This is a genomic window from Pseudomonas sp. 382 (genome assembly GCF_002759075.1).
GTDB classification, from domain to species: Bacteria; Pseudomonadota; Gammaproteobacteria; order Pseudomonadales; family Pseudomonadaceae; genus Aquipseudomonas; species Aquipseudomonas vlassakiae.
The window spans coordinates 55,486-168,566 of the sequence record NZ_PEMX01000007.1 but is presented as its reverse complement, the minus strand read 5'-3'; the positions used below and the strand labels follow the sequence as shown (position 1 = coordinate 168,566).

Annotated in this window: 105 protein-coding genes and 1 pseudogene (2 of these 106 only partly in view); 43 read left to right on the top strand and 63 right to left on the bottom strand. The window is 63.1% G+C overall.

The window, feature by feature from the left end:
• A protein-coding gene (gene pilM, locus CQW31_RS11020; RefSeq protein WP_099814475.1) for a type IV pilus biogenesis protein PilM crosses the window boundary here: on the bottom strand, positions 1–751 show its 5' portion. It extends 101 nt beyond the left edge of the window; the window shows 751 of its 852 coding nt (coding positions 1–751); it begins with the start codon at positions 749–751; its stop codon lies beyond the left edge, outside the window.
• Positions 752–2,082: 1,331 nt separating this feature from the next.
• On the opposite strand from pilM, the gene ltrA reads away from it, so the two are divergent.
• Together ltrA and CQW31_RS11010 are read left to right on the top strand one after the other, a co-directional pair.
• Positions 2,083–3,789 (top strand): group II intron reverse transcriptase/maturase, encoded by a 1,707-nt coding sequence (gene ltrA, locus CQW31_RS11015; protein WP_033863259.1) that lies wholly within the window; start codon positions 2,083–2,085, stop codon positions 3,787–3,789.
• A gap of 129 nt (positions 3,790–3,918) precedes the next feature.
• Positions 3,919–6,372: a penicillin-binding protein 1A gene (locus CQW31_RS11010; RefSeq protein ID WP_099814474.1), complete on the top strand. Its 2,454-nt coding sequence runs from the start codon at positions 3,919–3,921 to the stop codon at positions 6,370–6,372.
• A gap of 221 nt (positions 6,373–6,593) precedes the next feature.
• Here CQW31_RS11010 and CQW31_RS11005 read toward each other — a convergent pair whose 3' ends face one another.
• The 3 genes from CQW31_RS11005 to rpmE form a co-directional block, all read right to left on the bottom strand.
• Positions 6,594–7,862, bottom strand: coding sequence for a malic enzyme-like NAD(P)-binding protein (locus CQW31_RS11005; protein ID WP_054884223.1), 1,269 nt, complete (start codon positions 7,860–7,862; stop codon positions 6,594–6,596).
• 179 nt (positions 7,863–8,041) lie between these two features.
• Positions 8,042–8,863: a thermonuclease family protein gene (locus CQW31_RS11000; RefSeq protein WP_054884222.1), complete on the bottom strand. Its 822-nt coding sequence runs from the start codon at positions 8,861–8,863 to the stop codon at positions 8,042–8,044.
• 2 nt (positions 8,864–8,865) lie between these two features.
• A complete protein-coding gene (rpmE, locus tag CQW31_RS10995; RefSeq protein ID WP_054884221.1) occupies positions 8,866–9,081 on the bottom strand; it encodes a 50S ribosomal protein L31 in 216 nt (71 codons plus the stop codon).
• Positions 9,082–9,248: 167 nt separating this feature from the next.
• Here rpmE and CQW31_RS10990 point away from each other — a divergent pair, with 167 nt between their 5' ends.
• The 3 genes from CQW31_RS10990 to CQW31_RS10980 all read left to right on the top strand — a co-directional run bounded on the left by CQW31_RS10990 (position 9,249) and on the right by CQW31_RS10980 (position 14,016).
• A complete protein-coding gene (locus tag CQW31_RS10990; protein WP_054884220.1) occupies positions 9,249–11,468 on the top strand; it encodes a primosomal protein N' in 2,220 nt (739 codons plus the stop codon).
• A 108-nt stretch (positions 11,469–11,576) separates the two neighbouring features.
• On the top strand, positions 11,577–13,313 hold the full coding sequence (argS, locus tag CQW31_RS10985) for an arginine--tRNA ligase (protein ID WP_099814473.1): 1,737 nt from the start codon (positions 11,577–11,579) through the stop codon (positions 13,311–13,313).
• A 1-nt stretch (position 13,314) separates the two neighbouring features.
• Positions 13,315–14,016, top strand: a complete 702-nt coding sequence (locus CQW31_RS10980) for an SPOR domain-containing protein (protein ID WP_054884218.1) — start codon at positions 13,315–13,317, stop codon at positions 14,014–14,016.
• A 58-nt stretch (positions 14,017–14,074) separates the two neighbouring features.
• Here CQW31_RS10980 and CQW31_RS10975 read toward each other — a convergent pair whose 3' ends face one another.
• Positions 14,075–14,494, bottom strand: a complete 420-nt coding sequence (locus CQW31_RS10975; RefSeq protein ID WP_054884217.1) for a TM2 domain-containing protein — start codon at positions 14,492–14,494, stop codon at positions 14,075–14,077.
• 165 nt (positions 14,495–14,659) lie between these two features.
• On the opposite strand from CQW31_RS10975, the gene CQW31_RS10970 reads away from it, so the two are divergent.
• Positions 14,660–15,289, top strand: coding sequence for a C40 family peptidase (locus CQW31_RS10970; RefSeq protein ID WP_054884216.1), 630 nt, complete (start codon positions 14,660–14,662; stop codon positions 15,287–15,289).
• Between the two features lie 127 nt (positions 15,290–15,416).
• On the opposite strand, the gene CQW31_RS10960 is transcribed toward CQW31_RS10970, so the two are convergent.
• A complete protein-coding gene (locus CQW31_RS10960) occupies positions 15,417–16,415 on the bottom strand; it encodes a type IV pilus twitching motility protein PilT (protein WP_099814472.1) in 999 nt (332 codons plus the stop codon).
• Positions 16,416–16,481: 66 nt separating this feature from the next.
• Here CQW31_RS10960 and CQW31_RS10955 point away from each other — a divergent pair, with 66 nt between their 5' ends.
• From CQW31_RS10955 to CQW31_RS10910, 10 genes are all read left to right on the top strand, one after another.
• Entirely contained in the window at positions 16,482–17,168 is a 687-nt protein-coding gene (locus CQW31_RS10955) for a YggS family pyridoxal phosphate-dependent enzyme (protein ID WP_099814471.1), read from the top strand.
• 38 nt (positions 17,169–17,206) lie between these two features.
• Positions 17,207–18,025 (top strand): pyrroline-5-carboxylate reductase, encoded by an 819-nt coding sequence (proC, locus tag CQW31_RS10950; protein WP_099814470.1) that lies wholly within the window; start codon positions 17,207–17,209, stop codon positions 18,023–18,025.
• Between the two features lie 10 nt (positions 18,026–18,035).
• Complete coding sequence (locus CQW31_RS10945; RefSeq protein WP_027920981.1) at positions 18,036–18,626, top strand: YggT family protein; 591 nt, start codon at positions 18,036–18,038, stop codon at positions 18,624–18,626.
• Positions 18,627–18,724: 98 nt separating this feature from the next.
• The gene (locus CQW31_RS10940) at positions 18,725–19,864 is read left to right on the top strand and encodes a homoserine O-acetyltransferase (RefSeq protein WP_054884212.1); all 1,140 of its coding nucleotides are present in this window, start codon (positions 18,725–18,727) and stop codon (positions 19,862–19,864) included.
• A 7-nt stretch (positions 19,865–19,871) separates the two neighbouring features.
• Positions 19,872–20,492, top strand: coding sequence for a methionine biosynthesis protein MetW (gene metW / locus CQW31_RS10935; protein ID WP_054884211.1), 621 nt, complete (start codon positions 19,872–19,874; stop codon positions 20,490–20,492).
• Between the two features lie 22 nt (positions 20,493–20,514).
• The gene (locus tag CQW31_RS10930; protein ID WP_054884210.1) at positions 20,515–20,949 is read left to right on the top strand and encodes a DUF4426 domain-containing protein; all 435 of its coding nucleotides are present in this window, start codon (positions 20,515–20,517) and stop codon (positions 20,947–20,949) included.
• Entirely contained in the window at positions 20,946–21,542 is a 597-nt protein-coding gene (gene rdgB / locus CQW31_RS10925; protein ID WP_054884209.1) for an RdgB/HAM1 family non-canonical purine NTP pyrophosphatase, read from the top strand. The genes CQW31_RS10930 and rdgB overlap by 4 nt, the downstream gene beginning before the upstream one ends.
• Entirely contained in the window at positions 21,539–22,714 is a 1,176-nt protein-coding gene (hemW, locus tag CQW31_RS10920) for a radical SAM family heme chaperone HemW (protein WP_099814469.1), read from the top strand. Before rdgB ends, hemW begins: the two co-directional genes overlap by 4 nt.
• Before the next feature lie 9 nt (positions 22,715–22,723).
• Positions 22,724–23,050 (top strand): DUF3392 family protein, encoded by a 327-nt coding sequence (locus CQW31_RS10915; RefSeq protein ID WP_027920975.1) that lies wholly within the window; start codon positions 22,724–22,726, stop codon positions 23,048–23,050.
• Positions 23,051–23,197: 147 nt separating this feature from the next.
• Positions 23,198–25,036, top strand: coding sequence for a carbohydrate binding domain-containing protein (locus CQW31_RS10910; RefSeq protein WP_099814468.1), 1,839 nt, complete (start codon positions 23,198–23,200; stop codon positions 25,034–25,036).
• Between the two features lie 65 nt (positions 25,037–25,101).
• Here CQW31_RS10910 and trmB read toward each other — a convergent pair whose 3' ends face one another.
• From trmB to CQW31_RS10890, 4 genes are all read right to left on the bottom strand, one after another.
• Positions 25,102–25,824 (bottom strand): tRNA (guanosine(46)-N7)-methyltransferase TrmB, encoded by a 723-nt coding sequence (trmB, locus tag CQW31_RS10905; RefSeq protein WP_099814467.1) that lies wholly within the window; start codon positions 25,822–25,824, stop codon positions 25,102–25,104.
• Positions 25,825–25,833: 9 nt separating this feature from the next.
• A complete protein-coding gene (locus CQW31_RS10900) occupies positions 25,834–26,646 on the bottom strand; it encodes a thiazole synthase (RefSeq protein ID WP_027920973.1) in 813 nt (270 codons plus the stop codon).
• A 53-nt stretch (positions 26,647–26,699) separates the two neighbouring features.
• Entirely contained in the window at positions 26,700–26,900 is a 201-nt protein-coding gene (thiS, locus tag CQW31_RS10895; RefSeq protein ID WP_099814494.1) for a sulfur carrier protein ThiS, read from the bottom strand.
• Between the two features lie 103 nt (positions 26,901–27,003).
• Complete coding sequence (locus CQW31_RS10890; RefSeq protein WP_054884205.1) at positions 27,004–27,375, bottom strand: DUF423 domain-containing protein; 372 nt, start codon at positions 27,373–27,375, stop codon at positions 27,004–27,006.
• Between the two features lie 64 nt (positions 27,376–27,439).
• Here CQW31_RS10890 and mtgA point away from each other — a divergent pair, with 64 nt between their 5' ends.
• Positions 27,440–28,150 carry a monofunctional biosynthetic peptidoglycan transglycosylase gene (mtgA, locus tag CQW31_RS10885; RefSeq protein ID WP_054884204.1) on the top strand — a complete coding sequence of 237 codons (711 nt, stop codon included), beginning with the start codon at positions 27,440–27,442 and terminating at the stop codon, positions 28,148–28,150.
• A gap of 61 nt (positions 28,151–28,211) precedes the next feature.
• Here the strand turns inward: mtgA and rpoH are convergent, their stop codons facing one another.
• From rpoH to ftsY, 4 genes are all read right to left on the bottom strand, one after another.
• Complete coding sequence (gene rpoH, locus CQW31_RS10880) at positions 28,212–29,066, bottom strand: RNA polymerase sigma factor RpoH (protein ID WP_054884203.1); 855 nt, start codon at positions 29,064–29,066, stop codon at positions 28,212–28,214.
• Positions 29,067–29,177: 111 nt separating this feature from the next.
• A complete protein-coding gene (ftsX, locus tag CQW31_RS10875; RefSeq protein WP_054884202.1) occupies positions 29,178–30,206 on the bottom strand; it encodes a permease-like cell division protein FtsX in 1,029 nt (342 codons plus the stop codon).
• The gene (ftsE, locus tag CQW31_RS10870) at positions 30,203–30,874 is read right to left on the bottom strand and encodes a cell division ATP-binding protein FtsE (RefSeq protein ID WP_009684915.1); all 672 of its coding nucleotides are present in this window, start codon (positions 30,872–30,874) and stop codon (positions 30,203–30,205) included. Before ftsE ends, ftsX begins: the two co-directional genes overlap by 4 nt.
• Positions 30,875–30,876: 2 nt before the next feature.
• Positions 30,877–32,394, bottom strand: a complete 1,518-nt coding sequence (gene ftsY / locus CQW31_RS10865; protein ID WP_099814466.1) for a signal recognition particle-docking protein FtsY — start codon at positions 32,392–32,394, stop codon at positions 30,877–30,879.
• Positions 32,395–32,626: 232 nt separating this feature from the next.
• Between ftsY and CQW31_RS10855 the strand changes: the two genes are divergently transcribed.
• The 6 genes from CQW31_RS10855 to CQW31_RS10830 all read left to right on the top strand — a co-directional run bounded on the left by CQW31_RS10855 (position 32,627) and on the right by CQW31_RS10830 (position 39,863).
• Positions 32,627–33,982, top strand: a complete 1,356-nt coding sequence (locus CQW31_RS10855; protein ID WP_054884200.1) for a pitrilysin family protein — start codon at positions 32,627–32,629, stop codon at positions 33,980–33,982.
• The gene (locus CQW31_RS10850; protein ID WP_054884199.1) at positions 33,975–35,459 is read left to right on the top strand and encodes a pitrilysin family protein; all 1,485 of its coding nucleotides are present in this window, start codon (positions 33,975–33,977) and stop codon (positions 35,457–35,459) included. The genes CQW31_RS10855 and CQW31_RS10850 overlap by 8 nt, the downstream gene beginning before the upstream one ends.
• The gene (gene rsmD / locus CQW31_RS10845; RefSeq protein WP_099814465.1) at positions 35,459–36,061 is read left to right on the top strand and encodes a 16S rRNA (guanine(966)-N(2))-methyltransferase RsmD; all 603 of its coding nucleotides are present in this window, start codon (positions 35,459–35,461) and stop codon (positions 36,059–36,061) included. The genes CQW31_RS10850 and rsmD overlap by 1 nt, the downstream gene beginning before the upstream one ends.
• A gap of 84 nt (positions 36,062–36,145) precedes the next feature.
• Positions 36,146–37,447, top strand: coding sequence for a pitrilysin family protein (locus CQW31_RS10840; RefSeq protein ID WP_054885529.1), 1,302 nt, complete (start codon positions 36,146–36,148; stop codon positions 37,445–37,447).
• Positions 37,440–38,810, top strand: a complete 1,371-nt coding sequence (locus tag CQW31_RS10835; protein WP_054885528.1) for a pitrilysin family protein — start codon at positions 37,440–37,442, stop codon at positions 38,808–38,810. Before CQW31_RS10840 ends, CQW31_RS10835 begins: the two co-directional genes overlap by 8 nt.
• A gap of 60 nt (positions 38,811–38,870) precedes the next feature.
• The gene (locus tag CQW31_RS10830; RefSeq protein WP_054885527.1) at positions 38,871–39,863 is read left to right on the top strand and encodes a hydrolase; all 993 of its coding nucleotides are present in this window, start codon (positions 38,871–38,873) and stop codon (positions 39,861–39,863) included.
• Here CQW31_RS10830 and CQW31_RS10825 read toward each other — a convergent pair whose 3' ends face one another.
• Positions 39,864–40,718, bottom strand: coding sequence for a sulfurtransferase (locus tag CQW31_RS10825; RefSeq protein ID WP_054885526.1), 855 nt, complete (start codon positions 40,716–40,718; stop codon positions 39,864–39,866).
• 34 nt (positions 40,719–40,752) lie between these two features.
• Entirely contained in the window at positions 40,753–41,418 is a 666-nt protein-coding gene (locus CQW31_RS10820; protein WP_054885525.1) for a TetR/AcrR family transcriptional regulator, read from the bottom strand.
• Positions 41,419–41,567: 149 nt separating this feature from the next.
• On the opposite strand from CQW31_RS10820, the gene CQW31_RS10815 reads away from it, so the two are divergent.
• The 5 genes from CQW31_RS10815 (at position 41,568) to CQW31_RS10795 (ending at position 46,050) form a co-directional block, all read left to right on the top strand.
• Positions 41,568–42,998, top strand: coding sequence for a coniferyl aldehyde dehydrogenase (locus CQW31_RS10815; protein WP_099814464.1), 1,431 nt, complete (start codon positions 41,568–41,570; stop codon positions 42,996–42,998).
• A complete protein-coding gene (locus CQW31_RS10810; protein WP_099814463.1) occupies positions 42,998–43,483 on the top strand; it encodes a twin-arginine translocation pathway signal protein in 486 nt (161 codons plus the stop codon). The genes CQW31_RS10815 and CQW31_RS10810 overlap by 1 nt, the downstream gene beginning before the upstream one ends.
• Before the next feature lie 17 nt (positions 43,484–43,500).
• Entirely contained in the window at positions 43,501–45,099 is a 1,599-nt protein-coding gene (locus tag CQW31_RS10805; RefSeq protein ID WP_054885522.1) for a GMC family oxidoreductase, read from the top strand.
• Positions 45,100–45,210: 111 nt separating this feature from the next.
• Complete coding sequence (gene coaD / locus CQW31_RS10800; RefSeq protein ID WP_014861498.1) at positions 45,211–45,690, top strand: pantetheine-phosphate adenylyltransferase; 480 nt, start codon at positions 45,211–45,213, stop codon at positions 45,688–45,690.
• A gap of 108 nt (positions 45,691–45,798) precedes the next feature.
• Positions 45,799–46,050, top strand: coding sequence for a YfhL family 4Fe-4S dicluster ferredoxin (locus tag CQW31_RS10795; RefSeq protein WP_054885521.1), 252 nt, complete (start codon positions 45,799–45,801; stop codon positions 46,048–46,050).
• 10 nt (positions 46,051–46,060) lie between these two features.
• On the opposite strand, the gene mutM is transcribed toward CQW31_RS10795, so the two are convergent.
• Both mutM and CQW31_RS10785 read right to left on the bottom strand, forming a co-directional pair.
• The gene (gene mutM, locus CQW31_RS10790; protein ID WP_054885520.1) at positions 46,061–46,873 is read right to left on the bottom strand and encodes a bifunctional DNA-formamidopyrimidine glycosylase/DNA-(apurinic or apyrimidinic site) lyase; all 813 of its coding nucleotides are present in this window, start codon (positions 46,871–46,873) and stop codon (positions 46,061–46,063) included.
• 3 nt (positions 46,874–46,876) lie between these two features.
• Entirely contained in the window at positions 46,877–47,695 is an 819-nt protein-coding gene (locus CQW31_RS10785; protein WP_178075562.1) for an HDOD domain-containing protein, read from the bottom strand.
• Positions 47,696–47,994: 299 nt separating this feature from the next.
• Here CQW31_RS10785 and CQW31_RS10780 point away from each other — a divergent pair, with 299 nt between their 5' ends.
• Positions 47,995–49,191 (top strand): class I SAM-dependent rRNA methyltransferase, encoded by a 1,197-nt coding sequence (locus tag CQW31_RS10780; RefSeq protein WP_054885518.1) that lies wholly within the window; start codon positions 47,995–47,997, stop codon positions 49,189–49,191.
• Between the two features lie 40 nt (positions 49,192–49,231).
• Here CQW31_RS10780 and CQW31_RS10775 read toward each other — a convergent pair whose 3' ends face one another.
• Complete coding sequence (locus CQW31_RS10775; RefSeq protein ID WP_249342229.1) at positions 49,232–49,906, bottom strand: magnesium transporter; 675 nt, start codon at positions 49,904–49,906, stop codon at positions 49,232–49,234.
• 479 nt (positions 49,907–50,385) lie between these two features.
• Between CQW31_RS10775 and ilvD the strand changes: the two genes are divergently transcribed.
• Positions 50,386–52,227: a dihydroxy-acid dehydratase gene (ilvD, locus tag CQW31_RS10770; RefSeq protein ID WP_054885517.1), complete on the top strand. Its 1,842-nt coding sequence runs from the start codon at positions 50,386–50,388 to the stop codon at positions 52,225–52,227.
• 173 nt (positions 52,228–52,400) lie between these two features.
• Here the strand turns inward: ilvD and CQW31_RS10760 are convergent, their stop codons facing one another.
• Positions 52,401–53,456: a phosphorylcholine phosphatase gene (locus CQW31_RS10760; RefSeq protein ID WP_054885516.1), complete on the bottom strand. Its 1,056-nt coding sequence runs from the start codon at positions 53,454–53,456 to the stop codon at positions 52,401–52,403.
• Positions 53,457–53,698: 242 nt separating this feature from the next.
• Between CQW31_RS10760 and CQW31_RS10750 the strand changes: the two genes are divergently transcribed.
• On the top strand, positions 53,699–55,090 hold the full coding sequence (locus tag CQW31_RS10750; protein WP_099814460.1) for an L-cystine transporter: 1,392 nt from the start codon (positions 53,699–53,701) through the stop codon (positions 55,088–55,090).
• 106 nt (positions 55,091–55,196) lie between these two features.
• Here the strand turns inward: CQW31_RS10750 and CQW31_RS10745 are convergent, their stop codons facing one another.
• Positions 55,197–55,712 carry a dihydrofolate reductase gene (locus CQW31_RS10745; RefSeq protein WP_099814459.1) on the bottom strand — a complete coding sequence of 172 codons (516 nt, stop codon included), beginning with the start codon at positions 55,710–55,712 and terminating at the stop codon, positions 55,197–55,199.
• A 54-nt stretch (positions 55,713–55,766) separates the two neighbouring features.
• On the opposite strand from CQW31_RS10745, the gene CQW31_RS10740 reads away from it, so the two are divergent.
• Both CQW31_RS10740 and CQW31_RS10735 read left to right on the top strand, forming a co-directional pair.
• Positions 55,767–57,158, top strand: a complete 1,392-nt coding sequence (locus tag CQW31_RS10740; RefSeq protein WP_099814458.1) for a DUF2868 domain-containing protein — start codon at positions 55,767–55,769, stop codon at positions 57,156–57,158.
• Complete coding sequence (locus CQW31_RS10735; protein ID WP_099814457.1) at positions 57,151–58,515, top strand: GTPase/DUF3482 domain-containing protein; 1,365 nt, start codon at positions 57,151–57,153, stop codon at positions 58,513–58,515. Before CQW31_RS10740 ends, CQW31_RS10735 begins: the two co-directional genes overlap by 8 nt.
• A gap of 103 nt (positions 58,516–58,618) precedes the next feature.
• Here CQW31_RS10735 and CQW31_RS10730 read toward each other — a convergent pair.
• From CQW31_RS10730 to CQW31_RS10705, 6 genes and pseudogenes are all read right to left on the bottom strand, one after another.
• Positions 58,619–59,164: pseudogene (locus CQW31_RS10730) on the bottom strand (phosphonate degradation HD-domain oxygenase); the annotation flags it as partial.
• Between the two features lie 23 nt (positions 59,165–59,187).
• A complete protein-coding gene (locus CQW31_RS10725) occupies positions 59,188–60,213 on the bottom strand; it encodes a putative 2-aminoethylphosphonate ABC transporter substrate-binding protein (RefSeq protein WP_099814456.1) in 1,026 nt (341 codons plus the stop codon).
• 30 nt (positions 60,214–60,243) lie between these two features.
• A complete protein-coding gene (locus tag CQW31_RS10720; protein ID WP_099814455.1) occupies positions 60,244–61,968 on the bottom strand; it encodes a putative 2-aminoethylphosphonate ABC transporter permease subunit in 1,725 nt (574 codons plus the stop codon).
• Between the two features lies 1 nt (position 61,969).
• Complete coding sequence (locus CQW31_RS10715; RefSeq protein ID WP_099814454.1) at positions 61,970–63,028, bottom strand: putative 2-aminoethylphosphonate ABC transporter ATP-binding protein; 1,059 nt, start codon at positions 63,026–63,028, stop codon at positions 61,970–61,972.
• Positions 63,029–63,244: 216 nt separating this feature from the next.
• Entirely contained in the window at positions 63,245–64,114 is an 870-nt protein-coding gene (locus CQW31_RS10710; protein ID WP_099814453.1) for a LysR family transcriptional regulator, read from the bottom strand.
• A 9-nt stretch (positions 64,115–64,123) separates the two neighbouring features.
• A complete protein-coding gene (locus CQW31_RS10705) occupies positions 64,124–66,376 on the bottom strand; it encodes a heavy metal translocating P-type ATPase (RefSeq protein WP_099814452.1) in 2,253 nt (750 codons plus the stop codon).
• Positions 66,377–66,459: 83 nt separating this feature from the next.
• Here CQW31_RS10705 and cadR point away from each other — a divergent pair, with 83 nt between their 5' ends.
• Positions 66,460–66,903 (top strand): cadmium resistance transcriptional regulator CadR, encoded by a 444-nt coding sequence (gene cadR / locus CQW31_RS10700; RefSeq protein WP_027920939.1) that lies wholly within the window; start codon positions 66,460–66,462, stop codon positions 66,901–66,903.
• Positions 66,904–67,035: 132 nt separating this feature from the next.
• Here cadR and CQW31_RS10695 read toward each other — a convergent pair whose 3' ends face one another.
• The 3 genes from CQW31_RS10695 to CQW31_RS10685 are packed head-to-tail and all read right to left on the bottom strand — an operon-like array spanning position 67,036 to position 69,664.
• Positions 67,036–68,007 carry a thymidylate synthase gene (locus CQW31_RS10695; protein ID WP_099814451.1) on the bottom strand — a complete coding sequence of 324 codons (972 nt, stop codon included), beginning with the start codon at positions 68,005–68,007 and terminating at the stop codon, positions 67,036–67,038.
• A gap of 51 nt (positions 68,008–68,058) precedes the next feature.
• Complete coding sequence (lgt, locus tag CQW31_RS10690) at positions 68,059–68,865, bottom strand: prolipoprotein diacylglyceryl transferase (protein WP_054885505.1); 807 nt, start codon at positions 68,863–68,865, stop codon at positions 68,059–68,061.
• Between the two features lie 16 nt (positions 68,866–68,881).
• On the bottom strand, positions 68,882–69,664 hold the full coding sequence (locus tag CQW31_RS10685) for a sulfite exporter TauE/SafE family protein (protein WP_099814450.1): 783 nt from the start codon (positions 69,662–69,664) through the stop codon (positions 68,882–68,884).
• A gap of 129 nt (positions 69,665–69,793) precedes the next feature.
• Between CQW31_RS10685 and CQW31_RS10680 the strand changes: the two genes are divergently transcribed.
• The gene (locus tag CQW31_RS10680; protein WP_054885503.1) at positions 69,794–70,540 is read left to right on the top strand and encodes an NRDE family protein; all 747 of its coding nucleotides are present in this window, start codon (positions 69,794–69,796) and stop codon (positions 70,538–70,540) included.
• A 105-nt stretch (positions 70,541–70,645) separates the two neighbouring features.
• On the opposite strand, the gene ptsP is transcribed toward CQW31_RS10680, so the two are convergent.
• From ptsP to ilvA, 4 genes are all read right to left on the bottom strand, one after another.
• Positions 70,646–72,925, bottom strand: coding sequence for a phosphoenolpyruvate--protein phosphotransferase (gene ptsP, locus CQW31_RS10670; protein ID WP_099814449.1), 2,280 nt, complete (start codon positions 72,923–72,925; stop codon positions 70,646–70,648).
• Between the two features lie 22 nt (positions 72,926–72,947).
• Positions 72,948–73,427: an RNA pyrophosphohydrolase gene (locus CQW31_RS10665; RefSeq protein ID WP_003249017.1), complete on the bottom strand. Its 480-nt coding sequence runs from the start codon at positions 73,425–73,427 to the stop codon at positions 72,948–72,950.
• A 135-nt stretch (positions 73,428–73,562) separates the two neighbouring features.
• Entirely contained in the window at positions 73,563–73,988 is a 426-nt protein-coding gene (locus CQW31_RS10660) for a DUF2269 domain-containing protein (protein ID WP_054885501.1), read from the bottom strand.
• A 38-nt stretch (positions 73,989–74,026) separates the two neighbouring features.
• A complete protein-coding gene (ilvA, locus tag CQW31_RS10655; protein ID WP_054885500.1) occupies positions 74,027–75,541 on the bottom strand; it encodes a threonine ammonia-lyase, biosynthetic in 1,515 nt (504 codons plus the stop codon).
• Between the two features lie 134 nt (positions 75,542–75,675).
• Between ilvA and rpiA the strand changes: the two genes are divergently transcribed.
• On the top strand, positions 75,676–76,350 hold the full coding sequence (rpiA, locus tag CQW31_RS10650; RefSeq protein ID WP_054885499.1) for a ribose-5-phosphate isomerase RpiA: 675 nt from the start codon (positions 75,676–75,678) through the stop codon (positions 76,348–76,350).
• Between the two features lie 30 nt (positions 76,351–76,380).
• On the opposite strand, the gene CQW31_RS10645 is transcribed toward rpiA, so the two are convergent.
• The 3 genes from CQW31_RS10645 to CQW31_RS10635 form a co-directional block, all read right to left on the bottom strand.
• Positions 76,381–77,304 (bottom strand): SdiA-regulated domain-containing protein, encoded by a 924-nt coding sequence (locus tag CQW31_RS10645; RefSeq protein ID WP_054885498.1) that lies wholly within the window; start codon positions 77,302–77,304, stop codon positions 76,381–76,383.
• A 182-nt stretch (positions 77,305–77,486) separates the two neighbouring features.
• A complete protein-coding gene (locus CQW31_RS10640) occupies positions 77,487–78,152 on the bottom strand; it encodes a fumarylacetoacetate hydrolase family protein (RefSeq protein ID WP_054885497.1) in 666 nt (221 codons plus the stop codon).
• Between the two features lie 15 nt (positions 78,153–78,167).
• Positions 78,168–79,574 (bottom strand): FAD-binding oxidoreductase, encoded by a 1,407-nt coding sequence (locus CQW31_RS10635; protein WP_054885496.1) that lies wholly within the window; start codon positions 79,572–79,574, stop codon positions 78,168–78,170.
• Positions 79,575–79,745: 171 nt separating this feature from the next.
• On the opposite strand from CQW31_RS10635, the gene serA reads away from it, so the two are divergent.
• Positions 79,746–80,975 (top strand): phosphoglycerate dehydrogenase, encoded by a 1,230-nt coding sequence (gene serA / locus CQW31_RS10630; RefSeq protein ID WP_054885495.1) that lies wholly within the window; start codon positions 79,746–79,748, stop codon positions 80,973–80,975.
• Positions 80,976–81,021: 46 nt separating this feature from the next.
• Here serA and CQW31_RS10625 read toward each other — a convergent pair whose 3' ends face one another.
• Positions 81,022–81,498 (bottom strand): DUF4399 domain-containing protein, encoded by a 477-nt coding sequence (locus CQW31_RS10625; protein WP_054885494.1) that lies wholly within the window; start codon positions 81,496–81,498, stop codon positions 81,022–81,024.
• Between the two features lie 198 nt (positions 81,499–81,696).
• On the opposite strand from CQW31_RS10625, the gene CQW31_RS10620 reads away from it, so the two are divergent.
• Positions 81,697–82,218, top strand: a complete 522-nt coding sequence (locus CQW31_RS10620; protein WP_054885493.1) for an ABC transporter substrate-binding protein — start codon at positions 81,697–81,699, stop codon at positions 82,216–82,218.
• Here CQW31_RS10620 and CQW31_RS10615 read toward each other — a convergent pair.
• The gene (locus CQW31_RS10615; RefSeq protein WP_099814448.1) at positions 82,157–82,666 is read right to left on the bottom strand and encodes a DUF523 domain-containing protein; all 510 of its coding nucleotides are present in this window, start codon (positions 82,664–82,666) and stop codon (positions 82,157–82,159) included. The genes CQW31_RS10620 and CQW31_RS10615 overlap by 62 nt on opposite strands.
• Positions 82,653–83,285, bottom strand: a complete 633-nt coding sequence (locus CQW31_RS10610; RefSeq protein ID WP_054885531.1) for a 2OG-Fe(II) oxygenase — start codon at positions 83,283–83,285, stop codon at positions 82,653–82,655. Before CQW31_RS10610 ends, CQW31_RS10615 begins: the two co-directional genes overlap by 14 nt.
• 113 nt (positions 83,286–83,398) lie before the next feature.
• Here CQW31_RS10610 and CQW31_RS10605 point away from each other — a divergent pair, with 113 nt between their 5' ends.
• Positions 83,399–84,151: a DUF2059 domain-containing protein gene (locus CQW31_RS10605; RefSeq protein WP_099814447.1), complete on the top strand. Its 753-nt coding sequence runs from the start codon at positions 83,399–83,401 to the stop codon at positions 84,149–84,151.
• On the opposite strand, the gene CQW31_RS10600 is transcribed toward CQW31_RS10605, so the two are convergent.
• Positions 84,152–85,078, bottom strand: coding sequence for an alpha/beta hydrolase (locus CQW31_RS10600; protein ID WP_099814446.1), 927 nt, complete (start codon positions 85,076–85,078; stop codon positions 84,152–84,154).
• A gap of 115 nt (positions 85,079–85,193) precedes the next feature.
• Between CQW31_RS10600 and CQW31_RS10595 the strand changes: the two genes are divergently transcribed.
• Entirely contained in the window at positions 85,194–85,763 is a 570-nt protein-coding gene (locus tag CQW31_RS10595) for a DUF6436 domain-containing protein (RefSeq protein ID WP_099814445.1), read from the top strand.
• Here CQW31_RS10595 and CQW31_RS10590 read toward each other — a convergent pair.
• Positions 85,742–86,308 (bottom strand): sugar O-acetyltransferase, encoded by a 567-nt coding sequence (locus CQW31_RS10590; protein WP_099814444.1) that lies wholly within the window; start codon positions 86,306–86,308, stop codon positions 85,742–85,744. The two genes, CQW31_RS10595 and CQW31_RS10590, sit on opposite strands and share 22 nt — an antisense overlap.
• Positions 86,309–86,395: 87 nt before the next feature.
• On the opposite strand from CQW31_RS10590, the gene CQW31_RS10585 reads away from it, so the two are divergent.
• Both CQW31_RS10585 and CQW31_RS10580 read left to right on the top strand, forming a co-directional pair.
• Entirely contained in the window at positions 86,396–88,765 is a 2,370-nt protein-coding gene (locus CQW31_RS10585; protein ID WP_099814443.1) for a penicillin acylase family protein, read from the top strand.
• A gap of 38 nt (positions 88,766–88,803) precedes the next feature.
• Positions 88,804–89,622, top strand: a complete 819-nt coding sequence (locus tag CQW31_RS10580; protein WP_099814442.1) for an alpha/beta fold hydrolase — start codon at positions 88,804–88,806, stop codon at positions 89,620–89,622.
• Between the two features lie 337 nt (positions 89,623–89,959).
• On the opposite strand, the gene CQW31_RS10570 is transcribed toward CQW31_RS10580, so the two are convergent.
• The 14 genes from CQW31_RS10570 to CQW31_RS10505 all read right to left on the bottom strand — a co-directional run bounded on the left by CQW31_RS10570 (position 89,960) and on the right by CQW31_RS10505 (position 104,478).
• Entirely contained in the window at positions 89,960–90,745 is a 786-nt protein-coding gene (locus CQW31_RS10570) for a MetQ/NlpA family ABC transporter substrate-binding protein (RefSeq protein WP_054885481.1), read from the bottom strand.
• Between the two features lie 174 nt (positions 90,746–90,919).
• A complete protein-coding gene (locus CQW31_RS10565; RefSeq protein ID WP_099814441.1) occupies positions 90,920–91,750 on the bottom strand; it encodes a sigma 54-interacting transcriptional regulator in 831 nt (276 codons plus the stop codon).
• A 65-nt stretch (positions 91,751–91,815) separates the two neighbouring features.
• A complete protein-coding gene (locus CQW31_RS10560; RefSeq protein ID WP_054885479.1) occupies positions 91,816–92,397 on the bottom strand; it encodes an alpha/beta hydrolase in 582 nt (193 codons plus the stop codon).
• Between the two features lie 179 nt (positions 92,398–92,576).
• Positions 92,577–92,978 (bottom strand): biopolymer transporter ExbD, encoded by a 402-nt coding sequence (locus CQW31_RS10555; RefSeq protein ID WP_054885478.1) that lies wholly within the window; start codon positions 92,976–92,978, stop codon positions 92,577–92,579.
• Position 92,979: 1 nt separating this feature from the next.
• On the bottom strand, positions 92,980–93,699 hold the full coding sequence (locus CQW31_RS10550; protein ID WP_054885477.1) for a MotA/TolQ/ExbB proton channel family protein: 720 nt from the start codon (positions 93,697–93,699) through the stop codon (positions 92,980–92,982).
• A 30-nt stretch (positions 93,700–93,729) separates the two neighbouring features.
• Entirely contained in the window at positions 93,730–94,518 is a 789-nt protein-coding gene (locus tag CQW31_RS10545; RefSeq protein ID WP_099814440.1) for an energy transducer TonB, read from the bottom strand.
• Positions 94,519–94,902: 384 nt separating this feature from the next.
• Positions 94,903–95,892: a sulfate/molybdate ABC transporter ATP-binding protein gene (locus CQW31_RS10540; RefSeq protein ID WP_054885475.1), complete on the bottom strand. Its 990-nt coding sequence runs from the start codon at positions 95,890–95,892 to the stop codon at positions 94,903–94,905.
• Positions 95,893–95,895: 3 nt separating this feature from the next.
• Complete coding sequence (cysW, locus tag CQW31_RS10535; protein ID WP_054885474.1) at positions 95,896–96,768, bottom strand: sulfate ABC transporter permease subunit CysW; 873 nt, start codon at positions 96,766–96,768, stop codon at positions 95,896–95,898.
• Positions 96,769–96,778: 10 nt separating this feature from the next.
• Positions 96,779–97,597 carry a sulfate ABC transporter permease subunit CysT gene (gene cysT, locus CQW31_RS10530; protein WP_054885473.1) on the bottom strand — a complete coding sequence of 273 codons (819 nt, stop codon included), beginning with the start codon at positions 97,595–97,597 and terminating at the stop codon, positions 96,779–96,781.
• Positions 97,598–97,785: 188 nt separating this feature from the next.
• Positions 97,786–98,793 carry a sulfate ABC transporter substrate-binding protein gene (locus tag CQW31_RS10525; RefSeq protein WP_099814439.1) on the bottom strand — a complete coding sequence of 336 codons (1,008 nt, stop codon included), beginning with the start codon at positions 98,791–98,793 and terminating at the stop codon, positions 97,786–97,788.
• A 50-nt stretch (positions 98,794–98,843) separates the two neighbouring features.
• Complete coding sequence (oscA, locus tag CQW31_RS10520) at positions 98,844–99,026, bottom strand: sulfur starvation response protein OscA (protein WP_099814438.1); 183 nt, start codon at positions 99,024–99,026, stop codon at positions 98,844–98,846.
• 237 nt (positions 99,027–99,263) lie between these two features.
• The gene (locus CQW31_RS10515; RefSeq protein WP_099814437.1) at positions 99,264–102,329 is read right to left on the bottom strand and encodes an efflux RND transporter permease subunit; all 3,066 of its coding nucleotides are present in this window, start codon (positions 102,327–102,329) and stop codon (positions 99,264–99,266) included.
• The gene (locus CQW31_RS10510) at positions 102,326–103,393 is read right to left on the bottom strand and encodes an efflux RND transporter periplasmic adaptor subunit (RefSeq protein WP_099814436.1); all 1,068 of its coding nucleotides are present in this window, start codon (positions 103,391–103,393) and stop codon (positions 102,326–102,328) included. The genes CQW31_RS10515 and CQW31_RS10510 overlap by 4 nt, the downstream gene beginning before the upstream one ends.
• Positions 103,390–104,478, bottom strand: a complete 1,089-nt coding sequence (locus tag CQW31_RS10505) for an efflux RND transporter periplasmic adaptor subunit (protein WP_099814435.1) — start codon at positions 104,476–104,478, stop codon at positions 103,390–103,392. Before CQW31_RS10505 ends, CQW31_RS10510 begins: the two co-directional genes overlap by 4 nt.
• A gap of 317 nt (positions 104,479–104,795) precedes the next feature.
• Between CQW31_RS10505 and CQW31_RS10495 the strand changes: the two genes are divergently transcribed.
• Positions 104,796–105,251 (top strand): transposase, encoded by a 456-nt coding sequence (locus tag CQW31_RS10495; RefSeq protein ID WP_099814434.1) that lies wholly within the window; start codon positions 104,796–104,798, stop codon positions 105,249–105,251.
• 106 nt (positions 105,252–105,357) lie between these two features.
• Here the strand turns inward: CQW31_RS10495 and CQW31_RS10490 are convergent, their stop codons facing one another.
• From CQW31_RS10490 to CQW31_RS10460, 7 genes are all read right to left on the bottom strand, one after another.
• Positions 105,358–106,251: an ABC transporter permease subunit gene (locus CQW31_RS10490; protein WP_054885467.1), complete on the bottom strand. Its 894-nt coding sequence runs from the start codon at positions 106,249–106,251 to the stop codon at positions 105,358–105,360.
• Complete coding sequence (locus tag CQW31_RS10485; RefSeq protein WP_176507617.1) at positions 106,248–107,129, bottom strand: ABC transporter permease subunit; 882 nt, start codon at positions 107,127–107,129, stop codon at positions 106,248–106,250. The genes CQW31_RS10490 and CQW31_RS10485 overlap by 4 nt, the downstream gene beginning before the upstream one ends.
• 35 nt (positions 107,130–107,164) lie before the next feature.
• Positions 107,165–108,307 (bottom strand): ABC transporter ATP-binding protein, encoded by a 1,143-nt coding sequence (locus CQW31_RS10480; RefSeq protein ID WP_054885465.1) that lies wholly within the window; start codon positions 108,305–108,307, stop codon positions 107,165–107,167.
• A gap of 71 nt (positions 108,308–108,378) precedes the next feature.
• Entirely contained in the window at positions 108,379–109,473 is a 1,095-nt protein-coding gene (locus tag CQW31_RS10475; protein WP_054885464.1) for a polyamine ABC transporter substrate-binding protein, read from the bottom strand.
• A gap of 174 nt (positions 109,474–109,647) precedes the next feature.
• Entirely contained in the window at positions 109,648–110,745 is a 1,098-nt protein-coding gene (locus tag CQW31_RS10470) for a polyamine ABC transporter substrate-binding protein (protein WP_099814433.1), read from the bottom strand.
• A 169-nt stretch (positions 110,746–110,914) separates the two neighbouring features.
• Positions 110,915–112,276, bottom strand: coding sequence for an aspartate aminotransferase family protein (locus CQW31_RS10465; RefSeq protein ID WP_099814432.1), 1,362 nt, complete (start codon positions 112,274–112,276; stop codon positions 110,915–110,917).
• A gap of 46 nt (positions 112,277–112,322) precedes the next feature.
• Positions 112,323–113,081, bottom strand: partial view of a glutamine synthetase family protein gene (locus CQW31_RS10460; protein ID WP_099814431.1) — the 3' portion only. 600 nt of this gene lie beyond the right edge of the window; the window shows 759 of its 1,359 coding nt (coding positions 601–1,359); its start codon lies beyond the right edge, outside the window; its stop codon occupies positions 112,323–112,325.

The following is a 113,081-nucleotide window of genomic DNA, read 5'->3' as shown; positions in this document are numbered from 1 at the left end:
GACGCTCGCTCAGTCGGCCAAGCGGGTATTGCCCAGCCTCCGGCGCGCCGACCACAAGCACTTCTTCCGGCCCTGCCTCTGCAGCGAAAACCTCCCCAGGCAAGTCAGGTAACGCCTCCGGGAGCAACTCCCGCCTCAAAGGCAGCGCGTCGCCAAGCCAGCCATGCAGCGTCGAACCGCCCGGCTCGATGCGCAGCAGCGCAGCCTGGCCTTTGCTTTGGCAGGGCATCAGGCGACGCAAGGCAATGCTGTCTACCTCGGCGACTTCAAGCTCAAGCCCGGCTGCTTCGAATGCAGCTTGCACGGGCTGCAGTGCACTCTGCCGACTGGCTGCGACCAAGACATCCAGGCTACCGGGATGCTGCGACGAGGCACCCAGCACCTGAAAATCCAGTACCAGGTCCTCAAGGGGGAAGGGGAACAGCCGGTCTGCTTCTGCCAGCAGTCGCGCCTCCATTTGACTTGGAGCCTGGCCGCCTGGAAGTTGGCATAGCTTGCAAATCACTTGTGAGGCAGGCAGCGCTACGGCTGCACGGCGTTCGCGGCTGCCGGATTGTCGATGAGCGCTGCGCAGGGCAGCGACAATACGCTCAGGGTCCTGCCAGCCGTTGCCAGGCGCAAACGGCTCGACCGCCCAGACCAACTGCTGGTAACGCCCCCTGTGGCGCCGCAGCTGTGCAATACGTATGGAGTCGGAAGCGATTTCCACCCCCAACAGTGAACTGGCATCCTTGCCAAAACGTCCAAGCATGGCGACTTCCTTGCTACAACCATGAACCGCCGCGTTGCCGAGCCTGACCGGCCAGACGGTGCAGCGGGCCGCCTGGCCGGTCACCCGGCGAGACGAAAAATGCTTATAATGCCCAGCGTTGTGCGACACGTGTAACGTGTCTCCCGTCCCAAGCTGTAGGGTCAGCTTGAGAGATTCCCAAAGGAATCAAATACTTGGGTATCCATCCCCTTGAACCAAAACCCGCCCAGAGGTCCCTCGCCTTAAAGGACTTGCCGCAGCGGCGGTGGCAAAACCCCTAGGTCGCTGAGCACTCGGAAGCGCGACTGCGGACCGATTTCATCGGTCTTGGAGTGCCATTCGTCGGAAAGTGATATGTACGAAATGAGTCATGACACATTTGGCATCATTTGCCTCACTAGCCTCCTAATCTTTTGCTTAGGGCTGGCAACGTGGGCCAACTGGTCAGAGGTCAAGAAACTTTTCAAACGGTCACCTCCACGACACTAACTCAAGCCCTTGCGGCTTCAACCCTCGCGGGAGAAATCCCCGCTGGGGTTTCTCCTGCCTCAAAACAGGAGTAACCCAACCTAAGTGAGCCGCCACAGCGGTCCCCACTTCTTCCAAACGGAGACATGAGCGAAAGCTCTGTCTGTCATTGTCCAACCATCGCTAATACAGGATGGCAGCGGACTCGTTGTGCGACCAACGGTAGCCTACGACGGCGTGCATCACTAGTAATGGTGGTGTTCGAAGCCCGTCCGACAATGTAGCCCCCCTTCAAGGGGTGCCGCTCTCCTGCGAGGGAGGCGGTAGATACTCGGAGCAGTACCGGGTTGAGGCGCTAGGCTGACTGGTATGGACAACATACGTGAACTGCTAATAAACACCGTAAGCATTACCAAGCCAAAACTGCTGTTAGGCTTGAACCAAAAGGTACGCGGTCGGTTATCTCCGTGGCGCTTGGGGATACGTCGCCTCATATGATCGCCGGTGAAAAGGCAGGTCCTAACCCAGTCGTGTGACAGATAGGGAACGTGGTAAGCCCGTATCGCTGCCCTTGGGCAGGTGAACCGTAAGGGACACTGTTAGCGGTGCGGGTATGGGATCGCAGAGAAAGCGAATGCCAGGCTGTAATGGCCTGGATAGGGGTTGGAACATCACCCCACGGGAAAACCGGGCAGACTTCTGCGTGGTCTTCCATCGCAATAACTCTGACTGAGACCGTCTCATTAACTTCAGGGCCTAGCTCCAATTGGCCCTTGATAACCCTACCCTGACGGGGTGCATGCACCCCTCAGGGGGTACGTGCGCCTTCCGCTCGGGTGGTTTCACTTTGAGAGGAAAGCAGCATGATAGAGCTCAGCCAGCAAGGTGAGTCTGCGCTTTCCGGCACTCCGCAACAGTGGCACGACGTCGATTGGCGCCGAGCCCAGCGGAATGTCCGGGGAATGCAGATGCGAATTGCGAAGGCTTGTCGGGAAGGCAAATGGCGCAGAGTCAAATCTCTGCAACGGATGCTCACCCGCTCGAAGTCGGCCAGATACTTGGCTGTACGGAGAGTCACGGAAAATCAGGGGAGCCGCACGGCGGGAGTCGATAAGCAACTCTGGGATACACCCAACGCAAAATGGAATGCGGTTGGTCAGTTGAAGACGCGGGGATACAAGGCTCGGCCACTACGGCGAGTCTACATCCCGAAGTCGGATGGACGGGAACGCCCACTGGGTATACCGACCATGACGGACAGAGCCATGCAAGCGCTGTATATGCTGGCTCTGTCCCCCATCGCTGAAACCCGAGGCGACCCGAATAGCTACGGCTTCAGGATCGAACGTTCCACGGCGGATGCGATGGCGCAGTTGTTCTTGTGTCTATCCAAACGGGCTTCGGCCTGCTGGGTATTGGACGCAGACATCGAAGGGTTCTTCGACAACATCAACCACGACTGGCTGTTAAGAAATGCCCCAACGGAAACACGGGTGCTGCGGCAATGGTTAAAGGCCGGGGTCATCCACAAGGGGCAGCTACACGCAACGGATGCAGGTACGCCGCAAGGGGGGATTATCTCCCCGACGCTGGCAAATCTGGCACTGGATGGTCTGGAAACGCTCCTCAAGGAATACCTGGGAGTGACAAGGGCGAAAAAGCTGAAGGTGAACGTGGTGCGATACGCCGACGACTTCGTGATCACAGGGGCCTCTCCGGAGGTGCTGGAGAATGAAGTAAAACCTTGGGTAGAGCAGTTCCTCGCAACGCGCGGGCTACGGTTGTCACTCAAGAAAACGCGCATCGTCCACATCGACGAAGGCTTTGACTTCCTTGGCTGGAATTTCCGGAAGTACGACGGAACGTTACTGATCAAGCCGAACAAGAAGAACGTCAAGGCGTTCTACAGCAAGATCAGAGAGGCAATCGACTCTCACAAGACGGTCAAGCAGGAGGATCTGATCCGACTGCTCAACCCGAAACTGAGGGGCTGGGCGCTGTACCATCAACCAGTCGTCGCGAAACAGGCTTACAGCCGAATGGACCACAGAGTGTTTATCAAACTCTGGCGTTGGGCGAAGAGGCGACACCCTAACAAGTCCCTCGACTGGGTAAGGAAGAAGTATTTCCGGACCTCAGGAGACAGGAGCTGGGTGTTTGCCACCACAGTGGTAGATGCAGACGGAGGTAAAAGGGAGGTCGAGCTGTACTCGCTCGCGAGTACTCCGATCGAGCGACACAAAAAGGTGAGTGGGGATTACAACCCCTACGATCCCGCCATGGAGGCTCAAGGCGAGAAACTGCGGATGGACCGGATGCTGAGCAAGCTCAAATACCGGAAACAAATCGGCAGCCTCTTTGCCAGTCAAAATGGACTGTGTCTGCTGTGTAAGCAACCGATTACCAGAGAGACAGGGTGGCATGACCACCACGTCGTACACCGCTCCCTCGGCGGTGGAGACGAACTGGCCAATCGGGTACTCTTACACCCTAACTGCCACAACCAACTGCATACTCGTGGCCTGCACGTGAACAAACCGGCTTCCATCGGAAGCTTAGCGAAGGCTTGAGCCGTATGCGCTGAAAGGCGCACGTACGGTTCTTAGGGGGGAGTCAGCCAGGAATGGCTGGCTCCCACCCGACTTTTCGTCCGCCGGCCCCGTGCGCAATTCACCCCTCAATCTGGACACCGAAAAGCCTTGATACGCCTGCTGAAGTTCTTCTGGTGGTCTTTTGTCGCAGTCATCTGCGCGCTCGTACTCGGTGTGAGCGGTGCGTTTCTGTATCTTAGCCCCAACCTGCCGTCGGTCGATTCGCTCAGAAGCGTTCAGTTGCAGATTCCCCTCAGGGTGTACAGCAGCGACGGCAAGCTGATCGCCGAATTCGGCGAAATGCGCCGCTCGCCGATCCGTTTCGCGGAAATTCCGCCACAGTTCATTCAGGCGCTTCTGTCAGCCGAGGACGACAATTTCCTCAATCACTACGGGGTCGACCCGAGCAGCCTGATGCGCGCCGCGACCCAGCTGGTGAAAACCGGTCATATCCAGACGGGTGGCAGCACCATCACCATGCAGGTGGCGAAGAACTTCTTCCTCAGCAGCGAGCGCAGTTTCTCGCGCAAGACCAACGAGATTCTCCTGGCCTTGCAGATCGAACGTGAGCTGACCAAGGACGAGATCCTCGAGCTGTACGTCAACAAGATCTACCTGGGCAACCGCGCCTACGGTATCGATGCGGCTGCGCAGGTGTATTACGGCAAGTCGATCCGTGACGTAAGCCTGGCGCAAATGGCGATGATCGCCGGCCTGCCCAAGGCACCGTCGCGCTTCAACCCGTTGGCCAACCCGGTGCGCGCCAAAGAGCGCCGCGACTGGATCCTCGGTCGCATGTACAAACTCGGCAAGATCGACGAGGCGAGCTATCAGGCCGCCCTGGCCGAGCCGCTGAATGCCAGCTACCACGTGCCGGCCCCCGAAGTTAACGCGCCGTACGTCGCCGAAATGGCCCGTGCCGAAATGGTTGGCCGCTATGGCAGCGACGCCTATACCGAAGGCTTCCGTGTCACCACCACGGTGCCGAGCGACATGCAGGAGATGGCCAACAAGGCCATCCTCAACGGCCTGTCCGAGTATGACGAGCGCCACGGCTACCGCGGCCCTGAAGCTCGCTTCCCGGGCAAGACCCTGGCCGCCTGGCAACAGGAGCTGAGCAAGCAACGCACGTTGGGCGGCCTGGAACCTGCCATCGTCACGCGCGTGGAAAAGAGCGGTGTAAAAGTGCTGACCCGCGCAGGCAGCGAAGAAGAGGTTAGCTGGGACACCATGAAGTGGGCCCGCCCCTTCATCAACAGCAATTCGCAGGGCCGCGCACCGCAATCGCCTGCCGACGTTGCCCAGGTGGGTGATCTGGTACGCCTGCAGCGCCTGCATGACGGCAAGCTAAAGTTCAGCCAGGTACCAGGAGCACAGAGTGCGCTGGTCTCCCTCGACCCGCAGAACGGTGCCATCCGCGCCCTGGTCGGCGGCTTCTCGTTCGAGCAGAGCAACTACAACCGTGCCATGCAGGCCAAGCGCCAGCCAGGCTCGAGCTTCAAGCCGTTCATCTATAGTGCTGCACTGGACAGCGGCTACACTGCCTCCAGCCTGGTCAACGATGCGCCAATCGTGTTCTTCGACCAGTACCAGAACAATGAATGGCGACCCAAGAACGACACCAACACCTTCCTCGGCCCGATCCGCCTGCGTGAAGCGCTGTACAAGTCGCGCAACCTGGTGTCGATCCGCCTGCTGCAGGCCATGGGCGTGGACCGTACCATCGACTACATCGCCAAGTTCGGCTTCAACAAGCAGGACCTGCCGCGCAACCTTTCGCTGGCGCTGGGCACTGCAACCCTGACGCCGATGGAAATCGCCACGGGCTGGAGCACCTTTGCCAACGGCGGCTACAAGATCAATCCATACCTGATCGATCGCATCGAGAGCCGCAGCGGCGAGACCCTGTTCATCGCCAACCCCGCGCGCGTGCCGCAAGGCGCCGAAGACCATGCCGGCCTCGCAGCACCAGAGCAGCCGATCAGCACCGCTGCCCTGCCTGGCGAGGCGCCGTCCGCCCTGGGCCAGATCGCCCCGCCACCGCAGACGCCAGCTGTTGCCGAACAGATCGTCGATGGCCGCACCACTTACATCCTCACCAGCATGCTGCAGGATGTGATCAAGCGCGGCACAGGCCGCCGGGCATTGGCCCTGGGCCGTACCGACCTGGCCGGCAAGACAGGTACCACCAACGAATCCAAGGACGCCTGGTTCTCCGGCTACAACGCCGATTACGTCACCACCGTGTGGGTCGGTTTCGACCAGCCTGAAACCCTCGGTCGCCGTGAGTACGGCGGTACGGCAGCCCTGCCGATCTGGATGAGCTTCATGGGTGCGGCACTGAAGGACAAGCCAAGCCATGCACCGGCGGAACCGGAAGGCATCCTCAGCCTGCGGGTGGACCCGGTCAGCGGCCGTGCCGCTTCGCCAAGCACGCCAGATGCCTACTTCGAGCTGTTCAAGGCCGAGGACTCTCCACCGTCGGTGGATGAACTGGGCAACGGCACTGCGCCGGGCAGCCCACTGCCAGCGGACGAAGCAGCGCCGATGGATCTGTTCTGATTGGCAGACTAACCCCGCCCCTGTAGGAGCGGCCTTGTGTCGCGAAAGGGGTGCGTAGCGCCCCCAGGATTCATGCTCCGAGCAAAGAGTGCCGGGGCCGCTCTTCGACCCTCTCGCGACGCGAGGCCGCTCCTACAGCGGGCCACGTCAGCCGGGACACCGGCAAACAAAAAGCCCCGGCTCTTGCGAGCCGGGGCTTTTTTGTGTCGCTACAGCTGCAATCAGCCGTTGAACACTTCATCCACGCTGGTCAGCGGGTAGTGCTTCGGATACGGCAGGGTAGCTACGCCGGACTCGATGGCAGCCTTGGCCACAGCGTCGGAAACGACGGTAATCAGACGAGCGTCCAGTGGCTTCGGAATGATGTACTCACGGCCGAACTCCAGGCCTTCGACACCGTAGGCTTCGCAGACTTCTTTCGGCACTGGCAGCTTGGCCAGGTCTTTCAGCGCGATGGCGGCAGCGATCTTCATTTCTTCGTTGATGCGCTTGGCGCGAACGTCCAGGGCACCACGGAAGATGAACGGGAAGCCCAGTACGTTGTTGACCTGGTTCGGGTAGTCGGAACGACCGGTAGCCATGATCACGTCGCTGCGAGTGGCGTGAGCCAGCTCTGGGGAGATTTCCGGGTCCGGGTTCGAGCAGGCGAACACGATCGGGTTGGCAGCCATCGACTTCAGGCCTTCCGGGCTCAGCAGGTTCGGGCCGGACAGGCCTACGAACACGTCAGCACCGTCCAGGGCATCGGCCAGGGTGCGCTTGTCGGTCGCGTGGGCGAACTGGGCCTTGTACTGGTTCAGGTCGTCGCGGCCAGCGTGGATCACGCCGCTGCGGTCGATCATGAAGATGTTCTCGACCTTGGCACCCATGCTGACCAGCAGCTTCATGCAGGAGATGGCGGCAGCGCCGGCACCGAGGCAGACGATCTTGGCGTCTTCCAGCTTCTTGCCGGCGATTTCCAGGGCGTTGATCATGCCGGCCGCGGTGACGATTGCGGTGCCGTGCTGGTCATCGTGGAACACCGGAATGTCGCACTGCTCGATCAGCGTGCGTTCGATTTCGAAACACTCTGGGGCCTTGATGTCTTCGAGGTTGATGCCACCGAAGGTGATGGAGATGCGGCGAACGGTGTCGATGAAAGCCTGCGGGCTTTCCGATTCGACTTCGATGTCGAACACGTCGATACCGGCGAAACGCTTGAACAGAACGCCCTTGCCTTCCATCACTGGCTTGGAGGCCAGTGGGCCGAGGTCACCCAGACCGAGGATGGCGGTGCCATCGGAAATTACAGCGACCAGGTTGCCCTTGCCAGTGTATTTGTAGGCCAGCTCAGGATCACGGCCGATTTCGCGCACGGGTTCTGCAACGCCTGGGCTGTAGGCCAGGGCGAGATCGCGGGCGGTGGCGGTGGGCTTGGAGAGCTCGACGCTCAGTTTCCCCGGACGAGGTTGAGCGTGGTATTCGAGAGCGGCGGTTTTCAGGTCTGACATGGTGGGCATTCCGCTATTTACTGTTCTGACGGACCGCCGAGGATACGCAAAGAGCCGGGGAGCCACAAGACTGGTCAGTCACTTGTGTCAAGGCCTTTGGCCTACGACTTTAAGCTATCACGCACGGGGGCATTCGGCTCACAGTGTGTACAATCTGATAGCGAAATGTCTACATCTTTTCAGCCTGAAATGCGCTCCAGCATCCCGGGATCGGTCAACGGCAATACCCAGCGTCGCTGCCCCGGCTTGAGCCCTCCCTTGCGGGAACGATCCAGCACCCAGCCGCGCGCCTCGACCTGGCGTCCTTTGAGATTAGTGAAGAAGCTGGCGGGGAAGGTGCGTTGCAGACGAGCGGGGATCTGCAGCACAACAGCATCGTCCAGTTCGAGCCAGATCCCGCCACGATTGCGCTCAATGCTACGGATGGTGCCGCTGACAACGGCAAACCCGGATTGCCGCACATCGGCAGCGCTGCGCACTGGCGAGCTGCGCCACAGCCCGACCCGCGCCTGGCGTGCCACCCGCTCGGCTGCTTGCTGGCAACCTGCCAGGCGCACATTTGGCGCAACCGCTACGTGGTAGCCAAGGCCCTCGCTGAGCAGCCGTGCCTCCATATTGTCGCCATTACGGCCATAGATGTGCGCCAGGGTGCGTCCGTACTTGTCCTTGCCCTCGACACCGGGCACCAACCCGACGCGACCGTCACTGGCTTTGACCAACGCTTGCAGTCGCTGCCTGGCAGCCTCGGCATAAGGTTCACTGGTGCGCCCCCTGCGCCCGATTTCCGGGGCATTGATGCCGATCATGCGAACACTGCGACCGTCGGTCAGGCGCAACGTGTCGCCATCCACTACCCGGCGCACCGCCACCTGCTGTGGTTTGTCTGGCACGGGGCAGAACGCCAGGGCCGGTAGCTGCCAGATTGCGCCCACAAAAAAGGCGCCCACGAGGGGCGCCTTTTTCAGCAACAACGCGAAGCCCGAAGGATTCGCCATGCGCATGATTACTTCTTGGTACCGAACATACCGAAGCGATCGGCGAACTTCTGTACGCGACCACCGGTGTCCAGGACTTTCTGCTTACCGGTGTAGAACGGGTGGCACAGGTTGCAAACGTCGATCGCCAGGGTGTCGCCCAGGGTCGAACGAGTTTCGAACTTGTTACCGCAGCTGCAGGTGACTGCAACTACTTCGTAGTTCGGGTGGATACCTTCTTTCATGGTCACTTCCTCGAGCTGCGTGCCGCCACCCAACACCTATTGTTGAATACCGCACGTAATTAGGCGGCGAATAATACCAGAGCATCACGCCAACGCAAGTTGTCGCTTGCACCGACCGTCGTCTGCTAGGCTCGCCAGTCTTTGAAACACCCTCTGAGACCTTCCGCGTGTCCGACGTCATCCTGCGCCTTGCCCTGCCCTCCCCGTTGCGCCGCCTGTTCGATTACCGGGCGCCAGCGAGCATGGCGCGCCAGGTGCTGACCCCGGGCATGCGCATCCGCGTGCCCTTCGGGCGCCGCGAAATGATTGGCGTACTGGTGGAAGTGTGCGAGCACAGCGAGGTGCCCGCCGAGAAGCTCAAGCCTGCCAGTGCCTTGCTCGACCCGGTCTCGCCGATCCCGGCATCGCTGTTCAGGTTGTGCCTGTGGACTGCCCAGTACTACCAGCACAGCCTGGGCGACACCTTGAGCTGGGCCCTGCCCACGCTGCTGCGCCAGGGCGAACCTGCCGAGATGCGCCAGGAGCGCTTCTGGCACGTGGCACCCGGCGCACGCCTGGAGGACCCTCGCATCGCCCGTGCCCCGCGCCAGCGCGACGCCCTCAAGACCCTGGCCCAGCACCCCCACGGCGTAGCGCACAGCCTGCTGGGCAAGCTCAACCTGAACAAGGACAGCCTTGACCTGCTGCTGGCCAAGGAGCTGGTTCAGGTCGAGGTACGCCGCCACCTGCCGGCGCACCGCCACGAGCACTGGCTGGCGCAGCCGGAACTGCCCCTCAATGAAGAACAGCGCCAAGCCTTCGACGCGGTGCGCGAGGGTTTCGGCGGCTTCGGCGCCTTCCTGCTGGCCGGCGTCACCGGCAGCGGCAAGACCGAGGTGTACCTGCAACTGATTCGTGAAACCCTCGAAGCCGGCAAGCAGGCGCTGGTGCTGATCCCCGAAATCAATCTCGGCCCGCAGACCCTGGCGCGCTTCGAGCAGCGTTTCAACGCCCGCATCGCCCTGCTGCATTCGGCCGTGAGCGACCGCGAGCGCCTCGATGCCTGGCTGGCTGCCCGCGACGGCGAGGCCGACATCATCATCGGCACACGTTCGGCGCTGTTCACGCCAATGAAGACCCCCGGCCTGATCATCATCGACGAAGAGCACGATGGGTCCTACAAGCAACAGGAAGGCCTGCGCTACCACGCCCGCGACCTCGCGCTGGTGCGCGCCCATCAGGAAAACATTCCGATCCTGCTCGGCTCCGCCACGCCGTCGCTGGAGACACTGCACAACGCGCTCACCGGCCGCTATCGCCTGCTGCGCATGAACCAGCGCGCGGGCGGCGCACGTCCACCGCGCATGCTGCGCCTGGATGTGAAAAGCCTGCCGCTGGACAGCGGTATCAGTGGCCCATTGCAGCAGGCCATCCGCCAGACCCTGGAAGCCGGCCAGCAAGTCCTGGTGTTCCTCAACCGTCGTGGCTTCGCTCCGACCTTGCTGTGTCATGACTGCGGCTGGCTGTCAGAATGCCCACGCTGCGATGCCCGCATGACCGTGCACCAGCGCTCTGGCGTGCTGCGCTGCCACCACTGCGGCTACGACGAGCGTCTGCCGCAGCAGTGCCCGCAGTGCAACCACGTCGACCTGCGGCCGGTGGGCGCCGGTACCGAACGCGCCGAAGAGCGACTGAAGGTGTTGTTCCCGGATTACCCGATCCTGCGCGTTGATCGCGACAGCACGGCGCGCAAGGACGCCATGCACCATTTGTTCAGCACCATTCAGCGAGGCCAGCCAAGCATCCTGGTCGGCACCCAGATGCTGGCCAAGGGTCACCACTTCCCGCGGGTGACACTGGTTGCCATTCTCGACGCCGATGGCGGGCTGTTCTCGGGGGACTTCCGCGCCAGCGAGCGCATGGCCCAGCTGATCGTCCAGGTTGCTGGGCGAGCAGGGCGCGCTGAAGAGCCTGGCAAGGTGATCATCCAGACCCACCTGGCCGACCACCCGCTGCTGGTGCAACTGACCGAGCAAGGCTACTTCGCCTTCGCCGAGCAAGCCCTGGACGAACGCCGCAACGCCGGGCTGCCGCCATTCTCCCACCTTGCCCTGCTGCGGGCCGAAGCGCACAAGCCCGGCCAGGCCGAAGGCTTCCTCGACGAAGCCTGCGCCGCTGCCGAGCGCCTGGTCGCCGAACAGTGCCTGCCCGGTATCGAACTGCTGGGGCCGGTGCCTGCCCCCATGGAGCGGCGCGCCGGGCGCTTCAGGGCGCAATTGTTGATTCAGGCCAACACCCGAGCCCCCTTGCATCGACTGATCAGTGCCTGGTTGCTAGTGTTGGAGCAACTGCCAAGCGGGCGCCAGGTACGCTGGTCTCTGGATGTCGACCCGGTTGACCTTTATTAAGCTTCGGCCCCAAAGGTTGGCAACCCGCCCCTGGCAACGGATAATGCCCAGTTTTTCCACCTGCGCATCCAGGCGCTCCACCGCGCTTGCGGTCGAAAAGAGATCCCCATGAAAGACACCATTCGCCAGCTGATCCAGCAAGCCCTCACCCAACTCGTCACCGACGGTGTGCTGCCTGAAGGGCTGTCGCCGGCGATTCAGGTGGAAAACGCCCGGGACAAGACCCACGGCGATTTCGCCAGCAACATCGCCATGATGCTGGCCAAGCCGGCCGGCATGAAACCGCGCGACCTGGCCGAGAAGCTGATCAATGCCCTGCCGGCCAGCGCCGACATCAGCAAGGTCGAAATCGCCGGCCCAGGCTTCCTGAACTTCTTCCAGAACACCGATGCCCTGGCCAACCGCCTGGATGCCGCCCTCGCCGACGCCCACCTGGGCGCGCGCAAGGCCGGGCCCAAGCAGAAGGTGGTGATCGACATGTCGGCACCGAACCTGGCCAAGGAGATGCACGTCGGCCACCTGCGTTCGACCATCATCGGTGACAGCGTCGCGCGCGTGCTGGAGTTCCTTGGCGACGAAGTGATCCGCCAGAACCACGTGGGCGACTGGGGCACCCAGTTCGGCATGCTGCTGGCGTATCTGGAAGAAAACCCGATCACCAGCGACGAGCTGTCGGACCTGGAAAACTTCTACCGCGCCGCCAAGAAGCGTTTTGACGAATCCGAAGCGTTCGCCACCCGCGCCCGTGGCCTGGTGGTCAAGCTGCAGGCAGGCGACCCTGAGTGCATGGCCTTGTGGACGCGCTTCAAGGACATCTCGCTGTCGCACTGCCAGAAGACCTACGAGCTGCTCAACGTCAAGCTGACCATGGCCGACGTGATGGGCGAAAGCGCCTACAACGCCGACCTGGCCAACGTGGTTTCCGACCTCAAGGCCAAGGGCCTGCTGGTCGAGGACCAGGGCGCCCAGTGCGTATTCCTCGAGGAATTCAAGAACAGCGAAGGCGAGCCTCTGCCGGTGATCGTGCAGAAGGCTGATGGCGGCTACCTCTACGCCACCACCGACCTGGCTGCCGTGCGCTACCGGAGCAACGTGCTCAAGGCCGACCGCGCCCTGTATTTCGTCGATCAGCGCCAGGCCCTGCACTTCAACCAGGTGTTCGAAGTTGCCCGCCGCGCCGGCTTCGTCGGCCACCCGATGCAGATGGAGCACATGGGCTTCGGCACCATGAACGGCGCCGACGGCCGCCCGTTCAAGACCCGCGACGGCGGCACCGTGAAGCTGATTGATCTGCTCACCGAGGCCAAGGAGCGCGCCTACGCGCTGGTCAAGGAAAAGAACCCGAGCCTGGCCGAAGACGAACTGCGGCACATCGGTGAAGTGGTAGGTATCGGCGCGGTGAAATACGCCGACCTGTCCAAGCACCGCACCAGCGACTACAGCTTCAACTTCGAACTGATGCTCAATTTCGAAGGCAACACTGCGCCATACCTGCTGTATGCCTACACCCGTGTGGCCGGCGTATTCCGCAAGCTGGGCAAGGGCTTCGACGAGGTCGACGGCAACATCGTGCTGCAGGCCGCTCATGAGCAAGACCTGGCTGCGCGCCTGGCCCAGTTCGGCGAGATCCTCAACAGCGTCGCCGACAAGGGCACCCCGCACGTGCTGTGCAGCTACCTGTACGACCTCGCCGGCCTGTTCTCGAGCTTCTATGAGAACTGCCCGATCCTCGCCGCCGAGACGCCGGAACAGCAGCAAAGCCGCCTGCGCCTGGCTGCGCTGACCGGTCGCACCCTCAAGCAAGGTCTGGAACTGCTCGGCCTGGAAACCCTGGAGCGCATGTAAGTTGGCTGCCAAGAAAAAACCTGCCCCCAAACGCGGCGCCAGCCGTCAGACGGCCCCTGCCAAGCAGCCGATCCCCGGCTGGGTATGGCTGGCGGTCGGCCTGACGGTCGGTGCATTCATCGTTTTCTTGATGAAACTCGAGCCCGGTGGCGGTGACATCAAGCGCACCAAGCCCGAGCAGCAGAAGCCGGAGAAGGTGGCCGAAGCCAGCAAGTCGGCCACCCCTGCAACGCCACAACCGCCGGTGAAGCCGAAATACGACTTCTACACCCTGCTGCCGGAGTCCGAGGTAATCGTGCCGCCTGAGGCCGTGCCGGAAAAGACCCCGCCGGTGCCCGCGCAGCCGGTGACCCCGGTCACGCCGGCTGAAGCGGCAAAAATCGACACCGCCCGTGCCCAGGCCGCGCTGTTGGGCCAGACTCCGCCCCCAGCCCCACCGGTGATCAAGCCTGCGGCGACCACGCAGTACTTCCTGCAGGCCGGTTCGTTCCGCAAGCAGGCCGATGCCGACAAGGTCCGCGCGCAGATCATCCTGCTCGGCCAGGTGGTCAAGGTCGAATCGGGTACCGTCAAGGAAGAAACCTGGTACCGCGTGCTGGTCGGCCCATTCAGCAACCGCGAACAGCTGACCGTGGCGCAGAAGCAGTTGGCGGGGGCGGGGTTCAGCAACCTGCTCCTGCAGCAGCGACAGACCCGCCAGTAACGAAAAAGGCCTTGCCGCACACCGCGACAAGGCCTTTTTTTTGTGGATGTCCGTGGCCTTAGCGACTGCGAGCGTTGGCTTCGGAAATCTGGCTGTTCAAGGTCCAGAAGTCATACAGCACACCCACCAGGAACAGGCCGCCGGTGAAGAAGTAGATGATCGCCGAGATCCACTTGCCCTGGTACAGACGGTGCGCACCAAAGATGCCCAGGAAGGTCAGCAGGATCCAGGCGATGTTGTAGTCGACGCGCCCGGACTGGAAGCGCATGTCCGCCTCACGGTCCATCGACGGGATCAGGAACAGGTCGATCAGCCAGCCAATGCCGAGCAGCCCCAGCGTGAGGAACCAGATCGTCCCGGTGATCGGCTTGCCGTAGTAGAAGCGGTGCGAGCCGGTGAAGCCGAAGATCCACAGCAGGTAGCCGATGACCTTGCTGTGGGTGTCGTGATACGGCGCCCCCTGTTGATAACTGTTCATTCATAGCCCTCGTGGGTTATCCGAAAATTTTCTAAATGAAAATGTGACTTTTCCGTCGCAGGCCGACGTACGGCAGCATGACAATCGACCAACGGCCCTGAAAGGGAGCAAAAAGCTGTTATAAAGTTGCGCGCCAAACACATAACATTCACAAGAGCTTCATCTATGCCGCCTTTATTCAAGACATGGCTGACCCTCTGCCTATTATTGCCCCTGGCCGCCCACGCCACCAATCGTGAGCAACGTCTTCCCAACGGTTTCACCGGCTATACCAGCAATGCCTCGGTGAGACACACCCCCGCCAAGCAGAGCACGCTGCATGCACGCTCGAACTATTCGGGCAAGGGCCACAACCTGCCTGCCGTTGCGGCGATGTCGCCGAAGCAGAGCAGCGATGTGCTCAGCCGTGCGGTCAACGTGCTCGGCACCCCTTATGTTTGGGGCGGCAGCAACCCGAAAAAAGGGTTCGACTGCAGCGGGCTGGTCAAGTACGCCTTCAACGACGTGGCAGACGTCGACCTGCCGCGTACATCCAATGCCATGGCCCAGGGCCACGGAGTGAAAGTCGCCAAGAGCGAGCTCAAGCCAGGCGACCTGATCTTCTTCAACATCAAGAGCCGTCGGGTCAATCACGTTGCCATCTACCTCGGCAACGACCGCTTCATCCATGCGCCGCGCACGGGCAAGCGGGTGAGCATCGACAGCCTGAGCAAGCCGTACTGGCAACAGCATTATGTGGTTGCCAAGCGGGTACTGCCCAAAGAGCAGCAACAGCTGAGCCTGGCCAAGCGCTGATCCTATCGGCGCCTGCCTGGGCTGGCCGTTTCGCGGGTAAACCCGCTCCCAAGGGGACTGCACAGCTCTCGAAACCTGCGCTGCCCCTGTTAGAGCGGGTTTACCCACGCAGAAGCCTGAACAGGCGCTAAAGATCGCTGATCAGGCCCCTATCCCTCAGCCCTCGCATCGCCCCCTCCATCGTCCGCATTCCTTCTGCCGCTCCGGTCTGCATCACCGAACACAACTGCGCCATTCTCCCCTCTCGCACCAGATTGCGCACCGCAGGTGTCGCCACCAGCACTTCGCGCGCGGCCACTCGGCCGCCGCCCCTACGTTTGACCAGCACCTGCGCCACCACCAATCTCAGCGACTCCGCCAGCATCGCCCGCACCAAGGGCTTCTCTTCTGCCGCGAACACCTCCACCAGCCGGTCGATGCTGCTTGCCGCCGTCCGCGTATGCACCGTTGCCAGCACCAGATGCCCCGTCTGCGCTGCGCGCAACGCCAGGCGGACGGTTTCCAGATCGCGCAGTTCGCCGATCATGATCACATCCGGGTCCTGACGCAGGGCGCTGCGCAGCCCCTGAGCGAAGTCACGACAATGCCGGCCGATCTCGCGCTGATTGACCAGGCTGCGTTGGCTGCTGTGGACAACCTCGACAGGGTCTTCGAGAGTGATGATGTGCAGTGCCTGCTCACGATTAAGCCGGTCGATCAGAGCCGCCAGGGTACTCGATTTGCCACTACCGGTCGGGCCGCCCACCAGCACCAGGCCATCCGTGTGCTGCGCAACGGCTTGAAACACTTCTTCAAGTTCAAGCTCATCGATACTGGCAATACGTTGCGGAATCAGACGAAACGCTGCAGCCAGGCCGTTTATCTGTCGAAACAGGCTGAGACGAAAACGCCCCAGAGATGCCAACTCCAGGGCCAGATCCAGTTCATCGCCCTGCAACCATTGCCGGCACTGGCCCTCGTCGAGCAGCGCTGACAGCGCGTCGTTCATTGCTGCTGAGGTCAGGCTCGGCAGCGCCATGCGCCGCAGCTCGCCATCCACGCGCAGCATCGGTATCTCGCCCGCCGCCAGATGCAGGTCGCTCGCCCCTGCCTCCACGGCCCGGGCCAACAGGTCGGTCGCGTCCATGAGACTCCCCAATAGCCATCAAGCAGGTAGAATGCCGAAGATCTCCAGAGCCGACGGCATCGATCCATGTCCACCATAGCAGACAACCTTACCGCCCTTGCCGCCCGCATCCACAGCGCCGCCAAGGCTGCCGGACGTGACCCGGCGAGCGTCCGGCTGCTGGCCGTAAGCAAGACCAAACCGGCCAGCGCCATACGCGAAATCTACGCTGCCGGTGTGCGTGATGTGGGTGAAAACTATCTGCAGGAAGCCCTGGCCAAGCAGCAAGAACTGCGTGACCTGCCCTTGATCTGGCACTTCATCGGCCCCATTCAGTCGAACAAGACCAAAGCCATTGCCGAACATTTCGACTGGGTACACTCCGTGGACCGCCTGAAGATCGCCCAACGCCTGTCCGAACAGCGCCCTGCGGGCCTGCCACCACTGAACATCTGCCTGCAGGTGAACGTCAGCGGCGAAGACAGCAAATCCGGTTGCGCCCCGGTCGACCTGCCCGCACTGGCCAGGGACGTGGCGGCACTGCCAAACCTGCGCCTGCGGGGGCTGATGGCGATCCCTGAGCCGACCGAAGACCGTACCGCCCAGGAGGCCGCCTTCGCCAGCCTGAACCAGCTACAGGCAAACCTGGGCCTTGGCCTCGACACCCTGTCGATGGGCATGAGCCACGACCTGGAAGCGGCCATTGCCCAAGGAGCGACCTGGGTACGTATCGGCACCGCCCTGTTCGGCGCACGCCATTACGGCCCCGTCTGATTCCATGCTTTACTCACTCTTTCCTTCAAGGACCTGACATGAGCAAGACACGTATTGCCTTTATCGGCGCCGGCAACATGGCCGCCAGCCTGATCGGCGGCCTGCGTGCCCAGGGCATGGACGCGGCGCAGATCCGTGCCAGCGACCCCGGCGCCGAAACCCGCACCCGCATCCAGGCCGAGCACGGCATCGAAGCTTTCGCAGACAACGCCCAGGCGATTGCCGGTGCCGACGTGGTCGTGCTGGCGGTTAAACCGCAAGTCATGAAGGCCGTGTGCGAGTCACTGAAGCCTAACCTGGCTGCTGGCCAGCTGATCGTCTCGATCGCCGCCGGCATCACCTGCGCCAGCTTGCAGACCTGGCTCGGCGCCCGTCAGGTGGTGCGCTGCATGCCCAACACACCAGCGCTGCTGCGCCAGGGTGTCAGCGGCCTGTACGCCACCGCTGAAGTGTCCGCCGAACAACGCCAGCAGGCCGAACAGCTGCTGTCGGCAGTCGGTACCGCCCTGTGGCTTGAGCAAGAGCAACAACTGGACGCCGTCACTGCGGTCTCCGGCAGCGGCCCGGCCTATTTCTTCCTGTTGATCGAAGCGATGACCGCTGCTGGCGAAAAACTCGGCCTGCCACGCGAAACCGCCTCGCAACTGACCCTGCAAACTGCCCTGGGCGCCGCGCGCATGGCGGTGGCCAGCGATGTCGACGCCGCAGAGCTGCGCCGCCGCGTCACCTCGCCAGCCGGCACCACCGAGGCGGCGATCAAGTCGTTCCAGGGCAATGGTTTCGAAGCCATCGTCGAGCAGGCGCTGGAGGCGGCGTCGAAGCGTTCTGCCGAGCTGGCCGAACAACTGGGCAAATAAGGAGCCGTTGATGAATGCATTGTCCGGCGCCGCGATCTTCGTGGTGCAAACCCTGGTCAGCCTGTACCTGGTGATCGTCCTGCTGCGCTTCGTGCTGCAACTGGTCAAAGCCAATTTCTACAACCCGCTGAGCCAGTTCGCCGTGCGCGCAACCCAGCCACTGCTCAAGCCGATCCGCCGGGTGATTCCGAGCATCGGCGGCCTCGACACCTCGTCGCTGCTGCTGGCGATCGTCATCCAGGCGCTGCTGATGGGCTTCGTGCTGATGGTCACCTACGGCACCTTCGGCGACGTGCTGCACCTGCTGATGTGGGCCATCATCGGTATCACCTCGCTGTTCCTGAAAATCTTCTGGGTGGCGATGATCGTCATGGTGATCGTGTCCTGGGTCGCACCGAACAGCCACAACCCGGCTGCCGAGCTGGCCTGGCAGATCAGCGAACCGGTGCTGGCACCGTTCCGCCGTATCGTGCCCAACCTGGGCGGCATGGACATCTCGCCGATCTTCGCCTTCCTGGCGATCCAGGTGATCCAGTCATTCGTCATGCCGCCGCTGGCCGCCTATGCCGGCATGCCACAGGAACTGTGGCGGATGATCTGAGCCCAAGGACTGCTGCTTACCTCCAGTGGCAAGCCTTCGCTTGCCGCTGGGGGGAGTGCTCTTTAGACTTACGCCTCCGTCAAGCGTGAGCAGGGTCGATGTCCACTGTCCTTCCCGAAGATTCCGTCGGTCTGGTTACACCGCAAATTGCCAGCTTCGATGAACCGCTGGCCTTGGCCTGCGGCCGTTCGCTGAACAGCTACGAGCTGGTCTACGAGACCTATGGCACCCTGAATGCCAGCGCGAGCAATGCCGTGCTGATCTGCCATGCCCTGTCCGGCCATCACCATGCCGCGGGCTACCATGCCGCCACCGACCGCAAGCCGGGCTGGTGGGACAGCTGCATCGGTCCCGGTAAACCGATCGACACCAACCGCTTCTTCGTGGTCAGCCTGAACAACCTCGGCGGCTGCAATGGCAGCACCGGCCCGAGCAGCGTCAATCCGGCCACCGGCAAGCCTTATGGCGCCGAGTTCCCGGTACTGACCGTTGAAGACTGGGTGCATAGCCAGGCGCGCCTGGCCGATCGCCTGGGCATCCAGCAGTGGGCTGCCATCGTGGGTGGCAGCCTTGGGGGCATGCAGGCCCTGCAATGGACCATCACCTACCCTGATCGCGTGCGCCACTGTGTGGATATCGCCTCGGCCCCCAAACTGTCGGCGCAGAACATCGCCTTCAACGAAGTGGCACGCCAGGCCATCCTTACCGACCCTGAGTTCCACGGCGGTTCGTTCCAGGACCAGGGCGTGATCCCCAAGCGCGGCCTGATGCTGGCACGCATGGTCGGCCACATCACGTACCTGTCCGACGACTCGATGGGTGAGAAATTCGGCCGCGAGCTGAAGAGCGACAAGCTCAACTACGACTTCCACAGTGTCGAGTTCCAGGTCGAAAGCTACCTGCGCTATCAGGGCGAGGAGTTTTCCGGCCGCTTCGACGCCAACACCTACCTGCTGATGACCAAGGCCCTGGACTACTTCGACCCGGCCGCTGCCAATGGCGGCGACCTGGCTGCAACCCTGGCCCACGTCAAGGCGGATTACTGCATCATGTCGTTCACCACCGACTGGCGCTTCTCGCCGGCCCGCTCGCGGGAGATCGTCGACGCCCTGATGGCGGCCCGCAAGAACGTCTGTTATCTGGAGATCGATTCGCCTTACGGCCACGATGCCTTCCTGATACCCACGCCTCGCTACATGCAGGGTTTCGCGAACTACATGAACCGCATCGTCATCTGAGGACAGCATGAGAGCCGATCTGGAAATCATCCACGACTGGATTCCCGCCGGCAGCCGGGTACTCGACCTGGGCTGCGGCAGCGGCGAGCTGCTGGCCTCGCTGCGCGACCGCAAACAGGTCACCGGCTATGGCCTGGAGATCGACCCCGACAACATCGCTGCCTGCGTGGCGAGGGGCGTCAACGTCATCGAGCAGGACCTCGACAAGGGCCTGGGCAACTTTGCCAGCAACAGCTTCGACGTGGTAATCATGACCCAGGCCCTGCAGGCCGTGGAATACCCAGACCGCATCCTCGATGAGATGCTGCGGGTGGGCCGCCAGTGCATCATCACGTTCCCCAACTTCGGCCACTGGCGCTGCCGCTGGTACCTGGCCACCAAGGGGCGCATGCCGGTCTCGGACTTCATGCCGTACACCTGGTACAACACGCCGAACATCCACTTCTGCACCTTCGCCGACTTCGAAGAGCTGTGCCATGAGCGCCGCGCCAAGGTTCTTGACCGCCTGGCCGTCGACCACTTGCACCGTAACGGGTGGGGCGGGCGGCTTTGGCCTAATCTTCTAGGTGAAATCGGCATCTATCGCGTCAGCAGCCCGGGCCTGCAGGAGCATCAACTGGCGGTCTGACGCCCACCGGAGGACTCGCACCATGCGTCGCCTAGCCCTGTTCCTGATCAGCCTGTGCCTGGCCCTGCCAGCGATGGCAGCCGATGCGGCCCGACCTGAGCGCAAGGAAGTGTTTGGCGACGTGACGGTGCACTACAGCGCCTTCACCTCAAGCCTGTTGCAACCGGACATCGCCGCTGCCACCGGGCTCAACCGGAGCAAGAACCAAGGCGTGCTCAACATCGCTGTGCTCAAGGCCGACAAGCCGGCCATGGCGGTGGTCAGCGGCACGGTGAAGGACCTGACCGGGCGCACAAGCCCGCTGTCGTTCAAGCAGATAACCGACCAGGGCGCGGTGTATTACATCGCCCAGTTCAAGATCGAGCAGGCCGAAACCTTGACCTTCGACCTGAATGTCGAAACCGGCGGGGTCAGCCATCAACTCAGTTTCAACCAGGAAGTGTTCCCAGGCGAATGATGAATTTCCAGCAACTCGTATTGGCCAGCCATAACGCCGGCAAACTCAAGGAACTCCAGGCCATGCTCGGCCAGTCGGTCCAGCTGCGCTCGATCGGTGAGTTCAGCCAGGTTGAACCCGAAGAGACCGGCCTTTCGTTCGTCGAGAATGCCATCCTCAAGGCCCGCAACGCTGCGCGCATTTCCGGCCTCCCGGCCTTGGCCGACGATTCCGGCCTGGCCGTGGACTTCCTCGGCGGTGCGCCGGGCATCTACTCGGCGCGCTATGCCGATGGCAAGGGTGACGCGGCGAACAACGCCAAGCTGCTCGAGGCGCTGAAGGACGTGCCGCCAGAACAGCGTGGCGCCCAGTTCGTCTGCGTGCTGGCCCTGGTGCGCCACGCCGATGACCCGCTGCCAATCCTTTGCGAAGGCCTGTGGCACGGCAGCATCCTGTTCGAGGCCAGCGGCGAGCATGGCTTCGGTTATGACCCGCTGTTCTGGGTGCCGGAGCGCAAGTGCTCCAGCGCCGACCTCGCGCCTGAGGATAAGAACCAGCTCAGCCACCGCGCCCGCGCCATGGCCCTGCTGCGTCAACGTCTGGGCCTGGCATGATCGCAACGCTGTCCGCAGTCGACGCGGTGGCGCTCACCCGCCTGCCGCCGTTGGCCCTGTACATCCACATCCCGTGGTGCGTGCGCAAATGCCCGTACTGTGACTTCAACTCCCACGCCGCCGGGCCCGAGCTGCCGGAAGAGGCTTACGTCGACGCGCTGTTGACTGACCTAGACCTGGAGCAAGCCGCCGTGCAGGGCCGGCCCCTGTCGTCGATTTTCTTCGGCGGCGGGACCCCGAGCCTGTTCAGTGCCAAGGCCCTGGGGCGTCTGCTGCGCGGCGTGGAGCAACGCATCCCGTTCGCGGCAGACATCGAGATCACGCTTGAGGCCAACCCCGGTACCTTCGAGCAAGAGAAGTTCAAGGCCTACCGGCAGACCGGTATCAATCGCCTGTCCATCGGTGTACAGAGCTTCCAGCCGGCCAAACTCCAAGCGCTGGGCCGCATTCATAATGGCGACGAAGCGATCCGCGCCGCTGGCATGGCGCGCGCGGCCGGCTTCGACAACTTCAACATGGACCTGATGCACGGCCTGCCTGACCAGTCGCTGGATGACGCGTTGGGCGATCTGCGTCAGGCCATCGACCTCGGGCCGACGCACTTGTCGTGGTACCAGCTGACGGTCGAGCCGAACACGGTGTTCTGGAACCAGCCGCCAGAGCTGCCTGAAGATGACATCCTCTGGGACATCCAGGAAGCCGGCCAGGCGCTGATGGCGGCCAACGGCTTCAGGCAGTACGAAGTTTCGGCCTATGCCCAGGCCGACCGTGCCGCCCGGCACAACCTCAACTACTGGCGCTTCGGCGACTTCATCGGCATCGGTGCCGGCGCCCACGGCAAGCTGACGTTCGCCGATGGCCGCATCCTGCGCACCTGGAAGACCCGTCTGCCCAAGGACTACCTGAACCTGGCCAAGCCGTTCAAGGCCGGCGAGAAGCTGTTGCCGGTGGATGAGCTGCCGTTCGAGTTCCTGATGAACGCCCTGCGCCTCACCGATGGTGTGGAAGCCGAGCTGTTCACCCAGCGCACCGGGCTGCCCCTGGCACAGCTGGCCGAAGCCCGCCGCGCCGCCGAACAAAAGGGCCTTTTGCAGGTCGAACCGGATCGACTGGTGGCCACGCCACGCGGCCAGCTGTTCCTCAATGACCTGCTGCAGTATTTCTTGACCTAAGGATGACCCATGGATCTGGTACTTGATCTGCTCGCCACGGTTTCGCGCTGGAGCCGCAGCAATCTGTCTGAGATTTCCCTGGCCCTGGTAGGCTGCCTGCTGGTGCTGTTCGGCACCGACATCAAAGGCTGGGTGGACCAGCGCCTGGGTGCCCTGGCGGGCGCGCTGCGGGTACCGGTGATGGCTGCCCTGGTGATGATCGGCAGTGGTGCAGCGTTGATCTATGCCACGCCCTGGGTGGTGAAGGGATTGGGGCAGTTCAACAACTATGCGCTGGCGCCGGTGTTGCTGGTGGTGCTGGTACTTATCGGCGTGGTGGCCGATCGGCGCGGCTGAACCTCGCTGCGAAACACTGCCCAGAGAGGTACACCTAGCATTTTTGCCAGTTTCGAAGATCCCGCGATCAACTTCTAATGCAGGCTCGCGCTGCCGCGATTATCAGCGCCAGACCACATTAATCAGTCTTTCGCGAGGTTTTCGAACATGGCTACTGCACCCTATGTCGATTTTTCGCCGTTCGGCGAAGGCGACTTCAACGGTTGGAACAAACAAAGCAACGGATGGGAGTTGATAACCGACCGAGAGGATGATGGTAATTACTTTGTGCGCTTCCCGGAAGGTTGGGAAGGCAACGTGCTGGGGCCCCTGCTCGACAAGACCGTCACCGGGTTCAAGCCGGGTAGCAGCTACCGGTTTAGTGTAGATTTCCGTACGATCCCCGGCGATGATTTGTTTCGCACCGACGTTACGCTTGATGTCATCGGCGTCGCGCAACTGGCCGATCGGACCTTGACGCGTTTCGATTGGGATACCCTTTCGCTGGACTTCACTGCCACCGCCACCGAGCACCGCTTGATGATCATCGCGCGCGATCGGCTTGCCGAAAACAGCGAAGATGTGAATGAGCCTGGAACATTGGGACGAGCCCGAGACATGTCCCTGGACTTCATCCGCGTCTACGAGCTGAGCGAACACACAGAGCGCTTCGACCAGTACCAGGACATCCACCTCTTGCCGCGCGAGGTGTTCAACGCCGACCACATGTCGATTGGCCTTCCCGACAGCGCCCCCGGCAGCATCGCTATCCACCCGGTGCTACCCGAAGAGGGTAAGGCCAATCTGAAAAAAGTGCTTTGCCTGGCCCATAACGGCGGCAACATTTTCCCCGCTCAAACCACCCACCTGGAACTGGTCGGCACTTATCATGCGGTGGCATTCAATTGGGCAGGTATCGGTCAGCAGGCTTCAGCCAAAGCGTTCAATGAAGCCGGTGAAGAAGTTGCCACGCAGTCTATCAGCCCACAGCCGGGCGAAACGACCAACGCCCATGTCGAACTGGTCGCCCGTCGAGAAACGTTGATCAAGCGGGTTGAACTCACCTGCGGCAACCGCACCTTCATCGACAGTATTCGCTTGCTCACCGAAACGCCTGCTGCCACTGCATCGCACCTGCGTCAGGCAGCTGACCAGTTCGGCTGCGATGACTGGAATGGCTGGAGCAAGACCGCTGCGGCCATCGACCTGCAACTGGAGAGCGCCGATGGCCTGTACCGCATTGCGCCAAGACACGGTGTCGAGCAGACCGACACCGGCATCCTGCTGGAAAAAACAGTATCAGGGCTGACCGCAGGCAACAATTATCGCTTCAGCGTCAAGGCCCGCAGCCAGGCCGGCAGCCAGGCTTCGGTGCAGCTGGGCATCAGCGATGTCTTTTCCGAGGCGCCTACCTTGCTCGGTGAAGAATGGCAGGATGTCGAACGCATTTTCACTGCCAGGCAAGCTAGCCACACCTTCAGCATTGAGGCCCCGGGCGGGGCGAATGCCAAGGCCCAGGCATTCTTGGTCGAAAACGCCTGGCTTTCGACCACCAACAGCATTGTCGAAGACTTCAACGATATCACTCCGACACCGATCATCCGGCCAGGCAACAGCCAACAGACCGCACACGTGACCATCAGCCTGGGCAATGATCAGCAAGGCCAGGTCCACATACATGCGGTAGGGCCTATCGATGGCATGACCGAAGGCAAGAACGTCTGCATCAATGACGGCTCGATTGCCGAGCAGCAAACCGTTCGCTTCGATCTTGCTTATGAATGCGTCGGGGTGAAGTTCTCACTAACCAGTATGCTTGCCAACCAGCCGGGCCAGTTGGTGACATTCTTCGCGGCTGACGGCGAAACGATCGGGTCCCACCCGGTAACGGAGCGCAACAGCTGGGTGAATTTCAGCGCTGCGGGCAAGCGAATCAAGGCGTTTGAAGTGACTGTCGTGGCGAAGAGACGGGCCAGCCTGGATTTCCTTACCCTGATACTCAATTAAGGAACCTGAAAAAAACCGCCTCTCTAGAGGCGGTTTTCGGTTTGCATACGGGGTACGTTGCAGGTTCAGTCCACTTTCTCGAACTTCAAATCCCAAACCCCATGCCCCAGCCGCTCGCCGCGGCGCTCGAACTTGGTGATCGGGCGCTCTTCGGGGCGCGGCACATAGGTGCCATCTTCAGCACGGTTGCGATAGCCCGGGGCGGCGCTCATCACTTCCAGCATGTACTCGGCATACGGCTCCCAGTCGGTGGCCATGTGGAACACTCCACCAGGCTTGAGCTTGCGCCGCACCAGTTCGGCGAACTCCAGCTGAACGATGCGGCGCTTGTGGTGACGTGCCTTGTGCCATGGGTCAGGGAAGAACAGCATCAGGCGGTCGAGGCTATTGTCGGCCACGCAGCGGTTGAGCACTTCAATCGCATCGCAGTCATACACCCGCAGGTTCTTCAGGCCTTGGGTCAGCACGCCGTTGAGCAGCGCGCCGACACCCGGACGGTGTACCTCGACCCCGATGAAGTCCTGTTCAGGCGCGGCAGCGGCCATTTCCAGCAGGGAATGGCCCATGCCGAAGCCAATCTCCAGGGTACGCGGCGCCGAACGGCCGAATACCTGGTCGTAGTCCACCGGGCTGTCGGCCAGCGGCAGGATGAACTGCGGGCCGCCCTGGTCGAGGCCACGTTGCTGGCCTTCGGTCATGCGCCCGGCGCGCATCACGAAGCTCTTGATGCGGCGGTGTGGGCGCTGGTCGCCGTCGGTGGAGATCGGCGTATCTTGCGAGTCAGTCATCGGGGGCTCTTACTTGATCAGACCATCCAGCGGCGAAGAGGCGCTGGCGTACAGTTTTTTCGGCATGCGGCCGGCCAGGTAGGCCATGCGGCCAGCGAGGATGGCGTGCTTCATGGCCTCGGCCATCAGCACCGGCTGCTGAGCGTGGGCGATGGCGGAGTTCATCAGCACGGCTTCACAGCCCATTTCCATGGCGATGGTGGCGTCGGAAGCCGTACCAACACCCGCGTCAACCAGCACCGGCACCTTCGATTCTTCAAGGATGATCTGCAGGTTGTAGGGGTTGCAGATACCCAGGCCAGTGCCGATCAGACCGGCCAGCGGCATTACCGCGATGCAGCCGGCCTCGGCCAGCTGGCGGGCGATGATCGGATCGTCGCTGGTGTAGACCATCACGTCGAAGCCATCCTTGACCAGAACCTCGGCGGCCTTGAGGGTTTCGATCACGTTGGGGAACAGGGTTTTCTGGTCGGCCAGCACTTCCAGCTTCACCAGGGTGCGCGACTCGTGGGACTTGTGGCCATCGAGCAACTCGCGGGCCAGACGGCAGGTACGCACCGCCTCGACAGCATCGAAGCAACCTGCAGTGTTTGGCAGGATGGTGTACTTGTCGGGCGACAGCACGTCGAGCAGGTTCGGCTCACCCGCATTCTGGCCAAGGTTGGTCCGGCGCACGGCCACGGTGACGATCTCGGCACCCGAAGCCTCGGTGGCCAAGCGGGTTTCTTCCATGTCACGGTACTTGCCGGTGCCGACCAGCAGGCGCGACTGGAAAGTGCGCCCGGCCAGGATGAAGGGCTTGTCGCTACGAACGTTGCTCATCGTTGTTCCTCGGGAAAAGATTGCGGGGCTTGCAGGTAAACGCCGGCCCGGTTTCAGCCGCCACCAATGGCATGGACCACTTCGACCTGGTCGCCTTCGCTCAGCTGCGTGCTGTCGTGCTGGCTACGCGGCACGATATCCAGGTTGAGTTCCACCGCCACCCGGCGCCCGGTCAGTTCCAGGCGGGCCAGCAGGGCCGCGACGCTTTCGCCAGCGGGCAATTCGTAAGGTTCACCGTTCAGTTGAATGCGCATGCGCACGGCCACCATTGTTCTTTGGGGGCCCGCATTCTAGCGCCGATCCACGCGTGAACCCAAGGGCGCTGCACGCCATTAGTCGCGATTGTGGACCGCTTGGTCAGCCCAGGCGCCAGGCAGCCATGCCCAGGCACAGCCAACCGGCAAGGAAGCACAGGCCGCCGAAGGGGGTGATGATGCCCAGTTTGCCCAGGCCGCTGAGCGTCAGCAGGTACAAGCTACCGGAGAACAGCACGATCCCCAGGGCGAACAGACCGCCAGCCCAGCCGACCAGGCGCCCCGGCAGGTGCGCCGAAAGCACGGCGACACCAAAGATCGCCAAGGCATGCACCAGCTGATAGGTCACCCCGGTATGGAAAATGGCCAGGTAATCAGCCGTCAGACGGTCCTTCAGGCCATGTGCGGCGAACGCGCCCAGGGCGACGCCGGTAAAGCCGAAGAAGGCAGCGAGCATGAGGAAGCTGCGAAGCATGGGACGACTCCTTGTATCGGGTCTGTATAATGGCCCGTTCCACCGGTCCGGCCAAGCCATCGCCATGCTGTCATCCATTCTCCGCCGCCTCGCCCGCGCCCTGCTCTGGTTCGCTGCCGGCAGCATCGTGCTGGTGCTGGTGTTTCGCTGGGTACCACCGCCTGGCACGGCCTTGATGCTCGAACGCAAGGTGCAGTCATGGGTGAGTGGCGAGCCGATTGAACTGCAACGCGACTGGGAGCCATGGGAGAACATCTCCGACGAACTCAAGGTGGCAGTCATCGCCGGTGAGGACCAGAAGTTTGCCAGCCATTGGGGCTTCGACATTCCGGCCATCCAGGCGGCGCTGGCGTACAACGAGCGTGGCGGCAGCATTCGTGGTGCCAGCACCCTGACCCAGCAGGTAGCCAAGAACCTGTTCCTGTGGTCGGGACGCAGCTGGTTCCGCAAGGGGCTGGAGGCCTGGTTCACGGGGCTGATCGAACTGTTCTGGTCGAAGGAGCGGATTCTTGAGGTTTACCTGAACAGCGCCGAGTGGGGCAAAGGCGTGTTCGGCGCCCAGGCCGCGGCGCGTTATCACTTTGGTGTCGATGCCAGCCGGCTGACCCGCCAGCAGGCCGCACAACTGGCCGCCGTGCTGCCGAGCCCGATCAAGTGGAGTGCCAGCCGGCCCAGCGCCTATGTGGCAAGCCGGGCGGGCTGGATTCGCCGGCAGATGAGCCAGCTGGGCGGGCCCAGCTACCTGATGCAACTGGACAGCTCGCGCAGGCCGTAACCCCGACAAAAAAGCCGCTCACCCTCTCGGGTCAGCGGCTTTTCAATGAAGCCAGGTCAGGTCAGACGGTGATCAGCGCCTTGACCTTGTTCATTGCATTCTTCTCCAGCTGGCGAATACGCTCAGCAGAAACGCTGTACTTGTCAGCCAGCTCATGCAGCGTGGCCTTTTCTTCCGCCAGCCAGCGCTGGTAGAGGATATCGCGGCTACGGTCATCCAGGCCTTGCAGTGCTTCGTGCAGGTTGCTGGTGGAGTTGTCGCTCCAGTCGGCATCCTCCAGCTGCACAGCCGGATCGTAGCGGTGGTCTTCCAGATAATGCGCTGGCGACTGGAAGGCGCTGTCGTCATCCGCTTCGGCTGCCGGGTCGAAGGCCATGTCCTGGCCACTCAGGCGGCTTTCCATCTCGCGCACTTCACGCGGCTCGACGCCGAGGCTTTCCGCCACGCGATGCACTTCGTCGTTGTTCAGCCAGGCCAGACGCTTCTTCTGGCTACGCAGGTTGAAGAACAGCTTGCGCTGGGCCTTGGTGGTGGCCACCTTGACGATGCGCCAGTTACGCAGGATGAACTCGTGGATCTCTGCCTTGATCCAGTGCACGGCGAAGGACACCAGGCGCACACCCATTTCCGGGTTGAAACGCTTGACCGCCTTCATCAGGCCGACGTTGCCTTCCTGGATCAGGTCAGCCTGCGCCAGACCGTACCCTGCATAGCTACGTGCGATATGCACAACGAAACGCAGGTGGGCCATCACCATTTGCCGAGCGGCCTCGAGATCCTGCTCATAGTAGAGACGCTCGGCCAGATCACGCTCCTGCTCGACAGACAGCAGCGGGATGCTGTTGACCGTGTGCACGTAGGCTTCCAGGTTTGCACCGGGCACCAGGGCATAGGCAGGTTGCAACGATGTGGTCATTCAAGAACCTCCGACTTACAAAACTCGCGCCTTGTGAGCGCTGCCAACATTGACCCGGAACGAGCGTACAAGTTCCATCATGAAGGAAATGTCAATGCTGGCACGTAAAAACTATCGCGGCGCCAGCTCGTTCAAATGGCGGGCGACTGCGATCCATGCACCGATATACCCCAACAGCACCGCTCCGATCAAGAGCGACAGACCATCGGACGCCGGCACCCCGCCCAGGGCGAAGTCACTGCCATACAGCCCGGAAAGCCCTACCACGGCCTCGTTGAGCCAGTTCAGGCCAAAGGCCAGGATGGCCCAGGCCAGCACCCCCGCACCCAGGCCGTACAAGGCGCCCATGTACAGGAAAGGCCTGCGAACGTAGCTGTCTGTACCGCCCACCAGCTTGATCACTTCGATCTCGATGCGGCGGTTTTCGATATGTAGACGAATTGTGTTACCGATTACTAACAGCAGCGCGGAAATCAGCATTACCGCCAGGCCGAAGACAAAACGGTCGCCCAGCTTGAGGATCGCCGCCAGCCGCTCGACCCATACCAGGTCAAGTTGTGCATTCTCAACCCTCGGCAGCTCCGAAAGACGTTGACGAAGGGCTTCCAGGGCCGGTTTATCGACTTCGGTCGGGGTCACCACCACCACACCGGGCAACGGGTTGTCAGGCAGCTCGCGAAGGGCCTCGCCTAGCCCGGACTGCTGCTGGAACTCTTGCAGGGCCTGCCCTGGGCTGACGTATTGGGCGTCGGCGACCCCCGGCATGCGCTTGATGTCGTCACGCAGGGCTTCACCCTGCTGGCTACCAGCATCGAGCTTCAGGTACAGCGAAATCTGTGCGGCGCGTTGCCATGAGCCACCCAGCACCTCGATATTCTTCAGCAGCAGCGACAGCCCCATGGGCATGCTCAGGGCCACGGCCATCACCAGGCAGGTGAAAAAGCTGCCGATCGGCTGCTTGCCCAGCCGTCGAAGGCTGTCGGCCAAGCTGGCGCGATGGCTTTCCAGCCAGGCCTGCAGCAGGGTGCGGAAGTCCGGGCCGTCGTCATCGTGATCGCCGCCCTTCTTCCTGGCCGGCTGCGGGTCGGCAGCCTTGGGCGCAACGCGCTCGGAAACCTTTGGTGTACGTGTAGTGCTCATTGCCCGGCCTCCCCATCGCCGATCAGACGACCGCGCTGCAGGGTCAGCATGCGGTGGCGCATGCGCGCAATCAGTGCCAGGTCGTGACTGGCGATCAGAACCGTGGTGCCCAGGCGGTTGATATCCTCGAACACACCCATGATCTCCGCGGCCAGCCGCGGGTCGAGGTTACCGGTGGGCTCATCCGCCAGCAGCAAGGCCGGCTGGTGAACTATCGCGCGGGCAATACCGACCCGCTGCTGCTGGCCGGTTGACAGGTCGGCCGGGAACAGCTCGCCCTTGTCGGCCAGCGACACCCGCTCCAGCGCCGAATCAACGCGTTTGGCGATCTCGGCCTTGGACAAGCCGAGAATCTGTAGCGGCAGGGCGATGTTGTTGAACACGGTGCGGTCGAACAGCAGCTGGTGGTTCTGGAACACCACGCCAATCTGCCGACGCAGGAACGGGATCTGCGCATTGCTGATCTGGCCCAGGTCCTGCCCTGCCAGCATCAGCTTGCCGCTGGTCGGGCGTTCCATGGCCAGCAACAGGCGCAGCAAGGTGCTCTTGCCCGCACCCGAGTGCCCGGTGACGAACAGGAACTCGCCCCGGCGCGCGCGGAAACTCAGCTCGTGCAAGCCGACATGGCCGTTGGGGTAGCGCTTGGCAACCTGTTCGAATCGGATCATGGTCAGTCTCGCTCGGCGAACAGAGCCTTGACGAACGGCTCGGCTTCGAATGTGCGCAGGTCGTCGATGCCTTCACCGACCCCGATGAAGCGGATCGGCAGCTTGAACTGCTTGGCCAGGGCGAAGATCACCCCACCTTTGGCAGTGCCATCCAGCTTGGTCAGCGCCAGGCCGGTCAGCTCGACGCTCTGGTGGAAGTACTTGGCCTGGCTGATGGCGTTCTGCCCGGTACCGGCGTCGAGCACCAGCAGCACCTCGTGGGGTGCCTCGGCGTCGAGCTTGCCGATGACCCGGCGGACCTTCTTGAGCTCCTCCATCAGGTTGTCTTTGGTGTGCAGCCGGCCAGCGGTGTCGGCGATCAGCACGTCGATACCACGGGCTTTGGCAGCCTGTACCGCGTCGAAGATCACCGAGGCGGAATCGGCGCCAGTGTGCTGGGCAATCACCGGGATCTGGTTACGCTCGCCCCAGACCTGCAATTGCTCCACGGCAGCGGCACGGAAGGTATCACCGGCAGCCAGCATGACCTTCTTGCCTTCCAGTTGCAGCTTCTTGGCCAGCTTGCCGATGGTGGTGGTCTTGCCGGCACCGTTCACGCCGACGACCAGAATCACATAGGGCTTGTTCTGCGCCTGGACCTTGAGCGGCTGCTCGACAGGGCGCAGCAGTGCTGCCAGCTCCTCCTGCAGCGACTTGTACAGCGCGTCGGCGTCGGCCAGCTGCTTGCGGGCGACCTTCTGGGTCAGGTTCTGAACGATGGCCGAGGTGGCTTCGACGCCGACGTCGGCCGTCAGCAGACGGGTTTCGATCTCGTCGAGCAGGTCGTCATCAATGACCTTCTTGCCCAGGAACAGGCTGGCCATGCCCTCGCCGATGCTGGCGCTGGTCTTCGACAGGCCCTGCTTGAGGCGGGCGAAGAAACCGGGTTTGGACTGCTCGGTGGCGACCGGGGCAGCGACCTCGGGAGCGGGTTGCGGCTCCACAGGCGCAGGGGCCAAGACTGGCGCCACGACCACCGGTTCTGGTGCGGGACGCTCCGGAATCACGGGCGGCGCCTTCGGCTGCAGGTCCGGCACCAGCGCCACAGGCTCTTCGGCTACCGGCAGCACCAGGTTGCTGACAGGGGCTGCGTGCTCGACCACCGGGGCAGTCTCGACCGGCGCTGCTTGTACAGGCATGGAAGCGATTGGCTCGGGCAGCGGAGCGACCAGCGGCTCGGAAGCGACCGGTTCAGGCTCGGGCGCCACTACTGGCGTGGAAGCGACTGGCTCTGGCACAGGCGCTTCGACCACCGGAGGCATAGGCTCGACCGGCGCAGGCGGCTGTACTTCGACACGTGGCTGCTCGGCGGCGGGCTGCGGCGTTACCGGCTCGGCTGGCTGCACCTCGGGCGCTGGTGGCTCAGGCGTTTGAGGCTGTTCGGCGACAGGTTGCTGCGGCTTCTTGCGAAACCAGCTGAACAGGCCTTTTTTCTCGCCAGCCTCGGCCGGCGCTTTTTTGTCGTCGTTGGAACCAAACATGGAAGACGGCTATCTCAGGGTAGCGATGAGCCAGCAACTGGCACATCAGGAATTCTCTAAACGCAGAACAGACTATTTTGAATCCGACTGGTTCATGCGCAATGTTTTGTCTTAATGGGCCTGCGGGCCAGAACGGCGACAGGCATGGTCGCCAGGCAACCGGATCAGTATCCTAGCACCTCCTGGCCCGCCGACGCTAAACCAGCGGGCCGCCGAACAGGTTAATCTCCGTATGAATGCTCTAGCCCGCCGCGCCGCTGGCCTGTTGCTCGGCACGCTCTGCCTGCCGCTCGCGGCGTTCGCCGCCGACGTGCAACCGACCCACGAATTCATCCTCGACAACGGCCTGAAAGTGGTCGTGCGCGAAGACCACCGTGCCCCTGTGGTCGTCTCGCAGATCTGGTACAAGGTCGGCTCGAGCTACGAGACCCCAGGCCAGACCGGCTTGTCCCATGCCCTGGAGCACATGATGTTCAAGGGCAGCGCCAAGATCGGCCCTGGCGAGGCCTCGCGCATCCTGCGTGACCTCGGCGCGGAAGAAAACGCCTTCACCAGCGACGACTACACCGCCTACTACCAGGTGCTGGCCCGCGACCGCCTGCCAGTGGCCCTTGAGCTCGAAGCCGACCGCCTGGCCAGCCTGCGCCTGCCTGCCGACGAGTTCGCCCGTGAAATCGAGGTGATCAAGGAAGAGCGCCGCCTGCGTACCGATGACCAGCCAAGCTCCAAGGCCTTCGAGCTGTTCCGCGCCATGGCCTTCCCGGCCAGCGGCTACCACACCCCGACCATCGGCTGGATGGCCGACCTCGAGCGCATGAAGGTCGAGGAACTGCGTCACTGGTACGAATCCTGGTACGCACCGAACAACGCCACCCTGGTGGTGGTCGGCGATGTCACCGCCGATGAGGTCAAAGGCCTGGCACAAAAATACTTCGGCAGCATCCCCAAGCGCGCCGTGCCACCCGCCAAACTGCCGCTGGAACTGGCCGAACCGGGCCAGCGCCAGCTGACCTTGCACGTACGCACCCAGTTGCCGAGCCTGATCTATGGTTTCAACGTACCGGGCCTGGCCACTGCCAAGGAGCCACGCACCGTGCATGCCCTGCGGCTGATCTCGGCCCTGCTCGACGGCGGCTACAGCGCGCGCATGCCGGCACGCCTGGAGCGTGGCCAGGAACTGGTGGCCGGCGCCTCGTCCAGCTACAACGCCTTTACCCGAGGCGACAGCCTGTTCCTGATCTCGGCCACGCCGAACGTGCAAAAACAGAAAACCTTGGCTGACGTCGAAAAAGGCCTCTGGCAGCTGCTCGACGAACTCAAGACCACTCCGCCAAGCGCCGAAGAGCTGGAGCGCGTGCGCGCGCAGGTCATCGCCGGGCTGGTCTACGACCGCGACTCCATCAGCAGCCAGGCCACCACTATCGGCCAGCTGGAAACCGTCGGCCTGTCCTGGAAGCTGATCGACAGCGAGCTGGACGAACTCAAGCGCGTCACCCCGGAAGACGTGCAAAACGCCGCACGCACCTATTTCACCCGCGAACGCCTGAGCGTTGCCCATGTACTGCCTGAGGAGTCCGCTCATGAGTGATCGCAGCGCACCACGCTACACCCTGATCGGCACGGGCATCATCGCGCTGGTAGTGGCCGTGGCCGCCGTGCTCGCCCGGCCGGCACATTCCGAGGCCGAAAGCAGCCCCGCCCGCCCGGCCAACACCCTGCAATCGCTGGCCGAGCTTGATGGCAAGGCACCCAGCAGGCGCCAGCTGAACATCCAGAACTGGACCACCGCCGAAGGCGCCCGGGTCTTGTTCGTCGAGGCCCGCGAGTTGCCGATGTTCGACTTGCGCGTGACTTTCGCCGCTGGCAGCAGCCAGGACGGCCACACCCCTGGCCTGGCCAGCCTGACCAACGCCATGCTCAACGAGGGCGTGGCCGGCAAGGACGTGACCGCCATCGCCGAGGGCTTCGAGGGCCTGGGTGCTGACTTTGGCAACGGTTCCTATCGCGACATGGCCGTGGCCTCGCTGCGCAGCCTGAGCGCCCGGGACAAACGCGAGCCCGCCCTCCAGCTGTTCGCCGAAGTGACCGGCAAGCCAACCTTCCCGGAAGACGCCCTGAAACGCATCAAGAACCAGCTGCTGGCCGGTTTCGAGTATGAGAAACAAAACCCTGGCAAGATCGCCGGCAAGGCGCTGTTCAGTAAGCTCTACGGCGATCACCCGTACGCTCAGCCAAGCGATGGCAGCGCCGAGAGCGTACCAGGCATCACTCTTGAGCAGCTGCGCGCCTTCCACGCCAAGGCCTATGCCGCTGGCAACGCGGTGATCGCCCTGGTCGGTGACCTTAGCCGCGAGGAAGCCGAGGCCGTCGCCGCCCAGGTCTCCGCTGCCCTGCCCAAAGGCCCGGCACTGGCCAAACCGGCCCAGCCGGTCGAGCCCAGGGCTGGCGTCACCCATATCGACTTCCCGAGCAAGCAGACGCACCTGATGCTCGCCGAGCTTGGCATCGACCGCCAGGACCCGGACTGGCCGGCCCTTTCACTGGGCAACCAGATCCTCGGCGGCGGTGCCTTCGGCACCCGCCTGATGAGCGAAGTCCGCGAAAAACGCGGCCTGACCTACGGCGTGTACTCGGTATTCAGCCCGATGCAGGTGCGTGGCCCGTTCATGATCAACCTGCAGACCCGCGCCGAACTCAGTGAAGGCACGCTCAAGCTGGTACAGGACATCCTTGCCGACTACCTCAAGAGCGGCCCGACCCAGCAGGAGCTGGACGACGCCAAACGCGAGCTGGCCGGCAGCTTCCCGTTGTCCAATGCCAGCAATGCCAGCATCGTCGGCCAACTCGGCGCCATCGGTTTCTACAACCTGCCCCTGACCTGGCTGGAGGACTTCATGCAGCAGTCCCAGGCGCTGACCGTCGAACAGGTCAAGGCAGCGATGAACAAGCACCTGGCAGCCGATAAGCTGGTGATTGTCACCGTTGGCCCGAAAGTGCCACAGAAGCCACTGCCTGCCCCCACTGACAAACCGTCCGAGCAGCCGCTCGGCGTACCGGAGCACTAATGCCTAGATCCACCCCACCCGCCCGCCCGCAGCAGGGCCAAAGCAAGGGCCAGGGTCACCTGCGCATCATCGCCGGCGAGTGGCGCAGCCGCCGCCTGGCGGTACCGGAAGGCGAAGGCCTGCGGCCCACACCCGACCGCGTGCGCGAAACCGTGTTCAACTGGCTGGCGCCCTACATCGAAGGCGCCCAGGTGCTGGATGCTTTCACCGGCAGCGGCGCCCTGGTGCTGGAGGCGCTGTCCCGAGGCGCTGCGAATGCCGTGGCGCTGGACAGCAACCCCGCAGCCATCAGCAACCTGAAGAACAACCTGGAAATCCTGCGCTGCCCACGCGGGCAGATCCTGCAGACCGATGCCCTGCGCTACCTGCAGAACCCGGCCAAGCAGCAGTTCGACGTGGTGTTCCTCGACCCGCCGTTCCACCAGGACTTGCTGGCCAATACCTGCAACCTGCTGGAGCAGAACCAGTGGCTGCGCGAACAGGCGTGGGTCTACACCGAGAGCGAGGCTGCACCGTCGACGCTGCCGATGCCCGGCAACTGGCGCCTGCACCGCGAGAAGAAAACCGGCCAGGTGCATTACGCGCTGTGGCAACGGGGCTGATCAGGTAAACCCTTAATAGTTACCACAAGCCCGCTGCCAGCATGATTGAAGCTGCTCCCTCGTTCTTGCAGGAGCACTTCAACCATGATCGAACACCGTTCTGCGCCCTCCCAGGGCAGCACCGTACAATCGTTCACCCTTGCCAATGGCCTGCGTACCTGCCTGCGCGAAGACCATCGCGCACCGTTGGTCAGTGCACAGCTGTGGTATCACGTTGGTTCGAGCTACGAGCCTGCAGGCCACACCGGTCTTTCCCATGCCTTGGAGCATCTACTGTTCGAAGGCAGCAGCAAACTGGCCAATGGCCAATATTCGGCAGTCATGACACGTCTTGGCGGCGATCCGAACGCATTCACTTCAACCGACGCCACGTACTTTCCGCTGACATTGCCGAGCAGCCGGCTTGAGGTCGCCCTGGAAGCCATGGCTGATGTCATGGCCAGCGCCACACTCAGCGATACCGCTTTCGCTCGCGAACTGAAAGTGGTCATGGCAGAGCGCCGGGAGCAAGTCGACAACAACCCCTTGGCACTGGCAATCGAACATCACCAGTCACTGGCTTACGGCACCGGTGGCTATGGCAACCCCGTGATTGGCCACAAAACAGATCTCGAGTACCTGACGCCTGCTGCAGCGCGAACCTGGTACCAGACCTGGTACCTGCCCAACAACGCCACACTGGCAGTATCAGGCGACATTACCCTGGCACAGCTGCACAACCTGGTAAGTCGGCACTTCGCAGCGATCCCAGCCAAGCGCCTGCCAGCGCGAGAAGCCCCCAGCGCGCCACCGTTGCAGGATCGACGCCACCAGACGCTACGACTACCGGGCCAGTACACAGGCACTATCCTCAGTTTCAACCTCCCCAGCCAATGTACTGCGCAGTCCGGCGAGCAGGCTTATGCCTTGCGGCTGCTGCCCGATCTGCTTGCCGACGGACACAGCAGCACCCTGCAGCAACGACTGGTTCTGGACGACCCGATACTGCAGGCCCTACGCCCCGAATACGAACCCTGGCAGCGCGGGGACAGCTTGCTCGCGCTCTACGCCTTCTGCAGTCCACAAATAACGCCGGAGACTGCAGCCGAGAGGCTGATGCTGGAAATCGAAGCCTTTCGCCAGTCGGCTCCTTCCAGGCAGGACCTGCAGCGCGCCAAGGCCCGCCTGCTGGCCAGGCAGTTGTTCGAGAGGGACGACATCGACAATCAGGCACAGGCCATCGGCAAACAGGCCGCCTGCGGCCTGGACCCGATTGCGCTGGAAAATGAGCGTCACGCCATCGAAGCCGTGACAGCCGAACAGGTAGGCCAGGCTGCCCTCGAGTTCCTGACTGAATCCCGTGCCGCCATCACTTTCATGCACCACAAGGAAAGCGCTCATGAATGACTCGACTGCGCCGCAGAAGCCTGCCGAAGCCCCCAGCCTTTACGGTGGGCTGATCTCTGCCCAAGGGCTTGACCTGGATCGGTTCGCGTCCATCCAGACGCAAGTACAAGCCTGGACGACAGAAACGGGCACAACCGTAAAATTCGTCGAAGCCCGCGGGTTGCCTATCGTCGACCTGATACTGAGGTTCCGGGCCGGCTCCGTACAGGACACTGCGCAACCCGGCCTGGCAGCCTTGACGTTGTACATGCTCGACGAAGGCAGCCATCAGTACACGGCCACTCAACAGGCCGAGCATATCGAGCGCCTGGGTGCGATCATCGCAAAGCAGATGCGTCTGGAGCATGCAACGCTGAGCCTGCGCAGCCTCACTACACCGGCCGTGCTAGAGCCCGCCTTGGCGCTTTTCACCGACCTCGTGGCTAATCCTGCGTTCACCTCCTCTGCTCTGGAGAAGATCAAAAAGCAGTTGCTGCATAGCAGCGCTGCACGCGAGCGACGCCCTGAATTGAGAGCGCGTAGCGAAGCCTTCCGCCACCTGTTCCGCGGCCATCCTTATGGCCGCCCTCTGGGCGTCACCGAAGAGGGTGTAGCGGCGGTTACCCCAGACGACCTGCGGGTGTTTCATCAACGCGCCTATTGCGCCAGCAATCTGGAGATGGTCGTGGTCGGCGACCTGTCCCTGGCAGAGGCTCAAGCTCTCTCGCGTCAGGTCAGTCAGGCTCTGCCACAAGGCTGGACGGCGATAGATCTGCCCGCTGTCCCAGCCGCCACTCCCGCGACCATCAGCATTGAACAGCCCGGCACGAGTAGCGCTGTCCTGCTGGCACTTCCCTTGAACCTGCCCGCCAACGATCCGCAGTTCCCGGCCCTGGTGCTGGCCAGCGATGTGCTGGGAGAAGGACTCGAATCGCGCTTGATGGTCGAACTGCGCGAACGCCGCGGCCTCACTTACGGCGTGTACAGCCATTTATCGCCATTACGGGCAGGCGGTTTGTTCACCGTTGAATGGGAGATCGCACCCGCCCATGTCGAAGGCACTGAGGAACTGGTAATGACCGTGCTGCGAGATTTCATCGAACAAGGGCCGACCGAAGCTGAATTGCAATTGGCACGCAAACAGCTGGAAGGGCAATTGCTGCGCGGTGTCGCTCAGAACAGGCGCCTGGCAGCACTGCTCGCGGAGCTGAGCCATCAACGTCAACCTGACAACCATCTCAACACCTACATCGAGCGCATCAACAGCTTGTCTCCGGCAGATGTGCGCGCCGCCATGCAACGGCATCTCGACCTAAGCTACAGGGTAAAGGTCAATGTCGGCCCAAGTGTCGAGCAGCAACCTCTGCCAGCCCCCGACCAATAGGGCAGGTACAGCGGCAAGGTTTCATGGCACTCTACGCAGGCACATCACGAGTCGCCCAGCATGCCCAGTCTCACCGCCACGTTCCGCCCGGCCATCGGCCTGTCCAACCCCCACCTGCAAACCCTGTGGGGGCCGCTGTGGCGCAAGCTGCCGGAGCTGGAGCGAAGCCGCGAACGCCTGTGGCTGGCCGATGGTGATTTTCTCGACCTCGACTGGCATGGCCCGCATAGCCCGGATGTGCCGCTGGTGCTGGTGTTGCATGGGCTGACTGGCTCCTCCCACTCACCGTATGTCAAAGGCTTGCAGCAGTCGCTGCAAGCCCGGGGCTGGGCCAGTGTGGCGGTGAACTGGCGCGGTTGTTCGGGCGAACCCAACCTGTTGCCGCGAAGCTACCACTCCGGGGCCAGCGAAGACCTCGCCGAGGTGATCGCGCACCTGCATGCCCAACGCCCTCTGGCGCCACTGTATGCGGTCGGCTACTCGCTGGGCGGCAATGTACTGCTCAAATACCTGGGGGAAAGCGGCGCTGCCAGCCAGTTGCAAGCGGCGGTGGCGGTTTCGGTGCCGTTTCGTCTGGACCAGTGCGCCGACCGTATCGCCCAGGGTTTTTCCAAGGTGTACCAAGCGCATTTCATGCGCGAGATGATGGCCTACCTGCAGGTAAAGCAACGGCACTTTCGTGATCGCGGCCATCACGAAGGCCTGGCCGCGCTCGACCGGCTGGGGCCGCTGGGCAGGCTGAAGACCTTCTGGGATTTCGATGGCAAGGTCACTGCGCCGCTCAATGGCTTCAGCGATGCCCACGATTACTATCGCCGTTCATCAAGCCGGTTTTATCTGGGGGAAAACCGCACACCAACGCTGATCATCCACGCCGCCGATGACCCGTTCGTGTTCGGCCACAGCCTGCCCACAGCCAGTGAACTGGCAGCACAGACTCAGTTCGAGCTGCATGAACGGGGTGGGCATGTCGGGTTTGTCGACGGCAGCCTGCGGAATCCAGGCTATTACCTCGAGCGGCGGATTCCGCAGTGGCTCATCGACGGTCAGTGATTATTCGCCAGTCGCCACGCCATGCTTGGGATCATTGATCCACTCACTCCACGAGCCAGCGTACAGCTTGCCCAAGGGATACCCCGCCAGGGCCATGGCAAACAGGTTATGGCAGGCCGTCACCCCTGATCCGCAATAGGCCACCAGTTGTTCAGGAGCACGCCCGGCCAGCTTCTCGGCAAAGCGCTGCTTGAGCTGTTGCGGCGCCAGGAAACGGCCATCGGCACCGAGGTTCTCGTTGAAGGCGGCGCACTGGGCGCCCGGAATATGCCCTGCTACGGGATCGATCGGCTCGACTTCGCCCCGGAAGCGCGGCAACGCACGGGCATCGATCAGGGTAAGGTCAGGGCTGCCCAGGCGCTTGGCCAGGTGCTCGGCGTCGATCAGCAGCTTCGCGTCCGCCTCGCCGCTGAACGTCCCCTCGCGCTTGGCCGGCGGATCCAGGCTCAGCGGCAGGTGCGCTGCATGCCAGGCCTTGAGGCCGCCATCGAGGATGGCCACGTCGCTGCGCTTGCCCAGCCAGACCAGCAACCACCAGGCCCGGGCAGCGAAGGCGCCCGGGCCATCGTCGTACAGCACCACGGCGCTGTCATCGTCCAGCCCCCACTCACGCAGGCGCTCGCCCAGCCGATGCGGGTCCGGCAGCGGGTGGCGGCCGGTGCGGCCCTTGATGACCGGCCCGCTCAAGTCACGCTCCAGATCAGCAAAATGTGCCCCGGCGATATGCCCCTCGGCATAGCTGCGTTGGCCGTAATCCACATCCTCCAGGGCAAAACGACAGTCGAGGATCACCAGCTTGGGCGAGTCCAGACGCTCTGCCAGCTGTTGCGGGGTGATCAATTGCGCAAGGGGCATGACAATCTCCTGATCGATGGCACGAAGGCCCTGGCTACTGTTCCAGGGCCTGGTTGAACGGAACGTGGAATTCCTGGCACAAGGCGTCCACCGCGCCGCGGGCATTGCTGGTGACAAAACCCAGCTCCAGCACCAGCACCTGATAAACGCCACGTTTGAAGGCTTCTTCACCCAGATGCGCCGAATGCTCGCGCGTGGTGCTGAGAAAACGTACCCATGAAGTCAGCACGATCCAGGCATTGATGGTCAGCGACTCGATCTGCGCAGGCTCCATGGCCAGGATCCCGGCATCGACGAAGCCACGGTAGATTGCCTGGCCCTGGCGCAGACAACGCTCGGAAAAGCGCCGGTAGCGGGCGGCCAGTTCAGGGTCGCTTTCCAGCAGGTGCTCCAGGTCACGGTGCAGGAAACGGTAGTTCCACATCGCCGCGAGCAAGGCCTTGAGGTAGAAGCGTTTGTCTTCGACCGTGGCTGCCCGCCCCTGCGGCGGGCGCAGGAAGCTGTCCACCAACTCTTCGTACTGACTGAACAGCAGGGCGATGATCGCCTGCTTGTTGGGGAAGTGGTAATACAGGTTGCCAGGCGAGATTTCCATATGCGCGGCAATGTGATTGGTACTGACGCTGCGTTCGCCCTGCTGGTTGAACAGCTCCAGGCTGTTCTGCACGATGCGCTCTCGGGTCTTCATGCGCGGGGCCATGCTCAGCTCCCAGTCTGCGGGCTTTCGAAAGGGTCATCTTACGGTGAATCACAGCGCTGGTGCACGGGTCTGGCCTGTGAAAAAAGTCGCACCATGGTACTAATTAGAGTATAGGCTCTAGGAACTCCAAGCCCTGACGGGAGACCACCGTGACCTCGCCCATCGCCTTGCCTCCTGTGCAATCCGACACCGACCTTGCAGCGACGTTCGCCACTCAGCGCCAGGCCTTTGCCGGCAACCCCATGCCCCCTGCGGCACAGCGACGGCAGTGGCTGAAGAGCCTGCGCGAGGCATTGCTGGCGGACCAGCAAGCGCTGATCGAAGCGATCGATGCCGACTTCACCGGCCGCAGTGCCGACGAAACGCTGTTGGCCGAGCTGCTCCCGTCGGTGCAAGGCATTCGCCATGCCGAGCGCCACCTGCAACGCTGGATGCTTCCGGCCCGGCGCGCGGTGGGCCTGGCTTTCCAGCCGGCCAGCGCACGGGTGCTGTACCAGCCATTGGGCGTGGTTGGCATCATCGTGCCGTGGAACTACCCGCTGTTCCTCGCCATCGGCCCGCTGACCTGCGCCCTGGCTGCCGGCAACAGGGTCATGCTCAAGCTGAGCGAAGCCACACCGGCCAGTGGCGCAGCACTCAAAGCACTCATTGCCAGGGTTTTTCCCGAAGACCTGGTCAGCGTGGTGCTCGGCGAAGTCGAGGTCGGCCAGGCATTCGCCCGCCTGCCGTTCGACCACCTGCTGTTTACCGGTGCCACCAGTATCGGCCGCCAGGTCATGCTGGCTGCCGCGCAAAACCTGACCCCGGTGACCCTGGAACTGGGCGGCAAGTCCCCGGCCATCGTGTCTGCCAGCGTGCCGCTGGACACCGCCGCCGAGCGCATCGCCTTCGGCAAGACCCTCAATGCTGGCCAGACCTGCGTCGCTCCCGACTATGTGCTGGTGCCCCGTGAGCGCCTGAACGACTTTGCCACGGCCTATCGCAACGCGGTGAAGCGCATGTACCCACACATCGCAGACAACTCCGACTACAGCGCCATCATCAACCCCCGCCAGTTGCAGCGCCTGCAGCACCTGCTGGATGACGCCCGCAGCAAGGGCGCCCAGGTGCTCGACCTGTACCCCGACGAGTCGCGCCAGGGCCGACGCCTGCCGCCACACCTGCTGACCCGGGTGAACGACAGCATGCAGGTGATGCAGGACGAGATCTTCGGCCCGCTGCTGCCGCTGGTGCCTTACGACCACCTCGACGAGGCCCTGGCCTATATCAATCAACGCCCGCGTCCCTTGGCGCTGTACTACTTCGGCTACGACCGCAGCGAACAGCAGCACGTGCTGCAGCACAGCCATTCCGGCGGCGTGTGCCTGAACGACACCCTGCTCCACGTGGCTCAGGACGACTTGCCGTTCGGTGGTATCGGCCCCTCCGGCATGGGCCACTACCATGGCCACGAAGGCTTCCTGACCTTCAGCAAGGCCAAGGCAGTGCTCGCCAAGCAGCGCTTGAATGTCGCGCGGCTGATCTACCCGCCCTATGGCAAGGCCTTGCAGCGCTTGGTCTACAAGCTGTTCATCCGCTGATGCAGCGCCGTGACCTGCTGCGTTTCAGCTTGGGCGCCAGCCTGTTCCTGAGCACCGCCAGCCTGGTCGGCTGCAGCGCGCAAACGCCCGCAGCCGGCTATCAGGTGCTGCGTGACGATGACTTGCCAGCGCTGCTTGCGCTGATTCCGGTGGTGCTGGCCGGCACCTCGGCGGACGACGAACTGGTGCTGCACAGCCTCGACCACAAGTTGGCTGCGCTGTCGCCGGAGATGCTCAAACTCACCCGGCAATTGTTCGACGTACTCAACCTGCCGCTGACCAGCGGCCCTTTGACCGGCGTCTGGGGGGCCTGGGAGCAGGCCAGCGGCACGCAGGTAACCGCCTTCCTGCAGCGCTGGCAGGACAGCTCGCTGAACCTGCTGCGCATGGGCCATGCCTCACTGCTGCAACTGCTGCAAATGGCCTGGTACGAGCGCCCGGAAGCCTGGGCCGCGTGCGGCTACCCCGGCCCTCCGAAGATCTGACAATAAGAGCATCCTCAATGCCAGTAACCGACCCGTTTCGCCAAGGCCTCGAACGCGGCTGGATCACCCATGACGGCTCACGCCTGGAACACGACCTGACACTGGAGGCCGATATCGCCGTGATTGGCAGTGGTGCCGGCGGCGCTACCAGTGCGCAGATGCTCAGCGCCGCTGGCTACAAGGTCCTGCTGATCGAGGAAGGCCCGCTGAGGACCAGTTCTGACTTCCATCTATTGGAAGACGAGGCCTACGCCAGCCTCTATCAAGAAGGCCTGGGGCGAATGAGCAAGGATGGCGCCATCACCATCCTGCAAGGCCGCGCGGTGGGCGGGACCACGCTGATAAACTGGACGTCGAGCTTTCGCACGCCACCGCAGACGCTGATGCACTGGGCTGCAGCGCATGGCGTCACGGGCTTGGGCGAACAGGAGATGCGGCCTTGGTTCGAGCGTATCGAGCGCGACCTGGGTATCACGCCCTGGGCAATGCCGGCCAATGCCAACAACGACGTACTGCGGCGCGGCTGTGAACGACTCGGCTACCGGTGGGCAGTGATCCCGCGCAATGTGCGTGGCTGCTGGAATCTTGGCTACTGCGGCATGGGCTGCCCGGTGAATGCCAAGCAGTCGATGCTGGTCACGCGCATCCCGGCAACCCTCGACAAGGGCGGGGAACTGCTCTACCTGGCCCGCGCCGATCGCTTCGAACACAATGGCGGGCGTATCGCCGGGCTGCAGTGCCAGGCGCTGGATGCTCACGGCGTGCACCCTACCGGCCGGCAGGTCAGCGTGCGCGCCCGTCATTACATCGTCGCCGGTGGCGGCATCAACAGCCCGGCCCTGCTGCTGCGTTCCAAGGCCCCCGACCCGCATGGCCGCCTGGGCAAACGGACTTTCCTGCACCTGGTCAACTTCAGCGCTGCACGTTTCGACGCGCGTATCGACCCTTACTACGGCGCTCCGCAATCGATCTACAGCGACCACTTCCAGTGGCAGGGCGGCGTCGACGGGCCGGTGGGCTACAAGCTTGAAGTGCCGCCCCTGCACCCGGCCCTGGCCAGCACCCTGCTCGGCGGATACGGCATCGACAATGCCCGGCGCATGGCCGAGCTGCCGCACACTCACGTCATGCTGGCCTTGCTGCGCGACGGCTTTCACCCCGACAGCACGGGCGGGGCGGTGGAGCTGCGCGGTGACGGCTCACCCGTGCTGGATTACCCGCTCAGCGATTATCTGCGCGACGGCCTGCGCCGCGCCTATCACAGCATGGCGCAAATCCAGTTCGCTGCAGGCGCCACGCAGGTCACGCCGGTGCACAGCGACGCACGCGCCAGTGCCAGCCTGGTCGAGGCCCAGCGTGTGATCGACGCCTTGCGCCTGGAACCGTTCCGCACCCGGCTTGGCAGTGCCCATGTCATGGGCGGCTGTGCAATGGGCGACGATCCGCGCCAGGCGGTCTGCGACAGCCTGGGCCGCCATCATCAGCTGGAAAACCTCTCTGTCCACGATGGTTCGCTGTTCCCGACCAGCATCGGCGCCAACCCGCAGTTGTCGGTGTACGCCATCAGCGCCCGGCTGACCGAGGCCTTGGCTGCCCGCCTGGCACAGAGTGCATGACAACAAATGCACGCCCTGTCTATAGTGCCATCAGCCGGCCGCATGACTTGGCCGGGCGCAAGCGCTGCGCTACCATCCGACTCCCCAACGCACTCCAGCCAGGATGACGCGATGAACCGAGTGTTGTACCCGGGTACTTTCGACCCCATTACCAAAGGCCATGGCGACCTGGTCGAGCGCGCTTCGCGCCTGTTCGACCACGTGATCATCGCAGTGGCGGCCAGCCCGAAGAAAAACCCCCTGTTCCCGCTGGAGCAACGGGTCGAGCTTGCCCGTGAGGTCACCAAGCACCTGCCCAATGTCGAAGTCATCGGCTTCTCGTCGCTGTTGGCGCACTTCGCCAAGGAACAAGGCGCGAACGTGTTCCTGCGCGGCCTGCGCGCAGTATCGGACTTCGAGTACGAGTTCCAGCTGGCGAACATGAACCGGCAATTGGCGCCCGACGTCGAAAGCCTGTTCCTCACGCCTTCGGAGCGCTATTCGTTCATTTCCTCGACGCTGGTGCGGGAAATAGCTGCGCTGGGCGGCGATATCAGCAAATTCGTCCACCCTGTGGTGGCCGAGGCGCTGACCGAACGCTTCAAGAAGTAACCTCGAACGCCTGATCATCGCGCCCGCGTGCACTGCGGGCGCGAATGCGGCACAATTGTGCCCAAAGCGTTGAACATGCCCGGGCGATGCGCCCCGGCCGGAGTCCCCATGTCCCTGATCATCACCGACGATTGCATCAACTGCGACGTCTGCGAACCCGAGTGCCCGAACGAGGCCATCTCCCAAGGCGAAGAGATCTACGTGATCGACCCGAACCTGTGCACCCAGTGCGTGGGTCACTATGACGAGCCGCAGTGCCAGCAGGTCTGCCCGGTCGATTGCATCCCGCTGGATGAAGCGCACCCGGAAACCCAGGAAGAGCTGATGGCCAAGTACCGCCGCATCACCGGCAAGGCCTGATCACAGGCGGCTAGCGCTGGCAGCGCGGGCAGAACACGCTCGCCCGCTGCCCCAGCTTTACCTCGCGCAAGGTCGTGCCGCACAGCTTGCATGGCATTGCGCCCCGCCCGTAGACGAACAATTCCTGCTGGAAGTAGCCCGGCTGCCCGTCGCCACCGATAAAATCGCGCAAAGTCGTACCGCCTTGCTCGATGGCCGCGGCCAACACCCGTTTGATCTCGATCGCCAGCTTCAGGTACCGCGCGCGGGAAATCGCGCCCGCCTCGCGGCGCGGGTCGATTCCCGCGGCAAACAGCGCCTCGGTCGCGTAGATGTTGCCCACCCCGACCACCACCGCGTTATCCATGATGAACGGCTTCACCGCCATCGAACGCCCGCGCGACAGCTGGAACAGCCGCTCGCCGTCAAACAGCTCGGTCAACGGCTCTGGCCCCAGCCGCAGCAAAAGCTCATGCTTGAGCGGGTCGAGGCTCCAGAGCATGGCACCGAACCGGCGTGGGTCGGTGTAGCGCAGCATCATCCCCGATTCCAGTTCGATATCGACATGTTCGTGCTTGGCCGCTGGCAAGCCCAGCTCCACCAGGCGCAGGTTGCCCGACATGCCCAGGTGGCTGATCAAGGTGCCGACCTCGGCGTTGATCAACAGGTACTTGGCCCGCCGCTCGACGCTGACGATGCGCTGCCCGGACAGGCGTACGTCGAGGTCCTCGGGTATCGGCCAGCGCAGGCGAGGGTCTCGCACCACCACGCGGCTGACACGCTGGCCTATCAGATGGGGCGCAATCCCGCGCCGGGTAGTTTCGACTTCTGGTAATTCCGGCATGGATCAGTGCCCGCCCAGCTCACGAATGTTCTGTTTCAGGGTCTCGAAGTCGTACTCCGACAAACCGATATAGTCCAGCACCAGCGGGCCGACCACGTTCCACTCATGATCGACGCTCTGATTGCCCAGCACACGGTACGAAGCGCAGATGTTCTCGGCCATCTTCAGCACGGCCAGCAGGTTCTTCAACTGGCTCTGGGTATTGCGCGACGAGTCTTCGCGGAAGACCGCCAGGGCGTTGTGGTGGTTGGCGATGGCCCCGCTGATGTGCTCCGGCAGGCGCCAGGACTTGGCCGTGAAATAGCCGACCACGGCATGGTTGGTGTTGAAGGCGCGGTTCTCGGTGTCGACCACGCGAGTTTCCTCTCCAGCCTTGGCGTAGGCTTCTTCCAGCACTTGCATGTACTCGGGGAAGCGCTTGAGCATCAGCGGTACGCCGCAGTCATGGAACAGCCCGAGGGTATAGGCCTCGTCGGCGGCCTGGATGCCGGTGCGCTTGGCCAGCGTCAGGCAGGTCATGGCCACGTCCTGGGCGGTGTCCCAGAAGCGGTTGAGGGTGACGATGGTCTCGTCGCTCATCTCGCCCTTGATCGACTGTGCATTGATCAGGTTGATGATCGAACGGCTGCCCAGCAGATTCACCGCTCGCTGGATCGAACCGATCTTGTTCGACAGGCCGAAGTGCGGCGAGTTGACCAGCTTGAGCAAGGCACCGGCGAGGCCTGGGTCCTGGGAAATCAGCTTGGCGATGGTTTCCAGGTCCGGGTCAGGCATGTACTGCTCGAACTGCAGGTCTACCAGAATCTGCGGTTGCGGCGGAATGGTGATGCCTTGCAAGGCTTGCTGGATCTGTTCGGCGCTGAGTTCTTGGGACATACGTGCATACTCGTGAAGGACGACGGGATTCTACCCCCCTAGCGCGCATCGAGACCAATCCGTAAATCCCTGTAGGAGCGGCCTTGTGTCGCGAAAGGGGTGCGAAGCGCCCCCAGGTTTTCAGCTGCGCAGCGGAAATTGCCGGGGCCGCTGCGCGGCCCTTTCGCGACACAAGGCCGCTCCTACAAAGGACGCGCAAGCAGCCAACAGGCTATAATCCCGCTCTTTTTTCCCGGAGCGACGTCATGTCCCTGCCCAGCCTTCGCCTCAAAGCCAATGCCGACCGCCGCCTGCGCGCCGGCCACCTGTGGGTCTACAGCAACGAAGTCGACGTCTCCGCGACCCCGCTGCAAGGCTTCCAGGCCGGCCAGCAGGCGGTGCTCGAAGCTGCCAACGGCAAGCCGCTGGGCATTGTCGCGCTGAGCCCGAACAACCTGATCTGCGCTCGCCTGCTATCGCGTGACATCAAGCTGCCACTGGACAAGTCGCTGCTGGTGCACCGCCTGAACGTCGCCCTGTCCCTGCGCGAGCGCCTTTTCGACCAGCCGTGCTACCGCCTGGTGTACGGCGATTCCGACCTGCTGCCGGGCCTGGTGGTTGATCGCTTCTACGACATCCTCGTGGTGCAGTTGGCCTCGGCCACCATGGAAACGCACAAGGACGACGTGATCGCGGCCTTGATCCAGGTGCTCAAGCCTAGCGGCATCCTGTTCAAGAACGACTCCGCCGCCCGCGACGCCGAAGGCCTGCAGCGCTATGTCGAAACCGTCTACGGCGAAGTGCCGGACTGGGTCCCGCTGGAAGAGAACGGCGTCAAGTTCGAAGCTCCGGTACGTGAAGGCCAGAAGACCGGCTGGTTCTACGACCACCGCATGAACCGCGCGCGCCTGGCACCGTATGTCAAAGGCAAGCGGGTGCTCGACCTGTTCAGCTACATCGGTGGCTGGGGCGTGCAGGCTGGCGCGTTCGGCGCCAGCGAAGTGTTCTGCGTCGATGCCTCGGGCTTCGCCCTGGACGGTGTCGAACGCAACGCCGCGCTGAACGGCATCAGCGAGAAACTGACCTGCATCGAAGGCGATGTGTTCGAGGCGCTGCGTGAGCTGAAGGCCGCCGAAGAACGCTTCGACGTGATCATTGCCGACCCACCCGCCTTCATCAAGCGCAAGAAGGACCTGAAAAACGGCGAAGCGGCCTACCGCCGCCTCAACGAACAGGCCATGCGCATGCTGAGCAAGGACGGCATCCTGGTCAGCGCATCGTGCTCGATGCACCTGCCCGAGGACGACCTGCACAACATCCTGCTGACCAGCGCTCGCCACCTGGACCGCAACCTGCAGCTGCTCGAGCGCGGCGGCCAGGGCCCGGACCACCCGGTGCACCCGGCCATCGCTGAAACCCGCTATATCAAGAGCATCACCTGCCGATTGCTGCCCAACAGCTGATCCGCACGGCCCGGGGGCGCGATGCGCCCCCGGGCCGGTTTTAGAATTCCAGCACCTGCGACGCGATCCCGAAGTACACCAGCACCCCCGCCGCATCGGCGATCGAGGTCACCAGCGGACCACTGGCGGTAGCCGGGTCGAGCTTCAGGCGAGTGAACAGAAACGGCAAGCTCATGCCGATCAGGCTGCCGACCAACACGATCACCAGCATGCTGCTGGCCACGATCAACGCGATGTCAGCGCCACCTCGCAGTGCCCCCAGCGATGCCACCGCCAAGGCCATGGTGCCGCCGAGCGCCAACGCCACGCCACATTCGCGGCCCAGCATGCGCATCCAGTCGCGCATGACCACCTCCCCCGTCGCCAGCGCCCGTACCATCAAGGTGGCCGACTGCGCCCCGGCGTTCCCCCCGCTGTCCACCAACAGAGGCAGGAAGAACACCAGCACGATATGCGCGGCAATGGTTTCTTCAAAAGCGGCGATACCGGCGCCGGAAAACAGGTTGCCGAACACCAGCAATACCAGCCACAACACTCGCTTGCGGTACAGCAGGCCGACGGTGGCATCGCGCAGGTTACCGACGTGATGGGTGATCGATGCACCTTTGTGGAAGTCTTCGGTTGCCTCCTGGCGAAGCTTTTCCAGCGCTTCGCTGGTCTGGCGATGCGAGAGTGGTTCTTTGCAGCGGATGCAGTTACTGCAGACAGAGTACATGCGAGTCTCCTGGCGCCGACGCAGGCACCCGCGAGCCTCGAACGCAGGGGTTCAAGCCTTCGCAAGCCCTGGCGACAGCGCGCTCAGTGCCAATTTGCAAGTTCGCGGAGAACTGAAACTGGGAAGGTCCATTGAGGTGATTTCTCGTGAAGCCGCACATGCGGCGCGGCGGATGATAGCCAGCCCAGCTGGCGAGGTCTGCCCCGCAGGTGGCATCTCAGAAGCGTCCTACAAGCAGCCGGGAATCCCTCCCAAACCACCGTCCAGACACATCTTCATTCCCTCGCCGCGCCAGCGGTGTAGAATCGGCCTATTCATCGCCAGTCATCCCCGGCGGGTTTATGAGCTCTGGCCAAGCACGCGGCGATCCCGCGCGGTCTTGGGCCCCATCCGTGCCAGTGGCAACCGGCCTGCGGTACAAAGGACAAGAGAAGCTCACTCCCCTTTTTGTGACCTGATTAAGCCGCCAGGAGTGTTTCATGCCTGATTATCGTTCCAAGACTTCCACCCAAGGCCGCAACATGGCCGGCGCCCGCGCCCTGTGGCGCGCCACCGGGATGAAGGACGAAGACTTCAAGAAACCGATCATCGCCATCGCCAACTCGTTCACCCAGTTCGTCCCGGGCCACGTGCACCTGAAGGACCTGGGCCAGCTGGTCGCCCGCGAGATCGAACGCGCCGGTGGCGTGGCCAAGGAATTCAACACCATCGCCGTCGATGACGGCATCGCCATGGGCCACGACGGCATGCTCTACTCGCTGCCGAGCCGCGAGATCATCGCCGACGCCGTCGAGTACATGGTCAACGCCCACTGCGCCGACGCCATCGTCTGCATCTCCAACTGCGACAAGATTACCCCCGGCATGCTGATGGCCGCCCTGCGCCTGAACATCCCGGTGATCTTCGTCTCCGGCGGCCCGATGGAAGCCGGCAAGACCAAGCTGGCCAGCCACGGCCTGGACCTGGTCGATGCCATGGTCATCGCCGCCGACTCCACTGCCAGTGACGAGAAAGTCGCCGAGTACGAGCGCAGCGCCTGCCCGACCTGCGGTTCGTGCTCCGGCATGTTCACCGCCAACTCGATGAACTGCCTGACCGAAGCCCTGGGCCTGGCCCTGCCGGGCAACGGTTCGACCCTGGCCACTCACGCCGACCGCGAGCAGCTGTTCCTTACTGCAGGCCGCACCATCGTCGAGTTGTGCAAGCGCTACTACCAGGAAAACGACGAGTCGGTGCTGCCGCGCAGCATCGCCAACTTCAAGGCGTTCGAGAACGCGATGATGCTGGACATCGCCATGGGCGGTTCGACCAACACCATCCTGCACCTGCTGGCCGCAGCCCAGGAAGGTGAAGTCGAGTTCGACCTGCGCGACATCGATCGCCTGTCGCGCAAGGTACCGCAGCTGTGCAAGGTGGCGCCGAACATCCAGAAGTACCACATGGAAGACGTGCACCGCGCTGGCGGCATCTTCAGCATCCTCGGTTCGCTGGCCCGTGGCGGCCTGCTGCACACCGACCTGCCGACCGTGCACAGCCGCAGCATGGAAGAAGCCATCGCCAAGTGGGACATCACCCAGACCGATGACGAAGCCGTGCACACCTTCTTCAAGGCAGGCCCGGCCGGCATCCCGACCCAGACCGCGTTCAGCCAGTCGACCCGTTGGGAAACCCTCGACGACGACCGTGAAAACGGCTGTATCCGCAGCTTCGAGCACGCCTACTCGCAAGAAGGCGGCCTGGCCGTGCTGTACGGCAATATCGCCCTGGATGGCTGCGTGGTGAAAACCGCCGGCGTCGACGAGTCGATCCACGTCTTCGAAGGCACCGCGAAGATCTTCGAAAGCCAGGACAGCGCCGTGCGTGGCATCCTCGCCGACGAAGTGAAGGCCGGCGACATCGTGATCATCCGTTACGAAGGCCCGAAAGGCGGCCCGGGCATGCAAGAGATGCTCTACCCGACCTCGTACCTGAAGTCCAAGGGACTGGGCAAGGCCTGCGCCCTGCTCACCGACGGCCGCTTCTCCGGCGGCACCTCGGGGCTGTCGATCGGCCACGCCTCGCCGGAAGCCGCTGCTGGCGGCGCCATCGGCCTGGTGCGCGACGGCGACAAGGTGCTGATCGACATCCCCAACCGTTCGATCAACCTGCTGGTCAGCGACGAAGAACTGGCCCACCGGCGCATCGAGCAGGACAAGAAGGGCTGGAAACCGGCTGAAGTGCGCCCACGCAAGGTGACCACCGCGCTGAAGGCCTACGCCCTGCTGGCAACCAGTGCCGACAAGGGTGCTGTACGTAACAAGGCGATGCTCGAAGGGCTGTGAGGCTCTGACTGCGTGAAACAAGAACCGGCGCCTTGAGCGCCGGTTCTTTTTGCCTGTACCGGCCTCTTCGCGGGCGCGCCCGCTCCCACAGGTACTGCACAGATTTCAGATACCATGCGGTCCCTGTGGGAGCGGGCGTGCCCGCGAAGAGGCCGGTACAGGCACCACAGAATCTACTGAATCTGCTCCGGCGTCACGATCACCCAGTTCTTGTCCGCCGTCACCGGCAACCCTTCCTTGGCCTGCGCCGCCGCGTTCTTCGCGATCATACCGTTCAACTGGTCCATGTACTTGGCCTTGCGATTTATCCACAGGTGGATGCCGCCCTTGTTCACATCCACGCCATGGAACTGCATGTAACCATCACTGGTTGGCGTATCGCCTCCCACCAACACTGGCTTTTTCCATTCGTCGATGTAAGTCAGGATCGCCGCCTGCTTGCCTGCCATCCAGGTGGCCGGGGTCCACAGGTAAGGCGTCAGCTCCAGCCCTTCGTTGGCCTTGGCGTCATACTGCCCGGCGCTGATCTGCTTGCGCGCCGTGGTCAGCTGGCCGTTGGCGCGGTCCTTGAGCAACAGGCTGACACCAATCACGTTCTGCGGTTTGACGTTGTAGCCGTACTTGGGGTCGGAAGCGACCATGCGCACCAGCTCTTCGGACGCCGCAGAGATCACGTAGACCTCGATGCCGTTCTCCATGAGCTTGTTGTACAGCTCGGCCTGGCCGGTGAAGACTTTCGGCGGCTGTACTTCAATGGTCTTTACCTGGTCGCCTTCGAAGTAGGTGCTGGGGATTGGCTTGTTCAAGGCCATCATCTCATCGACCTGAGCCTTCAGTTCCTTGAGGGTGAAGCCTGCAAAGACCTGCGCGACCCATGGGTAGCAGACCATGTCGTCGATCTCGCACAGCCGGTAGTAGTAACTGAACAGGCTCTCCTTGTGCTCGGCGGTGTCCTTGAACGGGATCAGCTTGAGTGACGCGTCGAGTTTGTCGCGGGTCAGCAGGCCCTTGTTTTCCATGAACGGCAACAGCGCTTCTTCGAGGTCGTAGCGGTAGCTGGTGTTGTCCATGTCGAAGACGGCGTAGTTACCTTTATTGGCATTGGCGGCAATCATCGCGTCGAGCTGTTTGGCGGCATCAGCAGGCCAATGCTTGAGCTCGGTGGCGAAGCTTTCGACACTGAACAGCAGGGACAAACCCAGGGCGAGGGCTTTCGGAGCAAACTTCATGTGCGAATCTCCTGAAATGACCCGGAAAAACTAGTGCAACATGCGCCGATTCCGGCCTCTCACAACGACCCTGACAGAACCATAAACGTCGTGTTCATTGCTATCCGCGACAGCCTGTTATTCCATATACGACTAAGCAAATTACTTATGGATATAAATTCGTTTCTTTTCAGGCTGTTAGCATTTCCGTTCGCAATCGCTCACCAGAGGCGATGCCTCTTCTGCTTTTTCCTGGAGCTTCAATGAATCTGCCGCTGTCCCTCAACCTGCTGGCGTTCCTGGCCCTGCTGCTAGGCCTGGCGCAAACCGGCCGCACCGATTGGAGCCTGGCCAAGAAAGTCTTGCTGGGCCTGGCGCTGGGCGTCGCGTTCGGCTTGGCCCTGCACAGCATCTACGGCGCCGGCCACCCAGTACTCAAGGCCACTATCAGCTGGCTGGACCTGGTCGGCAATGGCTACGTCGGCCTGCTGCAGATGATCGTCATGCCGCTGATCTTCGCCTCGATCCTCAGCGCCGTGGCCCGTTTGCACAATGCGTCGTCGCTCGGCCGCATCAGCGCGCTGAGCATTGGTACCCTGCTGGTGACCACGGCCATCGCCGCCTTGATCGGTATCGTCCTGACCAACCTGTTCGGCCTGAGTGCCGATGGCCTGGTGGCCGGCGCCCAGGAAAGCGCGCGCATGCAGGTTATCCACAGCGACTATGCAGGCAAGGTTGCCGACCTGAATATCCCGCAGCTGCTGCTGTCGTTCATCCCGAGCAACCCGGTTGGTGACCTGGCACGGGCCAAGCCGACTTCGATCATCAGCGTGGTGATCTTCGCCGTGTTCGTCGGCCTGGCCGCGCTGCAACTGATCAAGGACGACGCCGAGAAAGGCGCGCGCGCCCTGTCGGCCATCGATACCCTGCAGGCTTGGGTAATGCGCCTGGTACGCGTGGTGATGAAGCTCACCCCCTATGGCGTACTGGCGCTGATGACCAAGGTAGTGGCCAGTTCGAACCTGGAAGACATCCTCAAGCTGGGCAGCTTCGTGGTGGTGTCCTACCTGGGCCTGGCGCTGATGTTCGTGGTCCACGGCATCATCCTTGCCGCCACCGGCGTGAGCCCGTTGCGCTTCTTCCGCAAGGTCTGGCCAGTGCTGACCTTTGCCTTCACCAGCCGCTCCAGTGCCGCCAGCATCCCGCTGAACATCGAGGCGCAAACCCGCCGCCTGGGCGTGCCGCAGTCGATTGCCAGCTTCAGTGCATCGTTCGGCACCACCATTGGCCAGAACGGCTGCGCGGGCCTCTATCCGGCCATGTTGGCGGTGATGGTAGCGCCAGCGGTGGGCATCGATACCTTCGATCCGCTGTGGATCGCGACCTTGGTGGCGATCGTGACGCTGAGTTCGGCGGGTGTGGCTGGCGTCGGTGGCGGAGCGACGTTTGCCGCGCTGATCGTGCTGCCGGCCATGGGCTTGCCGGTCGAGCTGGTGGCGCTGCTGATTTCGGTGGAACCGCTGATCGACATGGGCCGCACGGCGCTGAACGTGAATGGGTCGATGACGGCGGGCGTGGTGACCAGCCAGCTGCTGAAAGAAACCGACAAGGACGTGCTGGCTGGCGATGAGCATGCCGAGCTGAGCCACTCCTGAGGATAATTGGGGCCGCTGTGCGCCCCTTCGCGGGCACGCCCGCTCCCACATCGGTCCAGTGGGAGCGGGCGTGCCCGCGAAGGGCTGCAAAGCAGCCCCAGCTATCTCAAACCTTGTCCCAAACCTCGAAGTGATAGGCAGGCTTGCCTTCTTCAGCCTGAACCTCACTCGACACCAGCGTCCACTGGCCCTCGTCGAACGCCGGGAACCACGCATCCCCCTCCGGCGACAGTTCGACCCGCGTCAGGTACATCCGGCTCACCAGCCCCTTCTCCAGCGCCTGCCCATACAGCTGCGCCCCGCCAATCAGCATCAGCTCGCCAACGCCCTGCTCACGCGCCCACTGCTCGGCCCGCGCCACTGCGGCCTCCAGCGAGGCGAACACCTCGGCCCCGGCCAGTTCCAGGCCCGCCTGCCGGCTGACCACGATGTTCAACCGCCCCGGCAACGGCCGGCCCAGCGAATCCCAGGTCTTGCGCCCCATGATGATAGGCTTGCCCAGGGTGGTGGCCTTGAAGTACTTGAAGTCCCCCGGCAGGTGCCAGGGCATGGAGTTGTCGATGCCGATCACGCGGTTCTCGGCGTGAGCCGCGATCAGGCTGAGGGGGAGTGATGTATTCATGCCAGCGAGGATAGCACCGGGCGTGTGGGTTATGCTTCTGCCCTGAACCACGCAATGGAAGACCTTGTGACTGCACCGACTCCACTGGACAAGCGCTGGCTCACCGAAGCGGTACGCCTGCGCGAGGAACACGCAGGCCTGCTGGACGACCAGGAGGCCAACCGCCACGCCCGCCAGCAAGGCGGCGACCTGGCCGCGCGCATCGAAACCCGTGCACTGTGGCTGGCCGAGCGCGATGGCATGACCTCGGCCTTGCGCCACTGGAAGCAAGGCGCACGCCTGGCGCTGCTGGCCCTGATGCTGCTGGCGGTTTTCAGCGGCGCGGGCCTGGCCTTCGCCGCCCTCGGTGACGGCCAGCGCCCGGTCAACGTGTTCTGGGCCCTGGGCAGCCTGCTTGGTTTGAACCTGCTGATGCTGCTGGGCTGGGCCGTGGGCTTTGCCTTGAGCGGCGAGCACGGTGCCAGCCTCGGCCGCCTGTGGCTATGGTTGAGTGAACGCTTCGCCCGCGATGCCAAGGCCGCGCACCTGGCGCCGGCGCTGCTGGTGCTGCTACAACGCCAGCGCCTGAACCGCTGGCTGCTTGGCGCCCTTGTGCATGGCCTGTGGCTGCTGGCGATGGTTGCGGCCGTGGTCCTGCTGCTGACCTTGCTGGCCACTCGTCGATACGGCTTTGTCTGGGAAACCACCCTGCTGGCCGCCGACCCGTTCATTCACCTGACCCAAGCCCTCGGCGCACTGCCCTCGCTGCTCGGCTTCGCCGTACCGGACGAGGCCATGATCCGCGCCAGCGGCGATACCCTCCCCGCTTTGGACATCACCCGCCAAGCCTGGGCCAGCTGGCTGCTCGGCGTGGTGCTGGTGTACGGCCTGCTGCCACGCCTGCTGCTGGCCGGGTTGTGCCTGTGGCGCTGGCGGCAGGGCCGTGCCCGGCTGACGCTCGATCTCAGCCTGCCGGGGTATGCGCAGTTGCGCGACGCCCTGATGCCGCGCAGCGAACGCATCGGCGTGCAGGATGCCGCCCCCGAAGCGCTGCCGCAGTTTCAGGCCGGCCAGCTGGAAAGCGGCAGCAGCGGCGCCTTGCTGGTAGGCCTGGAACTCGACGACCAACGCCCTTGGCCGCCCGCCTTGCCCAGGGCGGTAACCGACGCCGGCGTGCTGGACAGCCGCGAGTCGCGCAACAAGCTGCTCGAACAGCTCAGCCGCTTCCCGCCGGCGCGCCTGGCCATCGCTTGCGACCCATGCCGCTCACCCGACCGCGGCAGCCTGGCGCTGCTCGGGGAGCTGGCACGCAATGCCGGCGCCACCCGCATCTGGCTGCTTCAGGCTGCCCCCGGCCAGGCCCTGGACGCCGAACGCCTGGGTGACTGGCACGACGCGCTAGACCGCCTCGGCCTACCCCATGCCGACACTTCGCCCCTGACCTGGCTGGAGCATGGCCATGACTGAGCCGCTGAAACTGGCCGTGGTCGGCCACACCAATGTCGGCAAGACTTCGCTGCTGCGCACGCTCACCCGCGACGTCGGCTTCGGCGAGGTCTCGCACCGCCCCAGCACCACCCGCCACGTCGAGGGTGCGCGGCTGTCGGTGGACGGTGAACCGCTGCTGGAGCTCTACGACACCCCCGGCCTGGAAGACGCCATCGCCCTGCTCGACTACCTCGAGCGCCTGGAGCGCCCCGGCGAACGCCTGGACGGCCCGGCCCGCCTCGAACGCTTCCTGCAAGGCAGCGAGGCACGCCAGCGCTTCGAGCAGGAAGCCAAGGTGCTGCGCCAGCTGCTGGCCAGCAATGCCGGCCTGTATGTGATCGACGCCCGCGAACCGGTACTGGCCAAGTACCGCGACGAACTGGAAGTGCTGGCCAGCTGCGGCAAGCCGCTGTTGCCGGTGCTCAACTTCGTCGCCAGCAGCCGGCACCGCGAGCCGGAATGGCGTGAAGCCCTTGCCCGGCTTGGGCTTCACGCATTGGTGCGGTTCGACAGTGTGGCCCCGCCAGAGGATGGCGAACGCCGTCTGTACGAGAGCCTGGCCCTGCTGCTGGAAGACGCCCGACCAGCCCTGCAACGGCTGATCGACGACCAGCAAGCCCAGCGCCTGGCACGCCAGCACAGCGGCAAGCGGCTGATCGCCGAACTGCTGCTCGACTGCGCCGCCTGCCGGCGCAGCGTCGAGGCCGAGCCGGCAGCTGAAGCCAGGGCCATCGAGGCCTTGCGCCAGGATGTGCGCCAACGCGAGCAGCGATGCGTAGAGGCGCTGCTCAAGCTGTATGCCTTCCGCCGTGAAGATGCCAACGCCGGTGATTTGCCGTTGCTGGACGGGCGCTGGGGCGATGACCTGTTCAATCCCGAGACCCTGAAACTGCTGGGTGTACGTTTGGGTAGCGGCGTGGCGGCCGGGGCTGCAGCCGGGGCCGGCGTCGACCTGCTGGTTGGCGGCCTGACCCTCGGCGCTGCCGCGCTGGCGGGGGCAATTGCCGGTGGCGCGCTGCAGACGGCACGCAACTATGGGTCGCGGCTCATGGGCAAGCTGAAGGGCCAGCGCGAGCTGACGGTGGATGACACGGTGCTGCGGCTGCTGGCGTTGCGTCAGCAGCAGTTGATGGTGGCACTGGATGGCCGCGGACATGCGGCCCAGGACAGCATCCGGCTGAGCGAACTGGATGAGAAGGCCTGGCGTGAGGGGAAGCTGCCGGAGGCATTGAGCAAGGCGCGTGCGCATCCGCAATGGTCGACGCTCAACCCTGGGGCGAAGCTCAATCAGGCTGAGCGGCAGGAACAGCTGGAGGCATTGGTTTCACAGATCTGATTCAGCAGGTCCGGCCCCTTCGCGGGCACGCCCCCACACAGGTATTGTGTGGTCCCTGTGGGAGCGGGCGTGCCCGCGAAGGGGCCGGTACAGGCAACCTACAGAGCGAGGCCAGTGCCTTCTCTTTCAGCAGCCCCAGGTCCATCACCGGCACCCCGACATCCTTGGCCATCTCGTCCCACTCGCGCATCCGCAAACTGACCTCGAACAGCGGATCGCGCTCGAAGGCATCTGCCTCGTCAGCGCTCATGACCCCACCTTGATATTCCAGCGTCCGCCGGCTCGCCTCGCTCAACCGTTGGTAATACCCCGGCTGGCGCAAAGTCAGGTAACGCTTGGCCTCCACGTGATACTGCACCAGCCGCGCCATCCGCTCGCCAAAGCCACAACGGCGCAGGTACTCGGCACCGATGCGCTCGTGGCTGACCACGCCATAGCCCCCCATGCTGGCGTCGCCGCCGCACAGGTGGCCAATGTCGTGGAAGAACGCCGCCAGCACCACTTCATCGTCGTAACCCTCGGCCATGGCCAGCTGCGCAGCCTGGGACATGTGTTCGAGCTGGTTGATGGCTTCACCGATGTAGTCGTCGCTGCCATGCTGCTCATACAAGTTGAACAGCTTGTCGATGGTCTGGGCTGGCGTAAGCATTGGCTTCACTCCTGGGCTTTTTCTTATTGCTGCGCCACTTTCTCCGACTTGCCGTCATAGCGCTTGCGCCATTCAGTGAGGATCTCGTCGCGGTTCTTCGAGGCCCAGGCAAAGTCGTTCTTGATCAGGCGCTGTTCATAGTCGGCTGGCAGCTCGGTCTGCGGCTTGGCGATGCCTGGCGCGGCCAGTACGGCAAAGTTGTCCTTGTACAGCTCCATGGCCGCCGGGCTTGCCGAGAAATCGGCCAGGCGCTTGGCTGCGTCAGCCTTCGGTGAGCCCTTGATCACGGCGGTCGCCTCGATCTCCCAGCCCAGGCCTTCCTTCGGCAGCACGATGTCCAGCGGCGCGCCCTGGCGCTTGAGCTGCACGGCCGGGTACTCGAACGAGATGCCGATCGGGAACTCGCCCGCCGCCGCCAGCTTGCACGGCTTGGAGCCGGAGTGCACGTACTGGCCGATGTTCTGGTGCAAGGCGTCCATATACGCCCAGCCTTGCGGCTCGCCGAAGGTCTGCAGCCAGGCGCTGACGTCGAGGAAGCCGGTACCGGAGGAAGCCGGGTTAGGCATGACGATCTTGCCCTTGTATTCAGGCTTGGTCAGGTCCTGCCAGCTCACTGGCTTGCTCAGGCCCTGCTTCTCGGCTTCAACAGTGTTGAAACAGATGGTCGCGGCCCACACGTCCATGCCAACCCAGGCTGGCGGGTTGGCGGCGTCGCGGTAGTTGGCGGAAATCTTGCCCAGGTCTTTCGGCGCGTAGGCCTCAAGCATGCCGTTTTGGTCGAGGATGGCCAGGCTGGAAGCGGCCAGGCCCCATACTGCGTCAGCTTGCGGGCGGTCTTTCTCGGCCAGCAGCTTGGCAGTGATGATGCCGGTGGAATCACGCACCCATTTGATTTCGATGTCCGGGTTGGCCTTTTCGAAGGCCTGCTTGTAGCTCTTGAGCTGCTCGGCTTCCAGGGCGGTATAGACGGTCAGCTGGGTGGCTGCGGCCGAAGCCTGCAGGCTGAAAACGGCGGATACGGCAGCGGCAAGGGCGAGGGGCTTGAACATGATGCGTTTCCTGTGGGAGTGGGCAGTCGGTCAATGGCCTGGAGCGCGCTGGCGCCAGGCCTGGGAGCGGCGCAGCAGGCCGCGTGAAGCACCGGCCAACAGCAGAGAAGCAGCGGCGCTGGTCAGCAGGATCAGGGTCGACATGGCGGCCGCGCCGCCAACGTTGCCGGCATCGTCCATGTTCAGCACGGCGACGGCGGCGAGGATGGTGTCGGGGCTGTAGAGGAAGATCGCTGCCGACACGGTGGTCATCGCCGAGACGAACAGGTAGCGGATGATGTCCAGCAGCGCCGGCAGGCAGATCGGCACGGTAACCCGCACGAAGTGCTTGTACAGCGGCGCCTTGAGCGACAGCGCGGCGGCCTCGAACTCGCCGTCGAGCTGGCGCAGCGCGGTGGCGGCAGTCATCTGCGCGGTGGTCAGGTAGTGGGCGATGGTGCACAGCACCAGCAGCGCCATGCCGCCATAGAACACATGCAACGGGTTGCTGCTGAGGTTGAAGAAGAACACGTAGCCCAGGCCCAGCACCAACCCAGGCACCGCCATGGGGATGAAACTGAGCAGGCGCAGGGCCTGGTTGAGCAGGCGCTGCCCTTGGGTTTTCTCCATCAGGTAGGCGCCGGTGAAGATCACGATGCTACCGATCAGGGCGGTGCACAGGGCCATGGTCACGCTGTTGCGGTAGGCCAGCCAGCCGCCACCGGCGGTGTCGTCGAACATGTAGTGCTTGAACGACAGGGTCAGGTTATATGGCCAGAAGGTCACCAGCGACGCGTACACCGCCATGCCGATCACCACCAGCAGGGCCGCGCAAACCAGCAGCACGATGGCCAGGAAGCAGGTATCTCGGCAGCGCGATGGCTTGGGCTCGAAAACCTGGGCGCGGCCGCTCATTGCTTCTGCCTGGCGCCGACGGAGCCAGGCATCGACGCCGAAGCTGAGCAGCGCTGGCAGCAGCAACACCATGCCGATCAACGCACCGCGGCCGAACTGCTGCTGGCCGACCACCGCCTTGTAGGCTTCCAGCGCCAGCACCTGGTAGTCGCCACCGACCACGACCGGCACGCCGAAGTCGGTGATGGTCAGGGTGAACACCAGGCAGAACGCGGCGAACAGCGCCTGACGCGTGGCGGGCCAGGTGATGCTGCAGAACGCCCGCCAAGGCCCAGCGCCCATGCTCGATGCCGCGTCGAACAGTCGTGCGTCGGCCAGCGCCAGGGCCGAGAGCAGGATCATCAGCGCATGGGGGAAGGTGTAGATGGCCTCGCCGAGCACTATGCCCCAGAAACCGTAGATGTTGTCGCTGAGCAGGCTACGCAGCACGCCCTGGTTGCCGAACAGGTAGACCAGCGCAATCGCCGGGAGCATCGACGGCGCCAGCAGCGGCAGCAGCGAGATGCCGCGCCACAGGCCCTTGGCCGGGATCAGCGTACGCTGCAAGGCGTAAGCGAACAGGTACGCCAGCGGCACCACGATGGCCGCCACCGTGCACGCCACCGACAGACTGTTGCCGAGCAGCCAGTGGAAGTTTTCGCTGGCGAACAGTTCGCGGGCGGCCCACCAGCCTCCACCTTGGCCGGCTTCGCCGCTGAAGCCTTTCCAGAATATGGCCAGCAGCGGCAGCACCACGGCCAGCAGCAACAGGATCAACAGCAGGCACTTGCCACCGATGACGAACAGGCGGTCACCCAGGGCGACGTCGCGGCGTCGCGCATCCTTGGGCTGGGTCAACGGCAGGGACATTGGCGCGGCCATTTCAGGCAAACACCTGGAGGCTCTGCGGTGGCAAGGCCACCCAGATATCCTGCGAACCCAGGCGTGGCATGGCTTCCGGCGCCAGTTCGGCGAGCAACGCATGACCCGGCAGGGCCTTGAGCTCGAAGCTCATGCGGCAGCGGTTGCCCAGGAACGTGATTTCGCGAACCTTGGCCGGGAACAGGTTTTCCTCGTGCATCACCGGGTTCACTGTGATTGCCTCCGGGCGGCAGAACAGCCGGCCACTGCGGGCGGTACCCGCGTTGGTCGCCAGGCGCATGCTCATGGTGCCGACCTGGGCGTGGCTGTCGCTACTGCGCTGGAACGGCAGCCAGTTGCCCTGGCCGACGAACTCGGCGACGAACGGCGTGGCCGGCTGGTCGTAGATTTCCTGCGGGGTCGCGTATTGCTCGACCTGGCCGTTGTTCATCACCGCAATGCGGTCGGCCATGAGCATGGCTTCGTCCTGATTGTGGGTAACCATCAATGTGGTGATACCCAGTTGGCGCTGCAACTGGCGCAGCTCGGTGCACAGGTGCTCACGTACCCGGGCATCCAGCGCCGACATCGGTTCGTCGAGCAGCAGCAGCGAGGGTGATGGCGCCAGCGCACGGGCCAGGGCCACACGTTGCTGCTGGCCGCCGGACAGTTGACCGGGGTATTTCTTTTCGCTACCGGACAGGCCAATCAGTTCGAGCATTTCTGCCACACGCTGACGGCTTTCGTCGCGGCTGGTGCCGGTCAGGCCGTAGGCGATATTGGCTTCGACGGTCAGGTTGGGGAACAGCGCGTAGGACTGGAACAGGATGCCGTAGTCGCGGGCCTGGGGGGGCAGTTCGGAGATGTCGCGCTCACCGATGTACAGTGCACCGCGGTCCTGGCGTTCAAGGCCGGCAATGCAGCGCAGCAGGGTGGTCTTGCCGCAACCGGACGGGCCGAGCAGGCAGACCAGTTCACCGGCGGCGATGTCCAGGGACACATTGTTCAACGCCGTAAAGGCACCGAAACGCTTGTGGATACCGCGCACTTTCATCTGTGCGCCCGGAGTGGCGTGGTTCATGGCAAGGCCTCATCGAACAAGTGAGGGCCATGCTAGGAAGGCTGTGCGAAGGTTCTGTGGCTTTAGGGCAAAAGCCGGTGATAGTGGTATAGGCAGATTTTGTATGGCTTTCGGACCTCTTCGCGGGCACGCCCACTCCCACAGGGACTGCGCAGAATTCAAAAGCTGTGCGGTCCTTGTGGGAGCGGGCGTGCCCGCGAAGCAAGCAACACCGATCTAGAACTGTGAACCCACCACTTCCTGCGCCACGCCAAGGAACGCCGCAGGCAGCCGGGCCTGACGCCGCTCCTTCAGGCAATACAGGTACTCATGCATCACCGGCGCATTCTCCAGTGCCAGCACCCGCAGCTCGGGGTTGTGCGGCACCTCATGCCGGGCAATCACGCTGATGCCGATATTGCGCAGCACTGCCTCGCGGATGGACTCGCGGCTGCCGATCTCCAGCAATGCCCCGGCCTTGATCCCGGCCTCCAGCATCATCTGCTCGGTCAGCTTGCGCGTGGTCGAGCCCTTCTCGCGCATCAGCAGGCAATGCCCTGCCAGCACCTCGATGGATACCGCCTGCCGATGCGCCAACGGATGATTGCGATGCACCGCCACCACCAGCGGGTCGGTGCCCAACACCCGCCGCACCAGCCGGGCATCTTCCACCAGCTGCGACGAGGCGGCGATATCCACCCGGTAGTCTTCGAGCATCTCCAGCACTTGCTGCGAGTTGCCGATCTCCACCGTCAATTCGACGTGGGGCAGGCGCTCGCGAAAGATCTTCACCAGGTCGAGGATGTAGTAGGGCGCGGTGGCAGCGATGCGCAAACTGCCCTGGGCCTGGCCGCTGTTACGCAGCTCGAACTCGATGTCGGCCTCTTGCTGCAGCAGCGCCTTGACCATTGGCAACAGCCGCACGCCCTCCTCGCTCAACACCAGGCGCCGACCGCCGCGGTAGAACAGCTCCACCGCATAGTGGCTTTCCAGGCTGCGGATCTGTGTTGTCACCGTCGGCTGGCTGAGCCCGAGCTTCTTCGCCGCCAGGGTGATGCTGCCCAGGCGGGCCACCATGTAGAAGGCTTTGAGCTCGGCACTCAGCATTGCAGGACCTCATTTGCGCAGCAGGCGCAAACCGTTGAACACCACCAGCAGGCTCACGCCCATGTCGGCAAACACCGCCATCCACATGGTCGCCATGCCGGCAAAGGTGATCGCCAGGAATATCGCCTTGATGCCCAGCGCCAGAACGATGTTCTGCGTCAGGATCGCCGCACTTTGGCGCGACAGCCTGACGAACGCCGGGATTTTACGCAAGTCGTCATCCATCAGCGCCACGTCGGCAGTCTCGATCGCCGTGTCGGTACCCGCCGCCGCCATGGCGAAGCCGATTTCGGCGCGGGCCAAGGCTGGCGCGTCGTTGATGCCATCGCCAACCATGCCCACCCGGTGCCCTTCGGCGTACAGCTGCTCGATGCTTTGCAGCTTGTCGGCCGGCAACAGGTTGCCCTCGGCACGGTCGATACCCACCTGGGCGGCGATGGCCTGGGCGGTGTGCGGATTATCACCGGTCAGCATGACGGTCTTGATGCCCAGTGCATGCAGTTCGGCGATGGCCTGCCGGCTGCTGTCCTTGACCGTGTCGGCCACGGCGAACAGGGCCAACGGCCCGGAACGGTCGAGCAGCAGGACTACGGTCTTGCCCTGACGCTCCAGTGTATCCAGTTGGGCTTCCAGCTCCGGCGAGCACAGGCCCAACTCCTCGACCAACCGGTGGTTGCCCAGGTGGTAGGTTTCGCCGTCGATATCACCGCGCACGCCACGGCCGGCCAGGGCGGCGAATTCGCTGACCTCGCTCAGCGGCAGGTTCTGCGCCTTGGCGAACTGTGAGATGGCGCCCGACACCGGGTGATCGGAACGGTCGGCCAGGCTCGCCGCCAACGCCTGGGCGCGGCCCTCGAACAGCGGGTCAAGCACCTTGGCATCGGTTTGCACCGGTTTGCCGTGGGTGATGGTGCCGGTCTTGTCCAGGGCGAGGAAATCCAGCTTGCGGCCACCTTCCAGATAAACCCCGCCCTTGATCAGGATGCCTTTGCGCGCCGCAGCGGCCAGGCCACTGACGATGGTCACAGGCGTGGAGATGACCAGCGCACACGGGCAAGCCACCACCAGCAGTACCAACGCGCGGTACACCCAATCGAACCAGGCACCGGCCATGAACAGCGGCGGAATCACTGCCAACGCCAAGGCGACGATGAACACCACCGGGGTGTAGAGGCGCGAGAACTGGTCGACGAAACGCTGGGTGGGCGCACGCGCACCTTGGGCTTCTTCGACGGCCTTGATGATGCGTGCCAGGGTCGATTGCCCTGCAGCGGCCGTTACGCGGTATTCCAGCGCACCCGCCTGGTTGATGGTGCCGGCGAACAGTTTGTCGCCCGCCGCCTTTTCCACAGGCAGGCTTTCGCCGGTGATCGGCGCCTGATCGACGCTCGATTGCCCGCTGACCACTTCACCATCCAGGCCGATGCGTTCGCCTGGGCGCACCCGCACCAAGGCACCTATCGCCACCTCGCGCACCTCCACCTCATGCCACTGGCCATCGGCCTGCTGTACCGTGGCCATGTCCGGAGTCAGCTGCATCAGCCCGCCGATGGCATTACGCGCACGGTCCAGCGAGCGCGCCTCGATCAGCTCGGCAACGCTAAACAGCACCATGACCATGGCTGCTTCCGGCCACTGGCCAATCAGCACGGCGCCGGTCACGGCAATGCTCATCAGCGCATTGATGTTGAGATTGCGGTTCTTCAGGGCGATCCAGCCCTTCTTGTAGGTGCCCAGGCCGCAGCCGAGGATTGCCGCCAGCGCGAGCGCGGCCACCAGCCATTGCGGCGCTAGGCTGGCGAAGTGCACGATTTCCGCGGCGATCGCGGCAATACCCGACAGGGCCAGCGGCCACCAACGGGCCTTGTGCGGCTGCGCTGCGGCGCCGCTGCCGTCGTCTTCAGCAGTCAACGGCTCGGCCTTCATGCCCAGGCTGTCGATGGCGCGCTCAATCTCGCCGGTGCCGTTCAAGGTATGGCGCACACCGAGCACGCGGTTGATCAGGTTGAATTCGAGCTGCTCGATGCCCGCCAGCTTGCCCAGCTTGTCCTGGATCAGGGTCTGCTCGGTGGGGCAGTCCATGGCGTCGATGCGAAAGCGGCTGAGCTGGGCGTGGCTGCTGGCCTTCTCGCTCAGTTGCACCAACGCGGGCGCAGCGCTTGAGCCACAGCAACTGTGACCGTGAGCGACGTGGCCATGGTCTCGTTCACCATGGGCATGATCGTGTGGATGGTTGTGTTCATGGCTGACAGGCTGGTTCATGGGGTCATCCTTAAATTGAGCCTGTTGCCAAGTGAACACCCTGTAGCCACTATAGGGTCAAGCCACTTGCTGGAGATTTCGTCATGAAAATCGGAGAACTGGCCAAAGCCACCGACTGCGCCGTGGAAACCATCCGCTATTACGAGCGCGAACAATTGCTACCGGAGCCGGCACGCACCGAAGGTAATTACCGGCAGTACACCCAGGCCCATGTCGAGCGGCTGACCTTTATCCGCAACTGCCGAACGCTGGACATGACCCTGGATGAAATCCGCAGCCTTTTACGCCTGCGCGATAGCCCTGACGACTCGTGCGGCAGTGTCAATGCGCTGATCGATGAGCATATCGAGCATGTGCAGGCGCGGATCGATGGCCTGGTGGCGTTGCAGGAGCAGCTGGTGGAGCTGCGACGGCGCTGCAATGCGCAGGGGGCGGAGTGCGCGATCTTGCAGCAACTGGAGACGAACGGCGCGGTATCGGTACCGGACACCGAGCATTCGCATGTGGGGCGAAGCCACGGGCATTGAGATGGCTGGGGCTGCTTTGCAGCCCTTTCGCGACACAAGGCCGCTCCCACAAAAGCACTGCGTACGCCGGTCGATGTGGGAGCGGCCTTGCGTCGCGAAAGGGGCGCAAAGCGCCCCCAGCATTCTGGAGAATTACACCGCCATCGGCGCCGTCATCGGCGCATGGTGCTCATAACCTTCCAGGCTGAAGTCGCTCGGCGCGATCTTCTCCAGCCACTCCGGCTCGTACTTGCCGGTCTTGGCGAACTCCGGCACACGGTCGCTGATCACCAGCTTCGGCGCTTCCAGCGGCTCGCGCTTGAGCTGCTCGTTAAGCATGTCCAGATGGTTCTCATACACATGGGCATCGCCTATGAAGTAGGTGAACCAGCGCGGGGTGTAGCCGGTGAGGCGGCCGAACAGCGAGAGCAGCGCCGCGCCTTCGGTGAGGTTGAACGGCGTGCCCAGGCCCAGGTCATTGGAGCGGATGTAAAGCGTCAGGGATATTTCCCTGGTCTCGACGTTCGGGTGGAACTGGTACAACAGATGGCACGGTGGCAGGGCCATTTCGTCGAGCTGGGCGCAGTTCCAGCCGTGGAACAGGATGCGCCGGCTGCCTGGGTCGTTGGCGATGGTATCCAGGCACTGGCGCACCTGGTCGATGGCCTTGTACAGGATGACGAAGGCCACGCCATCCTCTTCGTCCTGGGCGATGCGGCGGAAACCGGCCTGCTCGGCCATTTCGATGGCTGCCGGGTTGCTCAACGGGATGCGCTTGTAGCCCGGCCACTGGCGCCATTGCACGCCGTAGATCTCGCCGAGGTCGTCATGGCCCTGGCGGAACGGGTTGGCCAGCCACTGCGCGTTCTCGTTGGCGTTCTGGTCCCAGACCTTGCAGCCCAGTTCGCGGAACTCACCGGCGTTCTTCACGCCACGCAGGAAGCCGACCATCTCGCCGATCGCCGACTTGAACGCCAGCTTGCGCGTAGTGATGGCCGGGAAGCCTTTTTGCAGGTCGAAACGCAGCATGGCGCCCGGCAGGCTGATGGTGCGGATGCCGGTGCGATTGCCCTGCAGGGTGCCGTTCTCGATAACGTCGCGGACCAGGTCCAGATACTGTTTCATGGCTTACCTGTAACGAAAACGGCAGGGGGATCACCCCTGCCGTGGGAATAATCAGGCGGGTTTCGCCGTGGGCTTGCGATTATAAGCCCACCAGATCAGGCCGAGGCCAGCCAGGATCATCGGCACGCAGAGAATCTGACCCATGGTCAGCCAGCCCCAGGCGATGTAACCGAGCTGGGCGTCTGGCACCCGGACGAATTCGACGATGAAGCGGAAGATGCCGTAGAACAGCGCGAACATCCCGGATACCGCCATGGTTGGCCGCGGCTTGCGCGAGAACAGCCAGAGGATGAGGAACAGCGCCACGCCTTCCAGGGCGAACTGGTACAGCTGGGACGGGTGGCGCGGCAGCTGGGCCGGGTCGCTGAACGGTGGGAAGATCATCGCCCATGGCACGTCGGTAGGCTTGCCCCACAGCTCGGCGTTGATGAAGTTGCCGATGCGCCCGGCGCCCAGGCCGATCGGCACCAGCGGCGCGACGAAGTCCATCAGTTCGAAGAACGACTTGTTGTTGCGCTTGCCGAACCACAGCGCGGCCAGCATCACACCGATGAAGCCACCGTGGAAGGACATGCCGCCTTTCCAGACCTCGAAGATCAGCGTCGGGTTGGCCAGGTAGGCATGCAGGTCGTAGAACAGCACGTAACCCAGGCGCCCGCCCACGATCACCCCCATCGACAACCAGAACACCAGGTCGGAAAGTTTCTCGCGGGTCCAGGTCGGGTCGAAGCGGTTGAGCCGGCGCGAGGCGAGCAGCCAGGCGCCGCCGATGCCGACCAGGTACATCAGGCCGTACCAGTGGATTTTCAGTGGCCCGAGGGCTACGGCCACGGGGTCTATCTGCGGGTAAGGCAGCATGGAACTTCCTCTCGATTCAAATCAGAAAGCTGAGGCCGACGCAGAACAGCAAGGCTGCGAACAGGCGTTTCAACAGGCGTGGCGACAGCTTGTGCGCCAGGCGTGCGCCGAAGCGTGCGAAAAACATGCTGGTCACGGCAATGCCGATCAGCGCCGGCAGGTAGACGAAACCCAGGCTGTGGGGCGGCAGGTGTTCCTCGTGCCAGCCCAGCAGCATGAAACTCAGGGCGCTGGCCAAGGCAATCGGCAGGCCGCAGGCTGACGAGGTCGCCACGGCCTTTTGCATCGGCAGGCCGCGCCAGGTCAGGAACGGCACGGTCAGCGAGCCGCCGCCGATGCCGAAGATCGCCGAAGCCCAACCGATCACGCCGCCGGCGCCAATCAAGGCCGGCTTGCCAGGGATGCCATGGCTGGCCTTGGGCTTGAGGTCCAAGGCCATCTGCGCGGCGATGATCAGGGCAAATGCGCCAATGATCTTCTGCAATTGCGGGCCCTGGATAAGCGAAGCGGTCTTGGCGCCAATACCGGCGCCGATAAGGATACCGAGGGTCATCCAGGCGAAGATCGGCCATTGCACGGCGCCTTTGCGGTGGTGCTCGAGCACGGCATTGATCGAGGTGAAGACAATGGTTGCCAGCGAGGTGCCGACCGCCAGGTGAGTCAGCACTGACGCGTCGAAACCTTGCAGGGTGAAGCTGAACACCAGCACCGGCACGATGATGATGCCGCCGCCCACGCCGAACAGCCCGGCCAGCACACCGGCACAGGCGCCCAATAGCAGATAGAGCACGAATTCCATTCGTCGTCCCCGAGAAAACAATCCGGCATGGTAACGGAAGCCGGCCTCGGGGCTCTAGTGAACTCTGTGACAGGATGGATCGTCACCCGTGCAGTGGGTACAGTGGTCAAAAACACAGAGGCCCGACCTATGTGCCTGATCGTATTCGCCTGGCGGCCCAGGCATGCCCTGCCGCTGATCGTCGCGGCCAACCGTGACGAGTTCTACGCCCGCCCGACCCAGGCCCTGGCTGCCTGGGACGATGCGCCCGGGGTACATGCCGGGCGCGACCTTGAAGCGGGCGGTACCTGGCTGGGCGTTGGCCCGCAGGGGCGCTTTGCGGCGCTGACCAATATCCGCGACCCTGGCCAGGTGCTGGGGCCGCGCTCGCGCGGCGAGCTGGTGGCGGCATATCTTCAGGGTGAACTGGGAGTAGAGGCCTACCTCGACCAGGTCGCCAGCCGCAGCGGGCAGTATTCAGGGTTCAACTTGCTGGTGGGTGATGGTCATCAGCTGGGCTACCTGCATGCCCGGGATGTGGCGCCACGCTTGCTGGAGGCCGGGGTGTACGGGCTGTCCAATGCCGGGCTGGATACGCCGTGGCCGAAGCTGGTGAAAGCGCGCACCGGGTTGCAGGAGATGCTGGACACGGCAGATCCACAGCGGTTGCTGGCGTTGCTGGCAGACAACGAGCCGGCAGCCGACAGTGAGTTACCGGAGACAGGCGTAGGGGTGGCGACCGAGAAGTTGCTGTCGAGTGTGTTTATTGCCAGCCAGAACTATGGCACTCGGGCGAGTACCGTGCTGATTGTCGATGATCAGGGGAGAAGGCGGCTGGTTGAGCGCAGCTTCGGGCCATTTGGCGGGCATCTTGGGGAAGTCAGCCTGGAAGTGTGATGAATTCACCGGCCTCTTCGCGGGCACGCCCGCTCCCACAGGGATCGCGCTGTGCCTGTGGGAGCGGGCGTGCCCGCGAAGAGGCCGGTACAGGCAACCTCAAATTCAGAGGGACTTGTTGGCCCCGGGCCCGATCATCCGCGCCAGGCCAAGGTTTTTCAGGGCCAGCTGCAGCGAGCTGTGGATAACTTGCGGGTTGTCATGGCTCAAGGCTTCAACCAGCAACTCCTTGGCCTTGCTCATGTTCACCTGGCGCAGCATCCACTTCACTTTCGGCAAGTTGGTGGCGTTCATCGACAGGCTGTCGAAGCCCATGGCCATCAACAGGATCGCTGCCGCCGGGTCACCGGCCATCTCGCCGCAGATGCTCACCGGCTTGCCTTCGCCATGGGCATCACGCACCACGGTATTGAGCGCTTGCAGCACTGCAGGGTGCAGGTAGTCGTAAAGGTCGGCGACCCGCGGGTTGTTGCGGTCCACCGCCAACAGGTACTGGGTGAGGTCGTTGGAACCGACCGAGAGGAAGTCCACCTGCCGCGCCAGCTCCCTGGTCTGGTACACCGCCGCAGGGATTTCCACCATCACGCCCACTGGCGGCATCGGCACGTCGGTGCCTTCGTCGCGTACCTCCCCCCAGGCACGGTGGATCAGATGCAGCGCCTCTTCCAGCTCGTGAATGCCGGAAATCATCGGCAACAGGATGCGCAGGTTGTTCAGGCCCTCGCTGGCCTTGAGCATGGCGCGGGTCTGCACCAGGAAGATTTCCGGGTGATCGAGGGTGACGCGGATGCCGCGCCAGCCGAGGAACGGGTTTTCTTCCTTGATCGGGAAGTACGAAAGCGCCTTGTCGCCACCGATGTCGAGGGTACGCATGGTCACCGGCAGCGGGTGGAAGGCCGCCAGTTGCTCGCGGTAGATCGCCAGCTGCTCCTTCTCGCTGGGAAAGCGCTGGTTGATCATGAACGGCACTTCGGTGCGGTACAGGCCAACCCCTTCGGCCCCGCGCTGCTGGGCGCGGGCCACATCGGCGAGCAGGCCGGTGTTGACCCACAACGGCATGCGGTGGCCGTCGGGGGTGACGCACGGCAGTTCACGCAGGGCGTCGAGGCCTTGGGCCAGCTGGCGCTCTTCCTCGACCACATCGCTGTACTGCTTGCGCAGCACCTCACTGGGGTTGGTGAACACCTCGCCCTTGTAGCCGTCGACGATCATCTCGATGCCGTCGACCTTGGAATACGGTAGGTCGACCAGGCCCATCACCGTCGGGATGCCCATGGCACGGGCGAGGATGGCGACGTGGGAGTTGCCCGAACCCAGTACCGAAACCAGGCCTGCCAGCTTGCCCTCCGGCACTTCGCCGAGCATCGCCGGGGTCAGCTCTTCGCTGACCAGGATGGTGTTGTCGGCATACACCAGCGACTGCGAGCGGGCTTCCTGCAGGTAGGCCAGCAAGCGCCGGCCAAGGTCCTTAACATCCGAGGCGCGCTCGCGCAGGTAGTCGTCGTCCATCAGCTCGAAACGGTTGACGTGCTCGCCAACCACCTGGCGCAAGGCACCTTGAGCCCACTGGCCGGTCTTGATGACTTCGATCACTTCGCCGCCGAGGGCGGCGTCTTCGAGCATCATCAGGTACACATCGAACAGTGCGCGCTCTTCCGGGCGCAGCTGGGTCGCCAGCTTGGCCGACAGCTTGCGCATGTCTTCACGCACGCCTTCAAGGGCGTTCTGGAACAGTTTCAGCTCGGCGTCGATGTCATCGACGGTCTTGTCCGGCACCACTTCCAGGTCGGCCGGTGGCAGCATGACCACGGCACGCCCGACAGCAGCGCCTGGCGAGCCAGGTACACCGACGAAGCGCGCTTCCTGAATGCCCTTGCCCTGGCGACCCAGGCCGCGGATCGAGCCCGTGGCTTCGGCATGGGCGATAACCCCGGCGAGCTGGGCGCTCATGGTTACGAGGAAGGCTTCTTCACCTTCATCGAACTGGCGACGCTCCTTCTGCTGGATGACCAGTACTCCGACCACGCGGCGGTGGTGGATGATCGGCGCACCGAGGAAGGAGGCAAATTTCTCTTCGCCGGTTTCGGCGAAGTAGCGATAACGCGGGTGATCGGCGGCGTTTTCCAGGTTCAGCGGCTCTTCCCGGGTACCGACCAGGCCGACCAGGCCCTCGTTGGGGGCCATGCTGACCTTGCCGATGGAACGCTTGTTCAGGCCTTCGGTGGCCATCAGTACGAAGCGGTTGGTTTCCGGGTCGAGCAGGTACACCGAGCAGACCTGGCTGCCCATGGCCTCCTTGACGCGCAAGACAATGATCCCCAACGCCGTCTTGAGATCTTTGGCGGAGTTCACTTCCTGGACGATCTTGCGCAGCGCATTGAGCATGGCTCGGGGTCGAACTCCGTGGTCAGTCGCGCGTCAGCAGACGCGGTGCAAGCTCTTTCAGGGCGCGGCGGTAGACTTCACGTTTGAATGTCACCACCTGGCCCAGCGGATACCAATAGCTGACCCAGCGCCAGCCGTCGAACTCCGGCTTGCCGGTCAGGTCCATCCGCACCCGTTGTTCATTGCTCACCAGGCGCAGCAGAAACCACTTTTGCTTCTGGCCGATGCACAGCGGTTGGCTGTGGGTGCGGACCAGCCGCTGGGGTAAACGATAACGCAACCAGCCGCGGGTGCAGGCAAGAATTTCCACATCGTCGCGTTCAAGGCCAACTTCTTCGTTCAGCTCGCGGTACAGGGCATCTTCTGGCGTCTCGTCAGGGTTGATACCACCCTGGGGGAATTGCCAGGCATCCTGGTTGATCCGTCGAGCCCATAGCACCTGCCCGGCATCATTCGTAAGAATGATCCCAACATTGGGGCGAAAACCATCGGGGTCGATCACGGCAGCAACCTCGCAAACGCATGTCACCGCATTGTTCCACAAAGCCTGCGAGCGCAGCAACGCGCCCGCCACGCTTATGTGCAGTGCGGTGAAAACTCCTCGTATCGCAATGGCGCGCGAAGCCCTGCCCAAGCTTCAGACCGGCTTGGCGCCCATCAAGCCGGCGATGGACAGCAAACACACCCCGCTGAACACCGCCAGGGCCAGGGTGAAGCGCAACCCCACCACTTCAGCCTTGCGCAGCCGGTTCAGCCGCACCAGCAGCCACCATCCGGCAAACGCGCCCAACGTATAGAGGACGCTGGAGGCCAGCACCCAGGTCTGCCCCAGCGGCCACCCCACCAGATGCACCAGCCACCAGCCAGTGAACGGCATGCTCAACAGGCACAGCCCCATTCCCCCCCAGACGAACACCAGCGGGCGGCGCAGCAGCTTGGCGTAGGCCTGGGCATCGCCGTGGCGACGGGCACGCACGGTCCAGGCCGCCAGCCCGAGGGCGCCCAGCAGCAACAGCACGGTGGCGGTGATGTGCAGGGCCTTGAGGGTGGTGAGGTGTTCCATGTCTTCACATCCTTGAGCAATAAGCCAAGCTTAGCCGCTCAACCCAGGAACAGCTTGTACGCCGGGTTGTCTGTCTCGTCCCAGTACGGGTAACCGATCTTGGCCAGCGCCGCCGGTACCAGGTGGCGTTCGTCCTCCGGCACCTGCAAGCCTGCCACCACGCGCCCGTCAGCCGCACCGTGGTTGCGGTAGTGGAACATCGAGATGTTCCAGCGCCCCCCCAGCTTGGTGAGGAAGTTGAACAACGCCCCCGGCCGCTCGGGGAACTCGAAGCGCAGCACGATCTCGTCGCTGGCACCGGCCGAATGCCCACCGACCATGTGCCGGATGTGCAGCTTGGCCAGTTCGTTGTCGGTCAGGTCGGTCACCGGGAAGCCCTGCTCGATCAGGTGCTGCACCAGCGCGGCGCGGGGGTCGTTTTCCGGGTGGGTCTGCACGCCGACGAAGATGTGCGCCTCATCGGAGGTGTGCTTGCGGTAGTTGAATTCGGTGATCTGACGCTTGCCGACGGCCTCGCAGAATGCCTTGAAACTGCCCGGGCGCTCGGGGATGGTCACGGCGATGATGGCTTCGCGCCTCTCGCCCAGCTCGGCACGTTCAGCCACATGGCGCAGGCGGTCGAAGTTGACGTTGGCGCCCGAGTCGATGGCAACCAAGGTCTGCCCGGTCACGCCACTGAGCTCGACATACTTCTTGATACCCGCCACGCCCAACGCGCCGGCAGGTTCGGTGATCGATCGGGTATCGTCGTAGATATCCTTGATTGCCGCGCAGATTTCATCGGTACTGACAGTCACCACCTCATCCACATGGTGGCGGCAGATGTCGAAGGTGTGCTGGCCAATCTGCGCCACCGCCACGCCGTCGGCGAACAGCCCGACCTGTGGCAGCACCACGCGCTCGCCAGCCGCCATCGCTGCCTGCAGGCAGTTGGAATCGTCCGGCTCGACGCCGATCACCTTGATTTCCGGGCGCAGGTACTTCACATAGGCCGCAATGCCGGCAATCAGGCCCCCGCCGCCCACCGGGACGAAGATCGCGTCCAGTTGCCCCGGATGTTGACGAAGGATTTCCATCGCCACGGTGCCTTGGCCGGCAATGGTGTGCGGGTCGTCGTAGGGGTGGATATAGACGAAGCCTTTCTCGTCGACCAGCTTCAGCGAGTAGGCCAGCGCTTCCGGGAACGAATCGCCATGCAGCACTACCTTGCCGCCGCGCGAGCGCACACCTTCAACCTTGATCTCCGGCGTGGTCTTGGGCATCACGATGGTGGCCTTGATGCCCAGCTCCCGGGCCGCCAGGGCCACGCCCTGGGCGTGGTTGCCAGCCGAAGCAGTCACCACGCCGCGGGCCAGCTCTTCCTGGGTCAGCTGCGCCAGCTTGTTGTACGCCCCGCGGATCTTGAACGAGAACACCGGCTGCAGGTCTTCGCGCTTGAGCAGAATCTGGTTGCCCAGGCGCTTGCTCAGCTGCCCGGCGCTCTGCAACGGGGTTTCGACAGCGACGTCGTAGACGCGCGAGGTGAGGATCTTCTTGACGTACTGTTCGAGCATCGGGAAAGCATCACTGGCCGCGGGACAAGGGCTGCGAGTCTACCCCAGCGCTACGTCGGGCGACCACAGCAAAGCCGCCCGAGCCGTTATACTAGGCTCCTTTGACTACCGCCCTGCCCCTTTCCGGAGCCCGCATGACCCAGGACCAACTCAAACAGGCCGTCGCCCAGGCCGCTGTCGACTTCATTCTGCCAAAGCTGGATGAAAAGAGCGTCGTCGGCGTCGGCACCGGTTCGACCGCCAATTTCTTCATCGACGCCCTGGCCCAGCACAAGGCCGCCTTCGATGGCGCGGTCGCCAGCTCCGAGGCCACCGCCCAGCGTCTGAAGGGCCATGGCATCCCGGTCTATGAGCTGAACAGCGTCAGCGAGCTGGAGTTCTATGTCGATGGCGCCGACGAAAGCGACGCGCACCTGAACCTGATCAAGGGCGGCGGCGCGGCCCTGACTCGCGAGAAGATCGTCGCGGCCGTGGCCAAGACCTTCATCTGCATCGCCGACGGCAGCAAGCTGGTGCCGGTGCTGGGCGCCTTCCCGCTGCCGGTCGAGGTCATCCCGATGGCCCGCAGCCACGTGGCGCGTCAGCTGGTCAAGCTGGGCGGTGACCCGGTGTACCGCGAGGGCGTGGTAACCGACAACGGTAACGTGATCCTCGATGTGTACAACTTGCAAATCACCAATCCGGTTGAGCTGGAAGCACAGATCAACGCCATTGTCGGCGTGGTGACCAACGGCCTGTTCGCGGCGCGCCCGGCGGACCTGCTGTTGCTGGGTACCGCCGAAGGCGTGAAGACCCTCAAGGCCGAGTAACGGCGAGCCCGAGCGAGCCGAGGTACCCGGTCAGTCGTTCTTCTTGAAGCGATAGAACAGGTTCGGCTCGCTGACCATGTACAGGTTGCCCTGATCGTCCATGGCAACGCCTTCGGCACGCGGGATGGTGTGCTGCAGGCCGTTGAAACCTCCCAACAAGGTCATGAAGCTGACCTGCTGACCCTGCTCATCAAGCTCCAGCAGCATGTTGGAGTCGGCCGACAATACCAACAGATGCCCCGTGCGCGGGTCGACACCCAGGGCCGACAGGTTACGCAAGTCGAGTTCGTCGTTGGCCAAGACCTGTTTGTCACCCTTGAGCGGGCTGCGCCCGTCGCTGCTCCAGGTATACAGCTTCGGCGGCCGCTCCTCACCGATCACCAGGCGCTGACGCATCGGGTCCCAGGCGACGCCTTCGAAGCCCTTGTTGCGCTTCATCGACTCGCCCAGGTCGTAACTCTGGAAATCCGCGTGGTTCAGCGAAACGGTCTGGGCATCCACCTTGACCACGGTCAGGTCGTGCAGGCGTTCATCGGTGATCGCCAAATGGCCATCTTCCATCACGGCGACGCCTTCCGGGTTGTTCCAGCCCACCAGCGGTATCTTGCGCAGCACGTCGCCGTCGAGACTGAGCTCGACCAGGTACGGGTTCTTGCCCATCACCGCGAACAACGTGCGAGTGTGCGGGCTGTAGGCGATGTCCGAAGCTTCGTCATCCTCCATGCCCGGCAACACTTTGCCGTCGATGTCGACCTGATAGTCCGGCAGCCACACGCTTTCGCTACGCTCGGCGCTGGTTTCGAAGCCTTCCTTGACCCACAGCATGCCGCGGTCATCCCAGTGCATGGCCACGGCCACGCCGTAACCGATCACCGCCGCAACGGCCAGGCCGAAGGTCCAGCGCAGGTAGAAGCGGCGCTTGGGGGATGCGGATGCGCTGGAGGATGCTGGCATGCGAAATTCCTGGGGACATGGGCGAAGATCCGCGCATTATCCGGATGGGGTGTGAAAAAATCGGTAAACCGCGCCAGCCTCTTCGCGGGCACGCCCGTACACAGGGATCGCATAGAGCCTGAGGCTTGTGCATCACCTGTGGGAGCGGGCGAGCCCGCGAAGAAGGCCGCCGCGGTATGGGCTCAGAGCACCCGGCTCTCGAAGCGGCAGACGCCCGGCAGCTCCAGCACCAGCTCGTCACCGACATTGAACGGCCCGACACCGGCCGGCGTGCCGGTCAGGATCACATCCCCTGCCTGCAGCGAGAAATGCGCCGCCATGTACTGGATGATCGGCACGATAGGGTTGAGCATCATCGCGCTGTTGCCGTCCTGGCGCACTTCACCATTGATGGTCAGGCGCACCGGAATATCGGTCACATCTTCAAAGGACGCTGCGGAAACGAACGGTGGCAGCACGCAAGCACCATCAAAGCTCTTGCACAGCTCCCACGGCAGGCCCTTTTCCTTGAGCTTGGCCTGCACGTCGCGCAGGGTCAGGTCCAGCGCCGGGGCGTAGCCGGAAATGGCATCCAGCACTTCTTCCTCGGACGCACTGGACGACAGCGGCTTGCCCAGCAACACGGCAATTTCCGCCTCGTAGTGCACCGAGCCACGGTCGGTCGGGATCTTGAACCCGCCTTCCAATGGCACCACGCAGCTGCCCGGCTTGATGAACAGCAGCGGTTCGGCAGGAATGGGGTTGTCCAGTTCCTTGGCGTGTTCGGCGTAGTTGCGGCCGATGCACACTACCTTGCCCAGCGGGAAATGAATGCGCGTGCCGTCTACGTACTGGTGCTGGTAACTCATTGCCGACTCCTTTGCTTACTGCTTTTGTTCAGGAGCGAAGATCTTACCCGGATTCATGATGCCGTTAGGGTCGAAGACGGCCTTTATTGCCTTCATGCAGGCAATTTCTTCGGGCGAGCGGCTGTAGCCCAGGTAGTCGCGCTTGGTCATGCCCACGCCGTGCTCGGCAGAGATCGAGCCGTTGTAGCGCTGGACGATCTCGAACACCCACTTGTTGACCTTGGTGCATGAGGCGAAGAAGTCATCCTTGCTCATGTGCTCGGGCTTGAGGATGTTCAGGTGCAGGTTGCCGTCACCGATGTGGCCGTACCAGACCACCTCATAGTCCGGATAATGCTCGCTGACGATGGCATCGATATCGCGCAGGAACGCCGGCACCTTGGAAACGGTGACGGAAATGTCGTTCTTGTAGGGCGTCCAGTGGGAAATGGTCTCGGAAAGGTACTCGCGCAGTTTCCACAGGTTCTTCAGCTGGGTTTCGCTCTGGCTCATCACCCCATCCAGCACCCAGCCCTGCTCGACACAATGCTCGAAGGTGGCCAGCGCTTCGTTGGCAACCTCCTCGGTGCTGGCCTCGAACTCCAGCAAGGCATAGAACGGGCAGTCGGTGGCGAACGGTGCAGGCACATCGCCACGGGCCATGATCCTGGCCAGGCCCTTGTCGGAAAAAAACTCGAAGGCGGTCAGGTCGAGCTTGCCCTGGAAGGCATGCAGCACCGGCATGATCGAGTCGAAATCCGGCGTGCCCAGCACCATCGCCGTGAGGTTGCGCGGGGCACGATCCAGGCGCATGGTCGCTTCCACCACGAAGCCCAGGGTGCCTTCGGCGCCGATGAACAGCTGACGCAGATCGTAGCCCGTGGCGTTCTTGATCAGGTCTTTGTTCAGTTCCAGCAGTTCGCCCTTGCCGGTGACCACTTTCAGACCAGCCACCCAGTTGCGGGTCATGCCGTAACGGATGACCTTGATGCCGCCGGCATTGGTGCCGATATTGCCGCCAATCTGGCTGGAGCCGCTGGAGGCGAAGTCCACCGGGTAATAAAGGCCGTGTTCTTCGGCAAAGGCCTGCAACTGCCGGGTGATCACCCCGGGCTGGCACACTACGGTGCGGTCGAAGGCATTGAAACCGACAATCTGGTTCATGTAGTCGAAGGCGACCACGACTTCGCCATTGGCCGCCACAGCCCCGGCGGAAAGCCCGGTACGCCCGCCGGACGGTACCAGTGCGACGTGGTGCTGGTTGGCCCAGCGGACGATGGCCTGCACCTGTTCTACGGTCTTGGGGAACACGATGGCCGTGGGCGCGGGTGGGTAGTGCTTGGTCCAGTCCTTGCCGTAGGCGTCCAGGGAAACGGGGTCGGTCAGGACCTTGCCAGGGTCGACAAGGGTCATCAGTTCATCAATTACAGCGGGGTGGGTCATCGCTGGAACTCTCGACTTATTCATAGTCACCCTGAGCACACTTCACCTGTCGGGATAAGCTCAGATTGTGTCGCGTATGCTAGCATAGCCCCCCCGCTGTTCATGCTAAGGCTGCCGTAGCGCCTGGCATCAGTCCTCGCCATTTTTTCTCCGGGATACAGGTTTACGCAGATGAGCAAGACTTCTCTCGACAAGAGCAAGATCCGGTTCCTTCTTCTTGAAGGTGTGCACCAGAACGCAGTCGATACCCTCAAGGCTGCCGGCTACACCAACATCGAATACCTCACCGGTTCATTGCCGGATGCCGAGCTGAAGGAAAAGATCGCCGATGCCCACTTCATCGGCATCCGCTCGCGCACCCAACTGACCGAGGAAATCTTCGACTGCGCCAAGAAACTGGTCGCCGTCGGCTGCTTCTGCATCGGCACCAACCAGGTCGACCTGGCAGCAGCCCGCGAGCGTGGCATCGCCGTCTTCAACGCACCTTACTCCAACACCCGTTCGGTGGCCGAACTGGTGCTGGCCGAGGCCATCCTGCTGCTGCGCGGCATCCCTGAGAAGAACGCTTCCTGCCACCGTGGCGGCTGGATCAAGAGCGCAGCCAACTCGTTCGAGATCCGCGGCAAGAAGCTGGGCATCGTCGGCTACGGCTCGATCGGTACCCAACTGTCGGTCCTGGCAGAAAACCTGGGCATGCAAGTGTACTTCTACGACCCGCTGACCAAGCTGCCGCTGGGCAACGCTGTACAGGTCACCAGCCTCAACGAGCTGCTGGGCCTGGCCGACATCGTTTCGCTGCACGTGCCTGAACTGCCGTCCACCCAGTGGATGATCGGCGAGAAAGAAATCCGTGCGATGAAGAAGGGCTCGATCCTGATCAACGCCGCCCGTGGCACCGTGGTCGAACTGGACCACCTGGCTGCCGCAATCAAGGACAAGCACCTGATCGGCGCTGCCATCGACGTGTTCCCGGTCGAGCCGCGCTCCAACGACGAAGAGTTCGAAAGCCCGCTGCGTGGCCTGGACAACGTGATCCTGACCCCGCACATCGGTGGTTCCACCGCCGAAGCCCAGGCCAACATCGGCCTGGAAGTCGCCGAGAAGCTGGTCAAGTACAGCGACAACGGTACTTCCGTTTCCTCGGTCAACTTCCCGGAAGTTGCCTTGCCAGCACACCCAGGCAAGCACCGCCTGCTGCACATCCACGAAAACATCCCGGGCGTGCTCAGCGAGATCAACAAGGTCTTCGCCGAGAACGGCATCAACATCTCCGGTCAGTTCCTGCAGACCAACGAGAAAGTGGGTTACGTGGTGATCGACGTTGACGCCGAGTACTCCGACCTGGCGCAAGAAAAACTGCAACAGGTCAAGGGCACCATCCGTTCGCGCGTCCTGTTCTAAGGTCGCTGGCGGCAAGAAAAAGGGAGGCCCTGGCGGCCTCCCTTTTTTATTTCACTTCAACAGTGATCTTCTTCGATTCGACACTTGGCTTGAATGGCACGTGATATTGGTCACCCAGCACCAGTTGCAGGGTGTGCTTGCCCGGCGTCAAGGTGATGGTCGTTTCGGTTTGCGCCTTGCCGAAGTGCAGCACTTGCGGGCCGGCCGGCAACGCGGTACCAGCTGCCGGCATCAGGCTGGTCGGCAGCGGCATGTCGGCTACAGGTTCCTTGTCCACATCCACCAGCAGGTGATGGTGGCCGGTATGCGGGGTCTGGTCTCCCGCAGGCTTGAGTTGCATGCCCTCGATGCCGAACTTGACGGTGAATGTCGCGGCGACCTGCTCGCCATCTTTGGGGGAAAGGATGGAAACCTTGGCACCCGCGGGCGGCTCCTGGCTCTTCAGGGCATCAGCGGCGCTGGCGAACACCGAGACGCCCACCAGCAAACCCGCTACGGCAGCACGCGAAAATAGGCTGTTCATTCACTTCTCCTTGATTCACTTATTGACCGCTGCCAGTTAAACGAATGGCGGCGGTAGTTCACGATAGCCCACAAAGACAAATATTTCAGTTAGGGTTAAACCTCGCCAAGGCTTCAAGGTCATAGGCTGCGCTCGACTGCGACGGGGAAGAAAGTCGCGGCGAAAGTTACTCATCTGCTGAAGAAAAAGGGGCATTACATGCGTTCGACCATAGGCGTACTGCTGGCAGTACTGATCACTCCATTGGCTCAGGCCGAGCTGATAGACGACATCAACGACCGGGGCGAACTGCGCATTGCCGTGCAGCCCGACAACGCACCCTATTCATTCAAGGATCAGCAGAGCGAACGCCTGACCGGCTTTGAAATCGAGTTTGGCCAGGATCTGGCCAGTGAACTGGGCCTGCGTGCCGATTTTGTCGAGGCGACGGCAGCGGAAGTCCTGCCAGGTGTGGAAAAGGGCACGTACGACATCGCCCTGACCCCGGCGAGCGAATCGCTGAAGTCGGATGGCTCGTTCGATGTGAGCCAAGCATTTGGCGACAAGAAGCTGGTGATCCCTTTCCAGAAGGACAACCCGGCGTTCGAGACCGCGTTGAACAAAGCGCTCGACCGCCTTAAGGAAAAAGGCCGCACGGAGGAGCTGGAGAATAAGTGGTTCAAGGCCATGCAGGCAGGCGAGCCAACGCCTGCTGCGCTTGTTCCAGCTCCAGCTCACTGAAGACCTGCACGCCCTCACGCCGCAGCAATGCCGTGGTCACCCCCTCGCCCGGCACCTTCACCCCGCTGAAGGTGCCATCGTAGGTCAAGCGGTTGCCACACGAAGGGCTGCCCGCCTTCAGCACCGCCACCCCAATGCCATGCCGCCGCACCAGCGCCAGCGCCTGCTGTGCCCCGGCGAGAAATTCGCCAGTGACATCCTCGCCGGTCACCGTCAGCACCTGCACTTCACCCGCGAGCACCTGCGAGCCCTGACCTCCGGGGATCTCCGCCGGTGGCCGCGGTGTCGGCAAACCGCCCGCCACCTCCGGGCACAAGGGCACCACACGCCCTTCAGCCTGCCACTGCCGCAACACATCGGGATGCCCACTGGCCCGACCGTCATAGCGCACCGGCTGGCCCAGCAGGCAGGCGCTCACCAGCACCTTGGGCAGATCAGAACGGGTCATTGCCACGGCGCCGGAACCAGCCGGTCAACGACAGGCGCTCGCGCCTGGCCGGCAGCACTTCGTGCGGCACCTCACCGGAAAGGAATATCGCCAGGCAACCTGCCACCGGCTGCACATCGTGCTCGACATCGTCCGCCAGGAACATGCGCAGCTGCCCGCCGTCCTCCGGCAGCCAGTCTTCGTTCAGATAGAGCACCGCCGACACCATGCGCCGGTCATCGTCGCGGAAGCGGTCCAGATGGCGGCGATAGAACGCCCCCGGTGGATACAGGGCGAAGTGGCATTCGAAATCTTCCAGGCCCAGGAACAGGCCCTGGTTGATGGCCTGACGCAACTGGTCCATCGCCGCCAGGTACTGGTCGCAGGCCTCGGCCTGGCCGGGGTCGATCCACTGGATCTGGTCACCGCGAATGCTCTCGCGCACCTCCTGGGCATCACCGCGCCCGACGCCGGCCGGGTTGAGTTCGCCTTCGGCATCACGGCGCCGGCATTCAGCCGCCAGCGCGCGCACCAGGTCGGCAGGCAGGAAGAGCGCCTGCTGCGACCAGCCACGGGTGGCCAGATCGTCGACGACGGCCGCAAGCATCGGGTTTTCAGGGGAGATGTGCATGGCGCGCATCATATCCATTCGCCCTGTCGGCGCACAGCGCCACTTGGCTGAGAAGCGCTCGGATTGCTCGACAAAACGGCGCCGGGCCTAGGACAATAGCCGCCTGCCGACAGGAGTCCTGAATGCGCCGTCTGTTTTCCCTGCTTCTGCTGATGATCTGCACCATGCCTGTCTGGGCAGACACCCTTGATCAACTGTACAAGGCCGCCGGCTGGCCCGACCAGCGCGCCCACTTTTCCGATGCCGTGAGCGCGGCCCAGCAGCGCTACCGCAACAGCCTGCCACCTGCGGTTTACCAGGCGCTGGTCAACAACAGCAACCAGCGCTTCCAGGCCCAGGCGATGGACAATCGTGCCTTGGCCATGCTGCGCAGCACGTTGCCCAACCCGGCGCCGGCGCTGGCCTTCTTCCAGTCGCCGCTGGGGCGCAAGATTGTCGCCGCCGAGCTGCTGGCCACGCGCAAGGACCAGCTGGCCAAGAACGCCAAGGGCCTGCCGAAGATGCAGGCCAGCGACAATCGCTTGCTGGTCATAGGCCACCTGGCCCGGGCCCTTCCAGCCCGCGAGGCCGGCGCCGAAGTCAGCCTGGCGATCGCCGGCGTAGCCGCCGACAGCCTGAGCTCGATGATCCCCGGCCTGTTCGGCGCCACCCAGGCCCAAAGCCTGCTCGACGGCCAGCGCCAGCGTCTGATGGGGCAGATCGGCGAAGACCTGAACAACACTCTGCTGTACGTCTACCGCGACCTGTCCGACGACGAGCTGGAAGAATTCGCCACCTTCGCCGAGTCGCCAGACGGCAAGGCTTATTACCAGGCCGCCGTGGCTGCGGTGCGTGCCGGCCTGGCGGTGGGCCAGAACAGCGCCGACCTCAAATGATCAGCCCAGGCGCTGCTCGATGAAATCGAAGTAACGCCGGCGAATGTCCGGCAGCTCATTGGCCAGGTGATGGCGAGCTTCGGGCAACATCAGGATCTGTGGCTCGCTGAACTTGGCCTTGAGCACTTCGAGGTTGTAGGGCCAATCCACCGTACCGTCCGCTTCGCCCTGCACGATCAATGGCCGTCGCGCGCAGTGCGGCGCCGCCTCGATACGCTTGACCCAGGCAATCAAAGCGCCGACCCAGGCCGTGGGCAGCCGCCGCGGTTGCAGCGGGTCGGCTTCGAGGAAGGGCAGGAAGGTCGGGTCGTTGGTGTTCTCGCTGAAGCGCCGCTCGATGCCGTTGACGAAGTGGCGCAATACCCGATAACTGAATTTCGACCAGCGCCAGGACCGGGGCCGCACCAGCGGCGCCAGCAGGATCACCTCGCCATCGATGGGGCTGCGCTCGCCTTCGTTCAGCAAATGATCGACAGCGATGGCGCCACCGGTGCTCTGCCCGCACAGGTGCCAGGGCCGTGGCAGCTCCAGGCCACGCGCCTGTTCGAACAAGGCCTCCAGCACCTGCTGGTACAACGCGAAATTGCTGATGCTGGCGCGCTCGCCACTGGACAGGCCGTGACCTGGCAGGTCACAGCTGATCACCGCGTAACCGCGCTTCAGCGCCCAGTTGATCACATGGCGATAGAGGCCCATGTGGTCGTAGTAGCCGTGCAGCAAGAATAACGTCGCGACCGGCTGTTCAGGCAACCAGACCTGCCCGACCAGTTCGAACCCCGCGGCCTGGAAACCGCCCAGCCAGCTCTGCGCCGGCAGGTTCAGGCCATAGAAGCGCTGGTAGTCCTGCGCCTGCGCGGCCAACGGCTGGCGTCTGGCCAACGGCGCGAGGCTGGCACGCAGGAGATCGGGATGAAAGGCAGCGGGCATCAAGTACATCCAAGGCGGAACGAGTATTGATCTGGGATATTCAGCTCTGGCCGGCGTCGTGGCAAGCTTGCTCACCTCGAACAGGCCGCTCCCACAAGAAGGCCGCGGACATTTCATGAAGATTCGAACCATCAGACAGATATCGGCGGGCCTCGCACTGGTGCTCTGCGCCCTTGTGCTCTGGCAGGCCTACGCCACTTTCCAGTCCCGCTACCTGCGCCCGTTCGACAACCAGACCACCTTTTTCGACGGCAGCCAGCTGCAACTGCCCGCCGACCTCGCCGGCCCCGGCCCGGTCCGCGTGGTGCACTTCTGGGACCCGGCCTGTCCGTGCAACGTTGGCAACCAGCAGCACCTTGGCGACCTGATCACCCAGTTCGCAGGCCAGGGCGTGACCTTCCACGTCCTGCAGAAGGCTGGCAGCCACGGCCAGCTACCCGCCAACCTGAGCAGCCTGCAACCCATCGCCCACTTGCCCGGCAGCGAACATTTGCCCGCCTCTCCCGCCGTGGCCATCTGGGACCGCCAAGGTAACCTGGCCTATTTCGGCCCCTACAGCGAAGGCGCCGTGTGCAACGCCAGCAACAGCTTCATCGAACCGATCATAAAGACGCTGCTGGCCGGCCGCAAAGTCAGCGCCTCCAACACCGTGGGCCTGGGCTGCTACTGCCCATGGGCCGGCTGACGCACTCGCGCCGGGTTGCCCACCGCCGTCGCCCCGGCGGGTATATCACGGGTCACCACGCTGCCAGCTCCAATCACGGCATTGTCACCAATGGTCACCCCCGGCAGGATGATCGCAGCACCGCCGATCCACACGTTGTTGCCAATGGTCACCGGTCTCCCGCTTTCCAGCCCGCTCCGGCGGACGTCGGGGTCGAGCGGGTGGTCAGCCGTGTAGATCTGCACGTTGGGGCCGATCTGGCAGTCGTCGCCGATGCGCACCGGCACCACATCGAGGATCACGCAGTTGAAGTTCATGAACGTGTTGCGCCCGACGCTGATGTTGTAGCCGTAGTCGCAGTAGAACGGCGGGCGGATCACCGTACCTTCGCCGACATGGCCGAAGTGCTCGGCCAGCAGACCGTTGCGCGCGTCATTGAGCAGCTCGACGCTGTTGTTGTAGCGGTGCATCCAGTGCTTGTTGGCAATCTGTTCAGCCTGCAGCTCGGGGCAGCCGGCGTGGTAGAGCTGGCCACTGAGCATTTTCTGTTTTTCGCTGAGGGACATGGAAACTCCTTTGAGAGGGCTATGCTCTGTTCGCGAATCCGTTGATGATCGGACCACAGTTTCCCTTCGAATGCACAAGGAGTTTCGATGAAGCGCAGCCTGACCCTGTTGGCCGTGGTCGTTGCCGTGGCCGCTGGCGCCGGTTACTGGTACGTGCACGGCAAGCTGCCGCAGCGTGAGGGCGAAGTGGCCATGGCCGGGCTGCAAGGCCCGGTCAGCGTGCGCTACGACGCCCGCGGCGTGCCTCATCTGCAAGCACAGAGCGAAGCGGACCTGTACCGCGCCCTGGGCTACGTGCATGCCCAGGACCGTTTGTTCCAGATGGAGATCATGCGCCGCCTGGCCCGTGGCGAGCTGGCCGAAGTGTTGGGCGACAAGCTGCTGCCCACCGACACCCTGTTTCGCAGCCTGCGCATCCGCGAGCAGGCTGCGCTGATGGCGCAGCGCCAGGACCACCAATCGCCCGCCTGGCAAGCCTTGCAGGCCTACCTCGAGGGCGTCAACGCCTGGCAGGCCAGCCACCCCAAACCGATCGAGTTCGACCTGATCGGCATCACGCCACGGCCGTTCACTGCCGAAGACACGCTAAGCATCGCCGGTTACCTGGCCTACAGTTTCGCCGCAGCGTTTCGCACCGAACCCGCACTGACCTACATCCGCGACCAGCTCGGCCCGCAATACTTGAAGATTTTTGACCTCGATTGGCAACCGCAGGGCGCCCTGGGCACGCCACTGGCGGCGGCGGACTGGCAAAGCCTCGAAGCCGTGGCCCGCGCCAGTCACGAGGCGCTGGTAGAAGCCGGCATCCCGCAGTTCGAGGGCAGCAATGCCTGGGCCGTTTCCGGCAGCCGCACCCGCAGCGGCAAACCCTTGCTGGTGGGCGATCCGCACATCAGTTTTGCCGTGCCCGCCGTCTGGTGGGAGGCAGAGCTTTCGGCGCCCGGCTTCAACCTGTACGGCTACTTCCAGGCGCTGAACCCGTTCGCGATGCTGGGGCACAACCGTGATTTCGGCTGGAGCCTGACCATGTTCCAGAACGATGACGTCGACCTGATCGCGGAAAAGACCAACCCTGCCAACGCTGACCAGGTCATGATCGACGGCCAGTGGCAAACGCTGGAAAAGACCGCGCAGCAGATTGCAGTCAAAGGCGAGCAACCCGTCACCATCAACCTGCGCCGCTCACCCCACGGGCCGATCGTCAACGAGGTTCTCGGCGCGACGGCCGGGACCACGCCGATTGCCATGTGGTGGGCGTTCCTCGAAACCGAGAACCCGATCCTCGAGGGCTTCTACCAGCTCAATCGCGCTGACACCCTGGGCAAGATGCGCGAAGCGGCGGCCAAGGTGCAGGCGCCGGGGCTGAACTTCGTCTGGGCCAATGCCCGTGGCGACATCGGCTGGTGGGCGGCGGCGAAGTTGCCGATCCGCTCTGACGGGGTGAACCCGGCGTTCATCCTCGACGGCGCCAGCAGGCAGGCAGACAAACCCGGTTTCTACCCGTTCAGCGTCAACCCGCAACAGGAAAACCCGGCCAGCGGTTATATCGTCTCGGCCAACTACCAGCCCCCGGCCGTGGTACCGATACCCGGCTACTACAACCTCCCCGACCGCGGCCGCCAGCTCGACCGCCAGCTGGCCAACCCGCAGGTGAAATGGGACATGCAGAACAGCCAGGCGCTGCAGCTCGATACGGCCAACGACTACGGCCCACGTACCTTGGCGCCCTTGTTGGCGACCCTGCGCCAGATCGCCCAGGGTGACGAGGAAAAGGAACTGGTCGAACAGCTGGCTGCCTGGCGCGGCGACTATCCACTGGACTCCACCAGCGCCACGTTGTTCAACCAGTTCCTCTACGAGCTGGCCCAGGCCGCGCTGCATGACGAACTGGGTGACACCTGGTTCCCGGTGCTGATCAGCACCCGCGCCATCGATGCCGCACTGCCGCGCTTGGCTGCAGACGCCGATTCGCCCTGGTGGAACACCCGCGGCGCCAGCCAGCGCACTGACCGCACCGCCATCGTGCGCGTGGCCTGGCAGAACAGCCTTGGCCACTTGCGCGACACGCTTGGCAAGGACCCGGCCAGCTGGCAATGGGGCAAGGCCCATACCCTGACCCACAACCATCCACTGGGCGCGAAAAAGCCGCTGAACCTGCTGTTCAATGTCGGCCCATTTGCCGCCCCCGGCACCCATGAGGTACCAAACAACCTGTCGGCGAAGATCGGCCCGGCGCCGTGGCCAGTGACCTATGGCCCGTCGACGCGGCGCCTGATCGACTTCGCCGATGCCGGGCGGGCGCTGACCAGCAACCCGGTCGGGCAGAGTGGCGTGCCATTCGACCGGCATTTCGCGGACCAGGCCGAAGGGTATGTCGAAGGGAAATACCAGCGGGCGCAGATGGGCGTGATTCCAGCGCAGAGCACCCTCAGGCTTGTCCCCGGCACCCGTGAGTAATCTTGAAAACCCTTGAAAACTGCTGAAGAGACTGTTCCATGCAAAAACACTTCATCGAAATCGATGGCGCTCGCATGAGCTATGTCGACCAAGGCCAGGGCTTCCCGGTGCTGCTCGGCCACAGTTACCTGTGGTCGGCCGAAATGTGGCAGCCACAGGTCGAGGCCCTGTCACAGCACTTCCGGGTCATCGTCCCCGAACTCTGGGGCCACGGTGACTCCGATGCTCCGCCCGCCACCACCACCGACATGAGCGCACTGGCCCGTCAGCATCTGGCATTGCTGGACGCGCTGGACATACCCCAGTGCCACCTGGTCGGCTTGTCGGTTGGCGGCATGTGGGGCGCGCAACTGGCCATCGAACACCCCGAGCGGGTCGACCGCCTGGTGCTGATGGACACCTACCTCGGCGCCGAGCCGGAGGCGACCCGACTGAAGTACTTCGGTTTGCTGGATGCGGCGAGTGCGGCGGGGTTGTTCCCTGAGCCACTGCTGGACATCGTCGTGCCGATCTTCTTCCATGCCGGTGGGCAGACGGTGCCCGAGGTGCGCGATGGCTTCCGGGCGGCGTTGAAGGCGAGCAGTGCCGAGGTGATTCGCAACAGCCTGGACCCAATGGGGCGGGTGATCTTCGGGCGGCCGGACCTGCTGGGGCGGCTGGGTGAGCTGAAGGGTGACAGGACCATCGTGATCTGTGGAGACCAGGACATTCCGCGGCCGCCTGAAGAGTCCAACGAGATGGCGCGGATCATTGGCTGCCTGGCGGCGCAGATACCGTTTGCGGGGCATATCTCCAGCCTGGAGAACCCGCAGGTGGTCAACGCGTTTCTGCTGAACTGGCTACCGCGAAAACCCTGAGATAGACGAGGCAACTGAAACTTTCCTGCAACAAACGCCTCAAAACGCTTCAGACTGCTACATGCAAGGCCATCACCGACAAGGACGATAATGATGAACAGCCCCTGCTCGCCTGATTCCAACGATCAACTGCTGTGGCTGCTGGCACTGCGCCGGGCTTTGGGTGGACTACCTTCGGCATAAGCCTGTCCTGGCCTCTTCGCGGGCAACCCCGCTCCCACAGGCTTCGCACAGCTTCTTGTGGGAGCGGGCTTGCCCGCGAAGAGGCCAGTGAGGCCAGCCACACACAAAAACGCCGACGCAATTGCGTCGGCGTTTTCATACAGCCACCCAACCATCAGAACGCAGGCAGTACCGCACCCTGGTATTTCTTGGCGATGAATTCCTTAACCTCAGGGCTGGTCAGCGCCTTGGCCAGCTTCTGGATGGCCTCACTGTTCTTGTTGTCCGGGCGGGCTACCAGGAAGTTCACGTACGGCGAGTCGCTGCCTTCGATCACCAGCGCGTCCTTGGCCGGGTTCAGGCCGGCTTCCAGGGCGTAGTTGGTATTGATCATGTCCAGGTCGACCTGGTCCAGCACGCGCGGCAGCATGGCCGATTCAAGCTCGCGGAACTTCAGCTTCTTCGGGTTCTCGGCGATGTCCTTCGGGGTTGCCAGGGCATTCTTCGGGTCCTTCAGGGTGATCAGCCCGGCCTTCTGCAGCAACAGCAGGGCGCGGCCGCTGTTGCTGCCCTCGTTCGGGATGGCAACGCTGGCGCCTTCTTTCAGCTCGCTCAGGCTCTTGACCTTTTTCGAGTAGCCACCGAACGGCTCGACGTGCACGCCGATCACGGTTTCCAGGTGGGTGCCCTTGCCTTCGTTGAAGTTCTGCAAGTACGGCAGGGTCTGGAAGTAGTTGGCGTCCAGGCGCTTCTGGTCAACCTGTACGTTCGGCTGCACGTAGTCGGTGAAGACTTTGATCTGCAGGTCCACACCTTCCTTGGCCAGGGTCGGCTTGATCAGCTCGAGGATCTCGGCGTGCGGTACCGGGGTCGCGGCCACGACCAGTTTCTCGGCGGCAGATGCCAGGCCAGCGAACGACAGAGCGGCGGCCAGGGCAGTGGTCAGCAGGGTCTTTTTCATGGTGTTCCTTGTTCTGGATCTGGGCCATCGCGGATGGCGAAGTCGGATGCCCAACCGTTTCACTGGAGGGCGTGAGGCGGACGATACCGAGATTTTTTATTCCCTAACAATATCTTTTAATTAGCTGCTTATTCCAAAAACAAAATGCCACCATCCAGTTTGCTTATAGCTCGTCTAGCTCGCGGGGTTGGGCAAATCGAGATCCTGCGGCAGCAGCTCGTCGTCCTCGCTCACCAACAGCGCGAAGTGGATCACATTCTCCAGCTCGCGGGTGTTGCCTGGCCAGGCATGGGCTTCAAGCAGCTGTTGCGCGGCCTCGCTGATCAGCGCCAGTGGGCGCTGCAGGCGCACGCTGTAGATACCCACGAAATACTCGGCCAATGGCAGGATATCGCCCGGGCGCTCACGCAGTGGCGGCAGCTCCAGCGCGCCCTCGCGCAGGTACTGGTACAGGCGCTCATTGAAGCGCCCGGCCTTCACCACCCGCGTCAAGTCTATGCTGGTCGCGGCTACCAGGCGGACGTCCACCGGCTGTGGTTGCTGCGCGCCGACACGGGTGACCTCGCGGTTCTCCAACGCCGCCAGCAGCTTGCCCTGGATCGCCAGCGGCAAGTCGGCAATCTCGTCCAGGTACAAGGTGCCACCATTGGCCGAACCGAACCAACCGGCGCGGCTGCTGGCCGTACCGCCCTGGCTGCCGGCGCTGTAGCCGAACAGTTCGGCATCGGCATAGGTCGGGCTGATGGCCGCGCAGTTGACCGAGACGAACAGCCCGGGGCGATCACTGGCCCGGTGGATCTGCCGGGCCAGCAGCTCCTTGCCGGTACCGGTCTCGCCGCGGATCAGTACCGGTACCGGTTGTGGCGCCAGCTGCTCCAGGGCCTGACGCAGCTGCTGCGAGCGCGGGTCGATGAACACCAGCGCCTTGGCACGGATGCTCAGGGGGCTCTTGTCCAGTTCAGGGAAGGTCAGCAGCGGCTGGCCGAACGGGCTTTGAAAAGTCATGACGAACTCCCGCCCCTGGCCATCGGTGGCCGGGCGTCAGGCAAACGGTGAACGGTCGGGGCCGATCAGGCGCGGCGCAATGCGCGCTGCTCGACCCGGCTTTGCAGGCGATACAGGTAGGCGAAGCCTTGTTCCCAGCGCTCATGGCCGGACTTCACGTTGATGTGCCCGGCATTGCTCAGCAGGCCCGCCTCGGCGCCCCACGCCTGGGCCAGGTACAACGCACGTGGCACGCTGACCGCCGGATCGTTGTCCGAGCTGACCACCTGGCTTGGGAACGGTAGCGCCTGCAGGGGGATCGGCGCGAAGTTGCGCAAGGCCGGCGCACAGGCGGGTCGCTCGACATCCGCCGGCGCCACCAGCAACGCGCCGCGCACCCGGCGCAGCAGGGTTGGGCTTGCGTGTGCGGCCCAGTGGGCGACGGTGATGCAGCCGAGGCTATGAGCGATGAGAATCACCGGCGAGCGTTCGGCGGCAATCGCCTGCTCCAGCGCCTGCACCCAATCGCGGCGCTGTGGGGTGAGCCAGTCCTGCTGCTCGACCCGGGCGCTGTTGGGCAACGTGCGCTGCCAGTGACTCTGCCAATGGTTGTCTGGCGATCCTTGCCAGCCCGGCACAATCAGGTAACGGATTGACTCATTGCGCATGGGGACGCCTCCAGTAAGTTTGCGTGCTTGGGAATCAGTATAGGGAGGCATTTATATTCGTAAAGGAATAAGAAGATATTTATTAATAACTAAAATTGCACCTAGATAACAGGCAAAAAAAAGGGCCAACCCCTGCCAAGAGATGTGGCCCCTAAGCACTTGCCTGAAGAAGGTGAAGATTACCGTGCAGTTATTACCGCCAGCTTGCTGATCCCGGCGCGCTCGATCGCAGCCATGGCCCGCGCCACTTCGCCATAGTTCACGCCATCATCGGCCTGCAGCTGCACACGCACGTCGGCGTCCTTGTCCTTGGCCGCCTTGAGGTTGCTTTCCAGCAGGTCTGGCTGGATCTCGTCCTTGTTGATGAACAGCTTGCCACCCCCATCGATGCTCACCACCAACGGGTCCTTCTGCTCCACTGGCGCCACGGCCTCGGTCTTGGGCAGGTTGATCGGAATGGCGTTGGTCAGCAGCGGCGCGGTGACGATGAACACCACCAGCAGTACCAGCATGACGTCCACCAGCGGCGTGACGTTGATTTCACTGAGGACTTCGTCGCTATCCTGGGTCGAAAAGGCCATGTCAGGACGCCTCCTTCACCGGCTGGGTGAAACCACCCTGGGCCTTGTGCACAGCCGGGTGCACCAGCACGCGGAAGGCACTCTTCTGCGCCAGGCTGTAGAAGTCGTGAGCGAAGTCATCGAGGTCGGCCGCCGTCAGCTTGAGGCGGCGCAGGAAGTAGTTGTAGACCAGCACCGCCGGCACCGCGACGGCGATACCCACACCGGTGGCGACCAGCGCCGCGCCGATCGGCCCGGCCACGGTTTCGAGGCTGGCGGAGCCGGCCGCGCTGATACCCTTGAGCGCTTCCATGATGCCCCACACGGTGCCAAACAGGCCGATGAAGGGCGAGGTGCTGCCGATACTGGCAACCACCGCCAGGCCGGTTTCCAGCGAGCGACGCTCACGCACGATCTGCTGGCGCAAGGCGCGTTCGAGGCGGTCCTGGTGGTTGATGGCGTGGCTCAGGTCATTGGCGTGCGCTTCACCGACCGCAATCGCCGCATAACCGGACTGGGCGACACGGGCGGCCGGGCCTGGCAGTTCGTGGCTTATTTCCGCCGCCGAGTCGAGGCTCGATGCGGCCCAGAATTGCTGGTGGAAGCGCTTGTCCTGATTCTTCAGCCGTACGAACTGAACGATCTTGACCAGGGCCAGGCCCCAGGTGACGACGGAAAAACCGACCAGCAGCCAGATGACTGCACTTTCAACGGATTCGAGGGGAGATGCCAGCAGGCTCATGATGATGTCTTCCTGTGTTCTGCGAAAAAGTTAGCGAAGCTTGAAATCGATTGGCACGCTGACCCAGCCGGCCTGGGCCACATCGCCCTGCTTGGCGGGGACGAAGCTCCAGCGCTTGACCGCAGCCAGCGCGGCGGCGTCAAGGGCATCGCGGCCACTGCTCTGCTGGATCTGGATCTGCCCCGGCTTGCCGCTGGGCAGCACCTCGACGCGCAACAGCACGGTGCCTTCCCAGCCACGGCGCAGGGCCATTTGCGGGTACTCCGGTGCCGGGTTCTTCAGGTACGCGGCGTTGGCCGAAGGCGGCGTGACCGGTGCCGGCGCGGGTGGCGCAGGCGGCGCCGGGGCCGCGACCGGAGCAGGCGGCGGCGCCTCGACCGGTTTGGGTTGGGGCTTGGGTGGTTGCTTGGCGACCGGCTTGGCCACGGGTTTAGGCTTTGGCTTGGGCTTGGCGGCCAGCTCGTCGATCACCGGGGGCGGTGGCTCGACCACCGGCGGTGCCGGGGCTGGCGGTGGCGGTTGCACCACCGGCGGCGCGGGCGCGGCAAACTCGATGGTCATGGGCGGAATCTGTGGCGGCACCACGGGCAGCGCGGGCGTGGGGGCCTGGCTGACCCAATAGGCAGCGGCACCGTGCAGGGCCAGCACCAGCAGGCCCAGCGCCAGCTTGTCACGGCGCTTGAGGCCGCTGACCGGGGTGCGTTGCAGGCGCAGCTGGCCCAACGGCAGGCGAAGCGTCCGTCCAAGGTCGACCAGGTCACCCGGGCTCGGGCGCCATGGCTGGTCGTAGGCCCTGACGGCCGACTGGACATTACCCATTGATCAAACTCCTGGGGTTATTGATTCAGGTGTGTGGCTGAATCATCGGGGGCAGGGTCTTATCTCTGAAAGTAATGTTTTAAGTTAAAGTTAGAACCTTAATGAATATGTATTTGGCCGGGTTGGCTCTAGCCCGCTGGTTTCGCGGGGTGTGGCTCAACAGCGATCAGGGGATGCTTTGTCGGCATACGAAATATTCGCGCAAGGCATCAGATTGCCGCGAGGGCTACGCCCTCGTTTCGCGACACAAGGCCGCTCCTACAAGGGATCGCGTACTCCTGTAGGAGCGGCCTTGCGTCGCGAAAGGGCTGCACAGCAGCCCGACAATCTTCCAGGCAATAAAAAACCCGGGACCATGCCCGGGTTCTCCATACCTGAAATGGATCAGATATCCGCCACCTTCTGCCAGACCTTCGGCCGGAAGAACAGTGTCTCCCCGCGCGCCAGCCCGGTCAGGCTGTCGTGGTCCTTGACCACCTCGGCCTCGATCAGCTCGCTCTGCCCTTCCACCTTCAAGGTCACCCGCGTCGTGGCGCCCAGCGGCCGGATATCACGCACCTCGGCCGCATGGTGCCCCTCGGTCTCATGCCGCGATAGCGACACCTCGTGCGGGCGGAACAGCACATGGTGCCCTTCGCTCAAGGCCAGGCGGTTGGAATCACCAAGGAAGTGGTAGACGAAGTCGTTGGCCGGCTTCTCGTACACCTCGCCAGGCGAGCCGATCTGCTCGATCACGCCCTTGTTCATCACCACGATGCGGTCAGCCACTTCCATGGCCTCTTCCTGGTCGTGGGTGACGAACACCGAGGTCAGGTTGATGTCCTCGTGCAGCCGCGCCAGCCAGCGGCGCAGCTCCTTGCGCACCTTGGCGTCGAGCGCACCGAACGGCTCGTCCAGCAGCAGCACCTTGGGCTCCACCGCCAGGGCGCGGGCCAGGGCGATACGCTGGCGCTGGCCACCGGACAGCTGCTCGGGGTAGCGGTCGGACAGCCAGTCGAGCTGTACCATGTTCAGCAGTTCGTGGACTTTCTCGGCAATCTTGCTTTCGCTCGGGCGCTCGCCCTTGGGCTTCATGCGCAGGCCGAAGGCGACGTTGTCGAACACACTCATGTGGCGGAACAGCGCGTAGTGCTGGAACACGAAGCCGACGTTGCGATCACGCACGTCATGGCCAGACACGTCCTCGCCATGGAACACGATGTTGCCCTGGTCCGGGGTTTCCAGGCCGGCGATGATGCGCAGCAGGGTGGTCTTGCCGCAGCCGGAGGGGCCAAGCAGGGCCACCAGCTCGCCGCTGTTGATGTCCAGGTTGATAGCGTTCAGTGCCTGGAAGCTGTTGAAGCGCTTGCTGACGTTACGAACTTCGATCGACATGAATCATTCCTCCGCGGCGCTGTGGCGCAGGCGGTTAATACGGTTCTCGCTCCACTGCTTGAGCAGCAGGATGAAGAGCGCCAGGATCAGCAACAGGCTGGCCACGCTGAAGGCCGCGACGTGGTTGTACTCGTTGTAGAGGATCTCCACGTGCAGCGGCAAGGTGTTGGTCACGCCACGGATATGGCCCGAAACCACCGACACTGCACCAAACTCACCCATGGCCCGCGCGGTGCACAGCACCACGCCGTAGATCAGGCCCCATTTGATGTTCGGCAAGGTCACATGCCAGAACATCTGCCAGCCGTTGGCGCCGAGCAGGCGCGCGGCCTCCTCCTCCTGCGTGCCCTGTTCCTGCATCAGCGGGATGAGCTCGCGGGCCACGAACGGCACGGTGACGAAAATGGTCGCCAGCACGATGCCCGGCAGGGCGAACACGATCTGGATGTCGTGGTCCTGCAGCCAGGGGCCGAACAGGCCTTGCGCGCCGAACATCAGCACGTAGACCAGGCCTGCGATCACCGGTGACACCGAGAACGGCAGGTCGATCAACGTCACCAGGATGCTCTTGCCGCGGAAGCTGTACTTGCTCACGCACCACGCGGCGCTGACACCGAACACCAGGTTCAGCGGCACCGAAACGACCACGGCGAGCAAGGTGAGCTTGAGCGCCGACAAGGCATCAGGCTCGAATATCGCCTCGACGAAGGTGCCGAAGCCATTCTTCAGCGCCTGCGACACCACTATCACCAGCGGCAACAGCAGAAACAGCGCGAACACCAGCCAGCCAAGGCCGATCAGGACGCGCCGCGAGGTGGCGCTGCCACGCCGGGCGGCGTTGGCGGCGGCGCTTGCGCTCAGGGTTGAACTGGACATGCGGCCTCCTTCAAGGGGTTTCGATGCGGCGCTGCAGCAGGTTGATCAGCAGCAGCAGGATGAAGGAAACCACCAGCATCAACACGCCGATGGACGTGGCACCGGTGTAGTCGTACTGGTCGAGCTTGACCATGATCAGCAGCGGCAGGATCTCGGTCTTCATCGGCATGTTGCCGGCGATGAAGATCACCGAACCGTACTCGCCAACGCCACGGGCGAAGGCCAGGGCGAAACCGGTGAGCCAGGCAGGCAGCAGAGCTGGCGCGAGAATATGGCGGAACACCTGCAACGGTTTCGCGCCCAGGCATGCCGCGGCCTCTTCGACTTCACGCGGAATGTCTGCAAGCACTGGCTGCACCGTGCGCACCACGAACGGCAGGGTGACGAAGGTCAGCGCCAGGGTGATGCCCAACGGCGTGTAGGCGATCTTGAAACCGAGGTCGGTGGCGAACTGGCCAACCCAGCCCGCAGGCGCGTACAGGGCGGTCAGGGCAATACCGGCAACGGCGGTGGGCAGGGCGAACGGTAGGTCGATCATCGCGTCGATGATCTTGCGCCCCGGGAACGTATAGCGCACCAGCACCCAGGCCAGCAGGGTACCGATCACTCCGTTGATGATGGCGGCGAACAGGGCGGTGCCGAAACTCAGCTTGAGCGCGGCGATCACCCGCGGCGCACTGACGACATTCCAGAACTGCTCGAAAGTCAGCTGCGCGGCATGGACGAACATGGCAGCCAACGGTATCAGCACGATCAGACTGAGGTACACCAAGGTGTAGCCCAGCGTCAGCCCGAAGCCGGGTATGACGGGGGAAATGCGACGTGACATAAATATCCTTGGTTGAACGCACTTGGCCCCGTATCGATCCGGGGCCGGTGCAGGCTTCTAAAATCCTGGGGCTGCTCTGCAGCCCTTTCGCGACACAAGGCCGCTCCTACAGACGAACGCGTATCCCCTGTAGGAGCGGCCTTGTGTCGCGAAAGGGCCGCAAAGCGGCCCCCGCTTTTCCTTGGCCCTTACTGTGCCTGATAGATCTGGTCGAATACACCGCCATCATTGAAGAACTTCGGTTGTGCAGTCTTCCAGCCACCGAAGTCCTTGTCGATGGTCACCAGGTCCAGTTTCGGGAACTGCTTGCCAAATTCGGCAGCCACTTTCTCGTCACGCGGGCGATAGAAGTTCTCGGCGGCGATCTTCTGCCCGGCCGGGCTGTACAGGTGCTTGAGGTATTCGGTAGCGATCTCGGTATTACCTTTCTTCTCGGCATTCTTGTCGACCACCGCCACGGGCGGTTCGGCAAGGATCGACAGCGACGGCACGACGATGTCGAACTTGTCGGCGCCACCGTCTTCCTTGAGCGCCAGGAAGGCTTCGTTTTCCCAGGCCAGCAGCACGTCACCCTGACCGTTGTTGACGAAGGTGATGGTCGAGCCGCGGGCACCGGTGTCCAGCACTGGCACGTGCTTGAACAGCTCCTGCACGTAGGCTTTGGCCTTGTCTTCACTGCCGCCGGTCTTCAGGCCATAGGCCCAGGCGGCGAGGAAGTTCCAGCGGGCGCCACCGGAGGTTTTCGGGTTGGGCGTGATCACCGACACGTCCTTCTTGATCAGGTCGCCCCAGTCCTTGATACCTTTCGGGTTGCCCTTGCGCACGAGGAACACAATGGTCGAAGTGTACGGGGTGCTGGCGTCCGGCAGGCGCTTCTGCCAGTCCTCGGGCAGGGTCTTGCCGAGTTTGGCGACTTCGTCGATGTCACCGGCCAGGGCCAAGGTCACCACGTCGGCGCGCAGGCCATCGATCACCGCACGAGCCTGTTTGCCCGAGCCGCCATGGGATTGCTGGATCTTCACCTTGTCGCCCGGATGGGCCTGTTGCCAGTGCGTGATGAATTCGGCGTTGTACTGCTGGTACAACTCACGGGTCGGGTCATAGGACACGTTCAGCAGTTCGTAGTCCTTGGCGATGGCGGAACCGGCAAAAACAGCACTGGCTAGGGCGGCAAGCGCATAACGGCGGATGGACATGGTGAAGCTCCCGATTGGCATTTTTCTAGTTTTGGATGTTGTGGCGCGAATCAGCCGGCCTTGTTGGCGGGCTGCTGCAGGCGGAACTTCTCCTTGCGTTCGATCTGCACGACCTGGGCGTTGTGCACGGTGATTTCCACCGCACCGAAACGCAGGTCGCGCAAGGCGCTCTGGATCTCACGCAGAATGGTGGCTTCGTCCTGACCGTCGATGCTACGCAGCGATGCACTCATGCTCGTTCTCCTTGGAGTGAGGGTGCCGGGCAGGGATTTGAAGGGGTTCATTGCCTGGCTTGAAGGCAATAGTAGTGAGGCACAGTTATTCTTAAAAATACTGTTTAAGAATGTTTATATAACCAAATTAATACGCCCATTCTGAACAAACAAAATAACCCTGTGGGAGCGGGCGTGCCCGCGAATACGGTAGTGAATCCACCATCGCATTCGCGGGCACGCCCGCTCCCACAGGGTTCAGTGTTGGGGCTTGGTTGTGTGCTCAGGCTCGCGGATCTTGTACCAGGCCACATACAGCGCCGGCAGGAACAGCAGCGTCAACAGCGTTGCGCTGATGATGCCGCCAATCATGGCATAGGCCATCGGCCCCCAGAACACTTCGCGGGCTATCGGGATCATGCCGAGGCTAGCCGCCGCCGCCGTCAGCAAGATGGGACGGCGCCGATGGTTGGTGGCCTCCATGACCGCATCCCAGGGGGAGTAGCCCTGCGCTTCGAACTCGTCGATCTGGGTCACCAGGATCACCGAGTTACGGATGATGATGCCCGCCAGCGCGAGGATACCGAGAATCGCCACAAAGCCCATCGGCGTGCCCGTCGGCACCAGCGCCAGCACTACGCCAATCAGCCCCAGCGGTGCCACGCTGACCACCAGGAACAGCTTCTGCACGCTGTGCAGCTGGATCATCAGGAAGGTCGCCATGAGGAACAGCATCAACGGAATGACCTTGCGGATCGGCCCCTGGGCCTTGCCGCTCTCCTCCACCGTACCGCCAGTGGCCACTTCGTAACCGACCGGCAGCTTGCTGGCGAACTCGTCGATGTTCGGTTTCAGCTGGGCCACCAGGTCGGTGGGTTGGATATCGCCGTTGACCGAGGCCTTGATGGTGATGGTCGGCTTGCGGTCACGACGCCACACCAGCGGCTGCTCCAGCTCGTAACGCACGGTGGCGAACGACAGCAGCGGTATCGAGGTACCGCTGGGGGTGAGGATCTGCAGGTTCTGCAGGGTATCGGGCGAACCGCGCTCGCTGTCCTCGGCGCGGGCGACAACGTTGACCAGGTAGATGTTGTCGTTGACCTGGGTGATATTCACGCCACTGACAATGCTGTTCATCACATTGGCCACGTCTTCCGACGACAGCCCCAGCTGGCGCGCCTTGTCCTGGGCGATTTCCACGCGCAGCACCTTACCGGGCTCGTTCCAGTCGTAGATCATCTCGCCGATATGCTCGTTCTGGTTGAGCAAGGTAGCCAGGTCGATGGCATGCTTGCGCACCTCGTCGATACTGGCACCGCTGACCCGATACTGGATCGGCCGGCCCACCGGCGGGCCCATTTCCAACGATTGCACGTTGGTGCCGATGCCAACGAACTCTTCATGCAAAATCTTCTGCAAGCGCTCCATCATGCCCTGGCGCTCTTCGAAGCCCTTGCTGACGATCACCAGCTGCGCGTAATACGGGTTCTGCAGCTGCTGGTCGAGCGGCAGGTAGAAACGGATGGCGCCCTGGCCAATGTAGGTGCTCCAGTGCACCAGGTCGGGGTCGTCCTTGATGCGCGCCTCGAAGCGGTCGACCACCTTGCGCGTCTCTTCGATCGAGGCGTTTTGCGGCAGGTTGAGGTCGACCAGAATCTCCGGGCGGTCCGACGAGGGGAAAAACTGGTTCTGCACGAAGCGCATGCTGAACAGCGACAAGGCAAACAGCAGGATGGTGCCGATGATCGTCAGCCAGCGATGGCGCATGCACCACACCAGCCCCCCTTCGAACGCCCTGCCGACCCGCCCGGGCTCGGCCTCGTGGGCCTTGAGCTTGCTGCTGCTGAGAATGTGCACACCCAGCACCGGGGCGAAGAACACGGCCACGATCCACGACACCAACAAGGCCACGGCGATGACCGCGAACAAGGTGTAGGTGTACTCGCCGGCAGAACTGGCGTTGAGGCCGATCGGCACGAAGCCGGCCACCGTTACCAGGGTGCCGGTCAGCATGGGGAATGCCGTCGAGGTATAGGCGAACGTGGCCGCCTGCTCCTTGCTCTCGCCCATTTCCAGGCGGGTGACCATCACCTCGACCGTGATCATCGCGTCATCCACCAGCAGGCCGAGGGCGATGATCAGCGCACCCAGCGAAATCCGCTGCATGGTGATGCCGCTGTATTCCATAAAAACGAACACCATCGCCAGCACCAGCGGAATCGAGCAGGCCACCACCAGGCCGGCGCGCATGCCGAGGCTGACAAAGCTCACCGCCAGCACGATCACCACCGCTTCAAACAGCGCGCTGGTGAAGCCGCCGACTGCCTGCTTGACCACCACGGCCTGGTCCGACACGGTGTGGACGCCAACGCCGACCGGCAGGTCCTCAACCACCCGGTCCATGCGTTTTTTCAGCGCCGCGCCAAATACCTGCATGTTGCCGCCGGCCTTCATGCCGATGGCCAGGCCGATGGCGGTCTGGCCGTTGTAGCGGAACATCGGTGACGGTGGGTCGACGTAGCCGCGCTGGATGTCGGCGATGTCGGCCAGGCGGAAGAAGCGGTCGTTGATCTTCAGGTTGACGGTCTGCAGATCCTTTTCCGAGGCGAACTGCCCGGTGGTGCGAACCGAAATGCGCTCGGGGCCAGCTTCGATCACCCCGGCCGGGGTCACCGCGTTCTGCTGTTGCAGTGCCTGCATGACCTGGCGCTGGTCGATGCCCAGGGCCGCCAGCTTGCGGGTCGAGAAATTCAGGTACAGCACTTCGTCCTGGGTACCCACAAACTCGATCTTGCCGATGTTGGGCACATCGCGCACTTCGGCCCGCGCCTGTTCCACGTAGTCCCGGAGCTGACGCAGGGTCAGGCCGTCGGCGGTGAAGGCGTAGATCGTACCGAACACGTCGCCGAATTCGTCGTTGAACCCGGGCCCCTGGATACCCTGCGGGAACTGGCCGCGGATGTCCTGGATCTTCTTGCGCACCTGGTACCAGATTTCCGGGATGTCCTTGGCCTTGGTGGTGTCGCGCAGGTACACGTACACCGTGGATTCGCCCGGGCGGGTGTAGCTCTTGGTGTAGTCGAGGGAGTCCAGCTCTTCGAGCTTCTTCTCGATACGGTCGGTGATCTGGTAGAGGGTTTCGTCCTGGGTCGCGCCCGGCCAGCGGGTCTGGATCACCATGGTCTTGATGGTGAACGACGGGTCCTCCTCACGGCCAAGGTTGAAGTACGAGAAAATGCCCATCAGCAGGCCGACGAACATCAGGTACCAGACGAACGATTGATGCTTGAGCGCCCATTCGGACAGGTTGAAGCTTCCTTTCATTGCGCATCCTCGTCGAAGGTGACCTTCTGGCCAGGCTTGAGGCTGTTCACGCCCGCCGTTACCACACGCTCGCCCGGCTGCACGCCCGAAGCCAGGACGATGCTGTCGGCAGTACGGTCGATCAGGGTGACGTCACGGGTGCCCACGGTCTTCTGCTGGGTGTCGATCACCCAGACCTGGGTCTTGCCATCACGCTCGAGCAAGGCACTGAGCGGCAGCTCGCTGCGCGGGCTCACTTCAGAGCTCAGGGTCACGCTGATCGCGGTACCCAGGTGGAAGGCCGGCGGGGTGCTGGCCAAGGTCAGGCGCGCGCGGCGGGTCCGTGTCGTCGCGTCCGCCTGCGGCTCCAGCTCGCGCAGGGTGGCGGTGGTGTTGATGGTTGGGTCGAGCTGCGACGCAACGGTGAAGGTCAGGCCCTTGTTCAGTTGCTCGGCCAGGCCGATTGGCAGGTCGATCACCGCTTCCTTCACATCCGGCCGCGCCAGGGTCACCACGGCCTGGCCGGCAGTGACGGTCTGCCCGGCTTCGGCCTGCCAGGCGGTGATGACTGCCGCGTGGTCGCTGCGCAGGGTGCTGTAGTCGAGCTGGTCGCGGGCCTGGCTGAGCGCCGAGCGCGCCTGCTCAAGCGCGGCGCTGGTGGTTTTCAGGTTGGTCTGGGCAATATCCAGCTGGGCCTGGGCCCCGACGCCGCGGTCAAACAGCTGCTGCTGGCGGCGGGCATCGGCCTGGGCGTTGATCCACTGCGCCTGCACTTTGGCCAGGTCGCCTTCGGCGGCACGCAGCTGGTTCTGCTGGTCGGTGGGGTCGAGCGTGGCCAGGGTATCGCCCGGTTTGACCTGGGCGCCCACATCCAGCCAACGCCGGGCGATGCGCCCGCCAACCCGGAAGCCCAAGGTGCTTTCGAAGCGCGCCTCGATAAGGCCAGCGAAGCGGCCCAGCTGCGATTGCATCTGTGGTTCCACCTTGACCGACAGCACCGGCCGGATCGGCTCGGGCGCTTCCTCCTCGCTACCGCAGGCGGCCAGCAGCATGCCGGCCGACAGTATCAGCAGCAGGCGCTTCATAGCTCACCTCCCTGGGCCTTGGCATCGACCTTCTGCACCTGCATGCCCGGGTGCAGCAGCTGGCCACCGACCACCACCACGGTTTCACCGGCCTTCAGGCCGCTGGCAACCACGATCTTGCCGGTCAGATAACGGCTGACCTCGACCTTGCGCAGTTCGACCTTGTCGCCCTCGTCCACCACCCAGACTGCTGGCTCATGCAGCGCCTTGGTCAATGCCGACCATGGCAGCTCGACGCTGGGCCGCCCCACCGCATTGGTGCTGGCAGTGACCGGCGCGCCCAACTGCATGTCTGGCGGCACATCCTTCAGTGCCACCTTGACCTGCACGGTGCCGCTTTGCGCCGACACGGTGGGGGTGATTTCACGGACAAAGCCGTGAGCCTGGACCTTGGGGTCATCCAGCAGGCTGACGATGACCCCAGCGTCGCTGGGCGGCGCCACCAGCAGCGATTCGTAGACGTTGAACACCGCATCGCGGTCGCCGTCACGGGCCAGGCTGAAGATCGGCATGGTCGCCTGCACCACCTGCCCCACCTCGGCCTGGCGCTCGGTGATCACGCCATCGGCATCGGACACCAACGCGGTGTAGCTCAGCTGCTCATTGGCATCGGCCAGCTCTGCCTGGGCAGCCTTGAGCGCGCTCTGGTTGCTGCGCAGCGCAGCTTCGGCGGAATCGTATTCGCTCTGGCTGGTGTAGCCCTTGGGCAGCAATTTTTGCTGGCGGACAAAGGCCGCGCTGGCCTGGGTGACCCGCGCTTGCGCCGCGAACACCTCGGCCTTGGCCGAGTCGACATTGTTCTGCAGGTCTTTCGGGTCGAGCCGCGCCAGCACCTGGTTGGCCTTGACGTGGTCACCGACATCGACGCTACGGGAAATGATCTTGCCGCCGACGCGGAACGACAGGTCGGTCTGCACCCGCGCCTGCACGTCGCCGGTCAGGGTGACCCTGGCTGCGAAATCGGTGGGCTGAACCTGTTGCACACCCACCCGAGGCAGGGTCTCGGGGACCTCTTCCTTGCTGCAGCCGGTGAGCAAATACAGCAGCCCCAGGCAAACGACCGACAGTGGGCGCATCAACGTCATGCAGGCTCCTTGCTTTGCGCGCAAATGATTCTTGGGATGCGACTGTCAGCGTAGTTCAGGGTTCGATAAACGGCACTGATCGGGATCAGTTCGGCATTTTCAGCGGCTGTGCGGGCCTCTTCGCGGGCACGCCCGCTCCCATAGGGAGAGCGCAGGCTCCAAAACTCGCGCGGTACTTGTGGGAGCGGGCAAGCCCGCGAAAGGGCCGCCACAGCCGAATCACGCGCTTCAGCCATATCCAGAAACCATCAGCCACTCGGCTACCCCGCTCCAGCCGCTACCTTTCAACGGGAGGTTCAATTTCAAGGAAGATCACAATGCCGCTAGCCGAATCCCACCTGTTACGCCGTGGGCGCTTTTCCGAGCCTGGCAGGCTCTACATGCTGACCACCAAAACACACCTGCGGCTGCCACTGTTCCATGACTTCGACCATGCTCGCCTGGTGGTCAAACATCTGCGGGTGTCAGATGACATTCAGGACTGCCGGTCGTTGGCCTGGGTAGTGATGCCAGACCACCTGCACTGGCTGGTCGAGCTGAAAGAAGTGACATTGGGCACGCTGATGCGCAAGTTCAAATCACGCACAGCCATTGCGTTGCTCAAGGCAGGTGTCAGGCACAAGCCGATATGGCAACCGGGCTACCATGATCATGCGTTGTGGCGGGAGGAAAATGTGGTGCATGTAGCCCGGTACATTGTGGCCAATCCTTTAAGGGCTGGATTGGTCAGGAGTATCAGGGACTTTCCACATTGGGATGCTGTATGGCTTTAAACCGGTGCTGGGGCCTTCGCGGGCTTGCCCGCTCCCACAGGTAGGGCGCAGGCCTTGAAACCTGTGCTGTACCTGTGGGAGCGGGCGTGCCCGCGAAAGGGCCGGGTCAGGCCGACGCAGCCACCTGCGTCGGGCGCTTGACCTGTGGCTGCGAGGCGTTGGCCGCCGCACCCTCTTCGATCGCCTGCTGGATCGCCTTGCGCCGACGCTCTTCGGCCTGGCGGCTGAAGAACCAGACAAAGAAGGTCACCAGCGACACCGACAGCAAGATCAGGCTGGCCACGGCGTTGATCTCAGGCTTCACGCCCAGGCGCACTGCCGAGAACACTTCCATGGGCAAGGTGGTCGAACCTGGGCCGGACACGAAGCTCGCCAGTACCAGGTCGTCCAGCGACAGGGCGAACGACATCATGCCGCCCGCCGCCAGCGATGGCGCGATCATCGGGATGGTGATCAGGAAGAACACCTTCCACGGCTTGGCACCCAGGTCCATCGCCGCTTCCTCGATCGACAGGTCCAGCTCGCGCAGGCGTGCCGACACCACTACCGCCACATACGCCGCACAGAACGTAGTATGAGCGATCCAGATGGTGACGATGCCACGCTCCTGTGGCCAGCCGATCATCTGTGCCATGGCCACGAACAGCAGCAACAGCGAAAGACCGGTGATCACTTCGGGCATTACCAGCGGTGCGGTGACCAGGCCGCCGAACAGCGTGCGGCCCTTGAAGCGGGTGACCCGGGTCAGCACGAAAGCGGCCAGGGTACCCAGCGCCACCGCAGCCACTGCCGTGTAGCAGGCGATTTCCAGCGAGCGCATCACCGAACCCATCAGCTGGGTGTTGTCGAGCAGGCCGACGTACCACTTCACCGACCAGCCACCCCACACCGTCACCAGTTTGGAGGCGTTGAACGAGTAGATCACCAGGATCAGCATTGGCAGGTAGATGAACAGCAAGCCGAGCACCAGCATCAGCTTGGAAAAACTGAAACGCTTCATGCCCTGCCCTCCATTTCTTTGGCCTGGCTGCGGTTGAACAGCAGGATCGGCACGATCAGGATCGCCAGCATCACCACCGCCAGGGCGGATGCCACCGGCCAGTCACGGTTGTTGAAGAATTCCTGCCACAGCACTTTACCGATCATCAGGGTTTCCGGGCCGCCAAGCAGCTCAGGAATGACGAACTCGCCCACCACCGGGATGAACACCAGCATGCAGCCGGCGATGATGCCGTTCTTCGACAGCGGCACGGTGATTTTCCAGAAGCTGTTGAAGGTACTAGACCCCAGGTCCGAAGCCGCTTCGAGCAGGCTCGGGTCGTGCTTCACCAGGTTGGCGAACAGCGGCAGGATCATGAACGGCAGGTACGAATAGACCACGCCGATGTACACCGCCAGGTTGGTGTTGAGGATCTGCAACGGCTGATCGATCAAACCGGTCCACAGCAGGAAGCCGTTGAGCAGCCCGTTGTTGCTGAGGATGCCCATCCAGGCATAGACGCGGATCAGGATCGCAGTCCAGGTCGGCATCATGATCAGCAGCAGCAGGACTGTCTGCGTCTCCTTCTTGGCGTTGGCAATGGCGTAGGCCATCGGGTAGCCGATCAGCAGGCACAGCAGAGTGCTGAAGAAGGCCATCTTCAACGAGCCCAGATAGGCCGAGATGTACAGCTCATCCTCGGTCAACAGGCCGTAGTTGGCCAGGTTGAGCACCAACTGGATCTTGTCTTCGACGTAGGTGTAGATCTCGGTATACGGCGGGATCGCCACGTCGGCTTCGGCGAAGCTGATCTTCAACACGATGAAGAACGGCAGCATGAAGAACAGGAACAGCCAGATGAACGGCACGCCGATCACCAGGTGCCGCCCCTCCGGGATAAGGCGCTGGAAGGCTCGCTTGAGCTTGCGAGGTTTCATGACCGCAGTACCACGCCGCTGTCGTCTTCCCACCACACGTACACTTCATCGCCCCAGGTCGGGCGAGCGCCCTGGCGTTCGGTGTTGGCGACGAACGACTGAACGATCTTGCCGCTTGGCAGCTCGACGTAGAACACCGAGTGGCCGCCCAGGTAGGCGATGTCGTGGACCTTGCCACGTGACCAGTTGTGTTCGAAGTCTGGCTGAGTCGTGGTCACCAGCAGCTTTTCCGGGCGCAGGGCGTAGGTGATGTGCTTGTCTTCCACCGAAGTGGTGATGCCGTGGCCGACGTAGATCTTGCGCTCCAGCTCCGGGCTGGCGATGATCGCGTGGCCTTCGGCGTCGTCGACTACTTCACCTTCGAACAGGTTGACGTTACCGATGAATTCGCACACCAGGCGGCTGGTCGGGGTCTCGTAGATATCCACCGGCGAGCCGATCTGGGCGATCCAGCCCAAATGCATGATGGCGATGCGCTGGGCCATGGTCATGGCCTCTTCCTGGTCGTGGGTCACCATCACGCAGGTCACCCCTACGCGCTCGATGATTTCCACCAGTTCCAGCTGCATCTGCGAACGCAGTTTCTTGTCCAGTGCGCCCATCGGCTCGTCGAGCAGCAGCAGCTTGGGGCGCTTGGCCAGGGAGCGGGCCAGGGCCACCCGCTGGCGCTGGCCACCGGAGAGCTGGTGTGGCTTGCGCTTGGCGTACTGGGTCATGTGTACCAGCTTGAGCATCTCGGCCACGCGGGCGTCGATCTCGGCCTTGGGCATCTTGTCCTGCTGCAGGCCGAAGGCGATGTTCTGCGCCACGGTCATGTGCGGGAACAGCGCGTAGGACTGGAACATCATGTTGATCGGCCGCTCGTACGGCGGCATATCGGTGATGTCGACGCCGTCGAGGAAGATCCGCCCCTCAGTCGGGCGCTCGAAGCCGGCCAGCATACGCAGCAGGGTCGATTTGCCGGAACCGGAGCCACCCAGCAGGGCGAAGATCTCGCCTTTGCGGATTTCCAGGGACACATCGTCCACGGCGACCGTTTCGTCGAATTTTTTTGTAACCCGGTCGATCTTGACCAGCACCTGCTTGGGTTGCTGGCCACCCTCGAGGGCTTTTTTATAGGCACCGGAGGCAACTGCCATGAGTGAAACTCCCAACAAGATTTTTGTGCCCGCGCGGCCTGTGTTCCAGGTACCGCAGCGGGTCTGGATGATTACTTGCCCGACTTGACCTTGGTCCAGCTACGGGTCATGAGGCGCTGCACCTTGGGCGGCAACTCTGAGTTCACGAACATCTTGTCCAGCACTTCCTGCGGTGGGTAAACCGCAGCGTCAGTCCTCACGGCCTGGTCCATCAGGTCGCCAGCCTTGGGGTTCGGGTTGGCGTAACCGACGTAATCACTGACCTGGGCGATAACCTCAGGTTTCAGCAAATAGTTGATGAAGGCGTGGGCCTCCTTGACGTTCTTGGCGTCCTTGGGGATCGCCAGCACGTCGAACCAGAGGTTGCCGCCTTCCTTGGGAATGGCGTAGGCCAGGTTCACGCCCTTTTTCGCTTCTTCAGCGCGGGCCTTGGCCTGGAACACATCACCCGAAAAGCCTGCCGCGACGCAGATGTCGCCGTTGGCCAGGTCGGTGATGTACTTGGACGAGTGGAAGTAGGTCACGTACGGGCGTACGGCCAGGAGTTTCTGCTCGGCCTTGGCGTAATCCTTGGGGTCGGTGCTGTTGGGGTTGAGCCCCATGTAGTTGAGCACCGCCGGGAGCATTTCATCCGCCGAGTCGAGGAAGGCCACGCCGCACTTGGATAGCTTCTTCATGTTCTCGGGTTCGAACAGGACGGCCCAGGAGTCGATGGTGTCCACACCCAGCGTGGCCTTGACCTTGTCGACGTTGTAACCGATGCCGTTGGTGCCCCACAGGTAAGGCACGGCGTACTGGTTGCCCGGGTCGTTCTTTTCCAGGCGCTTCATCAGCGCCGGGTCGAGATTGGAATAGTTGGGCAGCAGGTGCTTGTCGAGCTTCTGGAAAGCGCCCGCCTTGATCTGCTTGCCGAGGAAATGGTTGGACGGCACCACCACGTCATAGCCGGTGTTGCCGGCCAGCAGTTTGCCTTCCAGGGTTTCGTTGGAATCGAAAACGTCCTGCACGGGCTTGATACCCGTTGCCTTTTCGAAGTCCGCGAGGGTGTTCGGGCCGATATAGTCCGACCAGTTGTAGAAGTGCACCGTAGGCGCCGCTTGGACGCTGCATGCCAGCGTCAGGCCCGCTCCAGCCATCAAGGCCTTGCGTAGTACAGAAATAGACAAGTGGGTGGTCCTCACAATCAGTGCCTCGGTGACGGCGTGCTTATCGGTACAAGCGCTGCCGCGCACACAAAACCGGCGCGCAACTTACCTGCGCAGCTTCGTTGCCGCAATCATCAATTGCCATTCACAGGCTCCGGGCCGGGAAACCCCGGCCCAGAGGTCACGCATCGGGGGTTATTTGCCCGATTTGATCTTGGTCCAGCTACGGGTGATGTCACGTTGCGCAGCTTTATCTGGTGCTTTGATGGCGTACAGCTTGGCTTTCACTTCATCGGACGGATAGATCGCCGGATCGCTGGTGATCGCCTTGTCGACGAATTGGGTAGCTGCCTGGTTGCCATTCGGGAAGCGCACGGCGTTGGTGATAGAGGCCATTACTTCGGGCGTCATCAGATAGTCCATGAACTTGTAAGCTGCTTCGACGTTCTCGGCATCTTTCGGAATGGCGACCATGTCGTAGAAGGTACCGGCGCCTTCTTTCGGAATGGTGTAGCTCACTTTGACCTTGTCACCCGCCTCGTGGGCGCGGGCCTTGGACTGCTCGATGTCACCCGAGTACCCGACTGCCACGCAGATGTTGCCGTTGGCCAGGTCGGAGATGTACTTGGAGGAGTGGAAGTAGGTGATCGAAGGACGAATCTTGAGGAACAGCTCCTCGGCCTTTTTCAGGTCTTCCTTCTTGGTGCTGTCGCTCGGCAGGCCCAGATAGTGCAGCGCGGCCGGGATCATCTCGGTTGGCGCGTCGAGGAAGCTCACGCCGCAGCTCTTGAGCTTGGCGATGTTCTCGGGCTTGAACACAGCGTCCCACGAATCGATCTTGTCCACGCCCAGCGCGGCCTTGACCTTCTCCGGGTTATAGCCGATACCGATCGAGCCCCACATGTACGGGAAGGCGTGCTTGTTGTCCTTGTCGCTGGCGTCGCCAACGGCCTTGAGCAGGGCCGGGTCGAGATTTTTCCAGTTGGGCAGCTTGGAACGGTCCAGCTCCTGGTAGACGCCAGCGTTGATCTGCTTGGCCAGGAAGTTGTTGGACGGCACGACGATGTCGTAGCCCGACTTGCCAGCCAGCAGCTTGGCTTCGAGGGTCTCGTTGCTGTCGAAGACGTCGTAGACGACCTTGATGCCCGTCTGCTTCTCGAAGTTGGCCACGGTGTCCGGGGCAATGTAGTCCGACCAGTTGTAGACGTGCAGCACCTTGTCGTCAGCCTGAACAGCGGTAGCCATGGCACCCATCAGGGCGGCGGCCAGCAACGTCTTGCCCATTTTATTCATGCGTAATGCTCCAGAATTTTTATTTAGCCATCTGTTCAGCAGCCAGAACCCACGGTGCAGAGCGCGCGGCAACTGAAACAGCCGCTAGTCTGGCAAGTTACAAGGCTCTGTTTCAAGGAAAGCAGGGCCTTGTAACGACTTAATGTCACATCGCTAGCCTAGCAGGTGATCAATTGATCGCTTCGAGGGTCAGGTCGAGGCATTTGCGCGCCTTTTCCACCAACTCGTCGATCTCTGCATGGCTGATCACCAGCGGCGGCGCGATGATCATCGTGTCACCGACCGCACGCATGATCAGGCCGTTCTCGAAGCAGAAGTTGCGGCAGACCATACCAACACCCTTGCCCTCGTAACGGCTGCGGGTAGCCTTGTCCCTGACCAGCTCGATCGCGCCGAGCATGCCCAGGCCGCGCACCTCGCCCACCAGCGGGTGGTCCTGCAGTTCACGCAAACGCTTTTGCAAATACGGTGCCGCTTCCGTACGCGCCTTCTCGACAATTTTCTCGTCGCGCAGGATGCGCAGGTTTTCCAGGCCCACCGCAGCCGCCACCGGGTGGCCGGAATAGGTGAAGCCGTGATTGAAGTCACCACCTTCGCTGATCACCTTGGCCACCTTGTCGCGCACGATCACGCCGCCCATGGGGATGTAACCAGAGGTCAGGCCCTTGGCAATGGTCATCAGGTCAGGCTTGAGGTCGTAGTAGTCGGAACCGAACCACTCGCCGGTGCGGCCAAAGCCACAGATCACCTCGTCGGCGACGAACAGGATGTCGTACTTGGCCAGGATCTCCTTGACCTTCGGCCAGTAGGTTTCCGGCGGAATGATCACCCCACCGGCGCCCTGGATCGGCTCGGCGATAAAGGCGGCGACGTTGTCTTCGCCCACCTCCAGAATCTTTTTCTCAAGCTGCTCGGCCGCCCACACGCCGAAATCGTCGGGGCTCATGTCGCCGCCCTCACCGAACCAGTACGGCTGCGGAATGTGCACGATGCCCGGGATCGGCAGGCCGCCCTGCTCGTGCATGCCGCTCATGCCACCCAGGCACGCACCCGCGAAGGTGGAACCGTGGTAACCGTTGATGCGGCCAATGATGGTCTGCTTATGCGGCTTACCCTTCAGCGCCCAGTAATGGCGAACCATGCGCAGCACGGTGTCGTTGCCTTCGGAGCCGGAGCCGGTGAAGAACACATGGGTCATGCCTTCAGGCGCCACGTCGGTGATCGCCTTGGCCAGCTCCAGCGCTGGCGGGTGAGCGGTCTGGAAGAACAGGTTGTAGTACGGCAGCTCGCGCATCTGTCGTTCCGCCGCCTGCACCAGCTCTTCACGGCCATAGCCGACCGCCACACACCACAGGCCGGCCATGCCATCGAGGATCTTGTGCCCCTCGCTGTCCCACAAATGCACACCCTGCGCCTTGGTGATGATGCGCGGCCCCTTCGCCTTCAGCTGTTTGTAGTCAGAGAAGGGTGCAAGGTGGTGCTCGCCGCTCAGGGTCTGCCATTCACGGGTTTGCGGGTTGTTGACGCTCATGTGCCTCTCCATTTTCCGGCGGCCGCACCCGCGGCCTCAGGGTTGATCAGACAGCGAACAGCAGGAACTCACGCTCCCAGGAGCTGATGACGCGCTTGAAGTTCTCATGCTCGGCGCGTTTGGTGGCGACGTAGCCGGTGATGAACTTCTTGCCCAGGTACTGCACCAGCGCACGGCTGTTTTCCATGCGCTCGAGGGCGTCCTCGATGGTCAGCGGCAGGCGCAGGTTGCGGCGCTCGTAGCCACGGCCCTGGACTGGCGCGCTGGCCTCGATGCCCTCGACCATGCCGATATAGCCGCACAGCAGGCTGGCGGCGATGGCCAGGTAAGGGTTGGCATCGGCGCCTGGCAGGCGGTTTTCGACGCGACGGTTCTGCGGGCCGGCATCCGGTACGCGCAGGCCGACGGTGCGGTTTTCCTCACCCCACTCGACGTTCACTGGCGCCGAGGTGTCAGGCAGGAAGCGGCGGAACGAGTTGACGTTGGGGGCAAACAGCGGCAGCGCCTCGGGGATGAACTTCTGCAGGCCACCGATGTGGTGCAGGAACAGTTCGCTCATGCTGCCGTCTTCATTGCTGAAGATGTTCTTGCCAGTGGTCACGTCGACCACGCTCTGGTGCAAGTGCATGGCGCTGCCCGGCTCGCCGGTCATCGGCTTGGCCATGAAGGTGGCGGCCACGTTGTGCTTGAGCGCGGCCTCGCGCATGGTGCGCTTGAACACCAGGATCTGGTCGGCCAGGTGCAGGGCATCGCCGTGACGGAAGTTGATTTCCATCTGTGCCGTGCCGTCCTCGTGGATCAGCGT

Coding starts and splice junctions, on each gene's coding strand:
- CQW31_RS10510 (WP_099814436.1), bottom strand. CDS start 103,393: ATGAAGCGCCTGCTGCTGATACTGTCGGCCGGCATGCTGCTGGCCGCC.
- CQW31_RS10840 (WP_054885529.1), top strand. CDS start 36,146: ATGATCGAACACCGTTCTGCGCCCTCCCAGGGCAGCACCGTACAATCG.
- CQW31_RS10725 (WP_099814456.1), bottom strand. CDS start 60,213: ATGTTCAAGCCCCTCGCCCTTGCCGCTGCCGTATCCGCCGTTTTCAGC.
- CQW31_RS10490 (WP_054885467.1), bottom strand. CDS start 106,251: ATGAAGCGTTTCAGTTTTTCCAAGCTGATGCTGGTGCTCGGCTTGCTG.
- cysW (WP_054885474.1), bottom strand. CDS start 96,768: ATGTCCAGTTCAACCCTGAGCGCAAGCGCCGCCGCCAACGCCGCCCGG.
- CQW31_RS10570 (WP_054885481.1), bottom strand. CDS start 90,745: ATGAAAAAGACCCTGCTGACCACTGCCCTGGCCGCCGCTCTGTCGTTC.
- CQW31_RS10740 (WP_099814458.1), top strand. CDS start 55,767: ATGGAAGACCTTGTGACTGCACCGACTCCACTGGACAAGCGCTGGCTC.
- rdgB (WP_054884209.1), top strand. CDS start 20,946: ATGATGAATTTCCAGCAACTCGTATTGGCCAGCCATAACGCCGGCAAA.
- proC (WP_099814470.1), top strand. CDS start 17,207: ATGAGCAAGACACGTATTGCCTTTATCGGCGCCGGCAACATGGCCGCC.
- CQW31_RS10645 (WP_054885498.1), bottom strand. CDS start 77,304: ATGCCAGCATCCTCCAGCGCATCCGCATCCCCCAAGCGCCGCTTCTAC.
- CQW31_RS10850 (WP_054884199.1), top strand. CDS start 33,975: ATGAGTGATCGCAGCGCACCACGCTACACCCTGATCGGCACGGGCATC.
- CQW31_RS10595 (WP_099814445.1), top strand. CDS start 85,194: ATGAAGATTCGAACCATCAGACAGATATCGGCGGGCCTCGCACTGGTG.
- cysT (WP_054885473.1), bottom strand. CDS start 97,597: ATGTCACGTCGCATTTCCCCCGTCATACCCGGCTTCGGGCTGACGCTG.
- CQW31_RS10615 (WP_099814448.1), bottom strand. CDS start 82,666: ATGACCCGTTCTGATCTGCCCAAGGTGCTGGTGAGCGCCTGCCTGCTG.
- CQW31_RS10565 (WP_099814441.1), bottom strand. CDS start 91,750: ATGACTTTTCAAAGCCCGTTCGGCCAGCCGCTGCTGACCTTCCCTGAA.
- CQW31_RS10585 (WP_099814443.1), top strand. CDS start 86,396: ATGAAGCGCAGCCTGACCCTGTTGGCCGTGGTCGTTGCCGTGGCCGCT.
- mtgA (WP_054884204.1), top strand. CDS start 27,440: ATGCTGTCATCCATTCTCCGCCGCCTCGCCCGCGCCCTGCTCTGGTTC.
- CQW31_RS10685 (WP_099814450.1), bottom strand. CDS start 69,664: ATGGAATTCGTGCTCTATCTGCTATTGGGCGCCTGTGCCGGTGTGCTG.
- CQW31_RS10620 (WP_054885493.1), top strand. CDS start 81,697: ATGCGTTCGACCATAGGCGTACTGCTGGCAGTACTGATCACTCCATTG.
- ftsY (WP_099814466.1), bottom strand. CDS start 32,394: ATGTTTGGTTCCAACGACGACAAAAAAGCGCCGGCCGAGGCTGGCGAG.
- CQW31_RS10625 (WP_054885494.1), bottom strand. CDS start 81,498: ATGAACAGCCTATTTTCGCGTGCTGCCGTAGCGGGTTTGCTGGTGGGC.
- CQW31_RS10555 (WP_054885478.1), bottom strand. CDS start 92,978: ATGGCCTTTTCGACCCAGGATAGCGACGAAGTCCTCAGTGAAATCAAC.
- CQW31_RS10540 (WP_054885475.1), bottom strand. CDS start 95,892: ATGTCGATCGAAGTTCGTAACGTCAGCAAGCGCTTCAACAGCTTCCAG.
- CQW31_RS10545 (WP_099814440.1), bottom strand. CDS start 94,518: ATGGGTAATGTCCAGTCGGCCGTCAGGGCCTACGACCAGCCATGGCGC.
- CQW31_RS10975 (WP_054884217.1), bottom strand. CDS start 14,494: ATGAACAGTTATCAACAGGGGGCGCCGTATCACGACACCCACAGCAAG.
- CQW31_RS10560 (WP_054885479.1), bottom strand. CDS start 92,397: ATGCGCAATGAGTCAATCCGTTACCTGATTGTGCCGGGCTGGCAAGGA.
- thiS (WP_099814494.1), bottom strand. CDS start 26,900: ATGCGCATTCAACTGAACGGTGAACCTTACGAATTGCCCGCTGGCGAA.
- argS (WP_099814473.1), top strand. CDS start 11,577: ATGAAAGACACCATTCGCCAGCTGATCCAGCAAGCCCTCACCCAACTC.
- CQW31_RS10805 (WP_054885522.1), top strand. CDS start 43,501: ATGCCAGTAACCGACCCGTTTCGCCAAGGCCTCGAACGCGGCTGGATC.
- CQW31_RS10715 (WP_099814454.1), bottom strand. CDS start 63,028: ATGAACCACGCCACTCCGGGCGCACAGATGAAAGTGCGCGGTATCCAC.
- CQW31_RS10910 (WP_099814468.1), top strand. CDS start 23,198: ATGGCTACTGCACCCTATGTCGATTTTTCGCCGTTCGGCGAAGGCGAC.
- CQW31_RS10505 (WP_099814435.1), bottom strand. CDS start 104,478: ATGACGTTGATGCGCCCACTGTCGGTCGTTTGCCTGGGGCTGCTGTAT.
- CQW31_RS10635 (WP_054885496.1), bottom strand. CDS start 79,574: ATGACCCACCCCGCTGTAATTGATGAACTGATGACCCTTGTCGACCCT.
- CQW31_RS11005 (WP_054884223.1), bottom strand. CDS start 7,862: ATGTCAGACCTGAAAACCGCCGCTCTCGAATACCACGCTCAACCTCGT.
- CQW31_RS10915 (WP_027920975.1), top strand. CDS start 22,724: ATGGATCTGGTACTTGATCTGCTCGCCACGGTTTCGCGCTGGAGCCGC.
- CQW31_RS10705 (WP_099814452.1), bottom strand. CDS start 66,376: ATGAACCAGCCTGTCAGCCATGAACACAACCATCCACACGATCATGCC.
- CQW31_RS10660 (WP_054885501.1), bottom strand. CDS start 73,988: ATGGAACACCTCACCACCCTCAAGGCCCTGCACATCACCGCCACCGTG.
- CQW31_RS10955 (WP_099814471.1), top strand. CDS start 16,482: ATGTCCACCATAGCAGACAACCTTACCGCCCTTGCCGCCCGCATCCAC.
- lgt (WP_054885505.1), bottom strand. CDS start 68,865: ATGCTGCCTTACCCGCAGATAGACCCCGTGGCCGTAGCCCTCGGGCCA.
- CQW31_RS10750 (WP_099814460.1), top strand. CDS start 53,699: ATGAATCTGCCGCTGTCCCTCAACCTGCTGGCGTTCCTGGCCCTGCTG.
- CQW31_RS10525 (WP_099814439.1), bottom strand. CDS start 98,793: ATGTCCATCCGCCGTTATGCGCTTGCCGCCCTAGCCAGTGCTGTTTTT.
- CQW31_RS10890 (WP_054884205.1), bottom strand. CDS start 27,375: ATGCTTCGCAGCTTCCTCATGCTCGCTGCCTTCTTCGGCTTTACCGGC.
- ilvD (WP_054885517.1), top strand. CDS start 50,386: ATGCCTGATTATCGTTCCAAGACTTCCACCCAAGGCCGCAACATGGCC.
- CQW31_RS10835 (WP_054885528.1), top strand. CDS start 37,440: ATGAATGACTCGACTGCGCCGCAGAAGCCTGCCGAAGCCCCCAGCCTT.
- CQW31_RS10810 (WP_099814463.1), top strand. CDS start 42,998: ATGCAGCGCCGTGACCTGCTGCGTTTCAGCTTGGGCGCCAGCCTGTTC.
- CQW31_RS10970 (WP_054884216.1), top strand. CDS start 14,660: ATGCCGCCTTTATTCAAGACATGGCTGACCCTCTGCCTATTATTGCCC.
- CQW31_RS10515 (WP_099814437.1), bottom strand. CDS start 102,329: ATGAAAGGAAGCTTCAACCTGTCCGAATGGGCGCTCAAGCATCAATCG.
- rsmD (WP_099814465.1), top strand. CDS start 35,459: ATGCCTAGATCCACCCCACCCGCCCGCCCGCAGCAGGGCCAAAGCAAG.
- CQW31_RS10720 (WP_099814455.1), bottom strand. CDS start 61,968: ATGGCCGCGCCAATGTCCCTGCCGTTGACCCAGCCCAAGGATGCGCGA.
- rpoH (WP_054884203.1), bottom strand. CDS start 29,066: ATGACCACATCGTTGCAACCTGCCTATGCCCTGGTGCCCGGTGCAAAC.
- CQW31_RS10780 (WP_054885518.1), top strand. CDS start 47,995: ATGTCCCTGCCCAGCCTTCGCCTCAAAGCCAATGCCGACCGCCGCCTG.
- CQW31_RS10945 (WP_027920981.1), top strand. CDS start 18,036: ATGAATGCATTGTCCGGCGCCGCGATCTTCGTGGTGCAAACCCTGGTC.
- CQW31_RS10480 (WP_054885465.1), bottom strand. CDS start 108,307: ATGGCAGTTGCCTCCGGTGCCTATAAAAAAGCCCTCGAGGGTGGCCAG.
- serA (WP_054885495.1), top strand. CDS start 79,746: ATGAGCAAGACTTCTCTCGACAAGAGCAAGATCCGGTTCCTTCTTCTT.
- CQW31_RS10735 (WP_099814457.1), top strand. CDS start 57,151: ATGACTGAGCCGCTGAAACTGGCCGTGGTCGGCCACACCAATGTCGGC.
- rpmE (WP_054884221.1), bottom strand. CDS start 9,081: ATGAAAGAAGGTATCCACCCGAACTACGAAGTAGTTGCAGTCACCTGC.
- hemW (WP_099814469.1), top strand. CDS start 21,539: ATGATCGCAACGCTGTCCGCAGTCGACGCGGTGGCGCTCACCCGCCTG.
- ptsP (WP_099814449.1), bottom strand. CDS start 72,925: ATGCTCAATGCGCTGCGCAAGATCGTCCAGGAAGTGAACTCCGCCAAA.
- CQW31_RS10470 (WP_099814433.1), bottom strand. CDS start 110,745: ATGAATAAAATGGGCAAGACGTTGCTGGCCGCCGCCCTGATGGGTGCC.
- CQW31_RS10960 (WP_099814472.1), bottom strand. CDS start 16,415: ATGGACGCGACCGACCTGTTGGCCCGGGCCGTGGAGGCAGGGGCGAGC.
- CQW31_RS10760 (WP_054885516.1), bottom strand. CDS start 53,456: ATGAAGTTTGCTCCGAAAGCCCTCGCCCTGGGTTTGTCCCTGCTGTTC.
- CQW31_RS10590 (WP_099814444.1), bottom strand. CDS start 86,308: ATGTCCCTCAGCGAAAAACAGAAAATGCTCAGTGGCCAGCTCTACCAC.
- CQW31_RS11000 (WP_054884222.1), bottom strand. CDS start 8,863: ATGCGCATGGCGAATCCTTCGGGCTTCGCGTTGTTGCTGAAAAAGGCG.
- CQW31_RS10745 (WP_099814459.1), bottom strand. CDS start 55,712: ATGAATACATCACTCCCCCTCAGCCTGATCGCGGCTCACGCCGAGAAC.
- metW (WP_054884211.1), top strand. CDS start 19,872: ATGAGAGCCGATCTGGAAATCATCCACGACTGGATTCCCGCCGGCAGC.
- CQW31_RS10855 (WP_054884200.1), top strand. CDS start 32,627: ATGAATGCTCTAGCCCGCCGCGCCGCTGGCCTGTTGCTCGGCACGCTC.
- ftsE (WP_009684915.1), bottom strand. CDS start 30,874: ATGATCCGATTCGAACAGGTTGCCAAGCGCTACCCCAACGGCCATGTC.
- CQW31_RS10820 (WP_054885525.1), bottom strand. CDS start 41,418: ATGGCCCCGCGCATGAAGACCCGAGAGCGCATCGTGCAGAACAGCCTG.
- CQW31_RS10930 (WP_054884210.1), top strand. CDS start 20,515: ATGCGTCGCCTAGCCCTGTTCCTGATCAGCCTGTGCCTGGCCCTGCCA.
- CQW31_RS10825 (WP_054885526.1), bottom strand. CDS start 40,718: ATGCCCCTTGCGCAATTGATCACCCCGCAACAGCTGGCAGAGCGTCTG.
- CQW31_RS10640 (WP_054885497.1), bottom strand. CDS start 78,152: ATGAGTTACCAGCACCAGTACGTAGACGGCACGCGCATTCATTTCCCG.
- CQW31_RS10610 (WP_054885531.1), bottom strand. CDS start 83,285: ATGCGCGCCATGCACATCTCCCCTGAAAACCCGATGCTTGCGGCCGTC.
- ltrA (WP_033863259.1), top strand. CDS start 2,083: ATGATAGAGCTCAGCCAGCAAGGTGAGTCTGCGCTTTCCGGCACTCCG.
- CQW31_RS10940 (WP_054884212.1), top strand. CDS start 18,725: ATGTCCACTGTCCTTCCCGAAGATTCCGTCGGTCTGGTTACACCGCAA.
- CQW31_RS10550 (WP_054885477.1), bottom strand. CDS start 93,699: ATGAGCCTGCTGGCATCTCCCCTCGAATCCGTTGAAAGTGCAGTCATC.
- ftsX (WP_054884202.1), bottom strand. CDS start 30,206: ATGAGCACTACACGTACACCAAAGGTTTCCGAGCGCGTTGCGCCCAAG.
- CQW31_RS10695 (WP_099814451.1), bottom strand. CDS start 68,007: ATGAAACAGTATCTGGACCTGGTCCGCGACGTTATCGAGAACGGCACC.
- CQW31_RS10900 (WP_027920973.1), bottom strand. CDS start 26,646: ATGAGCAACGTTCGTAGCGACAAGCCCTTCATCCTGGCCGGGCGCACT.
- CQW31_RS10830 (WP_054885527.1), top strand. CDS start 38,871: ATGCCCAGTCTCACCGCCACGTTCCGCCCGGCCATCGGCCTGTCCAAC.
- cadR (WP_027920939.1), top strand. CDS start 66,460: ATGAAAATCGGAGAACTGGCCAAAGCCACCGACTGCGCCGTGGAAACC.
- CQW31_RS10465 (WP_099814432.1), bottom strand. CDS start 112,276: ATGAGCGTCAACAACCCGCAAACCCGTGAATGGCAGACCCTGAGCGGC.
- rpiA (WP_054885499.1), top strand. CDS start 75,676: ATGACCCAGGACCAACTCAAACAGGCCGTCGCCCAGGCCGCTGTCGAC.
- ilvA (WP_054885500.1), bottom strand. CDS start 75,541: ATGCTCGAACAGTACGTCAAGAAGATCCTCACCTCGCGCGTCTACGAC.
- CQW31_RS10495 (WP_099814434.1), top strand. CDS start 104,796: ATGCCGCTAGCCGAATCCCACCTGTTACGCCGTGGGCGCTTTTCCGAG.
- CQW31_RS10795 (WP_054885521.1), top strand. CDS start 45,799: ATGTCCCTGATCATCACCGACGATTGCATCAACTGCGACGTCTGCGAA.
- trmB (WP_099814467.1), bottom strand. CDS start 25,824: ATGACTGACTCGCAAGATACGCCGATCTCCACCGACGGCGACCAGCGC.
- CQW31_RS10680 (WP_054885503.1), top strand. CDS start 69,794: ATGTGCCTGATCGTATTCGCCTGGCGGCCCAGGCATGCCCTGCCGCTG.
- CQW31_RS10775 (WP_249342229.1), bottom strand. CDS start 49,906: ATGTACTCTGTCTGCAGTAACTGCATCCGCTGCAAAGAACCACTCTCG.
- mutM (WP_054885520.1), bottom strand. CDS start 46,873: ATGCCGGAATTACCAGAAGTCGAAACTACCCGGCGCGGGATTGCGCCC.
- oscA (WP_099814438.1), bottom strand. CDS start 99,026: ATGAGTGCATCGCTGCGTAGCATCGACGGTCAGGACGAAGCCACCATT.
- CQW31_RS10710 (WP_099814453.1), bottom strand. CDS start 64,114: ATGCTGAGTGCCGAGCTCAAAGCCTTCTACATGGTGGCCCGCCTGGGC.
- CQW31_RS10605 (WP_099814447.1), top strand. CDS start 83,399: ATGCGCCGTCTGTTTTCCCTGCTTCTGCTGATGATCTGCACCATGCCT.
- CQW31_RS10600 (WP_099814446.1), bottom strand. CDS start 85,078: ATGCCCGCTGCCTTTCATCCCGATCTCCTGCGTGCCAGCCTCGCGCCG.
- CQW31_RS10580 (WP_099814442.1), top strand. CDS start 88,804: ATGCAAAAACACTTCATCGAAATCGATGGCGCTCGCATGAGCTATGTC.
- coaD (WP_014861498.1), top strand. CDS start 45,211: ATGAACCGAGTGTTGTACCCGGGTACTTTCGACCCCATTACCAAAGGC.